The sequence below is a fragment of the Sphingopyxis chilensis genome (assembly GCF_035930445.1).
GTDB classification, from domain to species: Bacteria; Pseudomonadota; Alphaproteobacteria; order Sphingomonadales; family Sphingomonadaceae; genus Sphingopyxis; species Sphingopyxis chilensis.
This window is the reverse complement of the sequence record NZ_CP142394.1, coordinates 2,324,430-2,433,480: the sequence shown is the minus strand read 5'-3', so window position 1 is coordinate 2,433,480 and position 109,051 is coordinate 2,324,430. Positions and strand designations below refer to the sequence as shown.

The following is a 109,051-nucleotide window of genomic DNA, read 5'->3' as shown; positions in this document are numbered from 1 at the left end:
CGATCAAGCTGGTTCGCGAACTGGCGACCGCCAAGTTCGACGAAACGCTCGAAATCGCGATGAACCTGGGCGTCGATCCGCGTCACGCCGACCAGATGGTCCGCGGCGTCGTCACGCTCCCCGCCGGTACCGGCAAGGACGTCAAGGTTGCCGTGTTCGCGCGCGGCGATAATGCCGACAAGGCGCTGGCCGCCGGAGCCGACAAGGTCGGTGCCGAAGACCTGATGGAAGACATGCTCGCGGGCAACCTCGACTATGGCCGCGTCATCGCGACGCCGGACATGATGGGCATCGTCGGCCGCCTCGGCAAGACGCTGGGTCCGAAAGGCCTGATGCCGAACCCGAAGCTGGGTACCGTGACCCCGAACGTCGCCGAAGCCGTGAAGGCCGCCAAGGGCGGTCAGATCGAATTCCGCGTCGAAAAGGTCGGCATCATCCACGCTGGCCTCGGCAAGCTGTCGTTCGGCGAGGAAAAGCTCCGCCAGAACTTCGACGCCTTCGTCGACGCGATCGTCAAGGCCAAGCCGTCGGGTGCCAAGGGCAAGTATGTCCGCAAGGTCGCGCTGTCGTCGTCGATGGGCCCGGGCGTAAAGGTCGACACGGCCGAGGTCGCCGGCGCCTGATTTCAGGCACGCGCATGATTTAGAGAAGGGCCGGAGGAAACTCCGGCCCTTTTCTTATGGGCGGGTTTGGGGTGGGAAGGGGGCATCTGAAATCATTCACGGGATCTCAGGTATCTAACCGTGTCAATGCAGCGGTCGGTCGGGGTGCGGGAGAAAAAATCTTCTCCGAATTTAGAAATCCATTCTGACTTACTATCGGGAAGTGCATTCAGAAGGTCACGTATCTTCCCAAAAAAGTTCCGGTCGACCCCGCCCTCGATGATCTCCGATCCGGTGATGGTCGACGGAAAGTTCGCCGTTGGCATGAAGGTCACAAGGCCGCCAAATTTGAACCGCTTTGATGGCGGACGCAGACGCTCGAGATCTTCCTCGAAAACCACAATCAGGTCACCTTCGACTCTGCGTTTCTGCGTGCTTGCTCCGAACATTCTGCTCGACCGGGGAGAAAACATCTTCAACGTTTCGCCGCGCTCGAAGACGAGGCAGTCGAAATGCTCGAACGAGACCACCTCTAATCCGCTCTGAATTGCGAGCTGGGCGGCAAGCTTCCGCTGCATTACTCTTTTCCCCTATGCTGCCGACTTAGCCTTATGAGGTGCAGAGCGAACGTCCACAACCGGTCGTTAGCCGTCACCCCGCCCGCCGAAACTCGATCAGGTCCCACTTGTTGCCGTAAAGGTCGAGGAACACCGCCACCGTGCCATAATCGGCCTCCATCGGCTCGCGTTCGATCCGCACGCCCCGGTCGAGCAGACGCTGATAGTCGCGGGCGAAATCGTCGGTCTGCAGGAACAGAAAGACGCGCCCGCCCGACTGGTTGCCGATGAATTTCGCCTGTTCCTCGTTGGCGGCGCGCGCGAGCAGGATTGTCGCGCCGCCCGGCGGATTGCCCGGCGGCGCCACCAGCACCCAGCGCTTGTCCTGCGCCGGCTGATATTCGTCGACGACGAGCGTGAAGCCGAGCGTGCCGACATAAAAGCCGATCGCCTCGTCATAGTCGCGCACGACGAGTGCAATATGCGCGAGCGACTGGCGCGTCATTCGCGCAGCCCCCTTAGCGCCGCGCCGGCAGCAAACGGCCCGATTACCGTCAGCAGCAAGCTTGTCGCCGCGAGCAATTTCATCGCGCCGCGCCCCGACGGATCTAGCATTCCCGCCCCGAAGATCAGCAGCGGCACCGCGAGCGGCAGGATCAGCAGCCCCCCGATCGCACTGCCGCCCTTGTGGTTCGCGGTCAGCGCGGCGCTCAGCACCGCAAGCGAGGCGAGCGCCGGAACGGCCATGGCGATGCCCGTCGCGAGCAGTTCGGCGCGCGCCGCATCCTGTGCGAGCAGCGCCGCTGCGGGGAGGAGGGCGATCAACAAAGGCAGCCCGAAACCAATGGCATGCGCGCCAATCTTCACTGCAGCGATGACCTCATCGGCAAAGCCGCGCACCGCGAGTTGATCGAGCACGCCCGCATCCTTGTCGGGCTTCACCAACCGGTCGATGGGCAGCAAGGCCGCGAGCAGCGCCGCGACCCAGACCATCCCGCCGCCCGCGCGGCGCAGCAGCGGCGCATCGGGACCAACCGCGAAAGGAAATGCCGTCGCGACGAGCAGGAAGAAGAGCACCGGTAGCCACAGCGCCCCGCTGCCCCACGCGCGCCGCAGGTCGCGCCAGAAGAGGGCGATGAGAGCCGTCACGCGATACCGCCCTTTCTCGTCATTGCGAGCGAAGCGAAGCAATCCAGCGTCACGTAAACCGCCCTGGATTGCTTCGCTTCGCTCGCAATGACGGAGTGGAGGAGCATCAGGCGAGCGCCCCCATATCCAGCTCCGCCAAGTCCGGGATCCCGAGCGCGAAGTGTGACGCCAGCATTACCGCCCCGCCGTTCGCGCGGTGCCTGGCAACCGCTGCGACCAGCCGCGCCTGTGCTGCCTCGTCCATGCCGTTCGCGGGTTCGTCGAGCAGCCAGATCGCCGCGCCGCTCGCGAGCACCCTCACCATCGCCGCGCGCTTGCGCTGGCCGGTCGAGAGCATCGCGACCGGCACCTCGGCGAGCGGGGCGAGTGCCATATCGGCCATCGCGCGGTCGACCGCATGGCCATCGACCGTGTCGACCCGCGCCCAGAAATCGAGAGCGCGCCGCAACGGCAGCTCGGCGTCGAGTGCGCTGGCTTCGTCGATCAGCGCGACGCGCTCGCGGCGCTCGACTGTTCCGGCTGCCGGGCGGAGCAATCCGGCGGCAAGGCGGATCAAACTCGACTTGCCCGCGCCGTTGGGCCCGCGCAGCCACAGCGCATCGCCGCGGCCGAGCGTCAGCGACAGTCGCTCGAACAGCAACCGGTCGCCGCGGATGCACGCCACATTGTCCAGCCGCAGCAATTCACCCACGCTCGCCGCGCGCGGAGGAACGCTCACGCCATATCCTCGAGCGCGTGCATGTCGTCGTCGGAAAAACCGAAATGATGGCCGATCTCGTGGATCAACACATGACGGACCAGCCATTCGAGCTTTTCGCCGGTTTCGATCCATTCGACGAGTATGGGAATGCGATAGAGCGTCACCCGGTCGGGCATGCCGCCGCTTTCGCCGACGCTGCGCTCGGTCAGCGGGCGGCCTTCATAGAGGCCGGTGAGGTCGTGGGGATGCTCGATTTCGAGCGCGGCGAGTATCTCGTCGTCGGCGAATTCCTCGATCGCAATCACTACGCCCTTGATATGCGGCTTGAACACATCGGGCATGGTTTCGAACGCCGCCTCGGCCATCGCGAACAGCGCATCGGCGTCGGGCGCGGTGCCGGTCCATCCGGCGGGCAGGTCGGGGGGCAGGCTGGTCTTGTCGCTCATCGCGCTCTTCCTTATGGCGAGCGCACGACATTGACCAGCGGGAGAAACAAGATGGTCCGGAAACTCGACGAAACCGAGCGCAGCGCGCTCCTCGCCCGCTTTCCCGAATGGATGCACGAACCGTCGCGCGACGCGATCACGCGCCAGTTCAAATTCGCCGATTTCGCACAGGCCTTCGGCTTCATGGCGAGCGTCGCGATCGTCGCCGAAAAGATGGACCATCATCCCGAATGGTCGAACGTCTATAATCGCGTCGATATCCTGCTGACGACGCACGATGCCGACGGCTTGTCGGAACGCGACGCCAAACTGGCCGAAGCGATCGAGGCGCTCGCCTGACCCGCTGCAACGGCCGCTTTTGGGCCGGCAGCCGATATTATTCCGCGTCCAACCGCACGAACCGCATGTCGCCGCCGGCGCGGTGAAGCGTCAGCCCGCGTTCGGTTCGTTCCGCGCACGCGCCGTTGAAATCGACCACGCCGATGTCGTTGGGCACGATGACGACGCGCAGCTTGCCGCCGTCGGCGTCGGTCAGCTCGTAGCGCGGCGCGGTGATGCCGTAGATCGGTTCGCGCAACTCGATCCAGCGGGGGATGCGCGCGTCGCCTTCGGGCATCGTCCAGCCATCATATTGGGTATAATTCTCGGCCGCATCGCCGCTATCGAAACCGATCGTGAAATCGACGCCGGGGATCGCTTCGCCATTCGGCCAGGTGACGAGCAGCGTCGGGACGGCGCCGTCGACCTCGATCAGCGGGCCCTTTTCCATCACGGGCAGCACGGGCCTGGGATCGGTGGTGAGACAGATGCGTTCGTCGCAAGCTTCCCACCGGCCCTCGGCGCGTTCGTCGAGCGCGCCCGCGGCGAGCATATATTGGAAATGGCCATCGCTGCGGATCAGCAGGCCGCCGCCGACATCGGGCCCTTCGGAAAGGCTATATTCGCCGACGAAAGGTGAATCCTGCGCGGTGGCGGGGGCAGCGGTTAGAAGAGCGGCGATCAGCAGGGTGCGCATATGCCGACCATGCGGCGACCGGGGCGCGGACGCCAGCCCCTTTCCACTTGCCCCGCCACCTGCTAGGCGCCCGCGCCATGTCCAAGCATCCCGACCGCCGTACCTTCGCCATCATTTCGCACCCCGACGCGGGGAAGACGACGCTGACCGAGAAGCTGCTCGTCGCGGGCGGCGCGATCCATATCGCGGGCGAGGTCAAGGCGCGGGGCGCCGCGCGGCGCGCGCGCTCCGACTGGATGAAGATCGAGCAGCAGCGCGGGATTTCGGTGACCTCGTCGGTGATGACCTTCGAGCATGCGGGGCTGATCTTCAACCTGCTCGACACGCCGGGGCACGAGGATTTCAGCGAGGATACCTACCGTACCCTCACGGCGGTCGACAGTGCGGTGATGGTGATCGACGCCGCGAAGGGCATCGAGCCGCAGACGCTGAAGCTGTTCGAGGTGTGCCGGCTGCGTTCGGTGCCGATCATCACCTTCATCAACAAGGTCGACCGCGAAGGGCAGACGCCGTTCGAGCTGCTCGACGAGGTTGCCGACCGGCTGGCGCTCGACGTGTGCCCGATGAACTGGCCCGCGGGCATGGGCGGGCAGTTCGAGGGGATTTACGACCTCGTCGATCCGGCGCTGATGGTGCCCGGCGGCGACGCGTCGCGCATGTATGAGGGCGAACGGATCGCGGTCGAGGGGCTCGATGACCCGCGGCTTGCGGCGAAGCTCAGCGCCGATGCCTTTGCCTTGCTCAAGGAAGAAACCGAGCTGGCGTCGGCCTGCTACGCGCCGTTCGATGCAGCCGCATACCGGAACGGCGACCTGACGCCGGTCTTCTTTGGTTCGGCGCTCAAGGAGTTCGGCGTCATTGACCTGCTTGCGGGACTGGCGAACCACGCGCCGGGGCCGCAGCCGCAGCCCGCCGAGCCCGCGCCGGTGCAGCCGGACGACGATGCCGTCACCGGCTTCGTGTTCAAGGTGCAGGCGAACATGAACCCCGCGCACCGCGACCGCATCGCCTTCATGCGGCTGTGCTCGGGCAAGTTCGAGCGCGGGATGCGGCTGATGCAGGGCGGGACGGGCAAGGCGATCGCGATCAGCCGCCCGATGTTGTTCCTCGCGCAGGACCGCGAAATGGCCGAAGAGGCGTTTCCGGGCGACATCATCGGTATTCCGAACCACGGCACACTGCGCGTCGGCGATACGCTGTCGGAACGCAGCGATATCATGATTACCGGCTTGCCCAATTTCGCGCCCGAAATCCTCCGCCGCGTCGCGCTTGTCGACCCGACCAAGACCAAGCAGCTGAGGAAAGCGCTCGACGACATGGCCGAGGAGGGGATCATCCAGGTCTTCTACCCCGAAATCGGGGCGAACATGATCGTTGGCGTCGTCGGCCAGTTGCAGCTCGACGTGCTGATCAGCCGGCTTGAGGCCGAGTATAAGGTCGAGGCGAAGCTCGAGCAGTCGCCGTGGGACACCGCGCGCTGGATCGCCAGCGACGATGCCGCGGCGCTGAAGGCATTCCAGGCCGACAATCGCGGCGCGGCGGCGACCGACCGCGACGGCGCTCCGGTGTTCATGGCGAAGGATGCGTGGGAGGTCGGCTATGTCACCCAGCGCCATCCCGCGATCCGCTTCACCGCGACGAAGGAGCGGGTTTTCGCTCCGGCCGGTTGATCGCGTCCGCCAATTCCGCCACCATGACCTCATCTTGGGCAAAGGTGGGGGTATCGATGCGCGGATGGATTTTGACGCTGGCGGCGATTGCCAGCTGCGCGCCGGCGATGGCACAGTCGGCGATCCAATTGCCGATCGCGGCCGGGTTCTGGGCCAACGACGACCAGACATGCGCGACGGTGCGCTATGGCTATATCTTCGACGGGTCGCGTTGGGGCGCGGTCTATTATTACGGACCGTCGGGCAATCTGGGGCCCGCAGCCGAGTTGCAGCTGATCACACAGACGCGCGCCGTCGAGGACGATTTTACCCAGATGCAGTTCGGCGGCTATGACGGTGCGGGCTATTTCCGGGTCAAGGCGACAGGCGCCGACCGCGCGCTCTATCGCGTCGGCGCGCCCTTTCGTGAAGAGATCCAGGTTTCCGACGAGGCGCTGATCCGCTGCTCCTACCAGGCGATGTCGCCGAAGATGAAGGCCGCGATGCGGCGCTTCGCGCCCGCGCTCGCTAAATAAGGCTGAGCAGGTCGGCGGGGGCGGGGGCTTCGTCCTCTTCCTCTTCGCCTTCGAACTTGCTCAGCGTGACGCCGAGCAGGCGGATACCCTGTTCGGTAGGCAGGAGCGGCGCAAGGATCGCTTCACCCGCCGCGAGCAGCGAATTGCCGTCGAGGATCGGCGAGGGCACCGACTTCGCGCGCGTGATCGTCTTGAAATCGGCGTAACGCAGCTTCAGCGTCACCGTGCGGCCACGCGCACCTTTCTTTGCCGCGCGGTCCCACACGACGGTGCAGACATGCGCAAGCGCCTCGCGGATTTCGGTATCGGTGACCAGATCGTTGAAGAAGGTGCGCTCGCCGCCCAGCGATTTCAGCGGCCGGTTCGACTTGACGCGGCGGTGATCAATGCCGCGCGCCAGGTTATGGAGCCATTCGGCGCTGTTGCCGAAATGCTCGGCAAGCCAGAACGGGTCCTTCGCCGCGAGATCGGCGCCCGAAAAAATGCCGAGCCCCTCCATCTTCGCCGCGGTGACCGGGCCGATGCCGTGGAAGCGGCGGATCGACAGCGTCTGGACGAACGCCGCGCCGCGGCCGGGCGGGATGACGGTCAGGCCGTCGGGCTTGTTCTGGTCCGACGCCAGCTTGGCGATGAACTTGTTGTACGAAACGCCGGCGGAGGCGGTGAGGCCGGTTTCTTCGCGGATGCGCGCGCGGATCAGCCGTGCGGTTGCCGTCGCGCTGCCCAGCCCCGCCTTGTCGGCGCTGACGTCGAGATAGGCTTCGTCGAGCGACAAGGGCTCGACCTCATCGGCATAGTCGCGGAAGATCGCGCGAATCTGCTGCGACACCTCGCGATACACTTCGAAGCGCGGGGGCACGAAGATGAGGGCGGGGCACTGGCGCTTCGCCGTGACGCTGGGCATCGCCGAGCGAACGCCGAACTTGCGCGCCTCATAGCTCGCCGCCGCGACGACACCGCGACGCGATGAGCCGCCAACCGCGACGGGCTGGCCGCGCAGCGCGGGATCGTCGCGCTGTTCGACCGAGGCGTAAAAGGCGTCCATGTCGACATGGATGATCTTGCGGTTGGTTGTCGTTGTATCTCTCTGGTGAATCAAGGGCATATCTCTTGACCGGCTTTTGCCTCCATGGGGCGAAAATCTCTATCGATTGCCGCATCGAGATTACCTGACGATTGCTCAGGATGCCAGTGTGAAGAAGAACAAACCGAGAATTCATGTCACAGTGAACGCCATTCGGTCCCTGCGTCCGTCAACTCCAAACAAGAAGAATTTCATCTGGGATGACGAGGTTCGTGGGTTTGGAGTGTATCGCACTTCAGGTGGAAATGTCATCTTCGTCTAACAGTACCGAACACCGAATAACTTTTCAACAAACTGGGCGAATATGCCGCGTTCCGGACGGCCTCTTCTCAAGACGGCGGAGGCGGCGCATTATCTCGGGCTTGCTAGTACCGGCGTGTTGACGATGACTCGCGCTCGCGCTCGCGCTCGCGCTCGCGCTCGCGGCCGCGGCGGCGAGCGTGACCGCGAGCAGGCCGCGCAGGCGCGGCGTTTTGAGATATTGACGGGTGCCTTGGGTGGTCTTGTCGTAAATTCCGCCGGGCTGCGCCTTCGCGGTGGTACGCGGCAGGGTCACCGACAGCACAAGCAGTGCCGAGCAGGCGAAGCCGATCGCGGTGCCCGAGAAGAGCCAGTGGAAACTCATGATGCCGAGCAGAGCCGCGGCGAGGATCGGGCTGACGAGGCTTTCCATGTCATAGGCGAGGCGCGAGAGCGACAGCGCGCGCGTATAGTCTTTCTCGTCGGGGAGCACGTCGGGGATCGTTGCCTGAAAGGTCGGCGTGAACCCCGCCGACGCCGATTGAAGAATGAAGATCAGCAGGTAAATCTGCCAGACTTGGTCCACGAACGGGAGGGTCAGCGCAACGAGGCCGCGCACGACGTCCATCGCGACGAGAAAGGTCTTGCGGGGCAGGCGGCTCGCATAGGCGCCGACCATCGGCGCGACGCCGATATAGGCGACCATCTTGATTGCCATTGCCGTTCCAAGCACCGCGCCTGCGTTTGCGCCAGCGATCTCGAAGGCGAGCAGCCCGAGCGCGACGGTTGCGAGGCCGGTGCCGACGAGCGCGATGATCTGTGCGAGGAAGAGGTGGCGGTAGGTGCGGTTGGCAAGCACGTCGAGCATGACAAGTCCTGGCAATGGTCTCCGGCCAGACGCTGCCGGCCGGAGGCAGACCGCGTCGTCAGACGACGCGGCGCAGGTCGGTATAGGCGCCTTCGGTGCGCAACGTAATCGTGACCGGCCCGGCCGAGCGATTGCGCCAGAACCAGCCATGCTTGCCGTCGAAGGCGGCGACAAGCTCACCGGACTCACCGGCGGTCTCCTTGCCCTTGCCGTAGCCGTGGTAATCGATGCCCGGTGCATCGGCGTGCGTGTCGAAATTGACGCGGCCACCTTCGACCGACCAGTTGAAGGTGAGGCGCGCGTTCTTCGCCATCGTCGCCTTGATCTCGGCGCCTTGGCCCGGCGCGAGGGTCAGCTTCATCGTGTCCGAGCGCGGGGCTTCGGCCGCCGCGCCCACTGTCGCGACCTTTGCGGGTGCTGCCTGCGAAGCCGGGGCAACGGGCGCGGCGCCAGCGGTCGCATCGGCTGCGGCTTCCTCGGCAAGCTGGGCCTTGATCTCGCCCATCCGGGTGAGGCCGAGCTGACGGCCGATGCCCGTTGGATCGATCGCATATTCGCTGGGGAGCACGACCGCGACGAGGATCGCGCCGGCGGCGGCGAACGCCAATGCGGTCGCTCTCAAAAGTTGACGGCTTGTTGGCAAGTCTTCGATTTGGGGTTTCTGGCTGTTGAACATGATGGATTTCCTTTGGGTTAGCTGATGACGTAGCCGGCGAGCTGGTAGCCGACGAGCACGAAGCCCGCGGTCATCAGCAGCACATTGGCGGCGAAGGCATGGCGCATGAAACTCGGCGTGCGGCGCCAGAAGCCCATGACGATCAGGATAGCGCCGAGCGCCAGCAATTGCCCGATCTCGACCCCGATGTTGAAGGCGAGCAGGTTTGCGATCAGCCCTTCTTGCGCGATCTCGAACTCGATGATCTTGGTCGCCAAGCCAAAGCCGTGGAAGAAACCGAAGATCAGCGTGGCGGCCTTGGTGTTCGGCTGGACGCCGAACCAGCGCTGATAGGCGCCGAGATTGTCGAGCGCCTTATACACGACGGACAGGCCGATAATCGCGTCGATGATATAGGCGTTGGCGCTGATGCCGGTGAGCACGCCGAACAGCATCGTCGTCGAATGGCCGATCGCGAACAGGGTCACATACAGCCCGATGTCCTTCATCCGGTAGAGAAAGAAGATGACGCCGAAGAGGAAGAGCAGATGGTCGTAGCCCGTGACCATATGCTTGGCGCCCAGATAGACGAACGGCCAGAAGAGGACGCCGCTGCTTTCCTGGATATAGCCCTTGTCGCCCTCGGCGACATTATGCGCCCAGGCATCGGCGCCTGCCGCGAGCGTGAGTAGGGTCAGGCTTAGCGCGAGCAGGAGCCTCTGAAGATTTTTGCCCCGCGGGACGGTCGTCCGGATGAACATGCGGATATTCTCCTTGGTGATGGGTGCCCCGCGCGCCGCAAGGATGCGCGGGGCGAGCGGTCAGGCCGGTTAAGGCCGGGCCGCTGGGGGCTCGGTTGTCTGGTCTTTCGCCCCGCGTCCGTGGACCATGCGATAAAGCGCGGGCAGGATGAGCAAGGTCAGGATCGTCGAGGAGACGATGCCGCCGATCACCACGGTCGCGAGCGGTCGCTGGACCTCGGCACCGGCGCCGACGTTGAACGCCATCGGCACGAAGCCGAGGCTCGCCACCAGCGCGGTCATCAGCACCGGGCGCAGACGCGTCAGCGCGCCTTCGCGGATCGCTTCGTCCAGCCCGCTGCCGCTTTCACGCAGTTGTCGGATGAAGCTCAGCATCACGACGCCGTTGAGCACCGCCACCCCCGACAGGGCGATGAAGCCAACCCCGGCCGAGATCGACAGCGGCATGTCGCGGATGAGCAGCGCGGCGACGCCCCCGGTGAGCGCGAGCGGCACCCCCGAAAAGACGATCGCCGCATCCCTGGCCGAGCGGAAGAGCGCATAGAGCAGTCCGAAGATCAGCAGTAGCGCGGCGGGCACGACGACTTGCAGGCGCTTTGCCGCCGAGATCAGCTGCTCGAACGTGCCGCCATAAGCGACCCAATATCCGGGCGGCACCTCGACCTCGGCATCGATCTTGGCCTGAAGCTCCGCGATGAACGAGCCGAGATCGCGGCCCCGCACGTTCGCGGTCACCACGACGCGGCGCTTGCCGTCCTCGCGGCTGATCTGGTTGGGGCCGATCACGACCTCGACCTTCGCGACATCGGCGAGCGGCACGAAACCGCGCAGCCCCGCATCGGGCGCCGCTCCCATCGTCACGTCGGCCGATGGGCCGATGGCGGGAAGCGGAATGCGCAGCCGCCCGATCTCGTCGACCCGTTCGCGGACGTTCTCGGGCAGGCGAACGATGATCGGGAAGCGCCGGTCGCCCTCGAAAATCTGGCCGGCCTGGACCCCGCCGATCGACACCGCGACGACATCCTGGATGTCGCCGACGTTGAGGCCGAAGCGCGCGAGCGCCGCCCGGTCGGGGGTGATTTGCAGCATCGGCAGGCCGGTGACCTGCTCGACGCTGACATCCGCCGCTCCTTCGAGGCCCGAAGCCACGCCTTCGAGCTGCTGACCGATTTCGAGCAGCGTATCGAGATCGTCGCCGAAGACCTTGATCGCGACATCGGCGCGCACCCCCGAAAGCAGTTCGTTGAAGCGCATCTGGATCGGCTGGGTGAACTCGTAATTATTGCCCGGAATCTCTGCCACTGCGGCTTGCAGTTCGCGGACAAGCTGGTCCTTGGGCTTGCGCGGGTTCGGCCAGTCGGCGCGATCCTTCATGATGATGAAGGTATCGGCGACCGAGGGCGGCATCGGATCGGTCGCGACTTCGGCGGTGCCGATCTTCGCCACCACCCGGTCGACCTCGGGGAACTGCTTGATCCGCGCTTCGAGCGCGGTCTGCATCTGCACCGCTTGGGACAGGCTGGTTCCTGGGATGCGGAGCGCGTGGAGCGCGATGTCGCCCTCATCGAGATTGGGCACGAACTCCGAGCCCATCCGGCTTGCGGCGATCCCCGAGATCACGACAAGCGCGACCGCACCCGCGACGAACGCGGCCCGAAGCCGCATCGCCTTGTCGAGCGCGGGGGCGTAGATGCGCCGCGCCCAGCCCATCAGCCGGCTTTCCTTCTCCTCGACCTTGCCGGTGACGAACAGCGCTACGGCTGCCGGCACGAAGGTGAGTGAAAGGATGAGTGCAGCGGTCAGCGCCATCACGACGGTAATCGCCATCGGGTGGAACATCTTGCCCTCGACCCCCGTGAGCGCGAAGATCGGCACGTAGACGAGCGCGATGATCAGCATTCCGAACAGCGATGGGCGGATCACTTCAGACGTTGCGGTCGCCGCGAGCTGGAAGCGCTCGTCGCGATCGAGTAGACGGCCGAGCCGGTGCTGTGCCTCGCCGAAGCGGCGGAGGCAATTCTCGACGATGATGACCGCGCCGTCGACGATCAGACCGAAGTCGAGCGCGCCGAGGCTCATCAGATTGCCCGAGATGCCGCCGCGCACCATGCCGCTGATCGTCATCAGCATCGTGATCGGGATGACCGCCGCGGTGATCAGCGCCGCGCGGACGTTGCCGAGCAGCAGGAAGAGAATGACGATGACGAGGAGCGCGCCTTCGATCAGGTTTTTCTCGACGGTCCAGATCGCGCGCTCGACAAGGTCGGTGCGGTCGTAGATCGCGACGGCTTTCACGCCCGCGGGGAGCGCCTTTGCCGCTTCTTCGAGCCGTTCGGCGGCGGCGCGCGCAACGATGCGGCTGTTCTCGCCCGCGAGCATGAACACGGTACCGAGCACGACCTCCTTGCCATTTTCGGTCGCGGCGCCGGTGCGTAGCTCCTCGCCCATGCCGACGTCGGCGACGTCGGCGATACGAATCGGCACGCCGTTCCGGTTGCTGACGATGATCATTCCGAGTTCGTCGGTGCCGGCGGCCTGACCCGGCGTGCGGACGAGATATTGCTCGCCATAGCGTTCGACATAGCCCGCACCGCGATTGTCGTTGTTGCGTTCGAGCGCCTGCACCACATCGCCCAGCGTGAGTCCGTAGGCCGAGAGCCGCGCCGGGATCGGGGTCACATGATATTGGCGCTCGAAGCCGCCGATGCTGTTGACCTCGGTCACCCCGGGCGTGCTGCGAAGCTGCGGACGGATTACCCAATCCTGCAAGGTGCGCAGATCCTCGGGCGTGTAGGCGCTGCCGTCGGGCTTCTTCGCCCCCGGCTCGGCCTCCAGCGTATACATGAAGATCTCGCCGAGGCCGGTCGCGATTGGTCCCATTTCTGGGGTTACGCCGGGCGGTAGCTGTTCGCGCGCCGATTGCAGCCGTTCGTTGATGAGCTGCCGCGCGAAATAGATGCTCGTGCCATCCTCGAAGACCGCAGTGACCTGGGAGAGACCGTAGCGCGATACCGAGCGGGTGTATTGCAGTCCCGGCAGGCCGGCGATCGCCGTCTCGACCGGGAAGGTGACGCGCTGTTCGGCTTCGAGCGGGGAAAAGCCCGCCGCCTCGCTGTTGATCTGGACCTGGACGTTGGTGATGTCGGGGGTGGCGTCAATCGGCAGGCGCTGGAAGCTCCAGACGCCGATCGCGCAGAGCAAAACGACAATTGCGATGACCGACCAGCGAAAGCGGATTGCAGCCGCAATCAGTCGTTCAAGCAAAGGGAGTTTACCCGGTGAGGCTGGATCAATGGTCATGGCTGGCCCCAGACTTCTCGATGTCGGCGCGGATCAGGAAAGCGCCATCGGTGACATAGATTTCGCCGGGCGCGAGCCCGCCGAGCACTTCCGTCCACTCGGGGGTACGGCGACCGATTTCCAGCATCCGCACCTCATAGGTGTTGCCGACCTTGGCGAAGACGACCTCGAAGTCGCGGAAGCGCTGGATCGCCTTGGTCCGGACCGCGAGGGGGACATTCGCTTGCGACACGGCGAAGCTGCCTTCCACGCCCATTCCGGGCCGGAACTCGCGCGACGCGACCGGCGGCAGATGGACATGCGCGAGCATCGTCTGGCTCGCGACATCCGCCGTTGGCAGCACCGCCTCGACCTCGGCCTGAAAGCGCGCTTCACCCGAAAGGCTCTTGAGGCTCACCGGCTGACCGACGCGCACTCGCTCGGCATCGCGCGGATAAACGAAGAACTCGGCGTGGAGCTTGGTCGGATCGGCAATCACGAACAGCGCACGGTCGCCGGTCGTGTCGCCGACATTGACATTCTTCTCGACGATCGTGCCGCTGATCGGGGCTGGCACCGTGTAAATCTGGAGCGAATGGCTTGATTCCACCCGTGCCAGCACCTGGCCGCGGCGGACCTGCTGACCGAGCTTGCCGTTCAGCGACACGATCAGGCCTGGCAGCCGCGCGCGGACATCGGCCTTTCCTTCGGGCGTGATCTCGATCCGGCCGCTCATGTCGATGAGGTCGCTGACCGTCGCCGGTCCTGCGGCCTCGACCTTGACCCCGCCAGCCTTGGCGGCGTCGGGTGCGATCACCGTGCGGCCCTCATAGGACTGATAGGCCCATTTGTGACTGCGGCCACCTTCGGACGCGGCGACGCGAACATCGAAGCTGTGTGGTTCGGTGACCACCCCGCTGCCGCGCAGGAAATCCTCCTGCGGCGCAAAGCTGAAGCGATCGACCTTGCCGCCGAGGCGGCCGAGCTCGATCGTCAGCTTGACGTCCGAGGGTTTGGCCGGCTTGTCGTTCCGATAAGCGTAAACGCGAAACTCGGGATCGACGCCATCTTCGAAGATGGTGACCTCCAGCGCAAAATCGCCTTCGCGCAGCATCCGGCCGCGGTGCGGGCCGCGCTCATATTCGCCGGCCTTCGCCGCTGTGGTTTCCTTGTTCTCCGTGCCGCTGTCGCCGCAGCCAGTGAGCAAAGCCAGGGCAATGACCGACGCCGCCCCGAGCAGATATTTGGTCATCGTATCGTCTCCATTTTGGCAAGCAGGGGTGTGTGGCGGCCGGTCAAACGGTCGAGCCGGACGCCCAGAAGGTGAAAGCGGCGAAGCAACTCGATCCGCCGCGCCCGCGCGTCGGACACCGCCGCCTGCGCCTGCGAAAATTCGAGGAAGGTGAAAGCCGTGCCGCCGCGCGCTAGTCCGTCGCGGATCAGCCGCACCGCGCGCGTCGCGCTGGGCAGCACTTCGGCATCGATGCGCTTGACCTCGGACGCAATCAGCTGCCGATCCGCCACAATCTTGCCGATCTCTCGCTCGATCTCGACTCGTGTCACCGCGACATCGGCTTCGATGGCGCGCTTCTCGGCCTGCGCCCGCGCCACATTACCGCGATTGGCAGTTTTGGTGCCGAGCGGGATCGAGCCGCCGACCATCACCGCGACGTCATTGCCCTCGCCAAAGTGGCGAAGCCCGACCCGTCCGCTCGGATCGGCGACATTGCCGGCCTCGGCGAGTTTCACCTTGGCGTCGGCGGCTGCGAGTTCGGCCGCGAGAATGGCGACGTCGGCCGAATCCGCCTTTGGCGGCACGGCGAGATCGAGCGTCTCGAAAAGGGCGGGGTCGAGCTTGAAGTCGCCGCTGCCGCCCCACCAGGCCGCGAGATTATTACGCGCGTTCCGTGCACTTTCGCGCGCCTGTTCGAGCGCGATTTCGGCCTGCGCAACATTGGTCCGCGCGCGCTCGGCGGCGAACCACGGATCGAGCGCGCCGGTGACGCGCTTCACGACATCGAGTTCGACGCGCTGGAGATCGGCGAGGCGCGTCTCGGCGACGGGGATCGCGGCCTCGGTGGCCAGCGCCTCGACCCACGCCGCTTGCACGCGCGCGAGGCGATCGAGCAGGCGGACGCGGTTTTGCGCTCCGACGATCGCGACATCGGCCCGCGCCGCGCCGATACGCGCCTCGCGCTTGCCGCCGCGTTCCCACGTCCGCTCATACCAGCCGGTCGCCTGCGACCGGTTCAGCGGCGAATAGGGTCCGGTCCCGGCGAAATCCTCGAAATCGATGCCGACGACATCGCGCGGACGGACGTCGGCCTGCAGGATGGCGGCGTCGGCGGCTTCGAGACGCGCGGCATTGGCAGCGATAGCGGGGTCGTTCGTCGCGACCCGCGAAAGCGCTTCGTCGAGGCCCAGAGTTTGCGCCGATGCAGGCTGCGCCACGAGGATAAGCAGGACCGCCCCGCAGAGCATGGCTCTACGCGCGGCACGCGCGCCGGAGCGCGCACGATGAAAGGAAAACATGAGATAGCGGCCTCGCTGAAAGGCATAGGAAAAGCCCACACCTCAGAAGGCGCGGGAACTCAGACGGTCAGCGAGGTGCTTCTGGGAGGTCGTTCGGGTCCGGGCGATCGCAGCCCGACGATATGTCGTTCTCGAATCGCCTGGTGCAGACTGGCGAGCGACGTGCGGGCTTCGCCCGCAGCGGCTTCGGGGACGAGCAGATTGGGGCCGCTGTCGCCATGATGATGATGACCTCCACCGGCGCGATCGCCGGGCTCATCCTCGCCATCAGAGGTGTCTTCATGATGCTCGGCGTGCGCGTCATCATTATCATGGACGGTGTCGACCGAGAAACTGGCCGGGTCATCATGATCGTGCGCGATCATCAGTCCCGGCGCGTGCTGAATCTGGTTCGCCGCTTTGGCCGGAATTGTTGCCGCATAGAACAGCATAAGCGCAACGCATAGCGCGGCTATCAGGCGATCCATGGCAGAAGCGAGCGGGTTCGTCACGGCTAAGCGTGTAATCGCGGGTGTGGCGATTGACAAGCATGGGCAATTTGGAGACCCGATGTTCGGAATTACCCCTTCAAGGCCGGAAGGCGCGATGTCTTCTGCCGGCCGTTTTCAGCTTAGCGCTTACCAGGAGGGATGAAAATGACCTTCGAGGGCGTGGTCGCCGCCAGGATACCAGAACCGGGCGAATGTAACCGGCACGTCGTCGTTCCATGTTCGCCGCTCCACGACCAGGCAGGCTTTGCCGGGGTCGATGCCGAGATGGTCTGCAAGCTTCCTATCGGCATTCTGCGCAGAAATCATATGCTTGGCCTCGGTCCAGGGCACATGCGCGAGAAGCCATTGGCCGGGACTGACCGTTTCGAGCGGCTGACAAGTAATCTGCGGCGCCGCCTCGATATTGATCAGGCGCTCCTCCAGCTGGAACGGCCGGTCGTCGCACAAATGCAGGCACAGCATGCGGATCGCTGGCGTGCCGGCGGAAAGGCCAAGATCGCTCCGGGCCGACCAGTCCGGTTCGGCCATGGCGCAATCGAGCAGGCGATAGCTATACACGCCCCCTTCGCGTTGCACCGCGTCCGACGCATCCCTGGTTGAAACCGCACTCCGGGACGTATGTCGACCAGATGGTGATCATTTGGATATCTGGAGGCTTCCATCATGGCCCTTTCGACAGAAAGGGGAGACGGGGCCATGAGCTCATAATCTGTCCAAAGCGTCGCGCCCAAGAATCGCACGTCGCCGATCGTCACGGCGGCATCCATGAGGAAGTGGACGTGCAATTCACCTGCTAGAGATTCGGCTTTAGTGGCCTCTTCAGGAAGCAAACGGGCGTACCATTCATGATTGCCGGGAACATATACCACAGGGCGGCCGCTGGCTCGCTCCGCAAGCCAGCGGACCCCTTCAGACGCCACATGGATTTCGCCTGCCGCAATAATGACATGTTGCCAAGATGTTCTCAACGGCGCGCTTGACGGCGGCCGATCAAAATGGCAATCGCCGCCGACCTTGGCGATGCGGGTATAGCATAGTGGTAATGCTCTAGCCTTCCAAGCTAGCTAGGCGGGTTCGATTCCCGCTACCCGCTCCAAAACTGCTAATCTATTATAATTATTCAGTTTTATTGCCATTTCGGACTGGGTAATGCTCGGCTTTGGCAGGAATCGGCTGATAGCGGACCTTCGTATGCCGCTGCGCTAATGTCTCGAAACGACCGGAAGTGGACATTCTTTTGAACCGTCACCCCGGACTTGATCCGGGGTCCACGACTTCAACGCCGCAGTGGATCCCGGATCAAGTCCGGGATGACGAAGGTCTGAAAACGACCGATTGCGGACATTGGAAGATTGCGGCACTATTCGGCGAATGAAACCCTCACCGTCCAAATCCGAACGCATGGAGTTGCGCAGGGCGATCGGGAATAGGGTCATCGCTCGCCCCTATGTCCCACCTTATCATCGCGGCCCGGAATTTCTTGTAGCTCACGCATGCTTCGATTGTCGAAAATCGTGGAAGCTGCCTGAGGAAAGCACCGGAACTTGTCCGCAGTGCGGAAAATCAGCGCACTGGATGGGACGAGCTTTCAAGACCCCGAAGAAAACGGACGTTGATCAGTGGAGAAAGGTCGAGGCACTGTGGCGCGCCGGGTTTCGGTTCTTGCCCAATACCGGCTGGCGAGAAGTCGAACCCTATCCGGAACAGTTTCGCGACGTAGCGAAGTTCATCGCTGATAATCCGATCCATCCATTTCGAGTGGAGAGCTGACGTCCGCTTCCCACCCCATATCGGCCGTTCGCTGCCGATATGGCGGCAATGGCGGCTAACGACCGTTTGCGGACATTAGAGGTTGCGGCGTTTCTGTCGTTTCGGTCGTTTGTCCTGCCTCCATATGTGAATCGGCTGGACCGGCGCACCGATGATTGCGCAGGCAACATTCCGTCCAACCTGCACTAAGACCGAACTTGCCACGTACCCAATCAATATGGCGGCAGCGATAGCGGCCATCGCTAGAGTTTCATTCCACTGACCGGTCACCCGTCCGACGATGAGCCCGAGGCCAACGGGTCCCAGGAGGACTGCAAACTTGGCAAGAAGGCCCGGGATAATGAGCCACCGGGTGGCTCGTCGTCGATACGAAGGGAGATACGAGTGCGCGTTGAGAACTGCCAAAGCGAATACACCGATAACCCATAGGCCGACCGCACGAAATGCAATGGCTTCCGTTGTCAAACTGCTCATCGTCGGCATTGTAGTAGCGGTATGTACGTCCGCTTTCCACCCCATTTCGGACGTTCACGCCCGATCCTGGCGAACGTCCGAAATGGGGTGGATAGGGGACTATCGGGTTTCAGATACCTTACACAACAAAGCGGACATCGGTCATCGCTGTCGGGTCGTGGAACTTTGACAAATCCAATCGTAGAAATACCTGCACGCCTCGGCCTCGGTCATGAAAACCCGTCGTTCGTTCTTGTGCCCACGCTCGCTGTAAAAGGTTTCCCAACCCTCTGAACAAGGCTTCAACACGTAGACCTCCGAGTCTTCATGGCTGCCTATGTTGTACGCATCTGGCCTGATCTTACTTTCCTTCAGCAAGCGAATTAAATCATCAGTCAACGACGAGGTTACAACCTTGGCTTCGCCAATGACGCGGCCCTCCCAGAGATAGAAGCGACCAGCCTGCAGCATTGCGTGAACTGCTTCACTTGGAGACAGAAATACGAACCGGAGCCGCCGATTTGTTCCGGGCAGCAAAGGTTCGTCGCCGATGTCTGGCCAAGCATCATATCCGACGCGAGGTTCATCCAAAGAGGTTAGGCATGGACAACCCCAGCCCTGATAGGCGGCCGTCTTTTTGCCGCCGCTTGCAGTCTCGTACATTCGCACGTCAGCAATAATATGCTGGCGGTTTTTGGGATTGCGATCTCGCTGGTCCATAATCCATCATGCAAGGCTCAGTGGATGTCCGCAACTGAGATGCAAACATTGCCGACTGAGTGGCCATAAACGGTCGATTGCCGTCATAACCCCAGATCGTGACCGAATGACCGAAACGGGGTGGTTAGCTGTCATTCGATCGCGCGCTTTTTGATGAAAGTCTCCGCGACTTTTGATCGCGGAAAAAATTTCAAAACATCGTGGAGTATTCGTCTCGCGGCCTTCGCGGCGGGAGTGTCGCAACTGATAGGCCGCGGCAGGCCAAACACCCCATACATCTCGTCTGAAGCTGAAAAACCGACCGCAATTTCAGGTGGGTCATGAACCCATCGTCGCACGCAGCCTGATGGACGAACGTCGGTTTCGATACCCTTCAGCTCCTCAGGGCGAATGCGCCACAACTGCTTTCGCGCTTTTATCGCTACATCGGGAGGTAGAACGAAAACCTCTCTTCCGATCACTTTATCGTCGGGTCGAAATGTGTGCGTGACGACGAGTGAGTTGTTCGATGCCAATTCATACGAAAGAAAATCCTCGCCAAATCCTTCGCCACCAAACCCCCGATTTATCTCTATTTTCTCTCGCGACAGCATCTCTTCTGAAGGAAGCGCAGTGCCATCCACCAGGCGATCCTCTGCCTTCACTGCCTGATTGGTGCAGGAAGCTGCCAACAGCCCCAAGGCAACCGCCGATCCCGTTGAGCGCGAAAAAATTGTGAAGGCACATCGCATCAGCACATCCTGCCGATTGTCAGCGACGTCCGCAATCGGTCGATTCCGGTCATTCGCCCCAGATCGGGTCTGATTGGTCGGAATGGTAGCAAGCGATCACTCCCAGTTCTTTCCTGTCTCCGCCCGCACGCCGGCGATCAATCCCTCATAGACCCGGTTCATGAAGTTGCGCCCGTCGATCGGCTTCTTCAACAGCACGGCGACACCAAAACCATCGTGCAGGAACGGCCTGATATCGTCCTTTACGCCTTCTGACATATTCCAGTCCCGCCACTCTTGAATGACTGCCTTACGATGCTCAAGTGGACCGAGGCTTGTCGCGGCATCCATTGCGCCTTCGAGCGATCCGTAATCGATGTCGAAGTCCTGATGGAAGTGACCCGCCATCAGATTGTGTAGCAGAGGCCAACGCTCTTCCGCATACTTCCAAAATTCGCGCCGCCGTCTCGCCATGTTGGAATGATGCCATCCTCACTTGACGTCCGCAATATGGTCGTTTGCGGACATAGCGCGGCGGTCGCCGATGAACGGCAGGAACGCTGCAGCTCCCCAGTTCACTGTAGAGTTGGTTCGGCGCAGAAAGCGGGAATCGAATTGTCATGTCGAGCCGCGTTTTCTGAGGTTTACGCGCTGGCCAAAATCAAGGTACGCTGAAAGCCGATTCCCGCTACCCGCTCCAAGCCTTCTGAACCACCGACACCGGCAGGTCTGACTGTTCGCCGTAAGCTTCCACAATGTTTTCGACGGTTCCGTCTGGTTTGGGGTCGCGTTCGCCATGTGCTTCCCCCGATGCGGCGGGACGCCGCATATCGCTAGGCTGGCGCGGACTTAGGGTATAGAGCGGCTATGGGACGAAAGCCCCGGGGAGGGTGAATGAAGCGGTTGGTTGCTCTGGCTCTGTTCGCTGCGATGACTCCGGCCGACAGCGCGGCCTTTCAAGCGCGCGAGAGCCTCGCGGGTGGCAATTCCTATTATAATCAGTGCGTAGCGGCGGCGAAATACGATAGCGCCTGCATCGGATATTTCATGGGAATCGCCGATGCGCCGGTGATGAACGCGGAGAAATCGCCCGAGGAGGCCATTTACTGCCTGCCGGCCGGGGCGACCTATGAGCAGAACAGGGAAGTGTTCCACAAATATCTTCGGGGCAATCCGGAGATCCGGCAGGTATCGACGCATCTGCTGTTCATGATCGCGATGAACACGTCCTTTCCTTGCAAGAGCTCGCCCAGTCTCTCGGTGGACCGGGCCACGGGCGAAGTGTTCATGTCGGCGCCCAAGGCGCAATAAGGATGCGACCGGGAAATTGAGGGCGAGCTTTCCGCGCCGCGTCGATCCGTTGCAGGATTTCCCTTCCGATATCAGCGCGCAGGTTCGATCGCGAGCAATTCGACCGTGAACAGCAGGGTCGCGCCGCCGGGGATCGGGCCCTTTCCGTCGGGGCCGTAGGCGATCTGCCAGGGGATTGCGAATTCGACCTTGTCGCCGACACCCATCAATTGGACACCCTCCTGCCAGCCGTCGATCACGCGATTGAGCGGAAAGGTCGCCGGTTCGCCGCGTGCGACCGAACTGTCGAACTCGCGGCCGTCGGCGAAGGTGCCGACATAATGGACCGTCACCTCATCCGCCGGGCCGGGGTGTGCGCCGCTGCCGTCGCCGGCGACGCGGCGCCAGCGAAGTCCGCTCGGGGTCACGCGCCAGCCATCGGCGCCGTTTCGTTCGGCGAGGGCGGCCATCTGTTTGTTCAGATAGGCGGTTCCTTGTGTCGCAGGCGCTTCCCCGGGCTGCGCCAACGCTGCAGCGGAAAGGCACAGGGCGATTGCGGCAGCCGCGAGCGGCCGGTTGGGCGATGGCATAGGCATGAAACTCCCTCGAAAGATGTCCGCATAAACGCATCGCGAGCACGATAGGCAAGGGGCTATCTGCCGGAAGGCCGGAACTTTCGCGCAGGGGCGTCGTTGTCCTTTCGTATCGACAATCAGAGATTTGAGGCGCGGCCCCCGGCCGTTTCCCCCTCGAAAGCCGTGGGCTTTCGAAGCCGGTGCCGCGCGCAAATGCCAAGGAGACTTCAGATGTTCAAATGGGCTTTGATCTTCGCCGTGATCGCGCTGGTCGCCGCAGTGCTCGGCTTTGGCGGCGTCGCCGGTGCGGCAGCGGGTGTCGCCAAGATCCTGTTTTTCGTCGGCCTGGCGCTCGTCGTGCTGTTCCTGATCCTCGGTTCGGCCGCCGCGCGGAAAATAACGTAAAAAAATCGGAACGCGGCGGGAACCATCAGCGGCCCGCCGCGTTTCATCTACCTGCTTGATCGAAAGAATGAGCAGGATATGACTTCTGTCTTCGGACGAAGTCTAGGGAGCCCCGCCGCAGAAATGCGACGGGGCTTACTCGTTTCTAGGCGGGAAAGGCTTCTCGGACGCGGCGTTCGAGCACTGCGAGCGGGATGCGACCCGCGCCCAGCACGACATCGTGGAAGCGTTTGATGTCATAGCCCGGACGCTTCGATACCTCATCGCGCGCTCTGCTGATCGCGATCTGGCCGACCTTGTACGAACACGCCTGCCCCGGATAGACGATATAGCGGTCGATTTCGGTGCGCGACGCGCTCGGCGAGTTCGACGAATTTTCGACCATATAGTCGATCGCCTGTTCGCGGCTCCACCCCATCGAATGAAGCCCGGTATCGACGACGAGGCGCGACGCGCGAAAGGCATAAGAGGCGAGGTAGCCGATCTTGCCGAGCGGATCGTCGTCATACATGCCAAGCTCTTCGGCCACCTGCTCGGCGTAGAGGCCCCAGCCTTCGCCATAGGCGGTGACCGACGCCGCCTGCCGGTAGAGCGGCAGTTCGCTGTCCTCGAACTTCAGTGCCCCTTCGAACAAATGACCCGGCGCGCCCTCGTGATAGGCGAGCGTGGGGAGCGTGTAGCGCGGCCATTCGGCGGTATCGCGCAGGTTGATGAAGAAGATGCCGGGGCGCGAGCCGTCGGGGGTGCCGGCCTGCGCCGAACCGCCGGGCGCGCCGATCTCGATCTCTGGAGGGACGCGCCGGATTTCATAGGGCGCCTTGGGCAAGTGGCTGAACACCTGCGGCAGGCGGCCGCGAATCTTGACGAGCAGGCCGTTCAAATAGGCGAGCATCTCGGCGCGGCCGGCGTCGTCGTTCGCGAAGAGCTGGCCCTCTGCCTTGCCGAGAGCGTTTAGCCGGTCGCGGATGCTGCCCTTCGTATAGCCCTGCGCCTTGAGCAGCGTGTCTATCCGCGACGTCAGGTCGGCGACCTGCTCGCGGCCGATGCGATGGATTTCGGCGGCACCGAGGTTCGTCGTCGTATGCTGTGCGAGCGTCGCGGCATAATAGGCCTCGCCATCGGGCAGGCGCGCGACGCCGGCGTCTGTCCCCGCTCGGGGCAAGAGTTCGGTCAGCGCGTCGATCTGTCGTGTCAGCGCGGCGCGGATCGGCCCTTCGAACACCGCCGCCGCGCGCTCGCCATAGCCCGACAGGCCGATGACGGCGCTCCGTTTCGCGATCGACGAGACGAGCGTCTTGTCCGCGACGTCGCCGTCGCGCAGGCGGCCGAGCTGCTGAAGCGCCTGGTCGAGGATGAACCGCGGTGCGACGACGCCCATCCCGGCATTCGCCTTGACGATTTCGGTGTCGGTGTCGAACAACGCGGGGATCGCCTGGAGCCGCAGCATGTAGGCGTCGGCATCGGCCTTTGTCGCGACCGGATGCTGGCTGTCGAGGAATGTGCTGACCCCGGTGTAAAAGCCGCCGAGCTGGGTAACGCCATAGGGGCCGGGGCGGTGGCCGAAGCCGCCGGTATGATAGGGGAAGCGCGCGAGCCGCTGCCGCGTGACGAGGTCGAATTCGGCGCTGTCGTGCGCGATGCGCGCCGCCTCGCCGAGCGTATCGCCCTTGATCGCGCGGACGGCAGCGAGGTCGCGGTCGATCTGGCGGGTCCGCGCCTCGCGCGCGGCAGGCGACCAGTCGGGAAATTGCGCGCGGAGCGCGGCGCGGACGCCGGTGTCGATGCCGAGCGAGGTGGCGCGCGTCGGCTCGTCGCGCAGCCCCTGTTCGAATTGGGCGGAAAGCAGCGCATCGAGGCGCGCGTCGCCGTTTTCTTGCGCCCATGCGGGGCGTGCGATCGATGCGACGGCAAGGCCGCCCATCGCCGCGAGAATGGTCCGTCGATCGGGCGCCGTGTCGGTCATGCGATTCTCCCTCCTGCTTTTACGGCGCGAGCGTAGGGGCAGTGCATCGCCGCCGCAACATGCTGAGGCTGCTGTGAAACTTTCGGTGCCGCAGCTGGGCGCCGGTTCGCTGACCCGTCCAACTTCCGCGATGAACGGCATGTGGTGGGGGGATCGATGCTAGCCGCTGATTCGTTGATCGGCGGTAGGGACATGTTCCAATGACGGAGAATGAAATGAGAATATTCAAAAAGACGGCGATAACTTTCGCGGCCCTGTCGGTCGTTGCTGCCCCGGTCGCGGCCTCGGCCGCATCGAGCGCGCCGCGCGCGGCGTCGGTCGCTGCGGGAGCAAACGAGCTTGAGGGCAATTCGAGCTGGATCATCGGGCTTGTCGGCCTGCTGGTCGGCGTTGGCGCGATCATCCTCGTCGCCGATAATGACGAAGATTCACCCGTCAGTCCCTGACGATGGTGGTTCGGGGCCGGTCCGTGACTTTGGTGCGGATCGGCCCCGTCCGCTTGCGCGCCCATGAACGGCGCGCCCTTTCTGCGACATTTTGCGACATTTTTTCGATGATCCGGCAACGGGCTGGTACAAGTCGCGGCTAAAACGCCTTCATCGGGACCCGCCTCTCCCCCCGCAAGGTCCCTCGAAGGAGTTCGCTCACATGACCATGAAAATCCCTCTTTTGACGCTGGGCGCGGCCTTGATTGCCGTGCCCGTCCTCGCCGCCCCCGGTGGCGGCGATCGTAATGCGGTGCAGACCCGCGCCGAGGTGCAAACCACGGCCACCGAGATGTTCGCGAAGCTCGATGCCAACAAGGACGGCAAACTCGACGCCACCGATCGCGCTGCCAAACGTGCCGAGATGCAGGAGAAGAAGTTCGCTCGCCTCGATGCCGACGGCGATGGCAGCATCAGCAAGGCCGAATGGGACCAGCATGGTGCGGACCGCGCCGCCAAGCGCGGTGAAAGGCGCACCGATGCCGGCGATGCCGGCAAGGGCAAGCGCCACGGCATGCGCGGCCATCACGGCAAGCGGGGCGGCCATCATGGCATGATGATGGGCAAGGCCGATACCGATGGCGACAAGGCGATCAGCCAGGCCGAGTTCCAGACCGCGGCGCTCGCGCGCTTCGATGCGGCCGATGCGAACAAGGACGGTCAGGTGACGCCCGAGGAACGCAAGGCCCAGCGCGGCGCGTGGCGCGCCAAGCGCGGTGCGGCCCCGGCTGCTCCGGCAGTCGAATAAGCCATTTGGCAGGGGCCTTTCAGGTAACGACAGGCCATCCCCCTCCCGGCATTGCCTTTGCCGCCGGTCCCTGCCAGCTATCGCCCACCGGTCCCCGCGGACCGGTGGGCGAACTAGCATCTTTTTGACGGAAACCCGATGACCGATAGCGATACGCCGCGCATCCTGCTGATCGACGATGAACCGTCGATCCGGGAACCGCTCGCCGAATATCTGACCGCGCAGGGCTTTATGGTGGTCGATGCGGCAAGCGCCGCCGAGGCGCGCTCGGTGCTGCGTGCGCAGACGGTCGACCTTGTCGTCAGCGACATCATGATGCCCGGCGAGGACGGACTGTCGCTCACGCGCCACCTGCGCGAGACCAGCAGCATTCCTGTCATCCTGCTCACGGCGCGCGCCGAGGATACCGAACGCATCATCGGGCTGGAGATCGGTGCCGACGATTATGTCGTCAAACCCTTCAACCCGCGTGAACTGGTGGCGCGAATCCGCACCGTATTGCGGCGGACGCAGGCAGGCGGCCGCGCGATCGACGGAGGCGGGACGAGCTATGCCTTTGGCCCGTGGGTGCTGCGCGAGGTCGAGCGCGTGCTTGTCGACGAGGCAGGCGAGGAAATAGCGCTGTCGTCGGGCGAATATCATCTGCTGCATGCGCTGGTCCGCCATCCGCGGCAGGTGATGAGCCGCGACCGGCTTCTCGATCTCGTCCGCGGGCGCGAGGCCGATATCTTCGACCGCGCGATCGACAATCTGGTCAGCCGCTTGCGCAAGAAGATCGAAGTCGATGCCGCGCATCCGCAGATCGTCAAGACCGTGTGGGGCGGGGGCTATACGCTCGCCTGCGAAGTGAAACGGATGGGACCCGCCGCGTGAAGCTGCGCCTGTGGCCCCGCAGCCTCGTCGGCCAGCTCGTCTTCGCCGTCGCGGTGATGCTTTTCGTCGCGCAGGCGATCAATTTCACTTTGCTCGCGCGCGGGCAGAAGCAGCAGTTTCTTGCGCATGGAGGCGGGATGGCGGTCGCGCGGATCATCGACGCCGTCGAGCGCGACCGGCGCGGCGAGTACCGCGCACGCCGCGAAGACCGAAACCAGGACCGGCGCGGGCGCGAGCGCGGCCCGAAGCTCGTGATATCCGAAACGCCGATCCCGGTGCCCGCCGGCGCGACGCGGATGCCCGATCTTGCCGACTATGTCTCGGGCCTGCTGCACGATGCCGAGGTCCAGGTCGAAGCGGTCGATGCCTGGATACTGCCCGCGCGTTCGCGCTTGCAACGTCCCAATTTCCCGGGCCGGATCGTCATCGTCTCGGCAAAGGTCGATGGCCGCCATTTCGCGGTGCGCAGCCGGATCCAGGTCGGCGGCGACCGGTTGCAGGGCTTTCTCGTCTGGCAGACGCTCTCGCTCTACCTCCTCCTCCTCGTCCCGGTCATGCTGATCGCGTGGCGCGTCGCACGGCCCTTGCGCGACCTGACACGCGCCGCCCGCACCAATCCGGCGCTGCGCGACGCGCCGCCGCTCGAAGAGGAAGGGCCGTCGGACATGCGCGACCTCATCGCCGCCTTCAACGCCTATCGCGGCCGGATTTCGACGATGCTGTCCGACAAGGACCGGATGCTCGGCGCGGTGGGTCACGATCTGCGAACCCCGCTCGCCAGCCTGCGCGTGCGCGTCGAGCAGGTCGACGACGACGCGCTGCGCGACAAGATGATCGCGAGCATCGAGGAAATGACCGCGATGCTGACCGATATTCTGGCATTGGCGCGGTCGGGCGCAGGAACCGAGGCGCAGGAACGCATCCCGCTCCGCGAAATGGTGGGGGAACTCGCGGCCGATTATCAGGAACGCGGCAAGGATGTCGCGATCGGCGACATTGCCGATGCCGACGTGCTGGCGCGGCCGATGCTGCTCAAGCGCGCATTGCGCAACCTTACCGACAATGCGGTGGCCTATGGGATGCGCGCGCGGCTGTCGGTGCGGGTCGAGGCCGGGCAGGCGCGGATCATTGTCTCGGACGACGGCCCCGGCCTGACCGAAGAGCAGATCAGGACGCTGATCGAACCCTTCGCGCGCGGCGAACAGTCGCGCAATCGCGCGACGGGCGGCGCCGGGCTGGGCCTGTCGATCGCGCGCGATATCGCCGAGGGCGAGGGCGGGGCGCTGACGCTGGCCAACCGCGCAGGCGGCGGGCTCGATGCGGTGATCGCCTTGCCGCTGGCGCCTTAGGGAAGGCGGCGCCCGATCCTGTTGGCCACGGGACGGTCCTGACCCGGCGCGGCGCACCGCTTCAATATGCGTTCATCTTGGCTTTGCTACGCCGTCGATCCAAAGGAGAACGGCCATGCTTATCCGTTTTGCCGCTTTCGGCGTTTCGGCGCTGTTATTGAGTGGCGTCCCTGCGGCAGCCGATCCCGGAGACTATCGGGAAGATTACCGCAAGAAGCATTGGGAGACGGTCGCCGATTGCGACAAGAAGCTCGATGAAGCGAAGGCTCGGCGCGAGTTCCGTCAAAAGGCCTTCGAGTGCGACCGTGAATTGGCCAAGCTCGACGATGAGCGCCGCCGGGAAGCCGCGAAGGAACGGCGCGAAGCCGAGAAGAAATGGCGCGAGCGCCATCATGACGGCCCGAACGACGATTACGGCTGGGACGACTGACGCATATCGTCACGCATAAATTGCGATCGCCTGACTGCCGCTGAGGATCGGCTCGCCGGCGCGGTTCCACAGCATCATGTCCTGCACCGACAGACCGTGGCGCGCATAGCCGGTCTTCGCCGAGAGCAGCCACCATCCGTCATCGGTTTCGGGCGTCCCGGTGAGCATGTTCACCGTCCAGTTCATCGAACTGATCGGGCCGAACTGGCTGAACAGCGCCATAGCGGCGGGAGGCAGCGCGTCGCCCATCGCGAGCAGCGCGACTGCGGGATGGCAGGCGGGTTCCTCGACGAAGCGCACCCAGGTCAGATATTCGCCGACCTCGCTTTTCCACGCAAAGCGCGGACCCGTCGTGGGGCGCATATCGAAATGGCGCGTGAAGGACGGGCGCGCATGATGCTCGGGCACCGGCGCCAGCGTCTCCGGATCGGGCGTATCAGGCATCGTCAGCCGGTTGTGATCGAGATGGCTTTTCCGCTCGCCCGAGAAAGCGAAGACCGCGGCGGTGCCGAAGCCCTGATCGCTCGACACGCCGGCGTCGATGAACAGCGAGGATTTCGACTGGCGCAGCACGCGCGTTTCGACCGTGCAGTCGCCTCCTACGGGGCCGACGAAACTGATCTGCGCATAGCGCAGCGGCGTCTCGGTCGGATGCAGCGCCATCGTGCCCGCGAGCGCGACCGCCGAGCTGATCCCGCCATAGGCGGTTCGCCCCTGCATCCATCCTTCGTCGATATGCGCCTTCGCCACGCCCTCTTCGGTGCGCAGCGTCGAGAGCAGCGCGTCGAGCGCGCTGGGGCAGGTCGTCATCTTGTCTTCAGTCCTCTAGTCGGAAGGTCAGCCCGGCGTTCGCCGTCAGCCGCTCGATCAACGCGTCGCCGAGCAGCGCGCCCGGTGTCCACACGCCGCCCGCGCCCTTGTTTTCGAGCAGCGCCATCCCCGTTTCGGCGAGCATTTTCGACGTCGAGCCATAGCCGGGGTCGCGGTCGCCCTGCACCGAAGCGCGCACCGTGGTGCCGTCGGGATATTCGCCGATGAAAAGGATGTCGTAGAAGCCGTTTTCGCGCTCTTCCTTGCTCGGCCCCTCGCCGGGCTTGAGCTGCGAGTCGCCGAAGGGATTCGCCTTTGCCATCGCTTCGGCCATCGCCTTTCCGGCGTCGCCGATCGTCGTCATCACCATCTCGTCATAGACGAGATCCGCGCCCCATTGATGGCCGAGCAGGAAATTGGTGCGGTGGACATTCTTCGTGTTGATCGGCGCCATGACGAAGGGCGCCGTCCAGGTGCCCGTCGCGCCGTCATATTCGGGGATGAGGCCGGTCGGTTGCGACGGTCCCTCGAAACCGGGGGTCAGCGCAAAGGAGGATTTGAGCAGCAGCGCGAGCGACGGTTTCTTGGCGATGGCCTTCAGCGTTTCGGTCAGGCTCGCGATCGTGCCGCCCGAGGCACCGCCCGCCATCTTGCGGACGCGCCCCTTGACGCGCGGCGCGGGCTTGCCGTGGCGCTTCACCGCTTCGGCCTGGAGGAACAGCACTCCGAGATCGAAAGGAATCGAGTCGAAGCCGCAGCTGAAGGTGATCCGCGCGCCAGAGGCATTGGCGGCGGCTTCATGCGTGTCGATCATCTCGCGCATCCAGCCCGGTTCGCCGCAAAGATCGGCATAGGCGGTGCCGGCGCGGACGCACGCGGCGACGAGTTCGCTGCCATAGAGCTGGTAGGGGCCGACGGTGGTGAGCACGACCTTGGTGCTCGCGGCCATCTTGTCGAGGCTCGCGGGGTCGCTCGCGTCGGCGACGATCAACGGCGTCTCCTCGCTGGCGCCGATCAGGTCGCGCACCTCGGCGAGCTTGTCGAGACTGCGCCCTGCCATCGCCCATTTGGGCGCATCCTTGCGGCCCTTGTAATGCGCTCCAAGATATTCGGCGACGAGCCGGCCGGTAAAGCCGGTCGCACCGTAAACAATGATGTCGAGATCGCGGGACGCCATGGCAAACCCTCCCTTTACGTAAACGTTAAGTGGAGGCTAGCGCAGGCGCGGGTGCTTGCCAAGCGCGAAGCGTCAGCGGCGCCAGAAGGGGCGCTTTTCGACCACCACGGGCGCGCCGACCGCTTCGGCGCGGCCTTCGGCGCGCGCGGCGCGCACCTCGGCCTCGGTCGCGTGAACTTGCGCCCGGTGCGCCGCAAGCTCGTCGCGGCGGCGCTGGCGCAGCGCGTCGTAACTCCAGCGTGTGTGCCCATAGCCGAAGAGGCAGAGGAGCCCGCCTGCGATCGCGAGATTCTTCATCGCCGTCATCGCCTGCACCGGATCGGTGAATTCGCGGTGGAAAAATAGGATGGTAAGGAGAACGAAGGCGGCGAGCAGGATCGACCAGAGGCGCGTCGCTACGCCAAGCGCGAGGCAGGCGCCGGCGATCAGTTCGAAGAGGCCGGTCGGGATGGCGAGACCGCCGGGAAGGCCCACCGCCGAAATCATCGCATTCGTGTCGTTGACGTGGATCAGCTTGTTGATCCCCGACACGATGAAAATCACGGCGATGAACAGGCGGCCGAAAAAGACGGCGATCATGGACATGGATAATCCTCCTCTGGCGGCCCCGTCCGCTTGTGGAGAGAGGACGCGCGGGGAGGCGATGGGTTCCCCGTCAGCGCGGGGTGAAGACCAGTTCGGCGACCTCGCAGTCGCTGCAATCGAGCGCGCGCAGCGTCGCGGCGCCGGGTCCGGCGGGCAGGTCGAGGTCGGCGAGCTTCACCGTCCGCCAGGCGGTGCCCGCGGGAATGGCGATGCCGCGCTCGTCGATCCCGATGCGGCCGCCCCTGGCAGATCGCACGCGCGCGGACACGGTCCAGCGGCCGGCCGTCGCGACATCGGCGCTGTAGCGCATCCATTCGCCCGTCACGAAGTCGCCGACATAGGGCGCGCCGCCCGCGTCGCGCGCGATATCGACGCCGTCGTTGCGATAGGCGGCGCCATTGTTCCACGGCGTCCGCTCGTCGCCGGTGGCGACGTGATAATTGGCGTCGACCGTGTCGTGATAGGCGACGCCCGGCGGCCCGAGGTCGTAATCGACGGCGGGAATGGTCAGCGTTTCATCGCCCAGCCTGCGCGTTTGGAATGCGCGATAGCTCGCATCGTGCGGCTGGCGGAACATCGCGTCGATGACATCGGGCTTGGGGATATTCTTCTCGAAGCGCGCGCTGTCGGCGAGCTGCATCATCGCGGCGAAGGCCTCGTCGGCCGGGGGTTTCTCTCCCTTGCCGGTCATCCATGCCACGATCTTCATCCAGCCGTCGCCGGCGACGATCTCGAGCGGCTGGTTGAAACCGATCTTCTTGAGCGGCCAGAAATTCCAGCCGATGCCGCCCTCTTCGACGAGCGCGATCGCGTCGCGATACCATGCGTTGCTGTTCTCGCCCGACTCGCCGAGCCAGATCGGGCGGTTATAGCTGCTGCGCAGCGCCTTGATTTCGGCGATGCTGCTTTCGTCATTGCGATTCCAGTATTTATGGAAACTGAGCACCATATTGGCGTCCCAAGCGGGCGGCAGACCCTTGTAATTATTGCCCCAGCAATTGCCCTCGATGATCACGATATGCTTGGTATCGACCTCGCGGATCGCTTTCGTGATGCGGTGCTGGAGGCTCCAGACCGCCTTGTTCTCGGTCTCGTCGCAGCCATTGCCCTTGCCGGGAGTCGCGAAGCTCCAGTTGGGCTCGTTGATCAGGTCATAGGCGCCGATCCACGGCTCGTCCCTATAGCGCGCGGCGAGCTTGCGCCACAGCGCGACGGTCTTGCGCTGGTTCTCCTCGCTTTGCCACAGCGAGGGCTTGTCGGGGTCGCGGTCGGAAATGGCGAGGTCGTTGCCCTGGCCGCCCGGTGCGGCGTGGAGATCGAGGATCAGGTAGATGCTATTCGCCTTGCTCCATTCGAGCAGGCGGTCGATGCGCTCGAAACCTTCCTCGTTCCATGTATCCTCCCCCCGCTTCGGCTCCTTGTCGGCGGGCAGGGTGAGCTGGTCGAAATGGATCGGCAGGCGCACCGAGTTGAAACCCCATTTCGCCATCGCGTCGATGTCGGCGCGGGTCGTGTGATTGTCGAGCCAGGCGCGATAGAATTGCGCGGTGCGCTCCTCGCCGACGAGTTCGACCAATTTCGCGCGAATCTTGTGCTGCTGCCCGACCTCGCCAAGCTTCAGCATATAGCCTTCCTGAAGCATCCAGCCGCCGAGCCCCATGCCGCGCAGGATCACAGGCTTGCCCGATCCGTCCACGATCGCTGTCCCTTCAACCTTCAGAAAGCCTTGGGCGTGTGCGGCGGCGGAAGGAAACAGCGCGGCGAGCGTGAGTGCGGCGGCACGGAATTTCATGACCTCATCCCCATTTTCGATTTATGGGAACGTTATCAATTTTAGCGCGTGACGCAAACCGATCTTTGTCATTGCGAGCGTAGCGAAGCAATCTCCAGCAACGTTCATTCACGACGATAGCTGGAGATTGCCGCGTCGCCTTCGGCTCCTCGCAATGACGAGGTCACTCAAAGCTTGGGCAGCGTGACGCCCTTTTGCCCCATATATTTGCCCGCGCGGTCGGCGTAGCTCGTCTCGCACGGCTCGTTGCCCTGCAGGAAGAGGAACTGGCACGCGCCTTCATTGGCGTAAATCTTGGCGGGCAGGGGGGTGGTGTTCGAGAATTCGAGCGTCACATGGCCTTCCCAGCCGGGTTCGAGCGGGGTGACGTTCACGATGATGCCGCAGCGCGCATAGGTCGACTTGCCGAGGCAGATGACGAGCACGTCGCGCGGGATGCGGAAATATTCGACCGTCCGCGCGAGCGCGAAGCTGTTCGGCGGGATGATGCAGACGTCGGTCTCGCGATCGACGAAATTCTTCGGGTCGAAATCCTTGGGATCGACGATCGTCGAATCGACGTTGGTGAATATCTTGAATTCGGGCGCGACGCGCGCGTCATAGCCATAGGAGGAGAGGCCGTAGCTGATGCAGCCGTCGCGGCGTTGCGCCTCCACAAAGGGTTCGATCATGCCCTGCGTCTGGGCGGCTTCGCGAATCCAGCGGTCGGAAAGAATGGCCATGGTGTCTCTTGTAAGCGCGGCGCGTTTTGCGCAAGCGGTCAGTCGATGAGGCCGAGATCCTTGGGCCCGAAGGCCGCGGGAAGCAGCTGGCTGAGCCGGTAGCTCTTGACCGCGCTGCCGTCGCCCGAGGCGCAATGGACGAGAATATCAACCTTCGACCGCTCGGCCGCTTCGTTGAGGATCTGGCGGCAGCGACCGCACGGATTGACCGGGTCGGCGCCCATCAATTCCTCGCCGTGGGGGCGCCCGCCGATGATCGCGACCTCGGCGAGCTCGCCGATCCAGCCCTCGTTGACGATCTTCGCCACCGCCACGGTCTCGGCACAGAGGGTGAGGCCGTAGCTCGCATTTTCGACATTGGCGCCGGTGACGATATCGCCATTTTTGAGCAGTAGCGCCGCACCGACGTGGAAGCCCGAATAGGGGGCATAGGCGCGGATCGCGGCGTCGCGCGCCGCGTCGATCAGCGCATCACGGGTATCGGTCATCGCATCTCTCCTTGCGGGCGCAGCACATTCCAGCCGACGGTGCCCGTCGCGCCCGACAGGCGGACATAGTCGTTCGCCTGCCACATCGCCCACGGATGCGCGCCATAATCGGGTTCGAAAAAGTCGCGGCGCAGCCAGGTCGTGCGCGCGATGCCCCGCGTCACCTTGTAATCGCTCTCGAATGCCGGGCCGGGCGCGATCAGGCTTTGCTTGCCCATATGCGCCTCGATCTGCGCGAGGAAGGTAGCGAGTTCGGACAGGAGCAGCGCGCGCGTCGGGCGATCGGGGCAGCGGTCGTCATAGTCGAGCCAGACCACGGCGGGCAGCATGTCGGCGCGGCGCGGCACATGGCGGATGAAATTGGCGGCCTGGTCGGTCGCGAGCTGGCAGAGGCTGTAGCGGTGGATTGCGCCCGCCTGCACGCCTGCGTCGCGCGCGCCGGCCATGTTGCGCGCGAATTTCGGGTCGATACCGCCCAACCCGTCGGTCGCAGCGATATAGGCGAATTCGGCGCCCGCGGCCTTGATCGACCCCCAATGGACGTCGCCATTGCCCGCGTCGATTGTCACGCCCTGCGTTGGATAGACGGCGCGGTCGGGCGTCCAGCGCGCCGCCCACCAGAGCGCGAGGCCCGCAGCGAGGAGAAGCAATACGACCGCGGCGCCGATCCGGCGCAGCGTGCGCCCGATCGCGGCGCGCCATGCGGCTGCGGTCTGCGCTGCCTTTCCACCCCTGATCGCCCCCGTTGCCATGATCAGCCCTTGATGTGCAGCACGCAGATCAGCGTGAACAACCGCCGCGCGGTGTCGAAATCGACCGCGATCTTGCCGTCGAGCCGATCCATCAGCAGTTCGGCAGCCTCGTTGTGCAGCGCGCGCCGCGCCATGTCGACGGTTTCGATCTGCTGCGCGGTCGAGGTCTTGATCGCCTGATAATAGCTGTCGCAGATTGCGAAATAGTCGCGGATGGGGCGGCGGAAACGGCCGAGGCCGAGAATGATCGCCTCGAGCGGCGAGCCATCTTCGCGAGCGATTTCAAAAATCAACCGGCCGTCCTCGACACGCAGCATCAAGCGATACGGACCCGCATAACCGTCGGGATGGCCGCGTTGCGGCACGAACTTGTTATCCTCGATCAGGTCAAAGATCGCGACGCGGCGCTCCTGCTCGACGTCGGGATTGCGCCAGACGATCGACCCTTCGTCGAGTTCGATCGAAATGATCCGCTGTTTGGAGGGGTCTGCGTCGTTCATGCTGTCCGTGCTTCTACTTGGCGCGCCGCGAAGGGCAAGGGGGCGACTTATTCACAGCAACCCACAGTTATGATAGCCTGTCGGGCATCGCCTGTTGCGCCGTTCGAAGCGGCAACGCATGAGGGTCGCCATGCCAGAACTAGCCCTGATCCCGACCCCGGCAAACACCGGGGATGAGCGCCAATTACCCCGTAATATCGAGGCTGAGGCCGCGTTTCTCGGCGCGATCCTGATCGACAACCGAGTCGTAGAGGATCTGCCCGTCGCGCTCAGCCCCGAGCATTTCTTCGAGCCGCTGCACGGTCGCATCTTTCAGCAGACGATGGCGCTGATCGAGCGCAACAGCATCGCGACGCCGGTGACGCTGAAGCCATATTTCGAGGCCGACGAGGCCATGAAGGCGGTCGGCGGGGTCGGCTATCTGGCGCAGCTGACGGGCAGTGGTGCCGGGCTGATCGGTGCCCGCGACTTTGCGCGGCAGATTTTCGACCTTGCGCTGCTCCGCGAGCTCGCGGGTGTCGGGCGCACGCTCGTTGAAAATGCCCTCGATACCAGCGAGCGCGTCGATCCGCAGGCGCAGATCGAGGAAGCCGAGACGGCGCTTTACCGCGTCGCCGGGGGCGAGGCCGAGATGGGATCGGTCAAGAGCTTCAGCCAGGCGAGCCTCACCGCGCTGCAGGCGGCCGAGCGCGCATTGAATTCGGGCGGCCACCTGTCGGGGATCACCACCGGCATCGCGAGCATGAACGCCAAGATCGGTGGCATGCACAATTCTGACCTGATGATCCTCGCGGGCCGCCCGGGCATGGGCAAGACCTCGTTCGCAACGAACATCGCCTATAACGCCGCCGAACGCTGGCGCCGCGACGAGGACGACGGCATCCCGGCCGAGAAGAATATGGGCGCGAAGGTCGCCTTCTTCAGCCTCGAAATGTCGGCGGACCAGCTCGCGACGCGCGTGCTCGCCGAACAGTCGGGGGTGTCGGGCGAGGCGCTGCGCATGGGCAAGATCAGCAAGGAGCAGTTCCAGCAACTGAGCCGCGCGGCGCAGCAGCTCCAGACCTTGCCCCTGTTCATCGACGACACGCCGGGCCTGACGATCGCCGGTTTGCGCACGCGCGCGCGGCGGCTGCAGCGGCGGCACGGCATCGGCTTCATCGTCGTCGATTATCTCCAGCTGCTGCAAGGTTCGTCGAAAAGCGGCGACAATCGCGTCCAGGAAATTTCAGAAATTTCGCGTGGCCTGAAGACCTTGGCGAAGGAACTTCATGTCCCCGTGATGGCGCTGTCACAGCTCAGCCGTCAGGTGGAAAGCCGCGAAGACAAGCGCCCGCAGCTGTCCGACCTTCGCGAATCGGGCTCGATCGAGCAGGACGCCGACATGGTGCTCTTTGTGTTCCGCGAGGATTATTATGTCGCGGCGAAGGAGCCCAAGCGCCCGGTCGAGGGCGACGATGTGAAGATTCACGCCGCGCACGAGGAATGGGCGGCCGAGATGGAGCGCGTCTTCGGGCTCGCCGAGGTCATCGTGGCGAAATCGCGTCACGGCTCGACCGGCAAGGTGCGCCTGCACTTCGAGGCGAAGACGACCAAGTTCAGCGACCTCGCCGACGACAGCATGGCGTTCGAGGATTATGAGTGAGGGTTGATCCCTAAGTTCGATCAGAACGCCGGGTCGTTCGCCGGGTCGTCGCCGAGCGGCGTCACCGCTTCGTGGATGCCGCACTCGGTCTTGTCCCAGCCGCGCCAGCGGCCCGAACGCGGGTCTTCGCCCGGCTTGACCTTCGACGTGCAGGGCGAGCAGCCGATCGAGGGATAACCTTCGGCCTCGAGCGGGTGGCGCGGCAGGTCGTGCGCCTCGAAATATTCATCGAGCTGCTCGCGCGTCCAGTTGGCGAGCGGATTGAATTTGAGGCGGCCGGTGGTGCCGTCGAGTTCGAAGCGCGCGAGGCCCTGCCGCGTCGATGACTGGAAACCCTTGCGCCCGGTGATCGACGTGTCGAAATCGGCGAGGGCCTTTTCCAGCGGCTTGACCTTGCGAATTTCGCAGCAGCCGTCGGGGTCGTAGGACCAGCGCAGCTCGGTCGCGTCCTTCTTTGCGAGTTCCTCGGCATCGGGCGCCAGGTTGACGATGTTGAGCTTCAGTTTCGCGGCCAGTTCGTCGCGATAGGCGAGCGTTTCGGGGAAATGCTTGCCGGTATCGAGGAACAGCACGGGCATGTCGGGCGCAGCCTGCGCCACGAGATGGAGCAGCACTGCGCTTTCGGCGCCGAAGCTCGACACGATCGCGGTCTCGCCGAGCAGGCCCGCGCCGATCACGCTCGCGACGACTTCGGCGGCGTCCTGACCGCGGAACAGGTTGTTGAGGCGGATGACGTCGGCCTGCGTGAAGCGGGGCGCGACGTCGATGCGGTCGCGGGTGCGGTCTTCGCCGGCTTTGGGGAGAGAGTGTTTCACGTCAGCCATGCCTCAGCTTCCATATCGGCACCGCGCCGTCGGCGGCGCCCTGATAATGTTCGGGCCAGCGCGACAGCGCCGCCTCGACGTCCGCAGGGTTGAGGTCTTTTTCGGGTGCGAATGTATCGAAGCCGCAGCGCTTCATATAGGCGATCTGGTCGACGAGTACGTCGCCCTGCGCGCGCAGCTCGCCCGCATAACCCGCCTCGCGCAGGATGCGCGCGGAGGAATAGCCGCGGCCGTCGCGGAATTTGGGAAAGGCGACCTCAATCAGCTTCAGCCGGTCGAGATAAGGGATGAGCGCGCGCGCATCCTCATCGCTTTCGAGCCGGACCGCCGTCGCGTTCGACTGTGACAGAAAGGCATCGAGGGTGACGCAGGGCTCTTCGCCTTGCTGATCGCTTCGGGCGTCGGTCATGCGGCGTCTCCGGAAATGCGGGCGATTACCTTGATTTCGAAGGTGAAGCCGGAAAGCCAGGTCACCCCGACGGCGGTGATGTTCGGATAGGGCTTCTCGCCCCAGTTAGCCCCGAGCACCGGAAAGATCGTCTCGAAATGCTTGTCGGGATCGATCATGAACAAAGTCACGTCGACGACCTCGTCGAAGCTCGACCCGGCGGCTTTCAGGATCGCGTTGAGATTGTCGAACGCCAGCTGCACCTGCGCCGCGAGGTCGGGTTCGGGTGAGCCGTCGGTGCGCGCGCCGACCTGTCCCGACACGAACAGGAATCCATTCGACCGGATCGCGGGCGAATAGCGATGCGCTTCGTACAGGGCGTGGGGTTCGGGCGGGAAAACCGCGTCGCGCTCAACCATAGATCGCCTCCTTGAACGGGGCCATGCCGACGCGGCGGAAGGTGTCGACGAAACGCTCCCCCTCGGTCCGTTCGGCGAGATATTTGTCGGTAACGCGCTCGATCGCGTCGACGATGCCGTCCTCGTCGAAGCCCGGGCCGGTGATCGTGCCGAGCGACACGTCCTCGGCGCCCGATCCGCCGAGCAAAAGCTGGTAATTCTCGGTACCTTTGCGATCGACGCCGAGGATGCCGATGTGGCCGGCATGATGATGGCCGCACGCGTTGATGCAGCCCGAAATCTTGAGCTTGAGCTCGCCGAGTTCCTTCTGGCGGCCGAGGTCCGAAAAGCGCGCCGCAATCTTCTGCGCGACCGGGATCGAGCGCGCGTTGGCGAGGCTGCAATAATCGAGCCCGGGGCACGCGATGATGTCGCTGATCAGGTCGAGGTTCGGCGTCGCGAGCCCCGCTTCGTCGAGCTTTTGCCAGATCGCGTAAAGATCGGCCTTGCGGACGTGCGGCAGCACGATGTTCTGCGCGTGGGTGACGCGGAGTTCGTCATGACTGTACGTCTCGGCGAGATCGGCCATCAGGTCGATCTGCGCCGACGAAGCATCGCCGGGGATGCCCCCGACGGGCTTCAGGCTGATGTTGACGATGGCGTGGGCCGGCACCTTATGCATCGCGACATTCTGGTCGACCCACACCGCGAAGTCGGGATCGCTGCGGTCGATGGTGTCGGGCGCCGACGCGTCGAGCGGCGGCGGCGCGAATTGCGCCGCGATGCGGTCGAACTCGGCCTTCGGCGGGTCGATGCCGAGCGACTTCACATGCGCCCACTCTTCCTCGACCTGGCGGCGATATTCGTCGGCGCCGAGTTCGTGGATGAGGATCTTGATGCGCGCCTTGTAGATATTGTCGCGGCGGCCATAGCGGTTGTAGACGCGCAGACACGCCTCGGCATAGCTCAGCATATCTTCGAGCGGCACGAATTCTTTGATCAGCGGCGCGATCATCGGGGTGCGGCCCATGCCGCCGCCCACGTAAAACGCAGCGCCGTGCTGACCATCCTTCTCGACGATCTGGATGCCAATGTCGTGCAGGCGCATCGCGGCACGATCTTCGTCGGCCGCGATGACGGCGATTTTAAATTTGCGCGGCAAATAGCTGAATTCGGGGTGGAAACTCGACCATTGGCGGAGCAGCTCGGCCCACGGCCGCGGGTCGGTGATTTCATCCGCGGCGGCGCCGGCCCACTGGTCCGAGCTGATATTGCGGATGCAATTGCCGCTGGTCTGGATCGCGTGCATCTCGACCGACGCGAGGTCGGCGAGGATCGCGGGGGCGTCCTCCAGCTTGATCCAGTTATACTGGATGTTCTGGCGCGTGGTGAAATGGCCGTAATCGCGGTCGTACTTGCGCGCGATATGCGCCAGCATCCGCATTTGACGACTGTCGAGCGTCCCATAGGGCACCGCGACGCGCAGCATATAGGCGTGAAGCTGGAGGTAGAGGCCGTTCATCAGCCGCAGCGGCTTGAACTGGTCCTCGGTGATCTCGCCCGCGAGGCGGCGGCGCACCTGGTCCGAAAATTCGGCGACGCGCGCGTCGACCATCGCATGGTCATATTCGTCATATTTGTACATGTCAGATCACCCAGTCGCCGGCCGCGGGATCGGCGGGTTTCAATGTCAGGTCGGGGCGCACGGTCGGTCCCAAGGCACGGATACGGTCCTTGATGTGCGCGGGTCGGGGGCCATCGGGGGTTTGCTCGCCCGCGATGATATAGGGCGCGTTGACGCGGCGTGCGCCTTCCTCGGCGGCGAGGATCGCCTCGCCATGCTCGCCGACATCGGCGGCGTCCTCGATATGGATCGACCAGTCGGTGCCGGTCCACCAGGTCACGAACCCGGTCTTCAGATCATTGCCCGTGAGCAGCTTCATGTGAAATCCCTTATTTGTGTCGCGACGCCCGGCGCGCCGAGGCAGTCGAGCGCATCGGCGCGCGCCGCGACCTTGCCGACGATGATCAGCGACGGGCTCCGGACTTTCTCACGCGCGACGAGGTTGCCGAGGTCGGTCAGGAGGGTGCGCAGGACGCGGGCATCGGCGGTCGTGCCGCGCTCGATCACCGCGACCGGCAGGCCCGGCGAAACGCCGTCGGCGATCAGCTTGTCGGCGATGGCCGATGCGGTCGCGAGACCCATGTAGATGACGAGGGTGCGGCCGTGGCCCGCGAGCCCCGACCAGTCCTGGTCGCTCAGGTCCTTGCACTGGCCGGCGACGAAGCTGACCGCGCTGGCATCCTCGCGGTGGGTGAGAGGAAGGCCCGCCTGCGCGGCGCAGCCCGCCGCCGCGGTGATGCCAGGGACGACCTCCACCGCGACGTCGGCCTTGCGCGCGGCATCGAGTTCCTCGCCGCCGCGGCCGAAGATGAACGGATCGCCGCCCTTGAGGCGCACGACCTGTTTGCCGGCGAGCGTTTCGCGCACGAGCAGTTCGTTGATCAGTTCCTGCTTCATCGTGTGGCGGCTGCGCTGCTTGGCAACGCTGATGCGCGTCACATGCGGCGGGATCAGCGCAAGCACCCCTTCGCCGACCAGCCCGTCATGAACCACGAGGTCCGCGCTTTCGAGCAGCCGCGCGGCGCGCAGCGTCAGCAGGTCGGGATCGCCGGGGCCGGCGCCGACAAGCCACAATTTGCCCGCAGGAGGGGGTGACTGTTCCATGCTGGAGAAGATGGGTCACGCGCCCGGAAAGCGCAAAGCAGGGTTTATTGACGGTGGTGAAGGTAAATTTGCACGGCCTTCTTTCCCGGTATTAAAGATACTTCTTCGTCACCAGCTGCGACCCTTCGGGGTCGCGGAGGCCGACGCCGATCGAGGCACGCATCGTATCGCTTTCGGCTGACGCCACCGGATAGGCGCAATAATCGGCCGCGTAAAAGGCGCTCGGGCGGTGGTTGCCCGACAGGCCGATGCCGCCGAAGGGGGCCGCCGACGAGGCGCCATTGGTCGGGCGGTTCCAGTTGATCACGCCCGCGCGGGCATTCGCCCAGAACTGGTCGTAAAGCTGCGGCGTGCCGCCGACCAGCGACGCCGACAGGCCAAAGGCGGTGTTGTTCGCCTCGGCGATCGCGGCCTCGAAACTTTCCACGCGGATGACCTGGAGCAGCGGGCCGAACAGCTCGACATCGGGGCGTTCGGGCATCGCGGTGACGTCGATGATGCCGGGGGTCAGGAAGGGGCGGCCGGCGATCGGCCGCGCCATGTGGCGGATCACCTGACCGCCGTTCGACATCAGGATAAGGAAGCTTTCGGTCAGGCCGTCGGCCGCCTCATTGTCGATGACGGGCCCCATATAGGGCGCAGGGTCGGCGTGCGGATGATCGACGATCAACCGGTTCGCGAGGCTGCACACCTCGTCGATCAGCGCGTCGGCGAGGCTGTCCTTGACGATCAGCCGGCGCGCGTTGCTGCACCTTTGCCCGGCGCTGAGGAAGGCCGACTGCACGACGAGGATCGCCGCGGTGCGGATATCGGCAGTGTCCCAGACGACGATCGGATTGTTGCCGCCCATTTCGAGCGCGAGCATCTTGCCCGGCTGGCCCGCGAACTGGCGGTTCAAGGCGAGGCCGGTGCGCGCCGAGCCGGTGAAGAGCAGGCCGTCGATGCCTTCGTGCCCCGCGAGCGCCTTGCCCGTCTCGGGTCCGCCGATCACCAGGCGCAGCACCTCTTGCGGTACGCCCGCGCTGTGAAACAGTTCGACAAGCTTGGCGCCGACCGCGGGGGTCTTTTCGGATGGCTTGAAGACCACCGAATTGCCCGCGATCAGCGCCGGAACGATGTGACCGTTCGGCAGGTGGGCCGGGAAATTATAAGGGCCGAGCACGGCGACCGCGCCATGCGGTTTGTGACGCACCGCGTTGCGCAGCCCCATTGCGCCCTCGATCCGGCGGTTCGGGGTGCGCTCGGCATAGGATTTCACCGAAATATCGACCTTGTTCGCGACCGATTCGACCTCGGTGCGGGCTTCCCACAGGGGCTTGCCCGTTTCGCGCGCGATCAGGTCGGCAAGCGACTCGCCCTCGGCCTTTACCCGGTCGGCGAAACGGCGCAGCGTTTCGGTGCGGAAGGTGACGGGCTTTGCCGCCCATTCGGGCCAGGCGCGGCGGGCGGTTTCGATTTCGGCATCGACATGGCTGACCGGCCCGCGCCAGAGCTCCTCGCCGGTTGCGGGTTCGAAGGAAATCAAGGACTCGCTCATGGTCGCCCGCGTCTTATCGGCGAAAGCGGGCGGCGGCAACCTGCGGGACGTGGATGCGACGGATTGCTTGCGCCGCGCCGCGCGGTTGGCGATAGACGGACGATGAGTCCTGCGCGTCGGGACAGCGCCAATGCGAAGACAAAGGGGACGAGCCATATTGGCCCAGCAGGATGCAAAGCAGGAACGGCGCCGCGACTGGTCGGACCAATATTGGTGGTCGCACGACGGCGTCCGGCTGCACGCGCGCGTCTATGCCGGGCCCGAAGGCAGCGAAGGCGCGCCGCCGGTGCTGTGCATGCCCGGCCTCGCGCGCAATGCCCGCGATTTCGAGGCGCTGGCGCCGCACGTGGCGCAATATCGCAAGGCGATCGTGATCGAATTCCGCGGGCGAGGCGAGAGCGCCTATGCCAAGGATCCGATGACCTATGTCCCGCTGACCTATGTGCAGGACGTCGTCGCGATGCTGGATGAACTGGCAATCGACCGGTTTGCGGCGATCGGGACCTCGCTCGGCGGGCTGGTCGCCATGCTGATGGCGGCGACGCTGCCGGGGCGGCTGGTCGGCGCGGTGCTCAACGACGTCGGCCCCGAGCTCCAAACCGCGGGGCTCGAGCGGATTCGCGACTATATCGGCGCGGGCGGCAGCCAGCCGACGTGGATGCACGCCGCGCGCGCCTTCGCCGAGCTCAACGGCGCGGTCTATCCGGGCTATGAGATCCATGACTGGTTGCGGCTGACCAAGCGCACGCACAGGCTGACTCCCGAGGGACGCATCGTCACCGATTACGATAAACAGATCGCGGCGCCGCTGCGGGTGCCGAACGGCGGCGATGCCGGGGTCGACCTGTGGCCGGCGTATCGCGCGCTGGGCGGCATTCCTCTCCTGGTCCTGCGCGGTGCGCTGTCGGACATTTTGGCGCGATCGGCGGGCGAGAAGATGGTGGCGGAGTTGCCGGGTTCGCGGCTGGTCGAAGTGCCGGGGGTCGGCCATGCACCGACGATGGACGAACCCGAAGCGCTGTCGGCCATCGATGCGTGGGTCGCGGAGCTTCCGCAAGCGTGAGCGCCGACGCGCCCGAGACGCCGTGGCCGATCCGTATCCTGCACCTTCATTCGAGCTTTTCGCTCGGCGGGAAGGAGGCGCGCGCGGTGCGGCTGATGAATCTGATGGGCGACCGCGCGCATCACACGATCCTGTCGGCGATGCCCGAAGCGCTCGGCGCGCGCGAGGCGATCGATCCCGCGATTATCGTCGATTTTCCGAAGGATGCGCCCCCGCTGCACGGCAAACCGGCGCTTGGCCGCTACCGCGACCTTGCGCATTACATGCTGAATTTCGAACTGGTGCTCAGCTATAATTGGGGCGCGATGGACGGGGTGATGGCGCACCGCCTGTTTTGGAACCGGCTGTGGGACAGGATGCCGCCCAGCCTCATCCATCATGAGGACGGGTTCAACGAGGACGAGAGCGTCCGGCGCAACTGGAAGCGCAACCTGTTTCGCCGCGCCGCGCTGAAGCACGCGATGGGCGTCGTGGTTCCCTCGACCCTTTTGCAACGGATTGCCGCCGACGAATGGGGTGCCGGACCCCGCACCCATTTGATCCGCAACGGCATCGACGTCGCCGCCTATGCCAAGGGACCGTCGGTGCCGATCGCGGGTTTCGAGCGGCGCGACGGCGAGGTGGTCATCGGCACGGTCGCGGGGCTGCGCAAGGTCAAGGACCTGCCGCGGCTCGTGCGTGCTGTCGCCACGCTGCCGCCGCATGTCCGGCTCGTGATCGTCGGCGAAGGGCCCGAGCGCGCGGCGATCGCCGCCACGGCAGCCGCCTGCGGCATGGCCGACCGGCTCGTCATGCCCGGCTTCATGGCGGACCCTGCGCGCTGGATCGGCCATTTCGACCTGCTCGCGCTCTCGTCGCTCAGCGAACAGGCGCCGATCGCGGTGATCGAGGCGATGGCAGCGGGGCTGCCCGTGGTGAGCCCGGCGGTCGGCGATGTCGCCGCGATGGTTTCGGACGCGAACCGGCCCCATGTGACTGCGGACGAGGCTGGTTTCCGGGCGGCATTGGCGCAATTGGCAGGAAATGCGGCGCTGCGCGCCGATGTCGGGGCTGCCAACCGGCGCACCGCCGCAGAGCGGTTCGACGAATCTGATATGGTCGGCGCCTATGAAAAGCTCTATGCTCGCGGACTTCATGGTTATGGGCCGTTCAGCGGCGGATGGGTCGGCTTCGATTGACAAGAGGGCCCAATTTCCGCTTACGCAGGCGGCAACGGGGGCCGGTTCGCGCGCGCGGACCGGCGGAGAGAGAGAAGGTTTAGAGTGTTCAAAGGTTTGAAGCCCATCCTTTATGGCGGGCGCGAAGTCTGGCCGCTTGTCGAAGGCGGCAAGGGCGTGTCGGCGACCAACCATATGTCGAGCGGCGCGTGGGCCGCGGCGGGCGGCATCGGCACCGTTTCGGCGGTCAATGCCGACAGTTACGACGCCGAGGGCAAGATCATTCCGCAGATTTACCGCGCGCTCACGCGCAAGGAGCGGCACGAGGAACTGATCCAGTACGGGATCGAGGGCGCGGTCGCGCAGGTCAAGCGCGCCTATGACGTGTCGGGCGGCAAGGGTGCGATCAACATCAACGTGCTCTGGGAAATGGGCGGCGCGCAGCAGATCCTCGAAGGCGTGCTCGAACGGACGAAGGGCCTGGTCGCGGGCGTGACCTGCGGCGCCGGCATGCCGTATAAACTGAGCGAAATCGCCGCGCGGCACAATGTCCTCTACCTGCCGATCATCAGCTCGGCGCGCGCCTTCCGCGCATTGTGGAAGCGCGCTTACAGCAAGGTCCCGCACCTGCTCGGCGCCGTGGTGTATGAAGATCCCTGGCTTGCCGGCGGCCATAACGGCCTGTCGAACGCCGAAGATCCGCTGGTGCCGCAGGACCCGTATCCGCGCGTCGCCGCGGTGCGCGAGACGATGCGCGCCGAGGGTATCGCGGACGATGTGCCGATCGTGATGGCCGGCGGCGTCTGGTATCTGCGCGACTGGGAAAACTGGATCGACAATCCCGAACTCGGCCAGATCGTATTCCAGTACGGCACCCGGCCGTTGCTGACCGAGGAAAGCCCGATCCCGCAGCAGTGGAAGGACCGTCTGCGCACGCTCGACGACGGCGACGTGCTGCTCCACCGCTTCTCGCCGACCGGTTTCTATTCGAGCGCGGTGCGCAATCCGTTCCTCCGCGACCTCGAAGCGCGCTCGGAACGCCAGATCCCTTATTCGAAGCAGCAAGCGGGCGATCATATCGTCCAGCTCGACGTCGGGGTGAAGGGCAAGAATTTCTGGGTCACCCCGCATGACCGCGCCCGCGCCCGCGACTGGTTCGCGGAGGGCTATACCGAGGCGCTGAAGACCCCCGACAATACGGTGGTGTTCGTGACCGAGGCCGACAAGGCGATGATCCGCAAGGATCAGACCGATTGCATGGGCTGCCTGTCGCATTGCGGTTTTTCGTCGTGGAAGGACCATGACGATTACACGACCGGCTACCTCGCCGATCCGCGCAGCTTCTGCATCCAGAAGACGCTCCAGGACATCGCGCACGGCGGCGACGTCGAGCAAAATCTGATGTTCGCGGGCCACGCCGCGTTCAACTTCAAGACCGATCCCTTTTATTCGAACAACTTCACCCCGACGGTGAAACAGCTCGTCGACCGGATCCTGACGGGGGATTAGCAACTCTCGTCATTGCCAGCGGTCTATATCGTCGCCAATCGGCGCAATGGGGAACACTCTATACGGGTGTGACAGCGCATCTTGTTCAACGGATATGGCAGCGTCGTGAAGGCCTCGGCGGCTTCTCGACGCGCTACGACTGTAAGCTCCTTGTTTGGTTCGAGATTCATGCGACGATGGAAACCGCCATTGCGCGCGAGAAACAGATCAAGGCGGGGAGCCGGGCGAAGAAGCTTGCGTTGATCGAGGCGGAGAACCCGCTTTGGCTCGACCTGTGGCCGACGATCCTCGATGGCAGTGAGTGACGCTCCGGATTGCTTCGCTGCGCTCGCAATGACGGAGTTTTATTGAGCTTCGTCATTGCGAGGAGCGCAGCGACGAAGCAATCCAGAGCGGGAGCAAACCGACCTTCGCGGCAGGCCTTAAGCCCACCCCTCCAGCACCTGGTCGGGCGGGCGGTGGCCGTCGCACCAGGCGCGGATGTTGGCGATGACCTTTTCGCCCGAGGCTTCGCGGCCCTCGATCGTCGCCGAGCCGAGGTGCGGCAGCAGCACGACATTGTCGAGCGCGAGCAGCGCGGGATCGACCGCGGGTTCGTGCGTATAGACGTCGAGCCCGGCACCGGCGATGCGGCCGGTCTGGAGCGCCGCGATCAGCGCCTTTTCGTCGACAATCTCGCCGCGCGCGGTGTTGATCAGATAAGCGGTCGGCTTCATCGATCCGATGCGCGCGGCATTGACCATCTCGTGCGTTTCATTGGTGTGCGGGCAGTGGATCGTGACGACGTCGCTGATGCGGAGCAGCGTATCGACGCTCGCATGATAGCTGGCGCCCAATTCTTCCTCGATCGCTTGCGGAAGGCGGCGGCGGTTGTGGTAATGGATCGACAGGCCGAACGCGCGGGCGCGGCGTGCGACCGCCAGGCCGATGCGGCCCATGCCGATGATGCCGAGCAATTTGCCGCCGACGCGGTGCCCCAGCATCGCGCTCGGCGCCCAGCCGGCCCACTGACCCGACCGCATCAGCTTTTCGCCCTCCGCGAGGCGTCTGGGCACGCTGAGGATCAGGGCCATCGTCATGTCGGCGGTGTCTTCGGTGAAGACGCCGGGCGTGTTCGAAACCATGATGCCCTTCGCGCGCGCGGCGGCGAGGTCGATGTGATCGACGCCTGCCCCGAAATTGGCGATCAGCTTGAGCCGCTCGCCCGCCGCGGCGATCACTTCGGCGTCGATCTCGTCGGTCACGGTCGGCACGAACACGTCGCAGTCGGCGACCGCGGCCTTCAATTCGCCGCGGGTAAAGGCGTGGTCGTTCGCCGACAGCGCGACATCGAACAATTCGGCCATGCGCGCTTCGACGTGCGGCATCAACTGGCGGGTGACGATGACGCGGGGGCGCTTCGGGCGGGTGGAATCAGGCATGGCCGCCGATAGAGCGCGGCGCGGCGCGGCGGTCAAGAGCGGGACAAGCGAAAAGGCTGGGGATGAACGCAGCCTTTTGCGCGGTGAACGGTTGAAATGCGGATATGAGTTTGACAAGGCAAAGCGATGACCAGCCGCCACATATTCGCCGCCGCCGCGCTGATGGCCACCGTGGGACCGGCCGCCGCGCAATCCGAAGTCGAACTGCCCTATTGGGCGTCGATCAGCGTCGATGAGGCGCGGATGCGCAAGGGGCCGTCGCCCGACGTCCCGGTGATGTGGGAATATCGGCGGAGGGATTTGCCGGTAAAGGTCGTTGCGCGCCATGAAAACTGGCGCAAGGTCGAGGATCCCGACGGGACGCAAGGCTGGATGGCGGCGCGACTGCTCAGCCGCACGCGCACCGCGATCGTCACCGGAACGATCCGCCCGATGCGCGAGGATGCGAGCGTATCGGCGGCGGTCGCCTATCGCGCCGAACCCGGCGTCGTCGGCCGGATCAGCGATTGCAAGAACGGCTGGTGCCTGTTCGACGTCAAGGGCCGCAAGGGCTGGATCCAGACCGACCATATCTGGGGCGACTGACCGGCCCATGGAAAAAGGGCCGGGCGATCGCTCGCCCGGCCCTTTCTGTTGTTAGCGGTTAGCGCCACCGGAAGTGGTTGCGATAGACCCGGATCACCTTGCCACTGCGCATATTGACGAGCAGCAGGTCGTTATAATGGCGCACATAGGTCAGGTTGCGCCCGGCCCGCGGCACACCCCAGCGGCTGTCCCACGCCGGGCGATAGCTGGGCGCGTAATAGTTCGAGCGCAGGGTCGAACCGACGCGGAACTGCTGGTAGCGGAAGGGCGCGCGATAATTCTGGTAGCGCGTTTCACGACGCCAGTCGCGCTTGTCCTCGCGGAGTTCCTGACGCGCGTCGCGTACGTCGCGGCGCTCTTCGCGAACATCGCCGCGATCGCCATAACGCTTTGCCTGGCGCAATTCGCGCTGTTCTTCGCGCACATCCCGGCGGCTGTCGCGCACTTCGCCGCGCGTCTGGGCTGCGGCGACGCCGGGCACCATCAAAGCTGCGATCAGGCCGACGGTGAGAAATTTGGTTTTCATTGGTACATCCTTTCATTCCGTCAGGGGGAGGGGACTGCCCGATGACTGAAAGGAGGATTAGGCGATTCGATTTGAACCGACCCCGAATGCGGCGTTTATTTTCAGGTCATTAGTGTCGCAATTTGTCGCGCTCTAACGACGAAATGGCGCCGTCTTGCGACGGCGCCATGCAACTTTTCCCGGCTTTCGGCTTCAGACCAGTTCGATCGCCACCGCGGTCGCTTCGCCGCCGCCGATGCACAGGCTGGCGATGCCGCGCGTCTTGCCGTGGCGCTGCAGCGCCGCGATCAGCGTGGTGATGATGCGCGTGCCGCTGGCGCCGATCGGATGACCGAGCGCGGTCGCGCCGCCGTGGACGTTGATCTTGTCGTGCGGAATGCCGAGGTCGTGCATCGCGAACATCGCGACGCAGGCGAAGGCTTCGTTGACTTCGAACAGGTCGACGTCGCCGATCGACCAGCCGGTCTTGGCGAGCAGCTTGTTGATCGCGCCGACGGGGGCGACGGTGAAATCCTTGGGTTCCTGCGCATGTGCCGCGTGCGCGACGAGGCGCGCGACGGGCTTCGCGCCCTTCGCCTCGGCGACCGACTGGCGCGTCAGCACGACCGCGGCGGCGCCATCGGAGATCGAGCTGCTGGTCGCGGCAGTGATCGTGCCGTCCTTGGCAAAGGCGGGCTTCAGCGTCGGGATCTTGTCGGGCATCGCCTTGCCCGGCGCCTCGTCGGTATCGACGATCACGTCGCCCTTGCGGCCGGCGATCGTTACCGGCGCGATTTCGGCGGCAAAGGCGCCGTCGGTGATCGCGGCCTTGGCGCGGCTCAGCGAGGTCAGCGTATAGTCGTCCTGCGACTGGCGGCTCAGTTGATAGGCGTCGGCGGTATCCTGCGCGAAGGTGCCCATCGCGCGGCCCGCCTCATAAGCGTCCTCCAGCCCGTCGAGGAACATATGGTCATAGGCCGTGTCGTGGCCGATGCGCGCGCCCGAACGATGCTTCTTGAGCAGATAGGGCGCATTGGTCATCGATTCCATGCCGCCAGCGACGATCAGGTCGACGCTGCCCGCGGCGAGCGCCTCGGCGCCCATGATGACGGTCTGCATGCCCGAACCGCACACCTTGTTCACGGTCGTCGCCTGCACCGACTTGGGCAGGCCGGCCTTGATCGCGGCCTGGCGCGCGGGTGCCTGGCCGAGCCCTGCGGGAAGCACGCAGCCCATATAGATGCGCTCGATATCGTCGCCCGACACGCCCGCGCGCTCGACCGCCGCCTTGACTGCGGTCGCGCCGAGGTCGGTCGCGCTCGCGTCCGACAGGCTGCCCTGCATGCTGCCCATCGGGGTGCGCGCATAGGAGAGGAAGACGACGGGATCGGTGGCGGTCATGGCAAGAGACTCCGTAGGGGAAAACTGGTCGGCGGCCCGATTAGCGGCTTTGCTGCAATTGCGAAAGGGGCAGGGGAAAGATGGGAGGCCGGTTTCATCTTGCAACCCGCCATCGGGCATGATCAAAGATCGCCATCAGATATAGGGGAGACGGGTCATGGCTACCGCGATCACACAGGACATCGCCGGCGAAACAGCGCGCATGCATCAGGTTCTGGCGGCGCAGAAGGCGAGCTTCACCGCTGCCATGCCCGAAAGCCTTGCCGTCCGCACCGATCGCATCGACCGCGCGGTCGCGATGCTTGTCGACCATGCCGAGGATTTCGCCAAGGCGGTGAGCGAGGATTTTGGCCACCGTAGCCGCGAACAGACGCTGATGACCGACATCATGCCGTCGGTCAGCGCGCTCAAACACGCCAAGAAGCATATGGCGAGCTGGGCGAAGGGCGAGAAGCGCAAACCCACTTTTCCGCTCGGGCTGCTCGGCGCGAAGGCCGAGGTGGTGTTTCAGCCGAAGGGCGTCGTCGGCATCGTGGCGCCGTGGAATTTCCCAGTCGGCATGGTTTTCGTGCCGATGGCGGGCATCCTCGCGGCGGGCAACCGGGCGATGATCAAGCCCAGCGAATTCACCGAAAATGTGTCGGCGCTGATGGCGCGGCTCGTTCCCGATTATTTCGACGAAAGCGAAATGGCGGTGTTCACCGGCGATGCCGAGGTCGGCATCGCTTTCTCGAAGCTCGCCTTCGACCATATGATCTTTACCGGGGCGACGAGCGTCGGGCGTCACATCATGCGCGCCGCGGCGGACAATCTGGTGCCGGTGACGCTCGAGCTCGGCGGCAAGTCGCCGACCTTCATCGGGCGCAGCGCGAACAAGGATCTCGTTGGTCAGCGCGTCGCGCTCGGCAAGATGATGAACGCAGGGCAGATTTGCCTCGCTCCCGACTATCTGCTCGTTGCGGAGGATCAGGAAAGCGACGTGATCGACAGCGTGACGAAGGGCGCGACCGCGCTCTACCCGACCCTACTCGCCAACGACGATTACACGTCGGTCGTCAACACGCGCAATTATGACCGCCTGCAAAGCTACCTTGCCGATGCGCGCGAGAAGGGCGGCGAGGTGATCGAGGTCAATCCGGGCGGCGAGGATTTCGCGAGCTCGAACGGCCACAAGATGCCGCTCCATATCGTCCGCAACCCGACCGACGACATGAAGGTGATGCAGGAGGAAATCTTTGGCCCGATCCTGCCGGTCAAGACCTACAAGACGATCGACGACGCGATCGACTATGTGAATGCGAACGACCGCCCGCTTGGGCTTTATTATTTCGGACAGGACAAGAGCGAGGAGGACCGTGTGCTGACGCGCACGATCTCGGGCGGGGTCACGGTCAACGACGTGCTGTTTCACAATGCGATGGAGGACCTGCCGTTCGGCGGGGTCGGGCCGTCGGGGATGGGCAATTATCACGGCGTCGACGGCTTCCGCACCTTCAGCCACGCGCGCGCGGTCTATCGCCAGCCCAAGCTCGATGTCGCCGGGCTCGCGGGCTTCAAGCCGCCCTATGGCAAGGCGACGGCGAAGACGCTGGCGAAGGAATTGAAGAAATAGAATTCAGTTCCCAAACTTCGTCATTGCGAGCGAAGCGAAGCAATCCAGGGGCGGCCATGCCGCGCAAGGAAAGATGGCGCTGATCGAAGCCAGCAACCCTCAATGGGCCGATCCGTGGTCGACAATAGTCGATGGCAGCGAGTGACGCTCTGGATTGCTTCGCTTCGCTCGCAATGACGGCAGCAGGCGAAAGCTACCTAATCCGCACCTGCGATCCGGATGTCCTTGCCGAGCAGCGTTTTCACATACACCCGCTGCACCAGCACATAGACGACCACGGTCAGCGGCGCGGCAAGCAGCACGCCGAGGAAGCCGAACAGGATCCCCGCCGCGACTACGGCGAACAGCAGCACTGCGGGGGGCACGTCGACCGCCTGCTTCTGGATCATCGGCTGCAGGAAATTGCCCTGCAGCTGCTGGATCGCGAGGAACAATATCAGCGTCCACAGCGCCGTCATCGGCGATACGGTAAAGGCGAGCAGGACCGCGGGAATGCCCGCGATGATCGGGCCGATCATCGGGATCACGTCGAGCAGCCCGGCGATCAGGCCGAGCCCCCCGGCAGCGGGCACGCCGAGCAGCGCCAGCCCCGCCCAGGTCAGCGCCGCGACGACGAGCGAGGAAACCGCCTGTCCGACCATCCAGCCTTTCAGCCCGCGCGCAGCGTCGTCGAACGCCAGCGCCGCCGTCCCTTCGGCGCGTTCGGGCAGCATGAGCAGCAGCCCGCGCCGATAGGTCGCGGGATCGCTGGCGAGGAAAATCGCCGCGACGAGCACCAGCACGAAATCGGCGATGCCGCTGCCCGCCGCGAGGGCGTAGCCGCCGGCTTGCGATGCGAGGCGCGAAAGATCGTCGCTGCCCACCTCGGCCAGCTCGCGCACGCGTTGCCCCAGCCCATAACGGTCGAGAAATGCCTCGACCCCGCGCAATGCTTGCGGAATCTGTTCGCGAATCGTGTCGACCTCGCGCGCCAGCTGCGACCCGAACAGCATGAAGGCTCCCGCGAAAATCGCGACGATCCCGGCGACCGACAGCGCCAGTGCAACACCGCGGCCGATCTTCGTCTTGCGGCAGAGCCAGCTCGCGATGGCGTCGAAGATCGCGCCGAGCACGATCGCCGCGAAAACGAGCATCAAGAAACGCGTCAGCTCGATCACCAATAGCGCGACGCCGATCAGCGCCAGCACGATCAGCGTGGCCCCCGCGATTCGGCCGGGACCGAAGGCGGGCGGCGGGGCGCCGGCGGACTTCGCTTCATTCTGCGATCGGGCGGTCGAGGCGGCGTGCGCCGGCGTCTTTTCGGTCATCGCGCGACCTTATCGGCCACGACGTTTCGCGCAACCATATGCTGCGCCGTGATTCACGCTGGACGCGGACCGTGCTTTTGTGGCAACGGCTCCGCGTCCACGGGCCCCTGTGGTGAAATTGGTAGACGCGCTCGACTCAAAATCGAGTTCCGCAAGGAGTGCTGGTTCGAGTCCGGCCAGGGGCACCAACACAAGCGACGGCGGTGACGTCTACGGTGCGACGAAGGTCAGCGTCGAGATGTGATAGGTCTTGGCGACGTCTTTGCCGCCGAGCGCGCGGGCGCCCTCGACATCGTGCGAGGTCGACAGCAGATAGCGGCCGGAGCCCGTCACGGGAACGTCGATCCGGCCCTGATCGTTGGCGGCAAAGCTTTTCTGCCAGCGGTCGGCGTTGATCACCGTCACCTTCGCACCGGGCAGCGGCTTGCCGAGCCAATGGACGACGAAGCTGTTCGCGTCGGCAGCGGTCGGAACGATCTCGAGGTCGAGCGCCGAGCGGGTTTCGGTGCGTCCGGCGCGCGCATAATAGATCACGCCTTCCCATTTTCCGCCGTCGGCTTCCCACGGCGCGAACACATTGTCGTCGGTCAGGCGGACGTCACCGGCCCCGGTCACCGCCGCTTCGATATGGTTCGCGCGGCGAACCAGCGCCGCTGGCTTCGCGGCGTCCGCCGCGATCAGGCGCGGCGCTTTCAGCTTGGAAAATTCGGGATCGCCGGCCTCGGGAACCGGATCGGCGGGCTCGCCCAGATAGATGCGTGCCGGGCCGCTCGCGTCGCGTTCCACCCAGACCTCATGGGCCGTGGCGGGTGACGCCAGGAAGCTGAAAGCCATCAACGCGGCAAAAGTCTTTTTCATCGGGGGCCTCTCTCATTCCGACTGGTCCGGACGCTGTCGCCCGCTGTGGGCAAGGTCCGGCGACCGTTATGTGGCCGCAGGTGCAGCTTATTGCAAACGATTATTACTAGCTTGCTATTGCGAGCCGTTCGCTTTAGCGGCCACTCCCAATTGAGATTGAGTCGCAAAAGGGGATACGCCATGACCGTCCGAATGATCGCGCTCTGTGGAGCTGCCACGCTGGCGATTGCCGCCAATCCGGCTTGGGCGGGCGAGGGCGGGGACGTCGCCGCGTCCGCCGACGCCGCGGCTGCCGAAGCCGATGCGGGGGCAGATGAGGACGCGATCGTCGTCACCGGCTATACCGGAACCAAGACCGATACGGCGCTGACCGAATTGCCACAGCCGATCAAGGTCATCACCGCCGAACAATATGAGGCGCAAGGCGCGATCAGCATCAGCGACACGGTGAAATATGCCGCCGGCGTTCTCGCCAACCCCTATGGCCGCGACACGCGCGTCGATGGCTTCAACATCCGCGGGCTCGACGCGCTGCAGTTCCGCGACGGCATGCGCGACATCTTCAGCTACTATGCCTCGATCACCTCGGATCCGTACAACTTTTCGCGCGTCGAGATCGTGCGTGGGCCGGCCTCGGTGCTGTTCGGCCAGGGTTCGATCGGCGGCATCGTCAACCTCGTCAGCAAGACGCCCGATTTCGACACGCGGGGCGAGGTCAACCTCGTTTACGGCAGCGATGACCGCAAGGAAGTGCTGGGCGACGTCAACCTCGCGCTCGCCGACAATCTCGCTGTCCGGTTCGTCGGCCGCGCGCGCGACGCCGACACCTTCATCGACCATGTCCCCGACGACCGCGTCATGTTCGCGCCCTCGATCCGCTGGCAGCCGACCCCTGATACCGACATCGTGCTGACCGGCCTCTATCAGGAGGACGATACCGGCTCGACCTCGCAGTTCCTGCCGATCGTCGGCACTTTCAGGCCGAACACGGTCGCCGGCGAGCAGCTCGATCGCTACACCTTCGTCGGCAAGGCGGGCTGGGACCGCTATGCCGGCCGCTCGCTGCAGGGCGGCGCCTCGATCACCCACAGCTTCTCTGACGCCGTCAAGCTCAGCCTCAAGGCCCGCTACATCGACAGCGACCTCGAATATAAAACCCATTATGCCGACAGCTATACCAACCCGCAGGATCCCTTCTCGGTCTACGGCACCGACGGGCGCACCATCGGCCTGTATGCCGATGCCAGCGACGCGCGGATGAACGTCTTTTCGACCGACAACAATCTCCAGTTCAATTTCAGCACCGGCGCCAATATCGAGCACAAGTTGCTGGTCGGCATCGACTATAGCTGGAACAAGGTCGCCAAACGCGGCATCTTCGGTTTCGAGATCGTCGACCTCTACGACATCGATGATGATGCGCTGGCAACTTACGATCCGACCGACCCCTTCACCAGCGAAAGCCAGAAGCAGCTGGGCGTCTATGTCCAGGACCAGATCCGCTTCTTCGACCGCGTTTCGGTCGTGCTCGGTGCCCGCCGCGACCGCGTCACCGGTTCTTCGGGGCAAAAGGACAATGCCACCACTTTCCGCGCCGGCATCATCGGCGAGATCGGCGCGGGCTTCTCGCCCTTCTTCAGCTATACCGAAAGCTTCCTGCCGGTCGCCGGCCGCATCGAAAATAGCGACGGCACCTTCGGCGATCCCTACCGGCCGCAGACGGGCACGCAGTACGAAGCCGGCGTGAAATGGCAGCCGACCATCAATACGCTGGTCACAGCGACCGCCTTCAAGATCAAGGAACGCAATCGCGTCCTCTATCTCGCCGCCGGCGGCACCGCCCAGTCAGGTGAGCTGAACACCAAGGGCTTCGAGATCGAGGCCAGCCACACGCTGCCCGGCAATTTCGAACTGCTGGCCAATTACGGCTATTCGAAACTCAAGTCGGAAACCAACACCAGCCTCGACTATATGCCGCGCCACACGGCGTCGCTCTGGTCGACCAAGACCTTCGGCCTTCCGGACGAAGCGCAGCTGCGCCTCGGCGCCGGCGTCGTCTATAGCGGCAAGAGTGTCTCGACCAGCGACGTCTGGTCGATCGTCACGCCGTCGCGCACGACGGTCGACGCGCTGGCGGAGGTGAGCTGGAACAACTGGCGCTTCGCGGTCAACGCGACGAACCTGCTCAACAATAAATATTTCGCCTCCTGCCTCGCGCGCGGCGACTGCTTCGTCGGCGCCCCGCGCAACGTGATGGGAACGATCGGCTATCGTTTCTGACGCGGACGAGGCTATTGCGAGTCAGTCGCAATGTTGCGATAGGGGTGCGATGAGCAGGGCGGTTCAAAATTTGGGCGGCGCGCGCGCGCGCGAGATCGCGGCGCGTGCGCTGGCCGCGGTGCCGCTCAACTATGCCGTCACCGCCGCGCTCACCATGCTCATCGCGCGGCTGTTGCCGGGCGGCGGGGCGCAGGCCTCGATCGGCGCGACGATGCTGTCCTTTGCGATCTTCGCAGGCCTCGCCATGACCGCCTTCGCGGTTCGCTCGGTTGCGAAGCTGTGGATCGGCCTGGTTGTCGCCGGGCTCGTCGCGGGCGCTGCGGACTGGTTGCTGATCGCCGCGGGAGGACGGCTGTGAAAGGCGGCTTCCGGCAATCGATGGCGTGGCTGCACACCTGGACCGGGCTGCTGCTCGGCTGGTTGCTGTTTGCGATCTTCGTGACCGGGACGTCGGCCTATTTTCAGGAAGAGATCACGCGCTGGATGACCCCGGAGGTGCGCAGCGTGCCCTCCGATCCCGCGAGCGGCTTCGTGGCGGCGACCGAGTGGCTGAAGCGCGAGGCGCCCGGTGGCAGCGAATGGTCGATCTATTCGACGGGCAAGCGCGCCGCCGGCCTGCAGCTCTATTGGGTGAACGGCCCCGACGCGCCCGCCGACGCGCCGACCAGCGCGCGTCTCGACGGCACCGGCACCAAGGTTTTCGCGCGCGAGACGCTGGGCGGCTGGTTCCTCTACCGCTTTCATTACGACCTTCATTATATCAACTGGTATTGGGCGCGCTGGCTGGTCGGGATTGCGGCGATGGCGATGCTGGTCGCGATCCTCAGCGGTATCGTCACGCACAAGAAGATCCTCACCGATTTCTTCCTGCTCCGCCTCGGCAAGGGCCAGCGGAGCTGGCTCGATGCGCATAATGCGTCGAGCGTGCTGTTCCTGCCCTTCATCCTGATGATCACCTATACCGGCCTCGTCAGCCTCGCGACCCATTATATGCCCTGGGGTATCGCCGCCAATTACGCCAACCAGGGCAAATTCTTCGAAGCCGCTTTCCCCTGGCCCGTGCCGGCCGAAAGGGCCGGGCCGGCGCCGCTTGCGCCCATCGGGCCGATCGTCGAGCGCGCCGAACGCATGTGGGGCACCGCCGCGGGCAGCGTCCGTATCCTCAACCCGGGCGACCGCACGGCGCGGGTCATCGTCTCGGGCGCGCCCGACGCCGGCATGTCGGTTCGCCTGCGCTCGATGACCTTCGACGGAGTGACCGGCCGCCCGGTCGACGCGCACGATCCATCGGGGGCCGCGACCGCGACCGAAGGCACGATGATCGGCCTTCACGCCGGGCGCTTCGCCTCGCCCTTGCTGCGAACGCTCTATTTCATGTCGGGGCTCGCGGGCTGCGTCATGGTCGCCTCGGGCCTGATCCTGTGGACGGTGAAGCGCCGCCCCAAGCTTCCCGATCCCGACCGGCCGCATTTCGGCTTCCGGCTCGTCGAAAAGCTGAATATCGCGGCGATCGCCGGGCTGCCCTTCGGGATGGCGGCCTATTTTCTCGCCAACCGCCTGTTGCCGCTCGGCATCGCCGGGCGGAGCGAGCGCGAGATCGACACGATGTTCATCGCCTGGGGCGCGGTGGCGATATGGGCGCTCGCGCGGCCCGCCCGCCGCGCGTGGCCGGAGGCGCTGTCGGCGACCGCGCTCGCCTTCGCCTCGGTTCCGCTCGTCAACGCCTTGACCACCGACCGGTCGCTGGTCGCCAGCCTTGCCGCCGGCGACAGCCTTTTTGCCATGTTCGATGGCGTGATGCTGGTCTTGGCGGCCGGCTTCGGCTGGGCTGCGCTGAAGGTCGCGCGCAGGCGGGACCGCGAGGCGGCGTCGCGCGGATCGCCGATGCGCGCGATAGCGGGTGCGGAGGCGGCGTGATCCACATCCTGCTCTTCCTGCTTGCCTTGTCGGGATTCGCGATGCTTTGCCTCGCACGCGACCGGCATCAGCGCGATCTTCTGGGCCGCAAGCTTCCCGCCAGGACCGCCGTCAGCTTGCGCCGGGGCGGCCTGTTCCTGCTGCTGCTCGCCTATCCGGTGGCGGGCCTCGCGCTCGGGTGGGGTTATGGCGCGGTCGAATGGTTCGGCCAGCTCAGCGGCGGCGCGCTGCTCACCGTGCTGCTCCTCAATCGCCTGTCGGCGCGCGGAGCCGCCGGCCGCTGATCAATTATCCGGATGGTCTCCGCCCGAACTGGACGGCTTTCTACCGGCATCCTAATGGAGCCTGACCCACGCTGTTCGGGAGGGGCTGGCAGGTTCGATGACACATAAGCGCGCCATCGTCATATCGGCGGAATTCGCCAGTTTCATCGGGCGCGGGCCGCTCGATACGGCGTGGCTGCCGCCCGCGCCGATCGTCATCGGCTTCGGCGATATGGGCGAACCGGCGGTCAGCATATTGACCAGCGAGGATATCGAAGGCGAAGCGGGCGGGCATATCCTGCTGTTCGCGATCAGCCGCGCCGCTTGCCTGCGCATGTTCGGCCTGCTGCCGAGCGTGGAGGGCAGCTGGTATCTTTCCGCGGACCTGCGCGAACTGGGCCGCGCGCTCGTCGCGGTGGAGGGAGAGGGCGAAGTGGCGGGCATGCTCCGCGTGGCGCGCAGCCTCGAACTGCTCTGCCAGCTGTTCGGGGCGCTGAAAGAACATCGCATGGTCGAATTCCATGGCAAGACGACGCTCAGCGAGATCGACGCGATGCGCGTCGCCGCCGCGCACCAACTGGTCAGCGAAGCCTGGCAGGAGCCATTGACGGTAGCCGAAGTGGCGCGGCGGTCGGGGCTCGGCAAGGCGAAGCTGACGCAGGGCTTTCGCGAGATGTATAAATGCACGGTCGCCGAGGCGGTGAGTGAGCGACGGCTGTCGAATGCCCGCACCTTGCTGGCGCTAAGCGACCTGCCGGTCTCCACCATCGGTTATCGTTGCGGTTATCAAAGCAATGCCAGCTTTACCCGCGCCTTTGCGCGCCGGTTCGGCATGACGCCGACCGAAATGCGGCGGCACGAAAAGCCGCCCGCCGGATCGGTTCCCGCGGATCTTTCGCCATAGGAAGTTTCTGCGGCGCGTACGCAGCCCGCGTCGTCATGGGTGTAAAGGCCCGGTTCCAGGACGCTATTGATGAACGGGCGCGCATCGAGCATTCTCGGGGGCATGAGCAAGACGTCCAGCCAGGGCCCAAAGGGGCTGCGTCAGTTTCTGGATCCCGATCAACAGGACGCGTGGCTGGAGGGAAGGGCGGAATTGGCCGACGCCGGGGAGCGGCAGGATGCGATCGAGCAGCGGATGAAATATGCGCCGCGCTTCCAGAAGCTGCTTCGCCGGTCGCAGGCGCCCGATCTCCTGGGGATTCTGGAGCTATACGGCCAGACCTGCATACCCATGCCCCGCGCGACGGAGCGATATTATTGGTCCGTTTCCTGCCTGCCATCGACCTCGGACAAACCGTTGGTCCGTGTCAACGCAAGCTGGATGGAGCTGTTCACCCTCTACGCCGACGGCGACGGCCTCCGCGCGCGGTTCATTGTCCATCTTTCGGATTTCACGACCGATGGCGTGCTCGCCCCGGAGGCGGTGGACCAGAGCTTTCTCGAACGGTGCGTGCGGGCGCCCGCGGACTTGACCTATTCCTTCCCGAGCGGCCCGGACATCTTCATCGTCAAGATACGCGGCGCCGCCTCCATCCGCGACTTCCTCGCGGCCCCCCGCGCGCTGCGCGCCGTCCGGCGATTCAACCTGACCCATATGAATCGCGGCAGGAACGCCTATCAGGCCAGCCATTCCTACAGCGTGGCCGATTATATGCTGGGGGAGGGTGCCACCTGACGGGTGGGGACGGCGGCGGGTGGCCGCCGTCCGTGTCGTCAATGACGCCCGAGCTCGTCGCGGCCCACCACCATATAATGCACTTCGTCGGGGCCGTCGGCAAAGCGCAGGTGGCGCACATCGGCATAAAGGTCGGCGAGCGGCGTCCAATGCGAGATACCGGTCGCGCCGTGGATCTGGATCGCCTGGTCGATGATCTGGCATACGCGTTCGGGTACCATCGCCTTCGCCATGCTCACCCAGACGCGCGCCTCGCGGTTGCCGAGCAGGTCCATCGCCTTCGCCGCTTTCAATACGATCAGCCGCATGGCCTCGATCTCGACCCGCGCCCGCGCGATCACCTCCAGATTCTTGCCGAGTTGCGACAGCGGACGACCAAAGGCGGTGCGCGAATTGCCGCGCTTCACCATCAGGTCGAGCGCGACTTCGGCCTTGCCGATCGTGCGCATGCAGTGATGGATGCGGCCGGGGCCGAGGCGCATCTGCGAAATCTCGAACCCGCGCCCCTCGCCGAGCAGCATATTGTCCTTTGGCACGCGGACATTGTCGAAGCGCATGTGCATATGCCCCTGCGGCGCATGGTCGGCGCCGAACACCCGCATCGGGCCGAGCACCTGCACGCCGGGCGTGTCCATCGGCACGAGGATCTGCGAATGCTGTGCCTTGCGCGCCGCTTCGGGGTTGGTCTTGACCATGCAGATCAATATCTTGCAGCGCGGATCGCCCGCACCGCTGATGAAATATTTCTCGCCGTTGATGACCCATTCGTCGCCTTCGAGCCGCGCGCTCGTTTCGAGGTTGCTCGCGTCGGAAGAGGCGACGCCGGGCTCGGTCATCACATAGGCCGAGCGGATTTCGCCGTTCAGAAGCGGTTTCAGCCAGCGCTCCTTCTGCGCGGGCGTGCCGACCATTTCGAGCACTTCCATATTGCCCGTATCGGGCGCCGAGCAGTTCAGCGATTCGGATGCGAGCGGCGACTTGCCGAGTTCGGCGGCGATATAGGCATAGTCGAGGTTGCTGAGCGGGGTGCCCGTGTCGCCGTGGGGCAGGAAGAAATTCCACAGGCCCGCCGCCTTCGCCTTGTCCTTCGCGCCTTCGAGCAATTCGAGCTGCCCCGGCGCCCAGCTCCAGCGATCGGCGCGGTCTTCGCCGAGGCGGAAGAATTCTTCGGTGATCGGCGCGACATTGTCGGCGATGTGGCGCTTCACGGCGTCGAAGAGCGGTTGCGCTTCCTTCGACATGCGCAGGTCGTTGAGTTCGGCTTCGAGTTCGATCTCGGTCATTTGGGTCTCCGATGGATTTTACCGGAGAAGGTTAGCGGCGCCGGGCCATCCATGAAAATGATAGGTTTGAATATTCAATATTCACAAACCGAATAGTCATCGCGGCGAAGGGCCGCCCAACTCTTCGATGATGATCCCGCGTAACCAGCCGAGCCCGGGGTCGGCCTGCGCCGCCTGATGCCAATAGAGATAGCTGCCGCCGGGTTCGACCGGCAACGGCAGCTCGACGAGTTGCATCGGCCACATCGCGTCGAGGATCGCGGCATGCGATTTCGGCAGCGCGAAGAGCATGTCGGACGCGGCGACGATCTGCCAGGCGGTGATCGCGTGCTGGCAGCGAACGGCGACACGGCGCGTCAGCCCCATGCGGTCGAGCGCCATATCCTCGATTCCCGGACCATAGGGCCGCGCGGTGGCGATGATGTGATCGAGCGCCAGATAGGTGTCGAGATCGATCGCTCCGTCGACGCGCGGGTGCCCCTTGCGCGCGACGACGACGAGCGGTTCGGCGCCCAGATAGTGGCGGCACAGCCGATCATCGGCAGGCAATTCGACGTCGAGCGCAAGATCGAGATCGCCGTTCGCGAGCATCGCGACGAGGTCGCGGCGCCGGAAGGTAACGCTGGCGAGCGCGACATGCGGAGCCTCGCCGCGCACGCGCGCAACCAGCGAGGAAAAGCGCGGCATTTCGCCCGAAAGACGCACCCCGATGCGGAATTCGCGCGTCGTCTGCGCGAGATCGAACGCGGTTGCCGCGTCGAGCGCGACGTCGAGCGCGCGCAGCGCCTCGCGCACCGGCCCCGCGATGGCGCGCGCGGCGGAGGTGGGGACGAGGCGATTGCCCTGCCGCACGAAGAGCGGATCGTCGAACTGCGTGCGCAGCCGTGCGAGCGCATGGCTGATCGCCGGCTGCGACAGGTTCAGGTGCCGCGCCGCCGCCGATACGCCGCCCTTGGCGAAGATCGCGTCGAAAATGCGCAGCAGGTTGAGGTCGAACCGGGCGAGATGCCGCAAGGCCGGCTCCTAGACGAAGGCCGCGCGCGATCGGCGACCCACGCCAGGCATGTCGTGCCGATCAGTCAATCGTGCTCGCCAGTTCGCGGTTGAGCCACAGCGCGACGAGCGTGCCGATCGCCCCCGACAGCAGATAGGCGCCCGCCGCGATCAGCCCGAATTCGCTCGACAGCCAGAGCGCGACCATCGGCGCGAAACCGGCACCGAACAGCCAGGCGAGGTCCGAGGTGAAGGCCGATCCGGTGTAGCGGTGGCGCGGGTGGAAGTTCGACGAGAGCGCCCCCGACGACTGGCCGAAGGACAGGCCGAGCAGCGCAAAGCCGAGGATCATGAACGCCGCTTCGCCGATCTGGCCGGCGTCGAGCAACTGCGGCGCGAAGCCGCTGAACGCCGCGATGGCAGCAGCGGTGGCAGCGAGAAGCGTGCGGCGGCCGAAGCGGTCGGCGAGCGCGCCCGATGCGATGATCGTCCCGATACCGAAGACCGCGGCGATCGCCTCGATCATCAGGAAGCGCACCGGAGTCTCGTCGGTGAAGAGGAACACCCACGACAGCGGATAGACGGTTACCATGTGGAACATCGCGAAGCTGGCGAGCGGCGCGAAGGTGCCGATGACGATCGTTTTCCATTCCGAGCGCACGGTCTCGAGCAATGGCGCCGGCTGGAGCGCCCGGTTTTCGAACAGCTCGGCATATTCGGGCGTCACGACGATGCGCAGCCGCGCAAACAGCGCGACGACGTTGATCGCGAAGGCGACGAAAAAGGGATAGCGCCAGCCCCAGTCGAGGAAATCCTCGGCCGGCAACGCTGCTATCAGGAACATGAAGAGCAGGCTGGCGACGATGAGACCGAGCGGCGCGCCGAGCTGCGGGATCATCGCGTACCAGCCGCGCTTGTTCTCTGGCGCGTTGAGCGCGAGCAGCGATGCGAGGCCGTCCCAAGAGCCGCCGAGCGCGACGCCCTGGCCCATGCGGAACAGCGCGAGGAGGAGCGCGGCGCCGATGCCGGCCGATTCATAGCTGGGAACGAAGGCGATCGCGGCGGTCGATCCGCCCAGCAGGAACAGCGCGATGGTGAGCTTGGCGCCGCGGCCATAGGCGCGGTCGATCGCGGTGAAGATGACCGTGCCGACCGGGCGCGCGACGAAGGCGAGGGCGAAGATGGCGAACGACCAGAGTGTGCCCGTCAGCGGGTCGAGGTGCGGGAAGACGAGCTTCGGGAACACCAGCACCGATGCGATGGCATAGACGAAGAAGTCGAAAAACTCCGACGTCCGGCCGATGACGACGCCGATCGCAATCTCGGCGGGGTCGATGCGGTGGCCCCCGTGTTCGTCGGCGCCATGGAGGGCGCGGGCGTCGCGTTCGGCCTCGGTGGTGGGGACGGTGTCGGCAGCCATGGCAACAATCCTTGAGCTGGCGCCCTCCGCAGGACAGGATGCGGCGGCACGAGTCGGTCATAGGGCAAAATTGCCCCGAATGAAAATGCCCCTGCGCGATGAAGAGCGGTCGCGGGATTGGACAAAATGTCCTATGTGCAGTGCAACAAAGGAGGCTTAGGGCCCGCCCTCAAATCCAGCGGCGCCGAGGTTTGAAGCAAAATGGCCCAGTGCGAGGAAAGAAGGCGAAGACATATGTCGATATTTCGAGACTTCTTGACGAAGCAATGGGCCATTTTGATCAAATCCCTTCGGGACGTCCAAATGGCTTCCATCTCGGGCCGAAAGCCGCTTGCGAAGGCAACCAGCCTTCCCGGCGCGTCTTTCGGCCCGAGCTGTTTGCCATTTGGACGCCTCGACGCCGCTGGAATTGAGGGCGGGCCCTGCGCGCGCATCATGCCAAGCTATCTCCCCCGTTTTCTCGCTCGATGGCGGTTTTTGCCGCTGCTCGCCGCGCTGCCCTTCCTGTCGGGCTGCGGGCTGATCGTGCTCGATCCCGCCGGCGACGTCGCGCGCCAGCAGGGCGATCTGATCGTCCTGTCGACGGTGCTGATGCTGCTCATCATCGTGCCGGTGATGGCGCTGACGATCTTCTTCGCGTGGAAATATCGCGCGTCGAACAAGGAGGCGACGTACAAGCCCGACTGGGACCATTCGACCCAGCTCGAACTCGTCATCTGGTCGGCGCCGCTCTTGATCATCATCTGCCTGGGCGCAGTGACGTGGGTCGCGACGCATTTGCTCGACCCCTATCGCCCGCTCGCGCGCACGGCGCCGGGCCAGCCCGTTGCGGCGGAGGTCAAGCCGCTCGACGTGCAGGTGGTGGCGCTCGATTGGAAATGGCTGTTCATCTATCCCGAACAGGGCGTCGCGACGGTGAACGAACTGGCGCTGCCGGTGAACCGGCCGGTGCGTTTCCGCATCTCCTCCTCGTCGGTGATGAACAGCTTTTACGTGCCCGCGCTCGCGGGGCAGATTTACGCGATGCCGGGCATGGAGACGAAGCTGCACGGCGTCTTCGACAAGACCGGCGAGTTCACCGGCTTTTCGGCCAATTATTCGGGATGGGGCTTTTCGAACATGCGCTTTGCGGTGAAGAGCCTGCCCGCGGGCGAGTTTGACCAATGGGTCGCCGAAGCAAAAGCCTCGTCCGAAGGCGACCTCAGCCGTGACGCCTATCTGAAGCTCGAAAAACCGACGCACAAGGAGCCGGTCCGCCGCTTTGCCGCGAGCGATCCGCAGCTGTTCGATGCCGTCGTCAACATGTGCGTCGAGCCCGGCAAGATGTGTATGCACGACATGATGTCGCTCGACGCGGCCGGCGGCGCGGGCATCGCGGGGATCGGCAATGTCCGGCAGGTCACCTACGACAAGTTCGCCGCGCGCGGCACCGTCGACGCCGCCCGCTGGAGCATGCGCTATGTCGCCGCCTATTGCAGTTCGCCGGTGATGTCGAACGACCGCCCCGACGCAAGGCCGGTGTCGCCGGAAAGGCTGAAGGGCGAGGGGCTTCCGGTTCCGGCCGAGCCCGAACGCACCGCGCTCAACGCGCGTGTCGCCCGCCCGATGTCCTGAACCTAAGCCCGAGATCCCCATGACCATCCCGCATCCCGCACCCGAAACCGGTCCGATCCTCGGCAAGCTGTCGCTCGAGGCGCTGCCGCTCCACGAGCCGATCCTCGTCGTCACCTTCATCGGCGTCGTCCTCGGCGGCATCGCCGTGCTCGGCCTGATCACCAAATTCCGCCTCTGGGGTTATTTGTGGACCGAATGGTTCACCACCGTCGACCACAAGCGCATCGGGATCATGTACATGATCCTCGGCCTCATCATGTTCCTGCGCGGCTTTGCCGACGCGATCATGATGCGCCTGCAACAGGCGATGGCGTTCGGCGGGTCCGAAGGATACCTGACCCCCCACCATTATGACCAGGTGTTCACGGCGCATGGCGTGATCATGATCTTCTTCGTCGCGATGCCGTTCATCACCGGCCTGATGAACTATGTCGTGCCGCTCCAGATCGGCGCGCGCGACGTCAGCTTTCCCTTCCTCAACAATTTCAGTTTCTGGATGACGACCGCCGGCGCGGTGCTGACGATGATCTCGCTGTTCATCGGTGAATATGCGCAGACCGGCTGGCTCGCCTATCCGCCTTTGTCGGGCATCGCCTACAGCCCGAATGTCGGCGTCGATTATTATATCTGGGGGCTGCAGATAGCCGGGATCGGCACGACCCTGTCGGGTATCAACCTGATCGTCACGATCCTGAAGCTGCGCGCGCCGGGCATGGGGCTGATGAAGATGCCCGTCTTCACCTGGACCTCGCTCTGCGCGAACATCCTGATCGTCGCCTCCTTCCCGATCCTGACGGCGACGCTCGTGCTGCTGACGCTCGACCGTTATGTCGGCACCAATTTCTTCACCAACGATCTCGGCGGATCGCCGATGATGTATGTGAACCTGATCTGGATCTGGGGTCACCCCGAAGTCTATATCCTCGTGCTGCCGCTGTTCGGCGTCTTCTCCGAAGTCACCTCGACCTTCTCGGGCAAGCGCCTCTTCGGCTATACCTCGATGGTCTATGCGACGATCTGCATCACGATCCTGTCGTACCTCGTCTGGCTGCACCATTTCTTCACCATGGGGTCGGGCGCGAGCGTCAACAGCTTCTTCGGCATCACCACGATGGTGATCTCGATCCCGACGGGGGCCAAGCTCTTCAACTGGCTGTTCACCATGTACCGCGGCCGCATCCGGTTCGAACTGCCGATGATGTGGACGATCGCCTTCATGCTGACCTTCGTCATCGGCGGCATGACCGGGGTGCTGCTCGCGGTGCCGCCCGCCGATTTCGTGCTGCACAACTCGCTGTTCCTGATCGCGCACTTCCACAATGTCATCATCGGGGGCGTGCTCTTCGGCCTGTTCGCGGCGATCAATTACTGGTGGCCCAAGGCGTTCGGCTACAAACTCGACGTCTTCTGGGGCAAGGTCAGCTTCTGGTGCTGGGTGGTCGGTTTCTGGGTCGCCTTCACGCCGCTCTATATCCTCGGCCTGATGGGCGTGACACGGCGCATGCGCGTGTTCGACGACCCGAGCCTGCAAATCTGGTTCGTGATCGCCGGCATCGGCGCGCTGATCGTCGCGGCGGGCATCGGCGCGATGCTGATCCAGTTCGGTGTCAGCATCTGGCGCCGCAAGGAACTGCGCGACACCACGGGCGGCGATCCGTGGGACGGTCGCACGCTCGAATGGGCAACCAGCTCGCCGCCGCCCGACTATAATTTCGCCTTCACGCCGGTGATCCACGACCTCGACGCGTGGTACGATATGAAGACGCGGGGGCACCAGCGGCCGGTCGGCGGCTATCGCGACATCCACATGCCGAGCAACACCGGCACGGGGATGATCCTGTCGGGTTTCTGCCTGGTGATGGGATTTGCGCTGGTCTGGCACATCTGGTGGCTCGTGGCGCTGAGCTTCGCTGCGACGATCGTCGGCGCGATCTATCACACCTTCAACTACAAGCGCGATTTCGACATCCCGGCGGCAACGGTCACCGCGGTCGAGGAAGCGCGCACCCGCCAGCTGGCGGCCGGAGCCTGATGCGATGAGTGCCAAGACCATCACCGCGAACGAACCCGTCCAGTTCTACGACCTCGACGAGCATGCGCATCCCGAGGGGCACAGCACGATGCTGGGCTTCTGGATCTACCTGATGAGCGACTGCCTCATCTTTGCGATCCTTTTTGCCTGCTATGCCGTGCTCGGCGGCAGCTATGCCGCAGGGCCGGCGCCGAAGGATCTGTTCGATCTCAAGCTCATCGCGCTCAACACCGCGATGCTGCTCTTCTCGTCGATCACCTATGGTTTCGCGGTGCTCCAGATGCAGCAAGGCAAGGTGAAGGGCGTCCAGCTCTGGCTTGGCGTTACCGGCCTGTTCGGGCTCGCCTTCCTCGGGATCGAGCTTTACGAATTCCACCATCTGATCGAGATCGGCGCGGGTCCGCAGCGCAGCGCCTTCCTGTCGAGCTTTTTCACGCTCGTCGGCACCCACGGTCTGCACGTCACCTTCGGTATCATCTGGCTCGTCACGCTGATGGTCCAGCTCTCGAAGCATGGCCTGATCGCCGCGAACAAGCGCCGCGTGATGTGCCTGTCGATGTTCTGGCACTTCCTCGACGTCGTGTGGATCGGCGTCTTCACCTTTGTCTATCTGATGGGAGTGCTGCGGTGAGCCACGATACGCACGCGCATGACGCGCACCACGAGATCGAGATGCCGCACGCGACGATGCGCGACTATGTCATCGGTTTTGTGCTGTCGGTAATCCTGACCGCCATTCCCTTCTGGCTGGTGATGACGATGCCGCTGAGCGCGGGTGCGACGGGGGCGATCATCATGGGCTTTGCCGTGGTGCAGATCGTCGTCCACATGGTCTTTTTTCTTCACATGACGCCAAAGGCCGAGGGCGGCTGGTCGCTGACCTCGCTCGTCTTCACCATCATCGTGGTGGTGATCATGCTCGCGGGGTCGCTGTGGGTGATGCACCACCTCAACACCAACATGATGCCGATGCCGCACGAGCCGACGAGCCAATCCATCGGCCAGTCGACGGGCCGGATCCCGTGACACGCGCCCGCCGCGCGGCCTTCGCCGCGGCGGCGCTGATCGCGGCGCTCGGCCTCGCGGCGCTCGGCGTCTGGCAGATCGAGCGGCGCGCGTGGAAGCACGAGCTGGTCGCCGCGGTCGATGCGCGCATTCATGCCGCGCCGGTTCCGGCACCGGGACCCGCGCGATGGGATGCGGTGAACGCACGGGACGACGCCTATCAGCGCGTCGCGGCGACGGGGACATTCCGCCATGATCGCGAGACGCTGGTACAGGCCGTGACCGATCGCGGTCCGGGCTTCTGGGTTCTTACCCCCCTCGAAACCCCCGGCTTCACCCTGCTCGTCAATCGTGGTTTCGTGCCCAACGACCGGCGCGACGCGGCGACGCGCGCGGCGGGCAATGTCGCGGGGCCGGTGACGGTGACCGGCCTCCTTCGCGTGACCGAGCCCGGCGGCGCCTTCCTTCGCTCCAACGACCCGGCGGGCGGCCGCTGGTTTTCGCGCGATGTGACGGCGATCGCAAGGGCGAGGGGGCTGCGCAACGCTGCGCCCTATTTCGTCGATGCCGACGCGTCGCCGAACCCCGGCGGCTATCCCCTCGGGGGCCTCACCGTCGTGCGCTTTCGCGACCATCACATGGTCTATGCGCTGACCTGGTTCGCGTTATCTGCGCTCAGCCTCTTTTTTGCGTGGCGGCTGTGGCGTATCCGCGAATGATGACCGACCCGACGATCCTGCCCGCAGCAGCTGCGAAAGCGCCCGCGGGCCGCCGCAACATGACGCTGCTGATCCAGTTGCGCTGGCTCGCGGTCGGGGGACAGCTCGCGACGATCGGGATCGTCAGCGGGCCGATGGGCATTTCGCTGGCGCGCGGGCCGCTGCTCGCCGCGATCCTCGTGCTGATCGCGATCAATTTCGCGAGCACCGCCTTGCTCCGCCGCGGCCGGTCGGTGACCAATGCCGAACTCACCGCGGCGCTGCTGTTCGACGTCGCGGCGCTCGGTTGGCAGCTTCATCACAGCGGCGGGCTCGCCAATCCTTTCGCCTCGCTCTTTCTGCTCCAGGTCGTGATCGGGGCGATCCTGCTGACGCCGCGCTCGTCGTGGGCGATCGTTGCGGCGGCGCTCGCCGCGCTCGCGGCGCTGCGCGTCGACCCGACGCCGCTCGTGCTGCCGCCGCCCTATGCCGCCGACCCGATGAAGCTCTATCTGCAGGGCAGCTTCGTCTGCTTCCTCCTGATCGCGGTGCTGCTCGTCGCCTTCGTGACGCGGATCAGCCGCAATTTGCGCGACAGCGACGCCGCGCTCGCGGCAAGCCGCCAGCGCGCGGCGGAAGAGGATCATATCGTGCGCATGGGCCTGCTCGCCTCGGGCGCTGCGCACGAACTCGGCACGCCGCTGTCGACCTTGTCAGTGCTGATCGGCGACTGGCAGGCGGCGCCGCGGCTGAAGGACGACCGTGAGTTGCAGGAGGATCTCGCCGACATGGATGCGGCGGTGCAGCGGTGCAAGGCGATCGTCAGCGGCATATTGATGTCGGCGGGCGAGGCGCGCGGCGAAGCGCCGCAGCTGACCACGATGCGCGCCGCATTCAACGAGATCGTCGCGCATACCCGCGCGGTGCGCCGTCCGGGCACGGTCGAATTCAACGACCGCTTCGGTGCCGATGTGGCGATCGTGTCGGACCCCGCGCTGCGGCAGGTGATCGGCAACGTCCTCGACAATGCGGCGGAGGTGTCGCCCGACTGGACCAGCTTCACGGCGTCGCGCGACGGCGACATGCTGGTGATCGAAATCGCCGATCGCGGCCCCGGATTCAGCCCGGAGATGCTGGAGAATTTCGGCCAGCCCTATCGCTCGACCAAGGGGCGTCCCGGCGGCGGGCTCGGCCTGTTTCTGCTCGTCAATGTGCTGCGCAAGCTCGGCGGCGGCGCCAGCGTTGCCAACCGCGATGCGGGGGGCGCACTGGTTCGGATATTCCTGCCGATTTCGGCACTCGCGCGGCCGGGTGGAGAGGCGACATGACCGACGCCGGAAATGATCGGCGCCATCTGCTGATCGTCGAGGATGACGATGCCTTCGCACGCACGCTGAAACGCTCGTTCGAGCGGCGCGGCTACGCGGTGAAGGTCGCGCACAGCCCCGAGGAAATGGAGGCGCTGCTTGCGACTTTCCGGCCGGGCTATGCGGTCGTCGACCTCAAGCTTGGCGGCGCGTCGGGCCTCGCGTGCGTGCAGGCGTTGCGCGCTGCCGATGCGACGATGCGGATCGTCGTGCTGACCGGCTTCGCGAGCATCGCCACCGCGGTCGAGGCGATCAAGCTCGGCGCCTCCTATTATCTCGCCAAGCCGTCGAACACCGACGATATCGAAGCGGCGTTCGAACGATCGGAGGGCAATGTCGAGGTGCCGCTCGATGCGCGTCCCTCGTCGATCAAGACGGTCGAGTGGGAGCATATCCACCAGACGCTGGTCGAGACCGACTTCAATATTTCGGAGACCGCACGCCGGCTAGGAATGCACCGGCGCACGCTCGCGCGAAAGCTGGAGAAAAGGCAGATCCGCTGAAAGGGCACGGCCCGGCGCCAATCATTCTTGCCCCCCATTAGTTGAGAGGTTGGGCAGTTACTTCTTCTCCACCAGCTCGCGCAGCAGGAAACCGTGGAGCATTGCGGCACGCACCGCATCCTCGGCATGGTCGGCGCCGACCGAATGGCCGCCCTCGATATATTCATGATAATAGACGCGGTTGCCATTCTCCATCAGCCGCGCGGCGTATTTGCGCGCGTGGCCCGGATGGACGCGGTCGTCCTTGGTCGACAGATAAAGGAAGATCGGCGGGTAGGTCACGCCCTTGCGGATGTTGTGATAGGGCGAATATTTCGACAGGAAGGCCCAGTCCTCGGGAACGTCGGGATCGCCATATTCGGCGACCCACGAAGCCCCCGCGAGCATCTTGTCGTAGCGCCACATATCCTTGATCGGCGAGCCCGAGATCACCGCGCCGTAAAGGTCGGGGCGCTGCGTCATCGCCGCACCGACGAGCACGCCGCCGTTCGAACGGCCCGAGATCGCGATCTTGCCCTTGGCGCTGACCCCGGTTTTCACCAGATCCTCGGCGACCGCGTGGAGGTCGTCGAAGCTGTTCTGGCGCTTTTCGCGCAGCGCCGCCTGGTGCCAGGCGGGACCATATTCGCCGCCGCCGCGAATATTGGCGAGGACATAGGCATTGCCGTCCTCGACCCAGAAGAGGCCGAGCGGGCCGGCGCGGTAGGGCTGGCCGGTCAGGTAACCCGGCGTCTGCGCGGCGCGGAAGCCGCCATAGGCGTGGACGAGAGCCGGGACGGGGCCCGTCGCACCCTTTTTTCGGACGAGGAAATAGGGAATTTTCGTCCCGTCCTTCGACGTTGCGAACCGTTTCTCGGCGGTCATGTCCTTTGCGTCGAAGGTCGCGGGCAGGCTTTGGACCGGCTTCGGCGCGCTGTCCGCGCTCACGGCATAGAGCGTCGGGGGCATCAGCATCGTCTCGGCGCTCGCGAGGATCGTCTCGCGTTTGCCGATTGTGCCCGCGATATGGACCGTCGCATTGGCGGCGAGGGGAATTTCCTTCTGGCTCCAGCGCCCGTTCGGCTGGTCGCGGCGGAGCGCGAACAACTTGCCTTCGACGTCGTCGAGCGCCTTGACCCACAGGATATTGTCGGTCGCCGAGACATCCTCGATCGCCTGCGCGCTGGTCGGCGCCATGACCGGGATGACCGGGACCTGCCGGTCGGCCGCCATATCTTCGAGCGACAGCGAGATCAGCGAGCCTGCGGGAAAGCGGGTGCCGAAATCCTTGTTGAGAAAGACGATCGCCTGCCCATCCAGCACGTCGCGAAGGCTGGCGGTGTCGGGAATGATCGTCGAATGATAGCCGTCGCTGCCGACGCCGCGGATCAGATAGTCGGCGGTGTAGAAGGTCTTGCCGCGGCTGATCATCGGCCAGCGCGTGTCGCCGTCGACGAGCGCGAAGACATTCATGCCGACATCCTCATGCTCGCCCTCGGCGACCATCGTCGCGGCCGAGAGCGGGGTGCCGCGTTTCCAGCGCTTGACGATGCGCGGATAGCCCGACGCGGTCATGCTGCCCTCGCCATAGTCGGTGGCGACGAGCAGTGTGTCGGCATCCTCCCACGTCACGCTGCTCTTCGCCTGCGGCAGCGCGAAACCGCCGTCGACGAAGCTTTTGGTCGTGCGGTCCCATTCGCGCACGACGTCGGCGTCGGTGCCGCCGGGGCTCAGTGACACGAGGCAGCGTTTGTAATCGGGGGCGAGGCAGTCGGCACCGTGCCAGACCCAGCTCTGCTTTTCCGCCTTGCCGAGCGCATCGACGTCGATCAGCGTCGTCCATACGGGCTTGCCGGCAAGATAGGCGCCCAGCGAACTCTGGCGCCAGATGCCGCGCGGGTTGTTCGCGTCGCGCCAGAAATTGGTGATCATGTCGCCCATCACCTCGCCCGGCTCGGCGATCTGGCGGTCGTCATCGAGGATTTCGCGCGCGCGCTTGCGGTCCGCCTCGAAGCCGGGGCGGGCGGTGATCAGCTTGTCGGTTGCCGCATTTTCTTTCTTGACCCAGTCCAGCGCCTTCGCGCCCTCGATATCCTCGAGCCAGAGATAGGGGTCCTTCTCTTGCGGTGCGGCGAGCGCGACGGCGGTCATCGAACAGCTGAGGGCAAGCGCGGCAAGGCTGGCGCGGATCATTCAGAAAGTCTCCCCTGGGGTGTGGAGCCGCTGTGCTAGCAGCATTATACAGCGGAGGGGAAGGCCGGTTGCCAATGCACCATCGTCATTGCGAGCGTAGCGAAGCAATCCAGGGCGGCCTTGCGCGACTCTGGATTGCCGCGTCGCTTCGCTCCTCGCAATGACTGGAAATTACTGGTCGATGATGATCGTGCCCGGATGATGCTTGTCGAGATGCTTCTTGATGATCTTGAGATTGCGCGTGTTCGAGCGAAAGAAAAAGTCGAACGCGTCGCCGACGAGCGGCACCGCGCCGAGCGCGGTATCGACACCCAGATTGCCGACCATGCGCCAGATCTTCCACTTCGGCATGCCGAGGTTGCGCGCTTCCCAGATAAGATAGGCGCCCATCGTCGCGGCGATGACGTCGCCGACCACGGGGACGAGTCCGACGATCGCGTCAAGGCCGACCGGACGGTTGATGCCGGGAATGACGAAGCTGCGCTCGAGGAGGATTTCGAGCGTTTCGACACGCTTGCGCAGCGCCGCGGGGTCGGTCCGGTTCTGGATGAGAGCGTCGAAGATCGCATCCGGATTGGGGGTCGAAGGGGCCATCAGGGTCCTTTCAAAAGCGCTCGAACTTGAAGCGCCTCCATTTAGTTAGGCGCGGCGATCAGGTGATTCAATGGGTGCTGCGCACGGCCGTTGGCGCGCAGCCCGGTCAGGCGCTGCGACGCGACCGACCAGCGCAGCGGCGTCGCGAGCGGGATGAAGGGCGCGTAACGCGCCAGCACCGCCTCGGCCTCGCTGATCTGCTGGCGGCGCTGGCCGATATCGATGTTGGCAGTCGCCAGATCGATCAGGTTTTGCGCCTCGCGGTTGCACAGCGTGTCGCGGCGGCACGACAGGCGGCGTATTCCCCACAGGGGATCGTCGTTCGGGGCGACCTCGTCGATCAGGCGAAGGTCGGCGGACGACGCCATCGCGACGCGCCGGCTCGGCACGCCGATCGCGTTGAAGTCGGCGGCGACATAGGCGAACAATATGCGACCGCCCGGCGTATCGGGCACCGCAATGCGCAGCGGCTCGATCTCGCGCCCGGCGGCGCGCCAGGCATCGACCACGCGTTTCGCCTGGGCGAGGCGCGAGGCTTCGTCGAAATCGGCCCAGGCGGGGACCAGCGGCACCGGGCCGCCGTCGCGCGTGTAGAGCGCCGGGCGCAGCGTGACCTGCGGCTGCCATTCGGCGAGGCCAAAGGCCTCGATCAGCCGCTCGCGCCGGATCGCGCGGACGAGCGCGTCGCGGTTGATGTCGGTTGCGAGGAACCCCTCGGCGCGCACGAACGACAGGCCGAACAGGCCGGGCACCGGATCGACGACCAGCCGCGAACGGCCGACGTTCGAGGCGACGAAATAGGGCAGGGTCGAAAAGCGTCCCCCGATCACGCCATCGGCATAGCCGTTCTTGAACCGCGCGAGCGCGCCCTCGGGCGATGTGCCGACGAGCTCGATCGAGGCGGCGGGATCGTTCGCGGCGGCCTCGGCGGCTTCGGGATCCTCGGCGAGCGGGTCCGGGACGGGCGACAGCAGCACCGCGCGGCCGATCTTGCGCCCGCGCATCGGGCCCCAGCCCATGCCCTTGTTGACGATCGCCATCGACGGCTGCGCGAGCAGTTCGAGAATCGCGGGCTGCGGTACCGCGAGGCGGATTTCGATGACGGTCTCGGTCATCGCCTTGATCGTCTCGACCTCGGGGAAATCGTCCTTGAGGATGTGACGGCTGGCGGGGGCGAGATAGGAGCGCAGGATCGCCGAGACATCCTCGGCGGTGACCTTGCGCCCGTTGGTCCACTTGGCTTCGCGAAGCCGGAAGATATAGCTGCGCCCGTCGGTGGTGACGGTCCAGCGGTCGGCGAGGCCGGTGTCGATCTGCCCTTCTCCGTCATAGCTGACGAGGCCCTGCGAGGTCGCATCGAGCAGCGCGGCATTGGCGCCCGACAACTCCCCCGAAAGCGGCGTCGCCGCGGGATTGAGCGTGCCGATGGCGGCGATTTTCACAGGGCCGCGTTCGCCGAAGAGGTCGCAGCCCGAAAGCGCGACCGATGCGGATGCGACGAGGGAGAAGAGGATAGCGGGACGGATCAGGCGCATTGCGAACGCACCCTAGGACGGCGCGCTTCGCAAGGCCATGCCCTATTGCCGACCGTTCCGGCGGGGCAATCTGGTGCGGACGGCGGGACTTGAACCCGCATGACACTAGGCCGGCAGATTTTAAGTCTGCTGCGTCTACCGATTTCGCCACGTCCGCCTGGCCCGTTGGTCAAGCCGATGGGTCGATGGAGGTCAAGCGATGTTTGTCGCTTCACGGCAAGGGGTTGCTCGGCTAGACGGCGTGTCATGACAGCTGTCCTCCAAATTTCCGGTCTCGGAAAAACCTACAAGAGCGGTCACAAAGCCCTGAGCGACGTCGACCTTACCATCAACAAGGGCGAGATTTTCGCGCTGCTCGGGCCGAACGGCGCGGGCAAGACGACGATGATCAGCATCGTCTGCGGCATCGTCACGCCGAGCGCGGGGACGGTGACCGTCGGCGGTCACGACCACGCGCAGGGCTATCGCGCCGCGCGGGCGCTGATCGGGCTGGTGCCGCAGGAACTGCACACCGACGCGTTCGAGACGGTGATGGCGACGGTCACTTTCTCGCGCGGCCTGTTCGGCAAGCCCAAGGACCCGGCGTTCATCGAGCAGCTGCTGCGCGACCTGTCGCTCTGGGACAAGCGCTCGTCGAAGATCATGGAATTGTCGGGCGGGATGAAACGCCGCGTGATGATCGCGAAGGCGCTGAGCCACGAGCCCGAAATCCTGTTCCTCGACGAACCGACCGCGGGTGTCGACGTCGAATTGCGCCGCGACATGTGGAACATGGTGCGCGGCCTTCGCGAGCGCGGCGTGACGATCATCCTGACAACCCATTATATCGAGGAAGCCGAGGAAATGGCTGACCGGGTGGGGGTGATCACCGGCGGGCGGCTGATCCTGGTCGAGCAGAAGGACGAGCTGATCAAGAAGCTGGGGCGCAAGACGCTCACGCTCAATCTCACCGAACCGCTGGCGGCGATCCCCGAAGAGCTCGCACAGTGGAAGCTCGAACTCGCGGGCGAGGGCAATGAGCTGGTCTATGAGTTCGACAGCCGGGCCGAGGCGACGGGCGTGCCGTCGCTGCTGCGGCGGATGACCGACATCGGGGTCCAGTTCAAGGATCTGCATACCAGGCAAAGCTCGCTCGAGGATATTTTCGTCGGGCTGGTGCACGAATCGAACGTTACCAAGGGAGAAGCCGCATGACCGCGAACTGGCGCGGCGTACGCGCGATCTACGCCTTCGAAATGGCGCGCTTCGGGCGCACCTTCTGGACCAGCCTGATGCTGCCGGTGATCACCACGGCGCTTTATTTCGTCGTCTTCGGATCGGCGATCGGCAGCCGGATGACCGAGGTCAGCGATGTGCCCTATGGCGCCTTCATCGTGCCCGGGCTGATGATGCTGACGATGTTCACCGAAAGCATCAGCAACGCCTCGTTCGGCATCTATATGCCGAAATGGACGGGGACGATCTATGAAATGCTGTCGGCGCCGCTGTCGCCGCTCGAAACGGTGATCGCCTATGTCGGCGCGGCGGCGACGAAATCGGTGGTCATCGGGTCGATCATTTTCGCCACCGCGCACCTGTTCGTCGACGTGCAGGTCGCCTATCCGCTGTTGATGGTCGCCTTCATGATCCTGATGGCGGTGACCTTTTGCCTGTTCGGCTTCATCATCGGCATCTGGGCGCAAAGCTTCGAGCAGCTTCAGGTCATTCCGATGCTGGTGATCTATCCGCTGACCTTCCTTGGCGGCGCCTTCTACTCGCTCGACATGCTGCCCGCGGCATGGCGGACGATCACGCTGTTCAATCCCGTCGTCTATCTGATCAGCGGCTTCCGCTGGACCTTCTTCGGCAAGGGTGACGTCGGGATCGAGGTCAGCATGGGCGCGGTCGCGCTGTTTCTGGCGCTGTGCCTTGGCGTGATCTTCTGGATGTTCCGCACCGGATACCGGCTCAAGAACTGAGGCTTCAATAACGTCATTGCGAGCGCAGCGAAGCACTCTCCCGCTATCGAACGGGAGAGTGCTTCGCTGCGCTCGCAATGACGGCGTTCGGACTGTCGCTCAGCTGTTCAGCCGCTCGCGCATTTCCTTGCCCGGTTTGAAATAGGGGACGCTTTTCGCCTTCACATCGACGGCGGCCCCGGTGCGGGGGTTGCGGCCGGTGCGCGATTCGCGCGAGCGGGTCGAGAAGGCGCCGAAGCCGCGCAACTCGACGCGGCCGCCCGCCGCGAGTTGGTCGACGATCGAGTCGAAGAAGGTGTCGACGATGCGCTCGACTTCTTCGAGTCTCAAATCGCTGTTTTCGCTCGCGATCTTTTGAACCAGTTCTGACCGGATCATGTGCTTCCCCTAATATATACAGCCACGCGTTTCCCGCCGAAGCAGGATTCCGGACGTTGCCGGCCCTTAATGCGTGAGACCCCTCCCAACGCGCCGCAAAGGTATCACGAATCCCGATCCGGTCAAAAATATATCGCGACATGAAAAAGGCCCGCAGAGGGACACTCTGCGGGCCTTTTCTGTTACCTGACGGCGGAAGGAGGATCAGTCCTTCTTGCCGGCCTTCAGCGCTTCGCCGAGGATGTCGCCGAGCGACGCGCCCGAGTCCGACGAACCATACTGCGCGACGGCTTCCTTCTCTTCGGCGATCTGCATCGCCTTGACCGAGAAGTTGGGCTTTTTCGAACGGTCGAAGCCGATGACCATCGCGTCGAACTTCTGGCCGACCTGATAGCGTTCGGCGCGCTGTTCGTCGCGGTCGCGGCCAAGGTCGGCGCGCTTGATGAAGCCGGTGGCGCCATCTTCGCCGGCCTGCACTTCGAGGCCGTTGTCGCGGACTTCGAGGACCGAGACGGTGACGACGTCGTTCTTCTTCAGCGAACCCGCAGCGGCAACGCCGCCGCCGACGGCCGGAGCACCCTTTTCAAGCTGCTTGATGCCGAGGCTGATGCGTTCCTTCTCGACGTCGACGTCGAGAACGACGACCTGCACGGCCTCGCCCTTGCGGTGGAGGTGCAGCGCTTCTTCGCCCGAGATGCCCCACGCGATGTCCGACATGTGGACCATGCCGTCGACGTCGCCGGGCAGGCCGACGAACAGACCGAATTCGGTCGCGTTCTTGACTTCGCCTTCGACGACCGAGCCGATCGGATGCGATTCGGCAAAGGCGCCCCAGGGGTTCGACTGGGCCTGCTTGAGGCCAAGCGAGATGCGGCGCTTGTCGCTGTCGACTTCGAGGACGATGACGTCGACTTCCTGGCTGGTCGAAACGATCTTGCCGGGATGGACGTTCTTCTTGACCCACGACATTTCGCTGACGTGGACCAGGCCTTCGATGCCAGGCTCGAGTTCGACGAACGCACCGTAATCGGTGATGTTCGTGACGGTGCCAGACAGCTTCGCGCCGACCGGGTACTTGGCGGCGACGCCTTCCCACGGATCGCTTTCGAGCTGCTTCATGCCCAGGCTGATGCGCTGCGTGTCGCGGTTGATGCGGATGATCTGCACCTTGACCGTGTCACCGATGTTGATGACTTCGCTCGGGTGGTTGACGCGCTTGTAGCTCATGTCGGTGACATGAAGCAGGCCGTCGATGCCGCCCAGGTCGACGAACGCACCATAATCGGTGATGTTCTTGACCGCGCCTTCGATGATCTGGCCCTCTTCGAGGTTCTGGATCAGGCCGGAACGCTGTTCGGCGCGCGTTTCCTCGAGGATGGCGCGGCGCGACACGACGATGTTGCCGCGGCGGCGATCCATCTTGAGGATCTGGAAGGGCTGCGGCAGGTCCATGAGCGGGCCGACGTCGCGCACGGGGCGGATGTCGACCTGCGAACCCGGGAGGAACGCCACGGCGCCGCCGAGGTCGACGGTGAAGCCGCCCTTGACGCGGCCGAAGATGACGCCTTCGACGCGGGCTTCCTTGTTGAATTCTTCTTCCAGGCGGTCCCAGGCGGCTTCGCGGCGAGCACGGTCGCGCGACAGCATGGTTTCGCCATTGGCGTTTTCGACGCGGTCGACATAGACTTCGACTTCGTCACCGACGTTGATGTCGGCCTTCTGGCCCGGCATCGCGAATTCGCGAAGCGGCACGCGGCCTTCGCTCTTCAGGCCGATGTCGATCACTGCCAGGTCGTTTTCGATCGCGGTCACGGTGCCCTTGACGACGCGGCCTTCAAAGCCGCCATCAGCACCACCCAGCGATTCGTCGAGCATCGCGGCGAAATCGTCGCGCGACGGAAAAGCCGTAGAGGCCATAGAGTGTATTCCTTACTTCATTGTTCCGGCCAAGCGGTTGGTTCCGCTGGTCTTGTGGCCGATCCGTCCCGTCCGCCGGATGCGAGGCGGGACATCTTCAGGGCTGTTCGTCGGCCAAGGCACGGGCAAAGCAAAATGGGCGCGAAGGGTGAACCCCATCGCGCCCGACGCCCGATTGCGAGCGGCGGCTTGTCCGTGCCTCGACCGGCAAAAGCCCGTCGGACGGCGCGCGTATATGCGGGAAAGGGGCTTTCGGCAAGGGAAAAGGCCGGGCCGGCCGCCTTCGGGCGGCCTATGCGCGATGCTCTTCAGCCGCGCGCGCCGATCCTGCTTTCCACAAAGGCGATCGCGGCGGCGATGGCGGCGTCGCGATCGAGCGCGCTATTGTCGAGCAGCATCGCGTCGGGCGCGCGGACGAGCGGAGCGTCGGCGCGGCCCGTGTCGCGCGCATCGCGGGCATGGACGTCGGCGAGCACCGCGTCGAAACCGACCTCGACTCCGCGCCCCAGCATTTCGGCGTGACGCCGGCGCGCACGTTCCTCGGCGGTCGCTGTCACGAACAATTTGGCGTCGGCGTGCGGCGCGATGACGGTGCCGATGTCGCGCCCGTCGAGCACCGCGCCGCCGGGCTGGTTCGCGAAATCGACCTGGCGCTGGAACAGCGCGGCGCGGACCTGCGGGTGGACCGACGCGCGGCTGGCGAGGCTGCCCGTGCTTTCGAAGCGCAGCGCGGGATCATCGAGCAGGCTGGCGGGGAATTCGCAGGCAGCGAGCGCGTCGGCGGCGTTGTCGGGGTCGCCGTGATCGAGCTGGGTCTGATAGCCGACCGCGCGATAGAGCAGGCCGGTGTCGAGCACGGGAAGGCCGAAATGGGCGGCGAGCGCCTTGGCGATCGTGCCCTTGCCCGACGCGGTGGGGCCGTCGACCGCGATGATCATTGTTGCAAGCCCGCAAGCAAGGCTTCGAAATTGGGGAAGCTCGTCGCGACCGGCGCAATGTCGTCGATCGTCACCGGCGCCTTGCAGACGAGCCCCGCGACCGCGAAGCTCATGCAGATGCGGTGATCGAGGTGGCCCGCGATGGTCGCGCCGCCAGGTAACAGATCGCCGCCGGTGCCGTGGATGACGAGGCCATCTTCGCTCTCTTCGACGCGCACGCCGATCGCCGCGAGGCCGGTTGCCATCACGGCCAGGCGGTCGCTTTCCTTGACGCGAAGCTCGTCGAGCCCGGTCGTGACGGTGCGGCCTTCGGCGAGCGCCGCGGCGACGAACAGGATCGGGAATTCGTCGATCATGCTCGGTGCGACGGCGGGATCGACGTCGATGCCCTTGAGCGCGCTGTGGCGGACGCGCAGGTCCGCGACCGGCTCGCCGCCGACTTCGCGCGCATCGAGGAGTTCGATGTCGCCGCCCATCTGCCTGAGCACCTCGACGAGGCCAGCGCGGGTGGGGTTCAGGCCGACATTGGCGATGGTGACGTCCGATCCGGGCACGACCAGCGCGGCGACGATAAAGAAGGCGGCCGACGACGGGTCGCCGGGGACGATGATCGTCTGCGGCTTCAACTCGGCTTCGCCGCGAATGCGGATATGGCGCGTGCCTTCGCCGTCGGAGTCGACCGTCAGCTCGGCGCCGAAGCCCTTGAGCATGCGTTCGCTGTGGTCGCGCGTCGGGACGGGTTCGATGACTTCGGTGATCCCCGGCGTGTTGAGCCCGGCGAGCAGCACGGCGCTCTTCACCTGCGCCGATGCCATCGGCAGGCGGTAGGAAAGGGGGATGGCGGGGGCGAGGCCGCGGATCATCAGGGGAAGGCGGCCCCCCGGAGAGGCCGAGATGTCGGCCCCCATCAGCGACAGCGGATCGATGACGCGGCCCATCGGGCGCCCCGACAGGCTGGCGTCGCCGACGAAGGTGGCGGTGATCGGGTGGCTGGCGACCAGCCCCATCAACAGGCGCGTCGAGGTGCCGCTGTTGCCCATGTCGAGCGCTGCGCGCGGCTGGAGCAGCCCGGCGACCCCGACGCCGTGGATGCGCCATTCGCCATCGTCCCGCCGCTCGATGGTTGCGCCCATCGCGCGCATCGCCGCGGCGGTCGCGAGCACGTCATGCCCTTCGAGCAGGCCGGTGACGCGGCTTTCCCCGACCGCGAGCGCGGAGAGCATCAGCGAGCGGTGCGAGATGCTTTTGTCCCCCGGAATCGCGATCCTGCCCTTCAGCGGAACGGAAGCGGAAAAGCTGCGCGGGGTGGCGGTTTGATCGGTCATGGCGTGCGGCTTTTGACAGCGGCCTTGCAATCTGGCAAGGCGCACGCCGATTTGACGGATAGCTATTCAGGCGCCGTCGCTCTTCCATATTTCTATCCTGTTTCCAAAGGATTATGAGGCGTTTATGATCAAGGCTGAATGGGGCACGAAGCGCAGCTGCCCGAAATGCGCCACCCGATTCTATGATTTGACGAAGGACGATCCGGTCAGCTGCATCAATTGCGGCTATAGCTGGATTCCGGAATCGGTGCTGAAATCGAAGCAGCCGATGCCGTTCGAAGAAGCCGAGAAGCCCGGCAAGGTCGTGAAGGAAGATGTCGCGGCCGACGAGGATCTGGATCTGGACGTCGATGTCGACGAGGACAGCGACTCGCCGGACAATGATGTCGACCTTGGCGGCGACGACGATCTGGGCGTTGCCACGGGCGACGACGAGGACGACGAAAGCTGATTATCGGCGGGTGAGCGCCGGAGGTCAAAAAAGCATCGAAAGATGATTTGGCCCCTTGCATCACCCGACGGCGCTGCTAAAGGCGGCGTCCCGGTCGCACCGCCCAGGCGCGACCCGCACGAATGGCACGGGGCCTTAGCTCAGCTGGGAGAGCGCCTGCATGGCATGCAGGAGGTCAGCGGTTCGATCCCGCTAGGCTCCACCATTTCTGTTTAACTCCCGATATCGAACGAAACGGCAATCCGAGCCGGCGATGGTCAATGCCGTCGCCGATGGCCTCAATCAGGTCGCGAGGCCGGTCGGCCGTCGTTCGGGTAAGCGGATGATCCACAAGCAGGCGATGGCCACCGACAGGATGATGGCGGTCTCGCGCGGCCAGCCAAAATGAAATCCGGCCTGCACGATGGGCATGTGAATCGCATATAGCGGAAATGAAATGTCGCCGAGCAGGGCCGATGGCCCCTTGGGCGCGCTCGGGTCGAGTCCGGCGAGCAGCGCCAGGGGGGCAACCAGGAAGATGAAAGGCAGCGGCCAGAAGGCGAACGGCCACGCCGTCACCAGCGCGATATAGGCTGGAAGCGCCGCGGCCCCGGCCCAGAAGGGAATCTTCGGCAGCGACCGTTTCATCGTCAACCGCGCCACCAATATGCCGATGATATAAGCCGTCATCGCCCGGAATATGATCAGCAACTGGGTTTCGGCGGACGTGTGTTGAAGAATGCGCGGGAAGCCGCCGTAGGAATAGGCCGCGACAAACGCCGCGCTGACCGTTGCGAGCGCGACCCACAACATGCGATCACCCATCTTTGCCAACCACAGGCCGTGAAGCGCATTTGCCAGAAGCTCATAGGTGATCGACCAGGCCGGGCTGTTCAGGATATAGGGCGTCGTTGCTCCATAGGGGATCAGGAGCATGGCGAATAAATAGGTCACCGCCAGATTGGGCGACGGCCCCAGCGCCCAAAGAGGCAAGGCCAGGCCAAGCGATGCGCCGACGGCCATCGTGAACCAGAGCCGCCGATAGCGTTTGAGCAGAAAGGACAGGGGGCTCAGCGACCTGTCGCGAAGGCGATCCTCATAGGTGCGGGCCATGACGAAGCCCGACAGCATGAAGAAGAAATCGACCGCAAGATGCGCTCCGGCCAACGTCTGGCTCGCGTGCATCAGCAGGACGAGCCACGCGGCTATCCCACGCAATGCGTCGAGACCATGGATCCTGCCCCTCATGATAGCGGTGTGGGGCGAATTGGTTAATGTCCGGCTAAATGCCGCGTTGGCGCCGGCTGTTCAAGCGAAGCCGTAGTGGGGTGGCGGCGAAGCTATTCCGCCGCCTCTTCCTTGTCGAACAGCGGCAGCATCTCGATCGGGTCGGCGAGCGTGATGCGGTCGAGGATCGACGCCGTGTCGTCGCGAACCCGGAGCATCAGGCTGCGCAACCGGCAGTCGATTTCGGGCAGGCAATTCTTGCAATGCTCGTGCGCGTTGCGTGCGGCGCAGGGGACGAGCGCGAGCGAACCGCGCGTCAGCCGCACAAGATCACCATAGCTGATGTCGATCGGGGGCAGCGCGAGCTGGTACCCGCCATCGCGCCCGCGCTGCGAGATGAGCAGCCCCTCGCGCGCCATTTCGGACAGGATCACGGTCAGAAACTTGGGCGGGATATTCTGCGCGTCCGCAATGTCCGCCAGCTGCACCTGCCCCTTGCCCCAATGATCGGCCAGGTGCTGGAACGCGCGGATCGTATAGCGGGTCTTCTGCGAGAGCATGGCGGCGTTACTGTGACATATTCGACCTTAATTCAACCTGTCTGGATGACAAATGTTGCACGGTTGATGAAAATCACAGCGGGTGGCATGAATCACCGATAAAAGGGTCGCTGGACAGCCCGGGTTCGGGCGCATCGAGGGTGGACAGGATGATGCGGAAAATTTTGGCGACCCCGGCCGTGCTCGCGGCCTGCCTGCTTGCCGTCGCGCCGGCGCAGGCGCAGTTCGGCGGCCTGCTTCGCAAGGTGACGACGCCGGCGCCCAAGCCGAGCGAGGACGACAATGGCGGCTGCCCCAAGGGCAAGAAGGGCAATAGCATCGGCCGCAACATATTGGGCAATGTGATCAACGACGCGGTCGGCGACGTCGCGAGCAAGGCCGGCGTCTACTCCTATGTGCCGATTTCGGAGGTCAGCGGCACGCTCACCGACGCCATCGCCTGCCGCCTCGACCCCGCCGAACAGGTGCAGGCGGCGGCGGCGACCGAGGAGGCGACGCGCGGCGAAGAGGTCGGCGCGACCGCGAACTGGACGAGCGGAACGCGCGAGAATGTCAGCGGGTCGTCGACGGTCGCGGCGAAGAACGAACTCGCCGACGGGACGCAGTGCATGAACGTCACCGACATCATCATCGTCGAGGGCGAGGAAACGCGCGTGTCGAAACGGATGTGCAAGGGGCCGGGGCAGGCACGCTATGTCCTGGCCGCGTAAATTCGTTCGTCTCGCGGCGGCGGCGGGGCTGATCGCCTGCCTGACCGGCGCCGCGAAACCGGCGGTCGATCCGCAGAACCCGACCTGTCCGCTGAACCCCGACTGGTCGGCCAATCCGGCGATGAAGCTCACCCCCGTCGCCATGAAGAACGGCAAGGTGCTGCTCGCCGAGGGGCGGATCGACGCGGGGCTGCCCGAGCGGCTGAAGGCCGCGCTCGCCGCCAATCCCGACGTCGGCGAGGTCTGGCTGCGCTCGCCGGGCGGCGACGCGCGCGCGGGCAATGCCGCGGGACGGATCATCCGCTCGAACTTCGGGCTGACGACGCGCATCCCGGCGGGCTGGGCCTGTTTCAGCGCGTGCAACTTCGTCTTCATGGGCGGGCAGCCGCGCGTGATCGACCCCGGCGGGCTCTTCATCGTCCATATGTTCACCCGCACCGGCGATCGCAGCACGATCGACATGAGCGTCGCGATGGGCACCGACGCGACCAAGGAATTGATCGGCGACATCGAACAGGACGCCGCGCTGCTCGCGAGCGAGGACAATGATTTCCTCATCCGCATGGGGGTGTCGCGCAAGCTGCTGACCGAGGTCATGTACCAGCAGAAGGCGCTCGAAAATGCCGACGACAAATCGACGCGCCGCTGCCTGACGCAGGCCGAGGTGAAGACCTATAACGTTGCAAATAACAACGAATAGGATAGGCTGCGCCTCAAAATAGGAGAGGCTGCCATGAACGAGATGACGCACGATCACGCCACTTTCCGCTCGATGATCGACGGAACGCAGGAAGATTGGGACATTATCGCACGCGAGCAAAAGGAGTTCGCGCCGAACAATGGCAAGCGCATCCTCGACCATCTGAAGCTGCTCGGCGGCGATTATGGCGGCTTCCCCGTCGACCGGCTCGAACATTGCCTGCAGACCGCGACCAGGGCGCATAGGGATGGCCGCGACGAGGAATATGTCGTGATGGCTTTGCTCCACGACATCGGCGACACGCTCGGCGCGTTCAACCACCCCGACGTCGCGGCGGCGATCCTCAAGCCCTTCCTGTCAGAGGAAAATCTGTGGATCGTCCAGCATCACGGAATCTTCCAGGGCCATTATTTCTTCCACTATCTCGGGCTCGACCGCGACATGCGCGACCAGTTCAAGGATCATCCCCATTATGCCGCGTGCGCCGAATTCTGCGAAAAATATGACGCGCCGGCGTTCGACCCCGATTATGACAGCGAGAGCATCGAGTTTTTCGAGCCGATGGTGATGCGCCTCTGCTCCTATCCGCGCACGAGCATCTACAAAAAGGTGATGGTCGAGGAAGCGGCGGAGTAGTAGCGGGTTGCGGGAGTTCAGTTAACCGATGTGGTCGCGTTTCAAGGCATTGAGGAATTTCAACAAATTCCTTCTGCTGATACTTCTGTTCATATCGATCGTGCTACCGCTAGAAATCTTCAATAAGATTTCTAGCGGCGTTGAAATGAGCGGCGAAGATTATCTGAAATATGCCCTGATCTGGGCCTCGTTCGTGTTCGGATTCGTCTTCATAAATTTTGTTGATTTTATCGTGAGAGCGATGAACGGCGACAGCGCGGAATTGTGACACTTCTGGCCTAACCGGTAAAAGTCATCGGTCGACGCCGGATATGTTTTCCGGACTTACTTCCCCTTGAACTCGGTCTTGCGCTTCTGCTGGAACGCCATGATGCCTTCCATCGCGTCCGCGGTGCCGCCCGCGATGAACTGGCCCTTGGCTTCGGCGTCGAGCGTGGTTGCGAAATCCTGCGACAGCCCGTCGCGCAGCACCTTGCGCATCGTGCCGAGCGCGATGGTCGGACCGTTCGCGAGCCGCGTCGCCAGCGCCTTTGCTTCGGCCATCAACTCGGCATCGTCGACGCATTTATAGATCATGCCCCAGTCGGCCGCCTGCTCGGCACCGATCTTCTCGCCGAGCATCATCATCTGCAACGCGCGCGGCACGCCGATCAGGCGCGGCAGCAGCCACGAGGATCCGCCGTCGGGAACGAGCCCGATATTGACGAACGCCTGCAGGAAATAGGCGCTCTTGCCCGCGATGGTGAAATCGCCCGACAGCGCAAAGCTGCACCCGACGCCCGCCGCGGGGCCGTTGACCGCGACCACGACGGGGATGTCGAGATTGGCGAGCGAAAGCAGCATCGGGTTGTAATGGCCGCGCAGCGCATTGCGGCTCCGCGCCCCGCCGCTGACGGCGTCGCCCGCCGACCGGTCGCCCGCCAGATCGGCGCCCGAGCAAAACCCCCGGCCTTCACCCGTGATCAGCAGCGCGCGCGCGCCAAGCCCCGGCAAATGATCGAGCGCCGCGCGAATGTCGTCGGCCATCGCGGGCGGCATCGAATTCAGCCGGTCGGGGCGGTTGAGCGTGATCGTCGCGACATTGTCGGCGACGGCGAGCTTGATCGTGTCGAAGCTGGGACTGTCGGTCATGGGGAAGAATCCTCTCGCAAATGCTTTACCTTTACGTTCACGTAAAGTTGTGACGCATTTGCCGGGCGAGTGCAAGGGGGAAGGGGGCGCGACCACGCTCGCATCCCGCCGATGGCAGCTGCTCGCCTTCTTGCTTCGCCATCCCCGCGAAAGCGGGGGGCCAGAGCGGGCTTGGGCCGACCCCGCACCGGGTTCCCGCTTTCGCGGGAATGACGGGGGAGGCGGGATCGCCCGCTCTCCACCCCATGTCGGTCGTCGGTGGCCGATCTGGCGGCAATGACCGGCACCGATTGCCGACATGCAGCCCAACTCCGTTCGCATCGAGCGAAGTCGAGATGCCCCTCGGGCGAAGCGCCACGTCGATGGATGTCTCGACCTCGCTCGACACGAACGGACAGAGAGGAGCGTCCGCCCCCCCCCCCTTCCGACCATTCACTGCCGATTTGGCAAGAATGACGGCATTCGACCGGAAGTGGACATTCTTTTGAACCGTCACCCCGGACTTGATCCGGGGTCCACGACTTCAACGCCGCAGTGGATCCCGGATCAAGTCCGGGATGACGAAGGTCTGAAAACGACCGGTTGCGGACATCCAGAATATCCGCTCAATGGTAGGATGGAATCCTTTGACCCATCTAAATCGCTGGAAGAGCTTACCGGCCTTACTGTTAGCGAACCTGACGCCGCGGAGACGCCGCTGATTGAGTGGGTCATTAGGTCTTGGAAAAAACCGCTTCGCGATTTGTCGGACGATGAAATCGGCCGGCTCGTGGTGCAACGCAATGGGTTTCCTTACGTCCTCGATCTTGTTTGGCCGAAGCTGGAAATCGACCCCCTATTCGACGGAGGCTATTATCCGGGCGACGTCCTTTCCAGCCTCATTCGATGTGATCCAAAGCTATGGGACGCTCGTCCAAGCTATCAGGCACAATTGATTTCCCTTTACCAGCGAGCGATTCACCGCAATCCAGAGGAAAATGATGCGTTTCGGGCTAGCCTTGACCTGCCGGAAGAAGGCGCCGTCATTTCCTGAACCTTAAGTCCGCTCCCCACCCCAAAACCGACGTTCGTCGCCGATCCGGATGCAATGTCGGGAAACGACCGATTGCGGCCGTCGGCAAAGATGCCATAGTGCCTGCATGAAAATGCTAATTTGTATTGCCCTGCTGGCCCTCGGCCATAATTCGCCAGCAAATGCAGAGCCGCAAAGTTCCGCCGCCGTCATTGCGCCGTCCGCACAGGAATCCTCCCCACCGAGTGCCGAGAAGTTAGCTCTGATTCATCGGTTTATGAAGGCGTCTGGCCTTCAAGTCCGGATCGACACAGGGAGCTTTTTAGAAAGATACGCTTTCATACCCGAGTTGGGTTGGGCGCAAGGCACCGAAAATGCTCCACAGAACAGGACGCTGATGGAGATATGGACCGGCCCCATAGACACCCTGAAAGCAGCCTATGAGAAATATCGCCCGCAATATCAGGAAGCATATGAGAGTCATATCAACTGGGAATTCACCGAGGAAGAGCTGCGCGGAATCGTGAGCTTTTTGGAGTCGCCACTCGGCGAACACTATCTCGACGGGACATGGCGAATGGAGGCTTACACCGGCACTAATATGGAAGAGACCGAGGAACTGCTCGTGAAGCAGGCGGTCGAGCTCTATCAAAAGCGATAAGCCATCTGGTCCGCTTTCCACCCCAAAACCGCCAATCGCTGCCCTCCCGATTGCACGTCTTGCGCTGGCGCCGGACGACCTTACAAGCGGCCGAAAGCCATTTAGCGCCCAAGGGGGATCCCGCCGCATGACCGACAGCCTGTTTCGCCGCAAACCGATCGTTCCGGAACGGCGGGAGGGGGAGCAGGCGCTGGCGCGGACGCTCGGCTGGCCGCACCTTATCGCGCTCGGTGTCGGCGCGATCGTCGGCACGGGCATTTTGACGCTGATCGGCGTTGGCGCCGACAAGGCGGGGCCGGCGGTCATCCTCTCTTTCGCCGTGGCCGGGCTGATCTGCGCCTGCGCCGCGCTCGCCTACGCCGAGATGGCAACGATGATTCCCGCGTCGGGCAGCGCCTATACCTATTCCTATGTCGTGATCGGCGAACTCATCGCATGGGTTGTCGGGTGGAGCCTGATCCTCGAATATTCGCTCGTCGTCAGCGCCGTCGCGGTTGGCTGGTCGGGCTATGCCGCGCCCTTGCTCCAGGCGTGGGCGGGATTCCCGATGGCGCTGATGCAGGGGCCCGAACTCGGCGGCATCGTCAACCTGCCGGCGATCGCGATCATCGCCGTCGTCGCGGGGCTGCTGCTCGTCGGCACGCGAGAGAGCGCGACGCTCAACGCGATCCTCGTGCTGGTCAAGATCGCCGCGCTTGTCGTCTTCGTCGCGGTCGCGCTCCCCGCCTTCGATGCGGCCAACCTCGAACCCTTCAGCCCCTATGGCTTCGCCAAGCATATGGGCCCCGACGGCGTCGAACGCGGGGTGATGGCGGCGGCGGCGATCATCTTCTTCGCCTTCTACGGCTTCGACGCGATCGCGACCGCGGCCGAAGAAGCGAAAAATCCCGACCGCGACCTCAAGATCGGCATCGTCGGTTCGATGGTCGCGTGCGTCGCCATCTATATCGCGGTCGCGGTCGCCGCGGTGGGGGCGATCGCCTACACGCGCTTCGCCAACAGCCCCGAACCGCTCGCGCTGATCCTGCGCGAACTCGGCAGTCCGCTCGCGGCGCAATATCTCGCCGTGTCGGCGGTCATCGCGCTGCCGACCGTGATCCTCGCCTTCTTTTACGGACAGAGCCGCATCTTCTTCACCATGGCGCGCGACGGCTTGCTGCCCGCGGGCCTTGCGAAGCTGTCGTCGCGGGGCACGCCGGTGCGCATCACCATCTTCACGGCGATCGTCGTCGCGGTGCTCGCGGGCTTCATTCCCCTGGGCGAGCTCGCCGCGCTCGCCAACGCCGGCACGCTCGCGGCTTTCTCCGCGGTGTCGGTGTGCATGCTGATCATGCGCCGCCGCGCTCCGCAAGCACCACGCACCTTCCGCACGCCGCTGCCGTGGGTCGTGGGCGGCATCGCCGTGCTCGGCTGCATCTATCTCTTCTTCAGCCTGCCCGTGCAGACGCAGCTCTGGTTCGTCGTCTGGAATATCGGCGGGCTGGCGGTCTATTTCCTCTACGCGCGCCGCAACGCGGCCGTGGGCTGACCGCTGCCGGCATGATCCGTTTCGACCGGTCGCAGCAGAGGCTGGCAGCGGGCGTTTCGGCGCTCGCCGGCTTTATCGACGCGATCGGCTTTGTCGAATCGGGGGGCTTTTTCGTCTCCTTCATGACCGGGAATTCGACGCGGCTCGCGGTCGGGGCGGCGGAATGGACCGCCGCGGCGCTGATCGCGGGCGCGATCATCGCGCTGTTCCTTACCGGGGTCGTCGCGGGTTCGCTCCTCGCCGCGCGCGCGGCCGTCCGGCGGAGCGGGTGGATCCTTCTGTCCGTCACCATGCTGCTCGCCGTCGCCGGCGCGCTTCGGCTGTTCGATCTTGCATGGCTTTCGGTCGCCTGCCTCGCGCTCGCGATGGGCATGGTCAATGCGGCGATCGAGGGGCGGGGCGGGGCCGTCGTCGGCGTGACCTATATGACGGGAACGCTGGTCCACATGGGTTACAAGATCGCCAATGCGCTGCGCGGCGACGGTGACGCGCGCTGGTTGCCGCACCTCGCATTGTGGGCGGCGCTCGTCGTCGGGGCGATCGCCGGTGCGCGCGCCGTCATCTGGTCGCCGCCGCTGGCCTATGGCCTGGCGGTTCTGTTTTCGGCAGGGCTGACGGCGCGGGCGCCATGGGCGGAGCGGCGCACCTGACGGCGCGCCGCCGCCGCTTCAATCGAACAGGTCGCTGAGGAAGCTCTTTTTGTAATTTTTCTTGTACGGCTTGCCGCCATAATGGCGGTCATCATAGCCGCGTTCGCGATATTCGGGCTGTGGCGGCGGGGGAGGGGCCGACGCGCGCGGCGCGGGGGCGCTCGCGGCTTCGCTGCGCTCGATGATCTTGTCGAGTTCGCCGCGATCGAGCCACACGCCGCGGCATTGCGGGCAATAATCGATCTCGATCCCCTGACGTTCCGACATCGTCAAATTCACGCGGCAGGTTGGGCAAAGCAGGCCTTGGGGTTCGGACACGGATATTCCTTTCTTCGTAAAGGCGGCCCACCGGCTGCCGTCTCGCTTCAACGTGCCACCGCCGGCCTGCGTTCCGCAAGCCGGAAGGCCCGATCCGGCCTACGGAGGCGGAGCGGGCCGATGTCAGGCGGGTTTCCAGTCGAACGCCAGCGGGGCTTCGCGAAAGGCAAAGCGGTCGAGGTGGCGTGCGACGACGCCCGTCATCGCTTCGACATGCGCCTCGCTGCTCGCATCGATACGGACCGACAGTGCGTCGGCGCCGGCGTCGAAGGTGACGAGCGCATCGCTCGTCCAGGTGGCGCCGCGCCCATCCTTGGGGAAGGTCACGGTGCCATGGTCGGGGGTGAATTCGACCGCGAGGTTGTGCTGCCAATGCTTGCACAGTTGCTGCAGGTATTTGCTCGCATGCGCCGTCGGTACGTGCGCTACCGATGATAATGTCATGGTCTGATTTCCTTACAGTCGTTCGATCTTTTGTGATGCCTCGTCGATCAGCGCGACAATGGCGTGCATGGTCTCATTATCGAGATCGCGATCGCCGAGCCGGTTCATCAACACCGCTTTCAAATTGCCCATCGCGCGGCGGACCGAAGCAGGGTCGGTGCGCTGGGTTTCTTCGCCCACCGCGGTCAGGCGGGCGAGGGCGGCATCGACGATTTCGCTGTTGGCCTCCAGTTCGGCGCGCCCGGCGTCGGTGATCGCGAACAGCCTTTTGGCGCCTTCGCTCCGCTGCGCCTCGATCTGTCCCATGTCGTCGAGCATCGTCAGCGTCGGATAGATGACGCCGGGGCTCGGCGCATAGGAACCGCCGGTCAGCTCCTCGATGTGGCGGATCAGATCATAACCGTGGCGCGGTTCGTCGGCGATCAGCTTGAGCAGCACAAGCCGCAACTCGCCGCCGTCGAACATCCGGCGGCGCTCGCCGCGCTCGCCCCGGCCGCCGCCGCCGCGACGGCCCCCGCCGCCAAAGCCATGTCCGAAACCGTGGCCAAATCCTCGCCCGCCGCCGCGATGGATCGCCCGCCGCCCGCCGCAACCCCGGCCGTCCAATTTTGCATAAAAAATCATTTGTCGTTCCTCAGAGTGATTCGAGATGTGTCTAAGATATATCGTAATACGAGCTTTGCAAGGGCTGCCCCCCGCGCTGCGCGGCACCTTCGCCAACTTCCACCGCACGCCTTGACTTCGCGGCCATTCCCGCTATTAGCGCCCCCGTGTTGCCACGGGCTTGCTCGCGGCAATTCCGTCCGAGACAGTTGGTGAAGGGGATCTGCCCTTCTTAATTTCCAGCCGAGACGGGGAACAGTCTTTTTCGGTCGCCCGCCTGTTTTCAGGCGACGCGTCTTGACCGACCCCATCGGACATCGTTGCGCAAATGCAGGTGAGCCTTGGCTCGCGTCGGCATTTGCGTGTGTTAGCCGCCCGGCGGCGCGCGTGCTTCGGCGTGCGGGCATCCGGGCAGATGAGTGGAGTATAGGCATGGATCGTACGGAAAAGGCCGAAGCCGTATCCTCGCTGAACGCTACGCTGGGATCAGCTGCTGCTGTTGTGGTCGTCCGCAACCTCGGCATGACCGTCGCTCAGTCGACGGTGCTGCGCCAGCAAATGCGCGATGCAGGGGCCGACTTTCGCGTCACGAAGAACCGTCTTGCCAAAATCGCGCTCGATGGCACGTCCTACACCGGTATCGGCGAACTGCTGACCGGTCCCACGGCCCTCGCGACCTCGACCGATCCGGTCTCGGCTGCGAAGATCGCCGTGGAATTTGCCAAGACCAACGACAAGCTTGAAATCGTTGGCGGCGGCATGGGCGACGTGGTCCTCGACGTGAATGGCGTGAAGGCGCTGGCTTCGCTTCCCTCGCTCGACGAGCTCCGCGCCAAGATCATCGGTCTGGTGCAGGCTCCGGCCACCAAGGTTGCGCAGATTGCCGCAGCCCCGGCGGGCCAGTTGGCGCGGGTTTTTGGCGCATATGCCGCCAAAGAAGCAGCGTGATTTCGAACTAACCCTTGAAACTTACTGCCGGGATATCCCGGTTCTGATGGAGAATGAACATGGCTGATCTTGCAAAGATCGTTGAAGAATTGTCGGCACTGACCGTCCTCGAAGCGGCTGACCTGTCGAAGATGCTCGAAGAAAAGTGGGGCGTTTCGGCCGCCGCTGCTGTCGCTGCCGCTCCGGCCGCTGCCGCTGCTGGCCCGGCTGCTGAAGAGCAGACCGAATTTGACGTCATCCTGACGGGTGACGGCGGCCAGAAGATCAACGTCATCAAGGAAGTCCGCGCGATCACCGGCCTGGGTCTTGGCGAAGCCAAGGCGCTCGTCGAAGGCGCGCCGAAGGCCGTGAAGGAAGGCGCCAGCAAGGCGGAAGCCGAAGAGCTGAAGAAGAAGCTCGAAGCTGCCGGCGCGACCGTCGAACTGAAGTAATTCGGTTCGGGGTTCCGGCCGGTCAACCGGCCGGGTTCCAGCGAAAAAAAGGGCGGTGCCGGAAGGCACCGCCCTTTTTTATTCGGCGGGAGGCCGCCGGTCAGTTCCGGGCAAAGCCGGGGCGAAGCGTACCAGGGCGTACCAAGCCGCGCTCGGGGCGGCGAACTTCCTGTTCCGCGGGCGTCTGAGTGACTTCGCGCTGGGCAATTTCCCATGCACTTACTGGCTTGCGCGTCATATCTTGCTGATTAGCCAGCGTTTCGTCGTAGGCGACGCGTTCCTGACGGTCGAGGAAACGGGCACGCTTGAGGCGCTTGCTGAGCGTCGCAAAAGGATTGCCGGGCGTCGGCCCCGCAAGGGCCATCGCTTCGTGACGTCCCATGCTGCCGCTCGGCGCCGCGGCGAAAGCGGGGGTGGTGCGCGGTGCCTCGACGCGTTCGCGCGGAGTATAAGCGGGTGTGATCCACGGCTGCGCTTCGGTCATCGCGGGCGTGGCGGTCACCGCCGGCTCACTGTCATAGGCGCGCGCATTTTCTGCATTCGCGCTCGCGCTGCGGCGGCGGCGAGCAAAGGCGAGACCCGCACCCCCGACGATGAGCAGCGCGGCCGCGCCTCCAGCGAGTTCCCAAGGGAAATCGTTGCCGCCAACGCTCGAATTTTCAGCAATCGGCGGCGATGCGGCTTCCGCGACGGGTTCGGCGGGGGCAGTCATCTGAGCGGCGACAGGTGCGACATCTTGGGCAGGCGCGGCATCGGTGGCGGGCGTTTCGGCGACCCGCTCAGGCGCGGCTGCCGGAGCAGCGGCCGTGCGGGCGCGCGGCGATGCCCGTTCGCTCTTGGCCGGAGCAGGAGCGGCTCGCTCGGCCGCCTTAGGCGCGGGGGCGGGTTCCGCCGGCTCGATTTCGAGCGGCACTCGGATGACCGGCCTCGGCGCCGGCGGCTGCGTGGCGGGGGGCTGTGCGGCTTCCGGCGCCGCAACGGGGGCGGGCGTACTCGGCTCGGGCACCGTTGGCGGGGTTTGCGGGGCAGGCGCAGCGACCGGCGGGGTCATTGTGATCGTCGGCGCTTCCTGTGCGAACGCGCCGGGGGTGGACAGGGCCAGAAACGCGGCAATCGCGCTCATGGCGGGGCGGGAGAGGGCGATATTCTTTGTCATAGTGAGGAAGGAACGAGCCACGTGTTGAAAGTGCTGCCCGAAATGCGGCGCTTCCGCGACGAGCCGTGCGCGTCGAACGGCGCGGCGAAGATTTCGCCACGATAGACCATTATAGGGAAGCCGCCTTTTCCAGACTTTCGGGATGAAAGTGACAGTGATTTTGCGTTTTGATGGCAGCCGCGTCACCAATACGTCATTCGCGCGCAACCTTGGTGTGATCAACGCCGGGCATGAAGACGACCGACCCTGTCCCCACCCGGCTACCCGACCATCTGCGCGAAACGCAGCGCCTGCTTTTCATCGCCAAACATGCGCGCTGGACGGGCGGCCTGCATCCCGACGATGGCAACCACGCGCCCTATCACAGCGAAATGCGCGAAACGCTTGAGCGGCTTGGCATCGCGCTATCGATCGCTGACAGCTATGCCGCGCTGTTCGATCGGCCGGCGGTCGATTTCGTCTTTCCGCTACTGAATCGCGGCGGCTTCTTCAATTCGGAAATGCTGCTTCCCTTGCTGTGCAACCAGCATGGTTTGCCGTATCTGGGCGCCTCGCCGATTGTTCGCGGCTTGTCCGACGACAAGCATCTGACCAAGCTGGAAGCAGCGGCGCGCGGCGTGCCGACTGCACCCTGGGCCTTGTTCCGCCGCGGCGCGCCCATCGACGTGTCGCGTTGCCCGCCGGCGCGGCGCTGGGTGATCAAGCCGAACAACAGCTCCGCCTCGTGGGGCGTGCGCGATGCCCACGACCGTGTGCAACTTGCGCGGGCGGTCGCCGGAATCCACGCGCTTGACCATGATGCGATCGTCGAGCCCTTTATCGACGGCAGCGATATCGAGGTGCCGGTCATCACGCTCGATGGCGAGCCGACCATGCTGCCGATGATGATTTTCGAGCAGGCCGACCCGACCCAACTCCGCTCGTATCAGGAGAAGCGCGACCTAGTCGGTCATGTCGGATATTCGATCAAGCGGTTCGACGATCCATTCATCGCTGGCCGGGTTGCGGACTATACGGCTCGAATGGCGGATATTTTTCGCCCGTTCGATTATGGTCGGTTCGAGTTTCGCGTCGATCATGCGACCGGCGACGTCCGGTTGCTCGAGGTCAACCTGAACTGCAACCTCTGGTCCGAAAAGCTGTTCTCGCGCTCCGCGGTGGCCGCGGGCTTTTCCCACGCCGAGCTGATCGAAACGATCGTCGCGGAAAGCATGATCCGCCAGATCGTGCCCGCGGCAGCGCGGCGCAACGCGGCGTGAGCGGATCGATCCTGATCCTGGCCGGGCGGCGACAAGGAGCCGTCGATCCGCTTGCCGAGGCGCATGGCGTTGCCGACAAATGCCTTGTTCCCGTCGCGGGACGGCCGATGATCGCGCATGTTCTTGAAAGCGCCGCGGACAGCAAGGCGGTGCGGATCTTCGTTTCGACGCACCACGCCGGGCTGCTCGACGATCTCGCCGATCCGGTGGTCGAATTGCTGGGCGGCCGCCTGATGGTCACGCCGGCGGCCGACAATCTGGCGGATTCGGTCCTCGCGGTTGCCGACAACGCCGCGTTTCCTTTGCTTGTCACCACGGCGGATAATTGCCTGCTGACCCCTGCGACGATCGCGGAGATCGAGGCGGAGGCCGTGCGGCTGGATGTCGATGCGGGCGTGGCGCTGGCGCGCCGCGAGGACGTGCTTGCGGCCCATCCGGAAGGTCAGCGGCGCTTTTACGAGTTTTCGGACGTCGCGGTGTCGAACTGCAACGCCTATTGGATCGGCCATCCCGGCGCCTTGAAAGCGGCGGAGGCATTTCGCGGGGGTGGGCAGTTCGTGAAGAAGCCACTCCGCGTGATGCAGGCGTTCGGCCTCATCAACTTGCTCCGTTTCCGCTTCGGCCTTGGACCAATCCATCATATCTTCCGGCGCATTTCACGTCATCTGGGAGTCGAGATCGCCCCGTTGCTGGTGAGCAACGGGGCGACGGCGATCGATGTTGACAATGAAAGGTCGCTACGAGTGACAGAGGCGCTGATGAAGCGCCTCGATATCATCAATCCGCGACCCAGTTCCCGTGAAAACCCGGGGGGACGCGGTGGGGCAGGTGAACGACAGCTTGCGGTGACCCGGTAAAATCATCGGCGTCGACGATGACGAGCGCGGTCGTTTCGTTATTCATGTTCACGACCAGCCCGATCAGCCAGCCGTCATCCTCGGCGCCGCTTGCGCTGCGCGGGACGAAGACGAACTCGCCGGGATGGCGGCCGGGACCGAAATCATGGATGGCGGTCGTTCCCTTTTCGAGGTCGTGCTTGAACAGGCGCGTTTCTGCCAGCGCCCATTCGGCAGACACGTTGTCGGGGATCGCAATCGTATAGGCATAGCGATAAGGCTTCGTCGTCAATCGTTCATCGTAGCGCGGGAATTCCTGCGCATGATCGTGGATGACGGTGCGGGTCGTCGTTCCGGCGACCGGATCGATCGTCCAGCGTTCCAATCGCGATTTTTCGCTGTCGGGACCGCGCTTCGAACTCGCGAACATCGTCTCGTGCGCGACGACGTCGACGATCACCTTGCCGTCAGCTGTTTCATAGGCGTTTGCGGGGTGGAAGACATAGCAGGGCTCGACCGGCACCCAGATGATACTGTCGCCGCTGCCTTTCCTGGGGAGGAGCCCGACGCGCGCTGGATGCGCATCGTTCCATGCGTAGGGGAAGCGATAGCCCGCCAGCAGCATTTTCATCGAGAAGGTGACGGGGAGGTCAAAGACCAGCACGTAATTTTCGGTGATGGCGCAATCGTGGATCGAAGGGCCGTCGCTGACCGTGACCGGCTCCTCCCGGATGACGTGCGCTTGGCTGTCGAGCACGACGTGCCAGACCTTGTTCGGCTCGTCGCCGCGATAGGTGATGGCGTGCATCTCGTCGGTGAAGGGATCGTGATGCGGATGTGCCGTATATCCTCCGATCAGCGTGCCGTCGAACGGGTTGTGCGCGATCGAGTTCAACTCGTAGCCCAGTTCGACAGGCTTTCCGCCGGCCTCGACGATAGCGAACGTACGACCCGCGAGGCCGACGACATTGGTGTTCGGCGCGTCGTTGCGGTCTTCGCGCGGGCCGGGAGGCAGTTCCTCACCCAGAACTTCGCACGCCTCGGTGCCGCGGACCCAGCGGTTGCGGTACCAGTCGGCCTTGCCGCCTTCGATGCGGATGCCGTGGACCATGCCGGCGCCGGTGAACCAGTGGTAGCTGGCGGGATCGGGCGCGGCGGCGGGGTTCGGGCCGTTGCGCAGGTAGCGGCCGGTGAGCTGCGCCGGGATCTCGCCATCGACGCGGAGCGCTTCGAGCGTGAGTTCTTCGGTCATCGGTTTGTGGATGCCGGTGAGGAAGGGGTGGGCGTCGGTGGGGCGGGGGAGGCGCTTGCGGTTGAAGTCGGCGACCTTGCCGATGCCTTTGACGACCGCGCCGCGGATGAGGGTTTCGACGTTGCTTGCCATGACGATGCTCCTTACGGAAGGTGACGAAGGTGCCGCGTAGCGTGGGGGTTGCGCCGGCGACTCGATATGTTTACAGTGGCAACATCATGGCAAGCAAAGATAACAGTGTCAACTTAAAAGGCGGGGCGCCGAAGACGGCGCGCGCCTATCATCATGGCGACCTGCGCGCGGCGGTCATCGCGACGGGGCTGAAGAGGCTGGCCGAGGGCGACGGCGCCGAGCTGGGGCTGCGCGCGCTGGCGCGCGACGTCGGGGTCAGCGCGACCGCGCTCTACCGCCATTTCCCCGACAAGGAAGCGCTGCTCGACGCGCTCGCCGACGAGGGGCTGCGGCGGCTCGGCGCGTTGCAGGCGCAGGCGTGGCTGAAGGCGGGCGGCGGGGTCGCGGGCTTCAAGGCGACGGGGATCGCCTATGTCCGCTTCGCCCACGACGAGCCCGCGCTTTTCCGCCTGAGCTTCACGCGCCAGATGCCCGACCGCAAGGAAGGCGGCGACGGCGGCGAGGTTGCGTACAATCTGCTGCGCGCCGGGGTCGGCGAAGCGCTGCCCGGCGTGGACAATGTCGATATCGCCGCCCTGCACGCCTGGGCGCTGGTGCACGGCCTCGCGATGCTGATCCTCGACCGGCGCATCGACTGGGACGAGGCGAAGGTGGCGGAAGTCGTCGGCCTGACCTTTGGCGGGGTGGACTGATCGCGGGAAAAACCGGGCCGCAAGGGCGGCGCGTTATATTAGCGGTTTATTTTACCCTTTTCGGCTAACTGGTTGCATGACCCAGTCGCTGTCCCCCAGAGTCGAGGCGGTCTTTTGGTTCCTCCTGACCGCGACGGGATATTTCCTGCTGGCGAGCCTGTCGCTGCACGCGACCAAGGGCGCCGACAATATCGCGGCGGTCTGGCCGCCGAGCGGCTATTTCCTGGCGCTGCTGCTGTTGATGCCGAGCCATGCGCGCGCGCGCCTTTCGGCGTTCGCGGGCATGGCGTCGGCGAGTTTCGCGGCGAACCTGTGGGGCGGCGTGCCGCCGCTGTCGTGCATCGCCTATACATTGGCGAACGCGTGCGAAGCCGCGGTCGCGCTGTGGCTGATCCGCCGCCGCGAGGTGGGCGAGCTGTCGTTCATGGTTCCGCGCGCGGTCGCGGGTTTTTGCCTAGCGGCCCTGGGCGCGAGCGTGGTCAGCGCCGCGGTGGCCTGGGCCCTGGTCGAAGGACTGACCGGGGCGAGCGCCGATTTCTTCCTGTCGTGGCTGACCACGGTGCTGTTGGGGATGCTGATCGTCACGCCGCCGATCGTGATGCTCGCGCGGATGATCGGGACAAAGGCGATGGACAATGCATCGCGGGCGATGAAGGCCGAAGCCGCAGCGATCCTGACGCTGTCGGGCCTCGTCACCATCGCGGCCTTTTCGCAGTCCGCGTTTCCGCTGACCTTCCTGCCGTGCATGGCGGTCGTAGCGGCGGCGTACCGGCTCGGTCCGTTCGGCGCCGCGGCAGGGATGCTGATCGTGACGATCATCACATCGTTGATGACCGGGCAAGGCTATGGGCCGATCGCCGCGATCGAGGAGGCGTCGAAGGTCAAGGTGCTGTTCCTGCAATTCTATCTGCTGTCGCTGCTGTTCACGACGCTGCCGCTGGCGGCGATGCTGATCGTCCGCCAGCGGCTGGCGAAGCGGCTGGAGCAGAGCAACCGCTGGCTGCTCCAGGCCGAGGCGGCGGCGCTCGTCGGCCATTGGCGCGTCGATCTGGTCGGCTGGTCGATCCGCTGGTCCGACCAGGCCTATCGCATCCACGGGCTCGTTCCCGGCACGCCCGTCGATGTGAACTATAGCGTCGAACAATATATCGCCGAAGACGGCGCCGCGGTGCGAAAGATATTGGAACAGGCGGTCCGTACCGGCGAACCGTTCGAGTTCCAGGGGCGCATCCGGCGCGCCGACGGCGAGATCCGCCACGTGAAGTCGCACGGATCGATCGAAACGGGGCGGGGCGGCCGGGCCATCGCGATTTTCGGTACCGTGCAGGACGTCACCGAGATCGTCGAAAATGCGCGGATACTGGAAGCTGCGCGCAGCGCCGCCGAGCGCGTCGCGAACACCGACATGCTGACCGGCCTGCCCAACCGGCGGCACACGCTGGCCTTCCTCGAAAAGGCGCTGGAGGGCGCGCGCGAACATGGCGCGCCGCTGGCCGTCGCGATATTCGACATCGACCATTTCAAGCGGATCAACGATACCCACGGCCATGCGATGGGCGACCGCGTCATCCACCGCGTCGGACAGCGCGCCAAGGCCGCGCTGCGCGACGAGGATATGCTGGGCCGGATCGGCGGCGAGGAATTCGTCTGTATCCTCCAGCGCGCGAGCGCGCAGGCCGCCGAAATCGTCGCCGAGCGCGTCCGCAAGGCGGTCGAAACCGGCACCGCGGCCGAAGACGGCCTGCCGCAGGCGACGGTCAGCATCGGCCTTGCGGTCTTTGACGGCGAGCTCGACATCGAGGAGCTGTTGCACCGTGCGGATCAGGCGCTCTATGCGGCGAAGCGCGACGGCCGGAACCGGCTGCGCATGGCGGCCTGAGGGCGGAAGGTTCCGGTTTGGGAATATTGGCGGGTTTGGGGTGGGAAGCGGACAGCGGGCCGGATGCTGCGACGCTGGGATGGGCTCAGTCGGTTGCTTCTTCGACGGAAGTTTCCCATCCGTCATATTTTACCTTGTAATGAGCCTCCATCCTCAGCGTGTCTTGGCGAAGCCGAGCCAAATCCTCGGGCGTCGTCGATTGCTCTCGTTCAAGCCAAAGATAGAGTTTGCCGTCAGCGTCACTTACATCAACCAATCGCCAACCTAAGGCAATGGCATCGCCTTTAAGTCGATTGATCGGTGCATCTTCCCCAGCAAAATACACGCTGACTGGTCGAACGATATTGGGGGCGTCCCCAGCGTCCCTCAGGGCGCTGACGACTTCAGCGTCAGACATCTCCTCTTTTGCGAGGCGCTCTGCCGTGATCGGAACCTGATCCAACCCCATTGAGAGGATTCCTGCGGCGAGAACCATCGATAACATTTGGCTCATGTGCCACTGCCCACCGATGTCTGCAACCGGTCGTTTCCCGACATTGCATCCGGATCGGCGACGAACGACAGAAACGGGGTGGTTAGCTGCCGGACCGCATTTGGCTGTCGAATATTATCTGTAGACATTGACGCACGCGATTATCGAGACGGATTAAAGCTTGGCACGGCCCAGCGCGTTTAAGATTGCTGAATGCAGGAGGTAAACCAATCCTCCGCCAGTTGCTACAAGTCCCGCGGCTAAAGCATCTCGATCGCTTACACCAAGATCGACCGCGAACATGTGCTCGATAAGATATGCTGCCAGAGCTGCAACGCAAACTACCTCAAGCAATATAACGGTGATCTTCGCATCCTTCCGCATCTTGCTATCAAATTTCTGCACAACGAGCCCCCACGCCGATGAAAATCGGCATTAGCGTAGCCGATTGCAATGCCCAACACCATGACCGGTTCCGTGTCGGCCGAAGTCGGCGCGGAACGGCGACTTCTGGTCGAAAGCTACCGTTCGCCATCGCGGGCTCTTCAAATCATCGGGGCCTGCGCCGGATCGGGCCGCAGGTCTTCGCCCTTTACCGCGGCGGCATGGCGCGCGGCGACGGCGTTGCTGCCCGCCATGGTCAGCGCCAGCAGGCCGACGACGAGCGCGTCGAGCAGGAGGAGCGGCCCGTCGATGATCGCCGGGGCGACGATCGCGCCGAAGCTGAGCGCATAATGCACGATCATCAGCGGCAGCACGCCCGCGAGGATCAGCAGCACGGTGCGCCAGAAGCTGCCCGCCATGATCCGGATCGAGCGGATCGGGCCGATCGCGGCGTTGCCGAGCGCCCAGGCGACGGTCCATGCGGTGAAATAGATGCCGGCAATGCTGCCGAGCAGGACCAGCGCATAGCCGGTCCATTGCGCGGCCGGGCCGGAAAGGCCCATGAGGCCGGTGAGCGAGGGGCCGAACAGCGCCCACCATTGCTGCAAGCCATTGAGCGCAAACAGGATGAGCCACAGGCCGATCGCGGGCCATTCGATGCGTGCCGCGCGCCGCGCGTCGAAATCGAAGAGGATGTAGCGCGTGAACCAGTAACCGGGCAGCAGCAGCGCCAGCGTCTTCGCGAACCCGAACTGGAGGCGAAGCATGTCGCCCTCGGCCGCCTTGGCCCCGGCGATCCCGTCGTACATGCCCGCGCGCCATTCGACGACATGCTGCGCGAGTTCGACCAGCACGGGAATGATGAAGAGGAGCGGGCAGGCGAGGGCGAAGGCCCACGCGCTGCGATAGATGGTCGCGATGTCAGTCTGCATCGGCGGGCCCTTCCGGGTCGAAGGCGATCAGGTCGCCGGGTTGGCATTCGAGCGCGCGGCAGATCGCGTCGAGCGTCGAGAAGCGGATCGCCTTGGCCTTGCCGGTCTTGAGCACCGACAGGTTGGCGACGGTGATGTCGACGCGTTCGCTGAGTTCGGTCAGCGTCATCCGCCGCCGCCACAGCATGTCGTCGAGCAGGATGCGGATCGCCATATTAGGACCCTAAATCGTCTGTTCGAGTTCTTCGCGCATCGCCGCGCCCTGTTCAAAGATGCGCGCGAGGACGAAGAGGAGGAGGACGGCGAGCCACGCGGTCAGGCTGGGCTGCCAGCCGAACACCTCGCCGCTGGTGCGCGACATTTCGAGCGAAAGCCAGCCGTAACCCGCGTCGATGACCTGCGTCGCGAGCAGCCACCAGCCGATCGTGCGGAGGCGCCGGGCGTTATCGGAGGTGAAGGCCGCGCCCGCCCGTGTCGCGTCAATCATCGCGATCAGCCGCGTGAAGATCGCATGCGCCGCAATGGCGATCGGGATGCAGAGCAGGAGGGTGATGCGGAACAGGTCGAGCATGTAACCGCCATCGACCGCGGGCTTGGCGCCGGCGATCGCGTCCACGACGATATCGGGCCGCAGGCTGGTCGCGACCAGCGCCACCATGAACAGCGCGAGCAGCACCCAGTTCAGGATATTCAATCCCATGAGCAGCCGGCGGCTCCAGAGCAACATCGCGAATCCCTCTTTGATTATCGATACGCTACATATCGATAATCGATAAGTTATATATTGCAAGGCGATATTGCGACGGCTGAGCTGATGACGATCAGGAGAATGGGGCGAGGGTGGCTTCGCGCATGGAAAAGGGCGCGGAAGCGATGCTTCCGCGCCCCGATCCCTGAGCCGAAACGGCTTAGTTGGCGGGCTGTTCGACCGTCGCGTCGGCGGCGGCGGTCGCGTCGGCCTGCTGCGCCGGTTCGCCCGTCGCCTGCGCGACGGCGGCGGCGAACTGTTCGGCGGTATAGGCTGCTGCCAGACCGGCGGGCGACATCAGGAAAGCGCTGCGCGGCAGGCTGACATCATCGCCCGAAGGCGTCGTCACCACAACCGCATCGGCGCTGGCCGATTTGACCTTGCCGAGCACGGCGGCGCCCTTGAGGCTGCGGACGTCGGTGCCGGCGACGAGCGCTGCGGCGACCGCGGCGTCATCGGCGGCGGCGGCGGTGTTCACTTCCTGCATCGCGGCGGCGAACTGTTCGGCGGTGAAGCTGGTCGCGAGACCGGCCTGGCCGATGAAGAAGGCGCTGCGCGGCAGTTTCACGTCGCCGGTCGGGCTGGTGAGCACCACGCCATCGGCGGCGACAAGCTTGACCTTGCCGAGGATGGAGTTGCCGTTGACGCCGCGGACGTCGGCGCCGGGCTGGAGCGCGGCGGTCAGCTTGGCCTCGTTGCCCGCGGCGGCCTGATCGACCGCAGCCATGACCTGCGCCTTGGTGGCGCCGATCGTCGGACCCTGTTCAAGCTTGCCGAAGGAATTGGCCGGGAGGGTGACCTGCTTGCCTTCGCCGAGATCGACGACGACATTCGCGCCCTGCGCGCTCGAGACGGTGCCGAGTTCGGCGCCCTCGGAGTCGAAAACCTTGGTGCCGACCGAAAGGTCGACCGTCGCCGCGGCGGCGTCCTGTGCCATTGCGGGGGCGGCCACGACGGCCGCCATGCCGAGAGAGAAAGTTGCAACAAAGCCTGCGAGTTTCCGCATCGCTTGGGGCCTCCTTTGAGGAATTGAGATTGGAACGGATGAATCTTGAACGCGCATAAGGGCGCAAGGGCCACGCCAAGGCTGACGAACCGTGCCTTGGACGGGGTGAGGCGAGCATTTGCCGTAGCGGGAGGAGCGAACCGGCATTCCGGGGGACTCGCCCCGGGGACTCGCAGCGCCTCTTGCCCATTTGGGTGATGCGGGCCCGCGGGGCGGTCGGTCGAGGCCAGCGCGGCTATGGATCCCCGATCAGTTGCGGCACGGCGACGCGAGGCCATCCACTCTCCCTCTTGGGCAGTCGTCCTTTCTCCGGAACATTCTGTCGCCGTCACGGAACATCTGTCCCCGCGCCTCGTTGGTTGGACAAGAGGCGCACCCCCTTCGCCTCTGGAAAAACAAGGAGATACGCCGTGGGTGAACTCACCGAAAAAGCCAAAGGTCTTGCCAACGAAGCCGCCGGCAATGTGAAGCAGGCGACGGGCAAGGCGACCGACAACGAGCGTCTTCGTGCCGAAGGCGAGGCGCAGGAGCGCAAGGGCGAAGCCCAGAATCTGAAGGGCAAGGTCCAGGGCGCGCTCGGCGACAAGATCTGACCGCCAAGACCTGATAGCTTGCTCACGCAAGCGACAAAAAAGGCCCCGGGAACCCTCTCCCCGGGGCCTTTTTCATGGGCCGCGCGGAGGTGAGGCCTATTTGCCGCCCGAGGCGACGAGATCGACGTCGGTCATCCCGCCGTCGCGGCGCATCATCAGCACATAGGCGAGATCGCCCTTCGTGCCGCCGAGCAGATGCTCGTTGCCGTTGACGCGGTGATCGCTGGTATAGCCGGCGCGGATCGCCATCGTGTGATAATAATCGAGCACTGCCTGCATCGACGCCGCGGTCTGGAAATTGACGACGCGGATATTGCATTTGCCGCCGGCGATCCCGGCGGCTTCGCGCAGCGTCGCGCGCGGATAGACTTTGAACGCGGCGGGCAGGCGGTCGGCCCAGGCGTTGCTGTAGGTCAGCTTGGCGTCGCAGCCGCCCTTCTGCTGGTCGCGCGCGAGCGCGCCGATGGTGACCGGGCGCGCCTGCGCCGCGCAGCCGTCGCAGCCGGCCGCTTCCATCGGAAGTGCCCGGGGCGCGGTGAGCAGCTTGCCGGCCTTCAGCGCCGCGGCGGCTTCGGCGGCGGTCGCGGCCTTGCCGCCCGCGATGCCGGGGACGCCGCCGTCGATCGGCCGGTTGCCCGGCCCGACGGCGTTGCGGTTCGACTGGCCGGCGAGCTTCGGATCGACCATGATCTTGTCTTCGAGCGAACCCTTGATCGCGGGATCGTCGCTCGTCAGCCCGTCGTCGAGCGGTGCGAGATCGGCCTTGGCATTCGGATTGTCCCGGCAGCCGCCGAGCGGCATCGCCGCCATCAGCAAGCCGGCAACGATCCAATTTCCGCGCAACTTCATCGCTAACACTCCCTTAATCCTTTACCGGGAATGCCCGATCCTGGTCAAAAAGGCCCAAATAAAATGCGTTAACGCGGTGGGGTTTATGCCCCGAAAACTGTCTCGGAGCGAGACGCTTTCGCGAAATGGCGCGCGTTCAGGGCTGAAATTGCTTGCGCCTGGCGCGCCACGCGTCGGCGCTCTGCGTCCACGCATCGACGGGCGCGTCCTCGAACGGGGCGGGGAGGCGCGTCGGCCCGCTGTTCGTCGCACCGAGCCGTTTCGCGAGGGCTTGCGAGCGCGTGTTGGCGGGGTCGATGCTGTGCATCAGTTCGGGCCATTTCAGGAATTCGACCGCGAAATCGCAGGCGGCGACGCTGCCTTCGAAGGCGTAGCCCTTGCCCGCGAAGCGCGCGCTGACGCCATAGCCGATCTCGGGCGCCGGCCAGCCGTCGGGCTCCCACGGGCCGAGGCGGCCGACCCATTCGCCGGTATCGCGTTCGATCACCGAGAACATCGAAAAGCCGCGGATATGCCACGCGCCCGCAAGCGTGCACCATTGGCGCCACGCCGCCGAGCGCGGGCACGCGCCGCCGATGAAGCGCATCGTGTCTTCTTCGGCGCACATGGCGGCGAAAGCCTCGAAATCCTCCGCCGCGGGCGGGCGGAGGATCAGGCGCTCGGTGACGAGCAGGGGGCCGTTCAGCATGATCTATCACTTTCCCGCAGCGTTTGACGACGCTTGTGGGGCAAGAACGGTCGATGGACAAGCCGCACGCGCTTGAGGGCACCGGCGTTAACCGGTGCCCTCGCCATCAGCGTGTACGGGTGGAGGGGTCTCGAACCCGCACTCGAGACGGTTTCTGTCTCATTAGCGGCAGCGATATTTGTCGCGGTCGATCTCGCGGCCGAGCAGCGCGCCACCCGCGGCGCCGAGCACGGTACCGAGCAGCTTGTCGCCGCCACCGGCGATTTCGTGGCCGGCGAGGCCGCCGACGGCGCCGCCGATCAGGAGGCCGGTCGTGCCATTGTCCTTCTTGCAGCGATAACGGCCATCATTGTCGCGCCAGATACGGGTGTTGCGGCTGACGCGCTCGTCACGCGCATAATAGCGGCGATCCTTGCGCTTGCGGTAGAAGTCCGACGCCTGTTCGAACTCGTGATAGCCCGGCGCCTTGGCGGGGGTCGTCACGCCGGCGTGAAGCGGGGTGGTGCCGAGGACGCTGGCGGCGACGAACGCGCCCATCAGGCCTTTGGTGAAGATACGCATAGTAAAGTCCTTTCCTGGTTCGGCAGCTCCGCCCCCTTTGAACAGGGGCGTGCGCTTCGAGGGAAAAACGAGCCGGCTCCCGATCGCGTTGCATTAACCCAAGGCAACAAGACGAAGCGAGCGCATCCATCGACGAACCGAAAGGCCCTTGCCGCATCGGCAGCGGCGTGCGAGAAACGGAGCCATGCTCAATATCGGATCGCTCGTCATCGGCGCCATCGCCTTGGTTCTGGCCGTTTTTGCGTTCATTCCGCTGCTCGGCTGGGCGAACTGGGTCATCATCCCTTTCGCCGTCATCGGGCTCGCGCTCGGCGCGATGTCGGACAAGACGAGCGGGCGGAACCTCAATATCGTCGTCATCGTCATCGGCGTCATCCGCCTGATGCTGGGCGGCGGCATCATCTGACCCTCTAGAAGTCAAAAGCCATGGCTCAGACACCGGGCCCCGCGGGGAGCGACCAGGGCGGGCTGCCCTATGCCATTGCAGCCTATGGCATCTGGGGCTTCGTCCCGCTCTTCTTCAAGCTGATCGCGAGCGTCCCGCCGGTCGAGGTGCTGGCGCAGCGGATCATCTGGTCGCTGCCGCTCTGCTTCGCGATCATGCTCTTCCGGCGGCAGATCGGCGAATATCTGGCGGCATTGAAGGACTGGCGGACGCTGCGGCTGCTGCTGGCAAGCGCGGTGCTGATCGCGGTGAACTGGCTCGTCTATATCTATTCGATCTTCACCGACCATGTGCTCGCGGCGAGCCTCGGCTATTATCTCAACCCGCTGGTCAATGTGATGCTGGGGATGATCTTTCTCGGCGAGCGGTTGTCGCGGTTGCAGCTGGTGGCGGTCGTCATCGCGGGCGTGGGCGTCGCGATCCTGCTCGCGGGGGCGCTCGATACGCTGTGGATCAGCCTGACGCTTGCCTTCTCTTTCGGTATCTATGGTCTGCTCCGCAAAGTCGCGCCGGTCGGATCGCTGCCGGGGCTTTCGGTCGAGACGACGGTGCTGCTCTTGCCCTCGCTCGGCGTCGCTGCCTGGTATCTGTGGGCGGGCGACGGGCGCGGCTTTGGATCGGACACGTCGATCAGCCTGCTGCTGATGGCGGGCGGTGTCGTCACCGCGGTGCCGTTGCTGCTCTTTGCGACCGCGGCGCGCCGGATGAGCTATGCGGCGCTCGGCTTCGTCCAGTTCCTCGCGCCGACGCTGCAGTTCCTTTTGAGCCTGTTCGTGTTCCACGAACCGCTCAAGCCCGTGCAGCTCGCCTGTTTCGTGCTGATCTGGATCAGCATCGCAGTGTTCAGTTTCGACATGCTGCGCAAGATGCGCGCCGAACGGATGATCGAGGTGGCCTAGGGCCGCCTATTCTGTCCTCTTCATGCCGGACTTGATCCGGCATCCATCGCCGCAGCCGCTGCATGGACCCCGGCTTTCGCCCGGGAGCATGAACTTACGTGCCCACAGGGGATAATCTCCGGCCAAGTCCGGGTGACGAAGAAAGTTAAACCAGCCGCCAGCCCAGCGTTTCGCCCGCGTGGAAGGGGACGACTTCGCCGATGCGGTCGGGGACGAGCGTCCCGGCGCGTTCGAGCGTCACCGTGCCCTCGTTGAGCGGCAGGCCGTAGAAGCGCGGGCCATGTTCGCTGGCAAAGCCTTCGAAATGGGCGAG

117 protein-coding genes, 4 tRNA genes and 1 pseudogene (2 of these 122 only partly in view) are annotated in these 109,051 nt (G+C 64.7%); 54 read left to right on the top strand and 68 right to left on the bottom strand.

Annotation, left to right across the window (positions count from 1 at the left end):
* Positions 1-623, top strand: the 3' portion of a protein-coding gene (gene rplA / locus VSX79_RS11315; protein ID WP_179495381.1) for a 50S ribosomal protein L1. Its footprint begins 76 nt before the window's first position; only the last 623 of its 699 coding nucleotides appear in the window; its start codon lies off the left edge, out of view; its stop codon occupies positions 621-623.
* Between the two features lie 92 nt (positions 624-715).
* Here rplA and VSX79_RS11310 read toward each other — a convergent pair whose 3' ends face one another.
* The 5 genes from VSX79_RS11310 to VSX79_RS11290 all read right to left on the bottom strand — a co-directional run bounded on the left by VSX79_RS11310 (position 716) and on the right by VSX79_RS11290 (position 3,454).
* On the bottom strand, positions 716-1,180 hold the full coding sequence (locus VSX79_RS11310) for a hypothetical protein (RefSeq protein ID WP_179495383.1): 465 nt from the start codon (positions 1,178-1,180) through the stop codon (positions 716-718).
* A gap of 73 nt (positions 1,181-1,253) precedes the next feature.
* Positions 1,254-1,664: a VOC family protein gene (locus VSX79_RS11305; protein ID WP_326913383.1), complete on the bottom strand. Its 411-nt coding sequence runs from the start codon at positions 1,662-1,664 to the stop codon at positions 1,254-1,256.
* Positions 1,661-2,308, bottom strand: coding sequence for a heme exporter protein CcmB (locus tag VSX79_RS11300; protein ID WP_179495387.1), 648 nt, complete (start codon positions 2,306-2,308; stop codon positions 1,661-1,663). The genes VSX79_RS11305 and VSX79_RS11300 overlap by 4 nt, the downstream gene beginning before the upstream one ends.
* Positions 2,309-2,414: 106 nt before the next feature.
* The gene (gene ccmA / locus VSX79_RS11295; RefSeq protein ID WP_326915251.1) at positions 2,415-2,999 is read right to left on the bottom strand and encodes a heme ABC exporter ATP-binding protein CcmA; all 585 of its coding nucleotides are present in this window, start codon (positions 2,997-2,999) and stop codon (positions 2,415-2,417) included.
* Positions 3,000-3,022: 23 nt separating this feature from the next.
* A complete protein-coding gene (locus VSX79_RS11290) occupies positions 3,023-3,454 on the bottom strand; it encodes a metallopeptidase family protein (protein WP_179495391.1) in 432 nt (143 codons plus the stop codon).
* A 51-nt stretch (positions 3,455-3,505) separates the two neighbouring features.
* Between VSX79_RS11290 and VSX79_RS11285 the strand changes: the two genes are divergently transcribed.
* Positions 3,506-3,793, top strand: a complete 288-nt coding sequence (locus VSX79_RS11285) for a 4a-hydroxytetrahydrobiopterin dehydratase (protein ID WP_179495394.1) — start codon at positions 3,506-3,508, stop codon at positions 3,791-3,793.
* Positions 3,794-3,830: 37 nt separating this feature from the next.
* Here the strand turns inward: VSX79_RS11285 and VSX79_RS11280 are convergent, their stop codons facing one another.
* Positions 3,831-4,469 (bottom strand): hypothetical protein, encoded by a 639-nt coding sequence (locus tag VSX79_RS11280; protein ID WP_326913382.1) that lies wholly within the window; start codon positions 4,467-4,469, stop codon positions 3,831-3,833.
* Between the two features lie 77 nt (positions 4,470-4,546).
* Here VSX79_RS11280 and VSX79_RS11275 point away from each other — a divergent pair, with 77 nt between their 5' ends.
* Positions 4,547-6,139, top strand: a complete 1,593-nt coding sequence (locus VSX79_RS11275; RefSeq protein ID WP_326913381.1) for a peptide chain release factor 3 — start codon at positions 4,547-4,549, stop codon at positions 6,137-6,139.
* Positions 6,140-6,195: 56 nt separating this feature from the next.
* Positions 6,196-6,654 (top strand): hypothetical protein, encoded by a 459-nt coding sequence (locus tag VSX79_RS11270; protein ID WP_326913380.1) that lies wholly within the window; start codon positions 6,196-6,198, stop codon positions 6,652-6,654.
* Here VSX79_RS11270 and dinB read toward each other — a convergent pair.
* From dinB to VSX79_RS11225, 9 genes are all read right to left on the bottom strand, one after another.
* The gene (gene dinB, locus VSX79_RS11265) at positions 6,647-7,699 is read right to left on the bottom strand and encodes a DNA polymerase IV (protein WP_326915250.1); all 1,053 of its coding nucleotides are present in this window, start codon (positions 7,697-7,699) and stop codon (positions 6,647-6,649) included. The two genes, VSX79_RS11270 and dinB, sit on opposite strands and share 8 nt — an antisense overlap.
* Positions 7,700-8,024: 325 nt before the next feature.
* The gene (locus VSX79_RS11260; protein WP_456154542.1) at positions 8,025-8,846 is read right to left on the bottom strand and encodes an MFS transporter; all 822 of its coding nucleotides are present in this window, start codon (positions 8,844-8,846) and stop codon (positions 8,025-8,027) included.
* A gap of 58 nt (positions 8,847-8,904) precedes the next feature.
* Positions 8,905-9,453: a transmembrane anchor protein gene (locus tag VSX79_RS11255; RefSeq protein ID WP_257018076.1), complete on the bottom strand. Its 549-nt coding sequence runs from the start codon at positions 9,451-9,453 to the stop codon at positions 8,905-8,907.
* An 86-nt stretch (positions 9,454-9,539) separates the two neighbouring features.
* Positions 9,540-10,262 (bottom strand): HupE/UreJ family protein, encoded by a 723-nt coding sequence (locus VSX79_RS11250; RefSeq protein WP_179495414.1) that lies wholly within the window; start codon positions 10,260-10,262, stop codon positions 9,540-9,542.
* A 69-nt stretch (positions 10,263-10,331) separates the two neighbouring features.
* Positions 10,332-13,562, bottom strand: a complete 3,231-nt coding sequence (locus tag VSX79_RS11245; RefSeq protein WP_326913379.1) for a CusA/CzcA family heavy metal efflux RND transporter — start codon at positions 13,560-13,562, stop codon at positions 10,332-10,334.
* A complete protein-coding gene (locus tag VSX79_RS11240; protein ID WP_179495416.1) occupies positions 13,552-14,793 on the bottom strand; it encodes an efflux RND transporter periplasmic adaptor subunit in 1,242 nt (413 codons plus the stop codon). Before VSX79_RS11240 ends, VSX79_RS11245 begins: the two co-directional genes overlap by 11 nt.
* Positions 14,790-15,992 (bottom strand): TolC family protein, encoded by a 1,203-nt coding sequence (locus VSX79_RS11235; RefSeq protein ID WP_326913378.1) that lies wholly within the window; start codon positions 15,990-15,992, stop codon positions 14,790-14,792. Before VSX79_RS11235 ends, VSX79_RS11240 begins: the two co-directional genes overlap by 4 nt.
* A gap of 140 nt (positions 15,993-16,132) precedes the next feature.
* The gene (locus VSX79_RS11230) at positions 16,133-16,504 is read right to left on the bottom strand and encodes a hypothetical protein (protein ID WP_326913377.1); all 372 of its coding nucleotides are present in this window, start codon (positions 16,502-16,504) and stop codon (positions 16,133-16,135) included.
* Between the two features lie 186 nt (positions 16,505-16,690).
* A complete protein-coding gene (locus tag VSX79_RS11225; protein WP_326913376.1) occupies positions 16,691-17,122 on the bottom strand; it encodes a UTRA domain-containing protein in 432 nt (143 codons plus the stop codon).
* Positions 17,123-17,586: 464 nt separating this feature from the next.
* Here VSX79_RS11225 and VSX79_RS11220 point away from each other — a divergent pair.
* Positions 17,587-17,660, top strand: a tRNA-Gly gene (locus VSX79_RS11220).
* Positions 17,661-18,949: 1,289 nt separating this feature from the next.
* Here VSX79_RS11220 and VSX79_RS11215 read toward each other — a convergent pair.
* The 3 genes from VSX79_RS11215 to VSX79_RS11205 all read right to left on the bottom strand — a co-directional run bounded on the left by VSX79_RS11215 (position 18,950) and on the right by VSX79_RS11205 (position 20,691).
* Entirely contained in the window at positions 18,950-19,507 is a 558-nt protein-coding gene (locus tag VSX79_RS11215; protein ID WP_326913375.1) for a hypothetical protein, read from the bottom strand.
* A 131-nt stretch (positions 19,508-19,638) separates the two neighbouring features.
* On the bottom strand, positions 19,639-20,238 hold the full coding sequence (locus VSX79_RS11210; RefSeq protein WP_326913374.1) for a hypothetical protein: 600 nt from the start codon (positions 20,236-20,238) through the stop codon (positions 19,639-19,641).
* Between the two features lie 96 nt (positions 20,239-20,334).
* Positions 20,335-20,691 carry a contact-dependent growth inhibition system immunity protein gene (locus VSX79_RS11205; protein ID WP_326913373.1) on the bottom strand — a complete coding sequence of 119 codons (357 nt, stop codon included), beginning with the start codon at positions 20,689-20,691 and terminating at the stop codon, positions 20,335-20,337.
* 420 nt (positions 20,692-21,111) lie between these two features.
* On the opposite strand from VSX79_RS11205, the gene VSX79_RS11200 reads away from it, so the two are divergent.
* Positions 21,112-21,528 (top strand): Rap1a/Tai family immunity protein, encoded by a 417-nt coding sequence (locus VSX79_RS11200; RefSeq protein ID WP_179495423.1) that lies wholly within the window; start codon positions 21,112-21,114, stop codon positions 21,526-21,528.
* Between the two features lie 71 nt (positions 21,529-21,599).
* Here VSX79_RS11200 and VSX79_RS11195 read toward each other — a convergent pair whose 3' ends face one another.
* On the bottom strand, positions 21,600-22,103 hold the full coding sequence (locus VSX79_RS11195) for an FKBP-type peptidyl-prolyl cis-trans isomerase (RefSeq protein ID WP_257018079.1): 504 nt from the start codon (positions 22,101-22,103) through the stop codon (positions 21,600-21,602).
* A 210-nt stretch (positions 22,104-22,313) separates the two neighbouring features.
* Between VSX79_RS11195 and VSX79_RS11190 the strand changes: the two genes are divergently transcribed.
* Complete coding sequence (locus VSX79_RS11190; protein WP_179495424.1) at positions 22,314-22,487, top strand: DUF1328 domain-containing protein; 174 nt, start codon at positions 22,314-22,316, stop codon at positions 22,485-22,487.
* A gap of 145 nt (positions 22,488-22,632) precedes the next feature.
* Here the strand turns inward: VSX79_RS11190 and VSX79_RS11185 are convergent, their stop codons facing one another.
* Positions 22,633-24,450: a DUF885 domain-containing protein gene (locus VSX79_RS11185; RefSeq protein WP_326913372.1), complete on the bottom strand. Its 1,818-nt coding sequence runs from the start codon at positions 24,448-24,450 to the stop codon at positions 22,633-22,635.
* 215 nt (positions 24,451-24,665) lie between these two features.
* On the opposite strand from VSX79_RS11185, the gene VSX79_RS11180 reads away from it, so the two are divergent.
* The 5 genes from VSX79_RS11180 (at position 24,666) to VSX79_RS11160 (ending at position 28,335) form a co-directional block, all read left to right on the top strand.
* Complete coding sequence (locus tag VSX79_RS11180) at positions 24,666-24,896, top strand: hypothetical protein (RefSeq protein WP_179495428.1); 231 nt, start codon at positions 24,666-24,668, stop codon at positions 24,894-24,896.
* Positions 24,897-25,098: 202 nt separating this feature from the next.
* On the top strand, positions 25,099-25,683 hold the full coding sequence (locus VSX79_RS11175) for an EF-hand domain-containing protein (RefSeq protein ID WP_326913371.1): 585 nt from the start codon (positions 25,099-25,101) through the stop codon (positions 25,681-25,683).
* Between the two features lie 138 nt (positions 25,684-25,821).
* On the top strand, positions 25,822-26,556 hold the full coding sequence (locus tag VSX79_RS11170; protein WP_179495432.1) for a response regulator: 735 nt from the start codon (positions 25,822-25,824) through the stop codon (positions 26,554-26,556).
* A complete protein-coding gene (locus VSX79_RS11165) occupies positions 26,553-27,905 on the top strand; it encodes a sensor histidine kinase (RefSeq protein WP_326913370.1) in 1,353 nt (450 codons plus the stop codon). The genes VSX79_RS11170 and VSX79_RS11165 overlap by 4 nt, the downstream gene beginning before the upstream one ends.
* Before the next feature lie 115 nt (positions 27,906-28,020).
* Positions 28,021-28,335: a hypothetical protein gene (locus VSX79_RS11160; RefSeq protein ID WP_179495434.1), complete on the top strand. Its 315-nt coding sequence runs from the start codon at positions 28,021-28,023 to the stop codon at positions 28,333-28,335.
* A gap of 9 nt (positions 28,336-28,344) precedes the next feature.
* Here VSX79_RS11160 and VSX79_RS11155 read toward each other — a convergent pair whose 3' ends face one another.
* The 8 genes from VSX79_RS11155 to VSX79_RS11120 all read right to left on the bottom strand — a co-directional run bounded on the left by VSX79_RS11155 (position 28,345) and on the right by VSX79_RS11120 (position 35,161).
* Positions 28,345-29,145, bottom strand: a complete 801-nt coding sequence (locus tag VSX79_RS11155) for an acyl-CoA thioesterase (RefSeq protein ID WP_326913369.1) — start codon at positions 29,143-29,145, stop codon at positions 28,345-28,347.
* Positions 29,146-29,152: 7 nt separating this feature from the next.
* On the bottom strand, positions 29,153-30,322 hold the full coding sequence (locus tag VSX79_RS11150) for a saccharopine dehydrogenase family protein (protein WP_179495438.1): 1,170 nt from the start codon (positions 30,320-30,322) through the stop codon (positions 29,153-29,155).
* A gap of 72 nt (positions 30,323-30,394) precedes the next feature.
* Positions 30,395-30,907: a DoxX family protein gene (locus tag VSX79_RS11145; RefSeq protein WP_326913368.1), complete on the bottom strand. Its 513-nt coding sequence runs from the start codon at positions 30,905-30,907 to the stop codon at positions 30,395-30,397.
* 70 nt (positions 30,908-30,977) lie between these two features.
* Positions 30,978-32,699 (bottom strand): cellulase family glycosylhydrolase, encoded by a 1,722-nt coding sequence (locus VSX79_RS11140; RefSeq protein ID WP_326913367.1) that lies wholly within the window; start codon positions 32,697-32,699, stop codon positions 30,978-30,980.
* A 167-nt stretch (positions 32,700-32,866) separates the two neighbouring features.
* Positions 32,867-33,421, bottom strand: coding sequence for a dCTP deaminase (dcd, locus tag VSX79_RS11135; protein ID WP_093512738.1), 555 nt, complete (start codon positions 33,419-33,421; stop codon positions 32,867-32,869).
* A 38-nt stretch (positions 33,422-33,459) separates the two neighbouring features.
* On the bottom strand, positions 33,460-33,909 hold the full coding sequence (locus tag VSX79_RS11130; RefSeq protein ID WP_179495446.1) for a cytidine deaminase: 450 nt from the start codon (positions 33,907-33,909) through the stop codon (positions 33,460-33,462).
* Positions 33,906-34,661 (bottom strand): glycoside hydrolase family 25 protein, encoded by a 756-nt coding sequence (locus tag VSX79_RS11125; RefSeq protein WP_179495447.1) that lies wholly within the window; start codon positions 34,659-34,661, stop codon positions 33,906-33,908. Before VSX79_RS11125 ends, VSX79_RS11130 begins: the two co-directional genes overlap by 4 nt.
* Before the next feature lie 2 nt (positions 34,662-34,663).
* Entirely contained in the window at positions 34,664-35,161 is a 498-nt protein-coding gene (locus VSX79_RS11120) for a UPF0262 family protein (protein ID WP_179495448.1), read from the bottom strand.
* 130 nt (positions 35,162-35,291) lie between these two features.
* On the opposite strand from VSX79_RS11120, the gene VSX79_RS11115 reads away from it, so the two are divergent.
* Positions 35,292-36,803, top strand: coding sequence for a replicative DNA helicase (locus VSX79_RS11115; RefSeq protein ID WP_179495449.1), 1,512 nt, complete (start codon positions 35,292-35,294; stop codon positions 36,801-36,803).
* Between the two features lie 20 nt (positions 36,804-36,823).
* Here VSX79_RS11115 and VSX79_RS11110 read toward each other — a convergent pair whose 3' ends face one another.
* The 7 genes from VSX79_RS11110 to astD form a co-directional block, all read right to left on the bottom strand.
* A complete protein-coding gene (locus VSX79_RS11110) occupies positions 36,824-37,627 on the bottom strand; it encodes a phosphoadenylyl-sulfate reductase (RefSeq protein WP_179495450.1) in 804 nt (267 codons plus the stop codon).
* Complete coding sequence (locus tag VSX79_RS11105; protein WP_179495451.1) at positions 37,620-38,036, bottom strand: DUF934 domain-containing protein; 417 nt, start codon at positions 38,034-38,036, stop codon at positions 37,620-37,622. Before VSX79_RS11105 ends, VSX79_RS11110 begins: the two co-directional genes overlap by 8 nt.
* Entirely contained in the window at positions 38,033-38,434 is a 402-nt protein-coding gene (locus tag VSX79_RS11100) for a RidA family protein (protein WP_179495452.1), read from the bottom strand. Before VSX79_RS11100 ends, VSX79_RS11105 begins: the two co-directional genes overlap by 4 nt.
* Entirely contained in the window at positions 38,427-40,058 is a 1,632-nt protein-coding gene (locus tag VSX79_RS11095) for a nitrite/sulfite reductase (protein ID WP_179495454.1), read from the bottom strand. Before VSX79_RS11095 ends, VSX79_RS11100 begins: the two co-directional genes overlap by 8 nt.
* A 1-nt stretch (position 40,059) precedes the next feature.
* Positions 40,060-40,356, bottom strand: a complete 297-nt coding sequence (locus VSX79_RS11090) for a DUF2849 domain-containing protein (protein WP_179495456.1) — start codon at positions 40,354-40,356, stop codon at positions 40,060-40,062.
* The gene (cobA, locus tag VSX79_RS11085) at positions 40,353-41,141 is read right to left on the bottom strand and encodes a uroporphyrinogen-III C-methyltransferase (protein WP_179495458.1); all 789 of its coding nucleotides are present in this window, start codon (positions 41,139-41,141) and stop codon (positions 40,353-40,355) included. The genes VSX79_RS11090 and cobA overlap by 4 nt, the downstream gene beginning before the upstream one ends.
* A gap of 91 nt (positions 41,142-41,232) precedes the next feature.
* Positions 41,233-42,678 carry a succinylglutamate-semialdehyde dehydrogenase gene (gene astD, locus VSX79_RS11080; RefSeq protein ID WP_326913366.1) on the bottom strand — a complete coding sequence of 482 codons (1,446 nt, stop codon included), beginning with the start codon at positions 42,676-42,678 and terminating at the stop codon, positions 41,233-41,235.
* A 130-nt stretch (positions 42,679-42,808) separates the two neighbouring features.
* Between astD and VSX79_RS11075 the strand changes: the two genes are divergently transcribed.
* From VSX79_RS11075 to VSX79_RS11055, 5 genes and pseudogenes are all read left to right on the top strand, one after another.
* A complete protein-coding gene (locus VSX79_RS11075; RefSeq protein ID WP_326913365.1) occupies positions 42,809-43,741 on the top strand; it encodes an alpha/beta fold hydrolase in 933 nt (310 codons plus the stop codon).
* A complete protein-coding gene (locus tag VSX79_RS11070; protein WP_326913364.1) occupies positions 43,738-44,919 on the top strand; it encodes a glycosyltransferase family 4 protein in 1,182 nt (393 codons plus the stop codon). The genes VSX79_RS11075 and VSX79_RS11070 overlap by 4 nt, the downstream gene beginning before the upstream one ends.
* Positions 44,920-45,003: 84 nt before the next feature.
* On the top strand, positions 45,004-46,407 hold the full coding sequence (locus VSX79_RS11065) for an NAD(P)H-dependent flavin oxidoreductase (RefSeq protein WP_179495462.1): 1,404 nt from the start codon (positions 45,004-45,006) through the stop codon (positions 46,405-46,407).
* 68 nt (positions 46,408-46,475) lie between these two features.
* Positions 46,476-46,580 (top strand): annotated as a pseudogene (locus tag VSX79_RS11060) (GIY-YIG nuclease family protein); the annotation flags it as partial.
* A gap of 3 nt (positions 46,581-46,583) precedes the next feature.
* Positions 46,584-46,712: a GIY-YIG nuclease family protein gene (locus tag VSX79_RS11055; RefSeq protein ID WP_257018241.1), complete on the top strand. Its 129-nt coding sequence runs from the start codon at positions 46,584-46,586 to the stop codon at positions 46,710-46,712.
* Positions 46,713-46,829: 117 nt separating this feature from the next.
* Here the strand turns inward: VSX79_RS11055 and VSX79_RS11050 are convergent, their stop codons facing one another.
* A complete protein-coding gene (locus tag VSX79_RS11050) occupies positions 46,830-47,828 on the bottom strand; it encodes a 2-hydroxyacid dehydrogenase (protein ID WP_326913363.1) in 999 nt (332 codons plus the stop codon).
* Between the two features lie 126 nt (positions 47,829-47,954).
* Here VSX79_RS11050 and VSX79_RS11045 point away from each other — a divergent pair, with 126 nt between their 5' ends.
* Positions 47,955-48,413 (top strand): SH3 domain-containing protein, encoded by a 459-nt coding sequence (locus VSX79_RS11045; RefSeq protein ID WP_179495464.1) that lies wholly within the window; start codon positions 47,955-47,957, stop codon positions 48,411-48,413.
* 58 nt (positions 48,414-48,471) lie between these two features.
* On the opposite strand, the gene VSX79_RS11040 is transcribed toward VSX79_RS11045, so the two are convergent.
* A complete protein-coding gene (locus tag VSX79_RS11040; RefSeq protein ID WP_179495465.1) occupies positions 48,472-48,939 on the bottom strand; it encodes a DUF1090 family protein in 468 nt (155 codons plus the stop codon).
* 192 nt (positions 48,940-49,131) lie between these two features.
* Complete coding sequence (locus tag VSX79_RS11035) at positions 49,132-50,319, bottom strand: acetyl-CoA C-acyltransferase (protein WP_179495467.1); 1,188 nt, start codon at positions 50,317-50,319, stop codon at positions 49,132-49,134.
* A 157-nt stretch (positions 50,320-50,476) separates the two neighbouring features.
* On the opposite strand from VSX79_RS11035, the gene VSX79_RS11030 reads away from it, so the two are divergent.
* Positions 50,477-51,931, top strand: a complete 1,455-nt coding sequence (locus VSX79_RS11030) for a coniferyl aldehyde dehydrogenase (protein WP_326913362.1) — start codon at positions 50,477-50,479, stop codon at positions 51,929-51,931.
* Positions 51,932-52,128: 197 nt separating this feature from the next.
* Here the strand turns inward: VSX79_RS11030 and VSX79_RS11025 are convergent, their stop codons facing one another.
* Positions 52,129-53,238 carry an AI-2E family transporter gene (locus VSX79_RS11025; protein WP_179495471.1) on the bottom strand — a complete coding sequence of 370 codons (1,110 nt, stop codon included), beginning with the start codon at positions 53,236-53,238 and terminating at the stop codon, positions 52,129-52,131.
* Positions 53,239-53,341: 103 nt separating this feature from the next.
* On the opposite strand from VSX79_RS11025, the gene VSX79_RS11020 reads away from it, so the two are divergent.
* Positions 53,342-53,426: transfer RNA gene (locus VSX79_RS11020), tRNA-Leu, on the top strand.
* Between the two features lie 22 nt (positions 53,427-53,448).
* On the opposite strand, the gene VSX79_RS11015 is transcribed toward VSX79_RS11020, so the two are convergent.
* Positions 53,449-54,096, bottom strand: coding sequence for a DUF4198 domain-containing protein (locus VSX79_RS11015; protein WP_179495472.1), 648 nt, complete (start codon positions 54,094-54,096; stop codon positions 53,449-53,451).
* Positions 54,097-54,276: 180 nt separating this feature from the next.
* Here VSX79_RS11015 and VSX79_RS11010 point away from each other — a divergent pair, with 180 nt between their 5' ends.
* From VSX79_RS11010 to VSX79_RS10985, 6 genes are all read left to right on the top strand, one after another.
* Positions 54,277-56,376, top strand: a complete 2,100-nt coding sequence (locus tag VSX79_RS11010) for a TonB-dependent siderophore receptor (protein ID WP_326913361.1) — start codon at positions 54,277-54,279, stop codon at positions 56,374-56,376.
* Between the two features lie 49 nt (positions 56,377-56,425).
* Complete coding sequence (locus VSX79_RS11005; protein ID WP_179495473.1) at positions 56,426-56,734, top strand: DUF3649 domain-containing protein; 309 nt, start codon at positions 56,426-56,428, stop codon at positions 56,732-56,734.
* The gene (locus VSX79_RS11000; protein WP_326913360.1) at positions 56,731-58,293 is read left to right on the top strand and encodes a PepSY-associated TM helix domain-containing protein; all 1,563 of its coding nucleotides are present in this window, start codon (positions 56,731-56,733) and stop codon (positions 58,291-58,293) included. The genes VSX79_RS11005 and VSX79_RS11000 overlap by 4 nt, the downstream gene beginning before the upstream one ends.
* A complete protein-coding gene (locus VSX79_RS10995; RefSeq protein WP_326913359.1) occupies positions 58,290-58,577 on the top strand; it encodes a DUF3325 domain-containing protein in 288 nt (95 codons plus the stop codon). The genes VSX79_RS11000 and VSX79_RS10995 overlap by 4 nt, the downstream gene beginning before the upstream one ends.
* Positions 58,578-58,674: 97 nt before the next feature.
* Entirely contained in the window at positions 58,675-59,460 is a 786-nt protein-coding gene (locus VSX79_RS10990) for a helix-turn-helix transcriptional regulator (RefSeq protein WP_179495475.1), read from the top strand.
* Positions 59,461-59,529: 69 nt separating this feature from the next.
* Positions 59,530-60,234 (top strand): hypothetical protein, encoded by a 705-nt coding sequence (locus VSX79_RS10985; protein WP_326913358.1) that lies wholly within the window; start codon positions 59,530-59,532, stop codon positions 60,232-60,234.
* Between the two features lie 38 nt (positions 60,235-60,272).
* Here VSX79_RS10985 and VSX79_RS10980 read toward each other — a convergent pair whose 3' ends face one another.
* From VSX79_RS10980 to VSX79_RS10970, 3 genes are all read right to left on the bottom strand, one after another.
* Positions 60,273-61,517: an acyl-CoA dehydrogenase family protein gene (locus tag VSX79_RS10980; protein ID WP_326913357.1), complete on the bottom strand. Its 1,245-nt coding sequence runs from the start codon at positions 61,515-61,517 to the stop codon at positions 60,273-60,275.
* Positions 61,518-61,613: 96 nt separating this feature from the next.
* On the bottom strand, positions 61,614-62,531 hold the full coding sequence (locus VSX79_RS10975; RefSeq protein WP_326913356.1) for a LysR family transcriptional regulator: 918 nt from the start codon (positions 62,529-62,531) through the stop codon (positions 61,614-61,616).
* 61 nt (positions 62,532-62,592) lie between these two features.
* The gene (locus VSX79_RS10970) at positions 62,593-63,930 is read right to left on the bottom strand and encodes an MFS transporter (protein WP_179495478.1); all 1,338 of its coding nucleotides are present in this window, start codon (positions 63,928-63,930) and stop codon (positions 62,593-62,595) included.
* A 435-nt stretch (positions 63,931-64,365) separates the two neighbouring features.
* Here VSX79_RS10970 and cyoA point away from each other — a divergent pair, with 435 nt between their 5' ends.
* Genes cyoA through VSX79_RS10935 form a run of 7 tightly spaced genes read left to right on the top strand, consistent with a single transcriptional unit; the run spans position 64,366 to position 71,149 of the window.
* Positions 64,366-65,544 carry a ubiquinol oxidase subunit II gene (cyoA, locus tag VSX79_RS10965; RefSeq protein ID WP_407697217.1) on the top strand — a complete coding sequence of 393 codons (1,179 nt, stop codon included), beginning with the start codon at positions 64,366-64,368 and terminating at the stop codon, positions 65,542-65,544.
* Between the two features lie 19 nt (positions 65,545-65,563).
* A complete protein-coding gene (cyoB, locus tag VSX79_RS10960) occupies positions 65,564-67,576 on the top strand; it encodes a cytochrome o ubiquinol oxidase subunit I (protein WP_326913354.1) in 2,013 nt (670 codons plus the stop codon).
* A gap of 4 nt (positions 67,577-67,580) precedes the next feature.
* Positions 67,581-68,207 (top strand): cytochrome o ubiquinol oxidase subunit III, encoded by a 627-nt coding sequence (cyoC, locus tag VSX79_RS10955; RefSeq protein WP_326913353.1) that lies wholly within the window; start codon positions 67,581-67,583, stop codon positions 68,205-68,207.
* Positions 68,204-68,602, top strand: a complete 399-nt coding sequence (gene cyoD, locus VSX79_RS10950; RefSeq protein ID WP_179495486.1) for a cytochrome o ubiquinol oxidase subunit IV — start codon at positions 68,204-68,206, stop codon at positions 68,600-68,602. Before cyoC ends, cyoD begins: the two co-directional genes overlap by 4 nt.
* Entirely contained in the window at positions 68,599-69,300 is a 702-nt protein-coding gene (locus tag VSX79_RS10945) for an SURF1 family protein (RefSeq protein ID WP_326913352.1), read from the top strand. Before cyoD ends, VSX79_RS10945 begins: the two co-directional genes overlap by 4 nt.
* A complete protein-coding gene (locus VSX79_RS10940; RefSeq protein ID WP_179497302.1) occupies positions 69,300-70,607 on the top strand; it encodes an ATP-binding protein in 1,308 nt (435 codons plus the stop codon). The genes VSX79_RS10945 and VSX79_RS10940 overlap by 1 nt, the downstream gene beginning before the upstream one ends.
* A complete protein-coding gene (locus VSX79_RS10935) occupies positions 70,604-71,149 on the top strand; it encodes a response regulator transcription factor (protein WP_179495490.1) in 546 nt (181 codons plus the stop codon). Before VSX79_RS10940 ends, VSX79_RS10935 begins: the two co-directional genes overlap by 4 nt.
* A 57-nt stretch (positions 71,150-71,206) precedes the next feature.
* Here the strand turns inward: VSX79_RS10935 and VSX79_RS10930 are convergent, their stop codons facing one another.
* From VSX79_RS10930 to VSX79_RS10915, 4 genes are all read right to left on the bottom strand, one after another.
* Positions 71,207-73,321 (bottom strand): prolyl oligopeptidase family serine peptidase, encoded by a 2,115-nt coding sequence (locus VSX79_RS10930; RefSeq protein ID WP_326913351.1) that lies wholly within the window; start codon positions 73,319-73,321, stop codon positions 71,207-71,209.
* Between the two features lie 171 nt (positions 73,322-73,492).
* Positions 73,493-73,915, bottom strand: coding sequence for a DUF4112 domain-containing protein (locus tag VSX79_RS10925; RefSeq protein WP_179495495.1), 423 nt, complete (start codon positions 73,913-73,915; stop codon positions 73,493-73,495).
* 41 nt (positions 73,916-73,956) lie between these two features.
* Positions 73,957-75,450 (bottom strand): ABC transporter substrate-binding protein, encoded by a 1,494-nt coding sequence (locus VSX79_RS10920; protein ID WP_179495497.1) that lies wholly within the window; start codon positions 75,448-75,450, stop codon positions 73,957-73,959.
* Between the two features lie 71 nt (positions 75,451-75,521).
* Positions 75,522-75,607 (bottom strand) — tRNA-Leu (locus VSX79_RS10915).
* Positions 75,608-75,696: 89 nt separating this feature from the next.
* Here VSX79_RS10915 and VSX79_RS10910 point away from each other — a divergent pair.
* A complete protein-coding gene (locus tag VSX79_RS10910) occupies positions 75,697-76,644 on the top strand; it encodes an ABC transporter ATP-binding protein (protein ID WP_326913350.1) in 948 nt (315 codons plus the stop codon).
* The gene (locus VSX79_RS10905; RefSeq protein ID WP_179495502.1) at positions 76,641-77,408 is read left to right on the top strand and encodes an ABC transporter permease; all 768 of its coding nucleotides are present in this window, start codon (positions 76,641-76,643) and stop codon (positions 77,406-77,408) included. The genes VSX79_RS10910 and VSX79_RS10905 overlap by 4 nt, the downstream gene beginning before the upstream one ends.
* Before the next feature lie 99 nt (positions 77,409-77,507).
* Here the strand turns inward: VSX79_RS10905 and VSX79_RS10900 are convergent, their stop codons facing one another.
* The 4 genes from VSX79_RS10900 to aroA all read right to left on the bottom strand — a co-directional run bounded on the left by VSX79_RS10900 (position 77,508) and on the right by aroA (position 81,966).
* Entirely contained in the window at positions 77,508-77,786 is a 279-nt protein-coding gene (locus tag VSX79_RS10900; protein ID WP_179495504.1) for an integration host factor subunit beta, read from the bottom strand.
* Positions 77,787-77,990: 204 nt separating this feature from the next.
* Positions 77,991-79,703 carry a 30S ribosomal protein S1 gene (gene rpsA, locus VSX79_RS10895; RefSeq protein ID WP_179495506.1) on the bottom strand — a complete coding sequence of 571 codons (1,713 nt, stop codon included), beginning with the start codon at positions 79,701-79,703 and terminating at the stop codon, positions 77,991-77,993.
* A gap of 308 nt (positions 79,704-80,011) precedes the next feature.
* A complete protein-coding gene (locus VSX79_RS10890; RefSeq protein ID WP_326913349.1) occupies positions 80,012-80,641 on the bottom strand; it encodes a (d)CMP kinase in 630 nt (209 codons plus the stop codon).
* Entirely contained in the window at positions 80,638-81,966 is a 1,329-nt protein-coding gene (aroA, locus tag VSX79_RS10885; protein ID WP_326913348.1) for a 3-phosphoshikimate 1-carboxyvinyltransferase, read from the bottom strand. The genes VSX79_RS10890 and aroA overlap by 4 nt, the downstream gene beginning before the upstream one ends.
* Positions 81,967-82,090: 124 nt before the next feature.
* On the opposite strand from aroA, the gene VSX79_RS10880 reads away from it, so the two are divergent.
* Together VSX79_RS10880 and VSX79_RS10875 are read left to right on the top strand one after the other, a co-directional pair.
* Positions 82,091-82,417: a TIGR02300 family protein gene (locus VSX79_RS10880; RefSeq protein WP_179495512.1), complete on the top strand. Its 327-nt coding sequence runs from the start codon at positions 82,091-82,093 to the stop codon at positions 82,415-82,417.
* A gap of 129 nt (positions 82,418-82,546) precedes the next feature.
* Positions 82,547-82,622 (top strand) — tRNA-Ala (locus tag VSX79_RS10875).
* 77 nt (positions 82,623-82,699) lie between these two features.
* On the opposite strand, the gene VSX79_RS10870 is transcribed toward VSX79_RS10875, so the two are convergent.
* A complete protein-coding gene (locus tag VSX79_RS10870; protein ID WP_179495515.1) occupies positions 82,700-83,644 on the bottom strand; it encodes an acyltransferase family protein in 945 nt (314 codons plus the stop codon).
* A 92-nt stretch (positions 83,645-83,736) separates the two neighbouring features.
* On the bottom strand, positions 83,737-84,183 hold the full coding sequence (locus VSX79_RS10865; RefSeq protein WP_326913347.1) for an RrF2 family transcriptional regulator: 447 nt from the start codon (positions 84,181-84,183) through the stop codon (positions 83,737-83,739).
* A gap of 149 nt (positions 84,184-84,332) precedes the next feature.
* Between VSX79_RS10865 and VSX79_RS10860 the strand changes: the two genes are divergently transcribed.
* The 3 genes from VSX79_RS10860 to VSX79_RS10850 are packed head-to-tail and all read left to right on the top strand — an operon-like array spanning position 84,333 to position 86,229.
* Positions 84,333-84,893 carry a hypothetical protein gene (locus VSX79_RS10860; RefSeq protein ID WP_257018082.1) on the top strand — a complete coding sequence of 187 codons (561 nt, stop codon included), beginning with the start codon at positions 84,333-84,335 and terminating at the stop codon, positions 84,891-84,893.
* Positions 84,877-85,593 (top strand): COG3904 family protein, encoded by a 717-nt coding sequence (locus VSX79_RS10855; protein ID WP_326913346.1) that lies wholly within the window; start codon positions 84,877-84,879, stop codon positions 85,591-85,593. The genes VSX79_RS10860 and VSX79_RS10855 overlap by 17 nt, the downstream gene beginning before the upstream one ends.
* A gap of 33 nt (positions 85,594-85,626) precedes the next feature.
* Positions 85,627-86,229, top strand: a complete 603-nt coding sequence (locus VSX79_RS10850; RefSeq protein ID WP_179495521.1) for an HD domain-containing protein — start codon at positions 85,627-85,629, stop codon at positions 86,227-86,229.
* 324 nt (positions 86,230-86,553) lie between these two features.
* Here the strand turns inward: VSX79_RS10850 and VSX79_RS10845 are convergent, their stop codons facing one another.
* Positions 86,554-87,360, bottom strand: a complete 807-nt coding sequence (locus VSX79_RS10845; RefSeq protein WP_179495523.1) for an enoyl-CoA hydratase-related protein — start codon at positions 87,358-87,360, stop codon at positions 86,554-86,556.
* Between the two features lie 484 nt (positions 87,361-87,844).
* Here VSX79_RS10845 and VSX79_RS10840 point away from each other — a divergent pair, with 484 nt between their 5' ends.
* The 4 genes from VSX79_RS10840 (at position 87,845) to VSX79_RS10825 (ending at position 91,211) form a co-directional block, all read left to right on the top strand.
* Positions 87,845-88,393, top strand: a complete 549-nt coding sequence (locus VSX79_RS10840) for a contact-dependent growth inhibition system immunity protein (RefSeq protein WP_326913345.1) — start codon at positions 87,845-87,847, stop codon at positions 88,391-88,393.
* A 106-nt stretch (positions 88,394-88,499) separates the two neighbouring features.
* Positions 88,500-89,033: a DUF2059 domain-containing protein gene (locus VSX79_RS10835; protein WP_326913344.1), complete on the top strand. Its 534-nt coding sequence runs from the start codon at positions 88,500-88,502 to the stop codon at positions 89,031-89,033.
* 127 nt (positions 89,034-89,160) lie between these two features.
* Complete coding sequence (locus VSX79_RS10830; RefSeq protein ID WP_179495529.1) at positions 89,161-90,561, top strand: amino acid permease; 1,401 nt, start codon at positions 89,161-89,163, stop codon at positions 90,559-90,561.
* Between the two features lie 11 nt (positions 90,562-90,572).
* On the top strand, positions 90,573-91,211 hold the full coding sequence (locus VSX79_RS10825; protein WP_326913343.1) for a YoaK family protein: 639 nt from the start codon (positions 90,573-90,575) through the stop codon (positions 91,209-91,211).
* Between the two features lie 18 nt (positions 91,212-91,229).
* On the opposite strand, the gene VSX79_RS10820 is transcribed toward VSX79_RS10825, so the two are convergent.
* The 3 genes from VSX79_RS10820 to VSX79_RS10810 all read right to left on the bottom strand — a co-directional run bounded on the left by VSX79_RS10820 (position 91,230) and on the right by VSX79_RS10810 (position 92,597).
* On the bottom strand, positions 91,230-91,478 hold the full coding sequence (locus VSX79_RS10820; RefSeq protein WP_326915249.1) for a TFIIB-type zinc ribbon-containing protein: 249 nt from the start codon (positions 91,476-91,478) through the stop codon (positions 91,230-91,232).
* A gap of 174 nt (positions 91,479-91,652) precedes the next feature.
* A complete protein-coding gene (locus tag VSX79_RS10815) occupies positions 91,653-91,973 on the bottom strand; it encodes a DUF2218 domain-containing protein (protein ID WP_179495534.1) in 321 nt (106 codons plus the stop codon).
* Positions 91,974-91,985: 12 nt separating this feature from the next.
* A complete protein-coding gene (locus VSX79_RS10810; RefSeq protein ID WP_326913342.1) occupies positions 91,986-92,597 on the bottom strand; it encodes a PadR family transcriptional regulator in 612 nt (203 codons plus the stop codon).
* 411 nt (positions 92,598-93,008) lie between these two features.
* Here VSX79_RS10810 and rplJ point away from each other — a divergent pair, with 411 nt between their 5' ends.
* Positions 93,009-93,524: a 50S ribosomal protein L10 gene (rplJ, locus tag VSX79_RS10805; RefSeq protein ID WP_166941561.1), complete on the top strand. Its 516-nt coding sequence runs from the start codon at positions 93,009-93,011 to the stop codon at positions 93,522-93,524.
* Positions 93,525-93,583: 59 nt separating this feature from the next.
* A complete protein-coding gene (gene rplL / locus VSX79_RS10800) occupies positions 93,584-93,955 on the top strand; it encodes a 50S ribosomal protein L7/L12 (RefSeq protein ID WP_179495538.1) in 372 nt (123 codons plus the stop codon).
* 100 nt (positions 93,956-94,055) lie between these two features.
* Here rplL and VSX79_RS10795 read toward each other — a convergent pair whose 3' ends face one another.
* Entirely contained in the window at positions 94,056-95,300 is a 1,245-nt protein-coding gene (locus VSX79_RS10795; protein WP_326913341.1) for a hypothetical protein, read from the bottom strand.
* Positions 95,301-95,341: 41 nt separating this feature from the next.
* On the opposite strand from VSX79_RS10795, the gene VSX79_RS10790 reads away from it, so the two are divergent.
* Both VSX79_RS10790 and VSX79_RS10785 read left to right on the top strand, forming a co-directional pair.
* The gene (locus VSX79_RS10790) at positions 95,342-96,370 is read left to right on the top strand and encodes a D-alanine--D-alanine ligase family protein (RefSeq protein WP_179495542.1); all 1,029 of its coding nucleotides are present in this window, start codon (positions 95,342-95,344) and stop codon (positions 96,368-96,370) included.
* 107 nt (positions 96,371-96,477) lie between these two features.
* Complete coding sequence (locus tag VSX79_RS10785) at positions 96,478-97,227, top strand: hypothetical protein (protein ID WP_326913340.1); 750 nt, start codon at positions 96,478-96,480, stop codon at positions 97,225-97,227.
* On the opposite strand, the gene VSX79_RS10780 is transcribed toward VSX79_RS10785, so the two are convergent.
* Positions 97,148-98,590 (bottom strand): 8'-apo-carotenoid 13,14-cleaving dioxygenase, encoded by a 1,443-nt coding sequence (locus tag VSX79_RS10780; RefSeq protein WP_326913339.1) that lies wholly within the window; start codon positions 98,588-98,590, stop codon positions 97,148-97,150. The two genes, VSX79_RS10785 and VSX79_RS10780, sit on opposite strands and share 80 nt — an antisense overlap.
* Positions 98,591-98,676: 86 nt before the next feature.
* On the opposite strand from VSX79_RS10780, the gene VSX79_RS10775 reads away from it, so the two are divergent.
* The gene (locus VSX79_RS10775) at positions 98,677-99,282 is read left to right on the top strand and encodes a TetR/AcrR family transcriptional regulator (RefSeq protein WP_179495548.1); all 606 of its coding nucleotides are present in this window, start codon (positions 98,677-98,679) and stop codon (positions 99,280-99,282) included.
* 76 nt (positions 99,283-99,358) lie between these two features.
* Positions 99,359-101,161, top strand: a complete 1,803-nt coding sequence (locus tag VSX79_RS10770) for a sensor domain-containing diguanylate cyclase (RefSeq protein WP_326913338.1) — start codon at positions 99,359-99,361, stop codon at positions 101,159-101,161.
* Between the two features lie 85 nt (positions 101,162-101,246).
* Here the strand turns inward: VSX79_RS10770 and VSX79_RS10765 are convergent, their stop codons facing one another.
* The 5 genes from VSX79_RS10765 to VSX79_RS10745 form a co-directional block, all read right to left on the bottom strand.
* Positions 101,247-101,654 (bottom strand): ribonuclease E inhibitor RraB, encoded by a 408-nt coding sequence (locus VSX79_RS10765; protein ID WP_179495559.1) that lies wholly within the window; start codon positions 101,652-101,654, stop codon positions 101,247-101,249.
* Between the two features lie 524 nt (positions 101,655-102,178).
* Positions 102,179-102,949 (bottom strand): hypothetical protein, encoded by a 771-nt coding sequence (locus tag VSX79_RS10760; protein WP_179495563.1) that lies wholly within the window; start codon positions 102,947-102,949, stop codon positions 102,179-102,181.
* Positions 102,939-103,163, bottom strand: a complete 225-nt coding sequence (locus tag VSX79_RS10755) for a helix-turn-helix domain-containing protein (RefSeq protein WP_179495565.1) — start codon at positions 103,161-103,163, stop codon at positions 102,939-102,941. Before VSX79_RS10755 ends, VSX79_RS10760 begins: the two co-directional genes overlap by 11 nt.
* Positions 103,164-103,172: 9 nt before the next feature.
* On the bottom strand, positions 103,173-103,676 hold the full coding sequence (locus tag VSX79_RS10750) for a DUF2975 domain-containing protein (RefSeq protein WP_326913337.1): 504 nt from the start codon (positions 103,674-103,676) through the stop codon (positions 103,173-103,175).
* 181 nt (positions 103,677-103,857) lie between these two features.
* A complete protein-coding gene (locus VSX79_RS10745) occupies positions 103,858-104,703 on the bottom strand; it encodes a hypothetical protein (protein WP_179495569.1) in 846 nt (281 codons plus the stop codon).
* Positions 104,704-105,113: 410 nt separating this feature from the next.
* On the opposite strand from VSX79_RS10745, the gene VSX79_RS10740 reads away from it, so the two are divergent.
* Entirely contained in the window at positions 105,114-105,296 is a 183-nt protein-coding gene (locus tag VSX79_RS10740; RefSeq protein ID WP_179495571.1) for a CsbD family protein, read from the top strand.
* Between the two features lie 96 nt (positions 105,297-105,392).
* Here VSX79_RS10740 and VSX79_RS10735 read toward each other — a convergent pair whose 3' ends face one another.
* The 3 genes from VSX79_RS10735 to VSX79_RS10725 form a co-directional block, all read right to left on the bottom strand.
* Complete coding sequence (locus tag VSX79_RS10735; protein WP_326913336.1) at positions 105,393-106,145, bottom strand: hypothetical protein; 753 nt, start codon at positions 106,143-106,145, stop codon at positions 105,393-105,395.
* 136 nt (positions 106,146-106,281) lie between these two features.
* On the bottom strand, positions 106,282-106,833 hold the full coding sequence (locus VSX79_RS10730; RefSeq protein WP_179495575.1) for a GNAT family N-acetyltransferase: 552 nt from the start codon (positions 106,831-106,833) through the stop codon (positions 106,282-106,284).
* Positions 106,834-106,995: 162 nt separating this feature from the next.
* Positions 106,996-107,394, bottom strand: a complete 399-nt coding sequence (locus VSX79_RS10725) for a glycine zipper 2TM domain-containing protein (protein WP_179495577.1) — start codon at positions 107,392-107,394, stop codon at positions 106,996-106,998.
* A 184-nt stretch (positions 107,395-107,578) separates the two neighbouring features.
* Here VSX79_RS10725 and VSX79_RS10720 point away from each other — a divergent pair, with 184 nt between their 5' ends.
* Both VSX79_RS10720 and rarD read left to right on the top strand, forming a co-directional pair.
* Entirely contained in the window at positions 107,579-107,800 is a 222-nt protein-coding gene (locus VSX79_RS10720; RefSeq protein WP_326913335.1) for a hypothetical protein, read from the top strand.
* A gap of 20 nt (positions 107,801-107,820) precedes the next feature.
* A complete protein-coding gene (rarD, locus tag VSX79_RS10715; protein WP_179495579.1) occupies positions 107,821-108,738 on the top strand; it encodes an EamA family transporter RarD in 918 nt (305 codons plus the stop codon).
* A 145-nt stretch (positions 108,739-108,883) separates the two neighbouring features.
* Here the strand turns inward: rarD and pyrC are convergent, their stop codons facing one another.
* On the bottom strand, positions 108,884-109,051 hold the 3' end of the coding sequence (gene pyrC / locus VSX79_RS10710; protein WP_326913334.1) for a dihydroorotase. 855 nt of this gene lie beyond the right edge of the window; 168 of the gene's 1,023 nt are visible here — the last part of the coding sequence; the start codon falls outside the window, past its right edge; it ends in the stop codon at positions 108,884-108,886.

Excerpts from the sequence above, each read along its gene's own strand:
- VSX79_RS10835 (WP_326913344.1), top strand. The coding sequence starts at position 88,500 with ATGAAAATGCTAATTTGTATTGCCCTGCTGGCCCTCGGCCATAATTCG.
- VSX79_RS10990 (WP_179495475.1), top strand. The coding sequence starts at position 58,675 with ATGACACATAAGCGCGCCATCGTCATATCGGCGGAATTCGCCAGTTTC.
- VSX79_RS11195 (WP_257018079.1), bottom strand. The coding sequence starts at position 22,103 with ATGCCTATGCCATCGCCCAACCGGCCGCTCGCGGCTGCCGCAATCGCC.
- VSX79_RS10825 (WP_326913343.1), top strand. The coding sequence starts at position 90,573 with ATGATCCGTTTCGACCGGTCGCAGCAGAGGCTGGCAGCGGGCGTTTCG.
- cyoC (WP_326913353.1), top strand. The coding sequence starts at position 67,581 with ATGAGTGCCAAGACCATCACCGCGAACGAACCCGTCCAGTTCTACGAC.
- VSX79_RS11015 (WP_179495472.1), bottom strand. The coding sequence starts at position 54,096 with ATGAAAAAGACTTTTGCCGCGTTGATGGCTTTCAGCTTCCTGGCGTCA.
- VSX79_RS11260 (WP_456154542.1), bottom strand. The coding sequence starts at position 8,846 with ATGCTCGACGTGCTTGCCAACCGCACCTACCGCCACCTCTTCCTCGCA.
- VSX79_RS11025 (WP_179495471.1), bottom strand. The coding sequence starts at position 53,238 with ATGACCGAAAAGACGCCGGCGCACGCCGCCTCGACCGCCCGATCGCAG.
- VSX79_RS11175 (WP_326913371.1), top strand. The coding sequence starts at position 25,099 with ATGACCATGAAAATCCCTCTTTTGACGCTGGGCGCGGCCTTGATTGCC.
- VSX79_RS11160 (WP_179495434.1), top strand. The coding sequence starts at position 28,021 with ATGCTTATCCGTTTTGCCGCTTTCGGCGTTTCGGCGCTGTTATTGAGT.
- VSX79_RS10980 (WP_326913357.1), bottom strand. The coding sequence starts at position 61,517 with ATGACCGAGATCGAACTCGAAGCCGAACTCAACGACCTGCGCATGTCG.
- VSX79_RS11210 (WP_326913374.1), bottom strand. The coding sequence starts at position 20,238 with ATGCGATGTGCCTTCACAATTTTTTCGCGCTCAACGGGATCGGCGGTT.
- VSX79_RS10770 (WP_326913338.1), top strand. The coding sequence starts at position 99,359 with ATGACCCAGTCGCTGTCCCCCAGAGTCGAGGCGGTCTTTTGGTTCCTC.
- VSX79_RS10940 (WP_179497302.1), top strand. The coding sequence starts at position 69,300 with ATGACCGACCCGACGATCCTGCCCGCAGCAGCTGCGAAAGCGCCCGCG.
- VSX79_RS11245 (WP_326913379.1), bottom strand. The coding sequence starts at position 13,562 with ATGACCATTGATCCAGCCTCACCGGGTAAACTCCCTTTGCTTGAACGA.
- VSX79_RS11310 (WP_179495383.1), bottom strand. The coding sequence starts at position 1,180 with ATGCAGCGGAAGCTTGCCGCCCAGCTCGCAATTCAGAGCGGATTAGAG.
- VSX79_RS11180 (WP_179495428.1), top strand. The coding sequence starts at position 24,666 with ATGAGAATATTCAAAAAGACGGCGATAACTTTCGCGGCCCTGTCGGTC.
- VSX79_RS10890 (WP_326913349.1), bottom strand. The coding sequence starts at position 80,641 with ATGATCATCGCGGTCGACGGCCCCACCGCGTCGGGCAAGGGCACGATC.
- VSX79_RS10970 (WP_179495478.1), bottom strand. The coding sequence starts at position 63,930 with ATGGCTGCCGACACCGTCCCCACCACCGAGGCCGAACGCGACGCCCGC.
- VSX79_RS10920 (WP_179495497.1), bottom strand. The coding sequence starts at position 75,450 with ATGCGCCTGATCCGTCCCGCTATCCTCTTCTCCCTCGTCGCATCCGCA.
- VSX79_RS11305 (WP_326913383.1), bottom strand. The coding sequence starts at position 1,664 with ATGACGCGCCAGTCGCTCGCGCATATTGCACTCGTCGTGCGCGACTAT.
- VSX79_RS11145 (WP_326913368.1), bottom strand. The coding sequence starts at position 30,907 with ATGTCCATGATCGCCGTCTTTTTCGGCCGCCTGTTCATCGCCGTGATT.
- VSX79_RS10905 (WP_179495502.1), top strand. The coding sequence starts at position 76,641 with ATGACCGCGAACTGGCGCGGCGTACGCGCGATCTACGCCTTCGAAATG.
- VSX79_RS11055 (WP_257018241.1), top strand. The coding sequence starts at position 46,584 with ATGGAAACCGCCATTGCGCGCGAGAAACAGATCAAGGCGGGGAGCCGG.
- VSX79_RS11045 (WP_179495464.1), top strand. The coding sequence starts at position 47,955 with ATGACCAGCCGCCACATATTCGCCGCCGCCGCGCTGATGGCCACCGTG.
- VSX79_RS11005 (WP_179495473.1), top strand. The coding sequence starts at position 56,426 with ATGAGCAGGGCGGTTCAAAATTTGGGCGGCGCGCGCGCGCGCGAGATC.
- VSX79_RS10735 (WP_326913336.1), bottom strand. The coding sequence starts at position 106,145 with ATGAAGTTGCGCGGAAATTGGATCGTTGCCGGCTTGCTGATGGCGGCG.
- VSX79_RS10790 (WP_179495542.1), top strand. The coding sequence starts at position 95,342 with ATGAAGACGACCGACCCTGTCCCCACCCGGCTACCCGACCATCTGCGC.
- VSX79_RS10760 (WP_179495563.1), bottom strand. The coding sequence starts at position 102,949 with ATGCAGACTGACATCGCGACCATCTATCGCAGCGCGTGGGCCTTCGCC.
- VSX79_RS11040 (WP_179495465.1), bottom strand. The coding sequence starts at position 48,939 with ATGAAAACCAAATTTCTCACCGTCGGCCTGATCGCAGCTTTGATGGTG.
- VSX79_RS10870 (WP_179495515.1), bottom strand. The coding sequence starts at position 83,644 with ATGAGGGGCAGGATCCATGGTCTCGACGCATTGCGTGGGATAGCCGCG.
- VSX79_RS11150 (WP_179495438.1), bottom strand. The coding sequence starts at position 30,322 with ATGGCGTCCCGCGATCTCGACATCATTGTTTACGGTGCGACCGGCTTT.
- VSX79_RS11185 (WP_326913372.1), bottom strand. The coding sequence starts at position 24,450 with ATGACCGACACGGCGCCCGATCGACGGACCATTCTCGCGGCGATGGGC.
- cyoB (WP_326913354.1), top strand. The coding sequence starts at position 65,564 with ATGACCATCCCGCATCCCGCACCCGAAACCGGTCCGATCCTCGGCAAG.
- VSX79_RS10925 (WP_179495495.1), bottom strand. The coding sequence starts at position 73,915 with ATGGCCCCTTCGACCCCCAATCCGGATGCGATCTTCGACGCTCTCATC.
- VSX79_RS11050 (WP_326913363.1), bottom strand. The coding sequence starts at position 47,828 with ATGCCTGATTCCACCCGCCCGAAGCGCCCCCGCGTCATCGTCACCCGC.
- VSX79_RS11110 (WP_179495450.1), bottom strand. The coding sequence starts at position 37,627 with ATGGCTGACGTGAAACACTCTCTCCCCAAAGCCGGCGAAGACCGCACC.
- VSX79_RS11125 (WP_179495447.1), bottom strand. The coding sequence starts at position 34,661 with ATGGCAACGGGGGCGATCAGGGGTGGAAAGGCAGCGCAGACCGCAGCC.
- astD (WP_326913366.1), bottom strand. The coding sequence starts at position 42,678 with ATGAGCGAGTCCTTGATTTCCTTCGAACCCGCAACCGGCGAGGAGCTC.
- VSX79_RS10775 (WP_179495548.1), top strand. The coding sequence starts at position 98,677 with ATGGCAAGCAAAGATAACAGTGTCAACTTAAAAGGCGGGGCGCCGAAG.
- VSX79_RS11090 (WP_179495456.1), bottom strand. The coding sequence starts at position 40,356 with ATGAAGCTGCTCACGGGCAATGATCTGAAGACCGGGTTCGTGACCTGG.
- VSX79_RS11280 (WP_326913382.1), bottom strand. The coding sequence starts at position 4,469 with ATGCGCACCCTGCTGATCGCCGCTCTTCTAACCGCTGCCCCCGCCACC.
- VSX79_RS11105 (WP_179495451.1), bottom strand. The coding sequence starts at position 38,036 with ATGACCGACGCCCGAAGCGATCAGCAAGGCGAAGAGCCCTGCGTCACC.
- VSX79_RS11095 (WP_179495454.1), bottom strand. The coding sequence starts at position 40,058 with ATGTACAAATATGACGAATATGACCATGCGATGGTCGACGCGCGCGTC.
- VSX79_RS11155 (WP_326913369.1), bottom strand. The coding sequence starts at position 29,145 with ATGACGACCTGCCCCAGCGCGCTCGACGCGCTGCTCTCGACGCTGCGC.
- VSX79_RS11230 (WP_326913377.1), bottom strand. The coding sequence starts at position 16,504 with ATGCTGTTCTATGCGGCAACAATTCCGGCCAAAGCGGCGAACCAGATT.
- VSX79_RS10855 (WP_326913346.1), top strand. The coding sequence starts at position 84,877 with ATGTCCTGGCCGCGTAAATTCGTTCGTCTCGCGGCGGCGGCGGGGCTG.
- VSX79_RS11170 (WP_179495432.1), top strand. The coding sequence starts at position 25,822 with ATGACCGATAGCGATACGCCGCGCATCCTGCTGATCGACGATGAACCG.
- VSX79_RS10830 (WP_179495529.1), top strand. The coding sequence starts at position 89,161 with ATGACCGACAGCCTGTTTCGCCGCAAACCGATCGTTCCGGAACGGCGG.
- rpsA (WP_179495506.1), bottom strand. The coding sequence starts at position 79,703 with ATGGCCTCTACGGCTTTTCCGTCGCGCGACGATTTCGCCGCGATGCTC.
- VSX79_RS11130 (WP_179495446.1), bottom strand. The coding sequence starts at position 33,909 with ATGACCGATACCCGTGATGCGCTGATCGACGCGGCGCGCGACGCCGCG.
- VSX79_RS11115 (WP_179495449.1), top strand. The coding sequence starts at position 35,292 with ATGCCAGAACTAGCCCTGATCCCGACCCCGGCAAACACCGGGGATGAG.
- VSX79_RS10820 (WP_326915249.1), bottom strand. The coding sequence starts at position 91,478 with ATGTCGGAACGTCAGGGGATCGAGATCGATTATTGCCCGCAATGCCGC.
- rarD (WP_179495579.1), top strand. The coding sequence starts at position 107,821 with ATGGCTCAGACACCGGGCCCCGCGGGGAGCGACCAGGGCGGGCTGCCC.
- VSX79_RS11075 (WP_326913365.1), top strand. The coding sequence starts at position 42,809 with ATGCGAAGACAAAGGGGACGAGCCATATTGGCCCAGCAGGATGCAAAG.
- VSX79_RS11140 (WP_326913367.1), bottom strand. The coding sequence starts at position 32,699 with ATGAAATTCCGTGCCGCCGCACTCACGCTCGCCGCGCTGTTTCCTTCC.
- VSX79_RS10725 (WP_179495577.1), bottom strand. The coding sequence starts at position 107,394 with ATGCGTATCTTCACCAAAGGCCTGATGGGCGCGTTCGTCGCCGCCAGC.
- aroA (WP_326913348.1), bottom strand. The coding sequence starts at position 81,966 with ATGACCGATCAAACCGCCACCCCGCGCAGCTTTTCCGCTTCCGTTCCG.
- VSX79_RS10720 (WP_326913335.1), top strand. The coding sequence starts at position 107,579 with ATGCTCAATATCGGATCGCTCGTCATCGGCGCCATCGCCTTGGTTCTG.
- VSX79_RS10745 (WP_179495569.1), bottom strand. The coding sequence starts at position 104,703 with ATGCGGAAACTCGCAGGCTTTGTTGCAACTTTCTCTCTCGGCATGGCG.
- VSX79_RS11250 (WP_179495414.1), bottom strand. The coding sequence starts at position 10,262 with ATGTTCATCCGGACGACCGTCCCGCGGGGCAAAAATCTTCAGAGGCTC.
- VSX79_RS11100 (WP_179495452.1), bottom strand. The coding sequence starts at position 38,434 with ATGGTTGAGCGCGACGCGGTTTTCCCGCCCGAACCCCACGCCCTGTAC.
- VSX79_RS11030 (WP_326913362.1), top strand. The coding sequence starts at position 50,477 with ATGGCTACCGCGATCACACAGGACATCGCCGGCGAAACAGCGCGCATG.
- rplL (WP_179495538.1), top strand. The coding sequence starts at position 93,584 with ATGGCTGATCTTGCAAAGATCGTTGAAGAATTGTCGGCACTGACCGTC.
- VSX79_RS11190 (WP_179495424.1), top strand. The coding sequence starts at position 22,314 with ATGTTCAAATGGGCTTTGATCTTCGCCGTGATCGCGCTGGTCGCCGCA.
- VSX79_RS10880 (WP_179495512.1), top strand. The coding sequence starts at position 82,091 with ATGATCAAGGCTGAATGGGGCACGAAGCGCAGCTGCCCGAAATGCGCC.
- VSX79_RS10785 (WP_326913340.1), top strand. The coding sequence starts at position 96,478 with ATGATCGCGCATGTTCTTGAAAGCGCCGCGGACAGCAAGGCGGTGCGG.
- rplJ (WP_166941561.1), top strand. The coding sequence starts at position 93,009 with ATGGATCGTACGGAAAAGGCCGAAGCCGTATCCTCGCTGAACGCTACG.
- VSX79_RS10900 (WP_179495504.1), bottom strand. The coding sequence starts at position 77,786 with ATGATCCGGTCAGAACTGGTTCAAAAGATCGCGAGCGAAAACAGCGAT.
- VSX79_RS10845 (WP_179495523.1), bottom strand. The coding sequence starts at position 87,360 with ATGACCGACAGTCCCAGCTTCGACACGATCAAGCTCGCCGTCGCCGAC.
- VSX79_RS10935 (WP_179495490.1), top strand. The coding sequence starts at position 70,604 with ATGACCGACGCCGGAAATGATCGGCGCCATCTGCTGATCGTCGAGGAT.
- VSX79_RS10780 (WP_326913339.1), bottom strand. The coding sequence starts at position 98,590 with ATGGCAAGCAACGTCGAAACCCTCATCCGCGGCGCGGTCGTCAAAGGC.
- VSX79_RS10815 (WP_179495534.1), bottom strand. The coding sequence starts at position 91,973 with ATGACATTATCATCGGTAGCGCACGTACCGACGGCGCATGCGAGCAAA.
- VSX79_RS10930 (WP_326913351.1), bottom strand. The coding sequence starts at position 73,321 with ATGATCCGCGCCAGCCTTGCCGCGCTTGCCCTCAGCTGTTCGATGACC.
- VSX79_RS11240 (WP_179495416.1), bottom strand. The coding sequence starts at position 14,793 with ATGACCAAATATCTGCTCGGGGCGGCGTCGGTCATTGCCCTGGCTTTG.
- VSX79_RS11120 (WP_179495448.1), bottom strand. The coding sequence starts at position 35,161 with ATGAACGACGCAGACCCCTCCAAACAGCGGATCATTTCGATCGAACTC.
- VSX79_RS11010 (WP_326913361.1), top strand. The coding sequence starts at position 54,277 with ATGACCGTCCGAATGATCGCGCTCTGTGGAGCTGCCACGCTGGCGATT.
- VSX79_RS10755 (WP_179495565.1), bottom strand. The coding sequence starts at position 103,163 with ATGGCGATCCGCATCCTGCTCGACGACATGCTGTGGCGGCGGCGGATG.
- VSX79_RS10985 (WP_326913358.1), top strand. The coding sequence starts at position 59,530 with ATGAACGGGCGCGCATCGAGCATTCTCGGGGGCATGAGCAAGACGTCC.
- VSX79_RS10750 (WP_326913337.1), bottom strand. The coding sequence starts at position 103,676 with ATGTTGCTCTGGAGCCGCCGGCTGCTCATGGGATTGAATATCCTGAAC.
- dinB (WP_326915250.1), bottom strand. The coding sequence starts at position 7,699 with ATGGACGCCTTTTACGCCTCGGTCGAACAGCGCGACGATCCCGCGCTG.
- VSX79_RS10850 (WP_179495521.1), top strand. The coding sequence starts at position 85,627 with ATGAACGAGATGACGCACGATCACGCCACTTTCCGCTCGATGATCGAC.
- VSX79_RS11205 (WP_326913373.1), bottom strand. The coding sequence starts at position 20,691 with ATGGCGAGACGGCGGCGCGAATTTTGGAAGTATGCGGAAGAGCGTTGG.
- cobA (WP_179495458.1), bottom strand. The coding sequence starts at position 41,141 with ATGGAACAGTCACCCCCTCCTGCGGGCAAATTGTGGCTTGTCGGCGCC.
- VSX79_RS11200 (WP_179495423.1), top strand. The coding sequence starts at position 21,112 with ATGAAGCGGTTGGTTGCTCTGGCTCTGTTCGCTGCGATGACTCCGGCC.
- VSX79_RS10810 (WP_326913342.1), bottom strand. The coding sequence starts at position 92,597 with ATGATTTTTTATGCAAAATTGGACGGCCGGGGTTGCGGCGGGCGGCGG.
- VSX79_RS11035 (WP_179495467.1), bottom strand. The coding sequence starts at position 50,319 with ATGACCGCCACCGATCCCGTCGTCTTCCTCTCCTATGCGCGCACCCCG.
- VSX79_RS10765 (WP_179495559.1), bottom strand. The coding sequence starts at position 101,654 with ATGAGCCAAATGTTATCGATGGTTCTCGCCGCAGGAATCCTCTCAATG.
- VSX79_RS11285 (WP_179495394.1), top strand. The coding sequence starts at position 3,506 with ATGGTCCGGAAACTCGACGAAACCGAGCGCAGCGCGCTCCTCGCCCGC.
- VSX79_RS10730 (WP_179495575.1), bottom strand. The coding sequence starts at position 106,833 with ATGCTGAACGGCCCCCTGCTCGTCACCGAGCGCCTGATCCTCCGCCCG.
- VSX79_RS11275 (WP_326913381.1), top strand. The coding sequence starts at position 4,547 with ATGTCCAAGCATCCCGACCGCCGTACCTTCGCCATCATTTCGCACCCC.
- VSX79_RS11215 (WP_326913375.1), bottom strand. The coding sequence starts at position 19,507 with ATGGACCAGCGAGATCGCAATCCCAAAAACCGCCAGCATATTATTGCT.
- dcd (WP_093512738.1), bottom strand. The coding sequence starts at position 33,421 with ATGGCCATTCTTTCCGACCGCTGGATTCGCGAAGCCGCCCAGACGCAG.
- VSX79_RS10865 (WP_326913347.1), bottom strand. The coding sequence starts at position 84,183 with ATGCTCTCGCAGAAGACCCGCTATACGATCCGCGCGTTCCAGCACCTG.
- cyoA (WP_407697217.1), top strand. The coding sequence starts at position 64,366 with ATGCCAAGCTATCTCCCCCGTTTTCTCGCTCGATGGCGGTTTTTGCCG.
- VSX79_RS10910 (WP_326913350.1), top strand. The coding sequence starts at position 75,697 with ATGACAGCTGTCCTCCAAATTTCCGGTCTCGGAAAAACCTACAAGAGC.
- VSX79_RS11290 (WP_179495391.1), bottom strand. The coding sequence starts at position 3,454 with ATGAGCGACAAGACCAGCCTGCCCCCCGACCTGCCCGCCGGATGGACC.
- VSX79_RS10860 (WP_257018082.1), top strand. The coding sequence starts at position 84,333 with ATGATGCGGAAAATTTTGGCGACCCCGGCCGTGCTCGCGGCCTGCCTG.
- VSX79_RS11270 (WP_326913380.1), top strand. The coding sequence starts at position 6,196 with ATGCGCGGATGGATTTTGACGCTGGCGGCGATTGCCAGCTGCGCGCCG.